General features: G+C 65.5%; 111 protein-coding genes and 1 riboswitch (1 of these 112 running past the window's edge). Of the genes, 59 read left to right on the plus strand and 52 right to left on the minus strand.

Translation table 11 applies throughout. The annotated features are described in order from the left end of the window. The 3 genes in view from D4754_RS02715 to nth are tightly spaced (at most 3 nt apart) and all read right to left on the minus strand, a layout consistent with a single transcriptional unit that may run on beyond the window. On the minus strand, positions 1–501 hold the 5' portion of the coding sequence (locus tag D4754_RS02715; protein WP_121061349.1) for a GNAT family N-acetyltransferase. The gene continues 96 nt to the left of window position 1, outside the view; 501 of the gene's 597 nt are visible here — the first part of the coding sequence; its start codon is at positions 499–501; the stop codon falls past the left edge of the window. A 3-nt stretch (positions 502–504) separates the two neighbouring features. Then, positions 505–1,497: an adenosine kinase gene (locus D4754_RS02720; protein WP_121061350.1), complete on the minus strand. Its 993-nt coding sequence runs from the start codon at positions 1,495–1,497 to the stop codon at positions 505–507. Further along, positions 1,494–2,138, minus strand: coding sequence for an endonuclease III (gene nth, locus D4754_RS02725; RefSeq protein ID WP_121061351.1), 645 nt, complete (start codon positions 2,136–2,138; stop codon positions 1,494–1,496). Before nth ends, D4754_RS02720 begins: the two co-directional genes overlap by 4 nt. Positions 2,139–2,421: 283 nt before the next feature. Here nth and D4754_RS02730 point away from each other — a divergent pair, with 283 nt between their 5' ends. The 3 genes from D4754_RS02730 to D4754_RS02740 all read left to right on the plus strand — a co-directional run bounded on the left by D4754_RS02730 (position 2,422) and on the right by D4754_RS02740 (position 4,760). After that, positions 2,422–3,291, plus strand: coding sequence for a methylated-DNA--[protein]-cysteine S-methyltransferase (locus D4754_RS02730; protein WP_121061589.1), 870 nt, complete (start codon positions 2,422–2,424; stop codon positions 3,289–3,291). A 121-nt stretch (positions 3,292–3,412) separates the two neighbouring features. Continuing rightward, positions 3,413–4,108, plus strand: a complete 696-nt coding sequence (locus D4754_RS02735) for a YiaD family glycine zipper/OmpA-like lipoprotein (RefSeq protein ID WP_121061352.1) — start codon at positions 3,413–3,415, stop codon at positions 4,106–4,108. Positions 4,109–4,217: 109 nt separating this feature from the next. Beyond that, the gene (locus D4754_RS02740) at positions 4,218–4,760 is read left to right on the plus strand and encodes an NADPH-dependent FMN reductase (protein WP_121061353.1); all 543 of its coding nucleotides are present in this window, start codon (positions 4,218–4,220) and stop codon (positions 4,758–4,760) included. Between the two features lie 3 nt (positions 4,761–4,763). Here the strand turns inward: D4754_RS02740 and D4754_RS02745 are convergent, their stop codons facing one another. Both D4754_RS02745 and D4754_RS02750 read right to left on the minus strand, forming a co-directional pair. Continuing rightward, positions 4,764–5,165: a VOC family protein gene (locus D4754_RS02745; RefSeq protein WP_121061354.1), complete on the minus strand. Its 402-nt coding sequence runs from the start codon at positions 5,163–5,165 to the stop codon at positions 4,764–4,766. 10 nt (positions 5,166–5,175) lie between these two features. After that, the gene (locus tag D4754_RS02750) at positions 5,176–6,207 is read right to left on the minus strand and encodes an NAD(P)/FAD-dependent oxidoreductase (protein WP_121061355.1); all 1,032 of its coding nucleotides are present in this window, start codon (positions 6,205–6,207) and stop codon (positions 5,176–5,178) included. A gap of 113 nt (positions 6,208–6,320) precedes the next feature. Here D4754_RS02750 and mnmC2 point away from each other — a divergent pair, with 113 nt between their 5' ends. Continuing rightward, positions 6,321–6,977, plus strand: coding sequence for a tRNA (5-methylaminomethyl-2-thiouridine)(34)-methyltransferase MnmC2 (gene mnmC2, locus D4754_RS02755; protein ID WP_121061590.1), 657 nt, complete (start codon positions 6,321–6,323; stop codon positions 6,975–6,977). Continuing rightward, the gene (locus D4754_RS02760) at positions 6,974–7,846 is read left to right on the plus strand and encodes a DMT family transporter (RefSeq protein WP_121061356.1); all 873 of its coding nucleotides are present in this window, start codon (positions 6,974–6,976) and stop codon (positions 7,844–7,846) included. Before mnmC2 ends, D4754_RS02760 begins: the two co-directional genes overlap by 4 nt. A gap of 188 nt (positions 7,847–8,034) precedes the next feature. Here the strand turns inward: D4754_RS02760 and D4754_RS02765 are convergent, their stop codons facing one another. Next, positions 8,035–9,999 (minus strand): lytic transglycosylase domain-containing protein, encoded by a 1,965-nt coding sequence (locus D4754_RS02765; protein ID WP_121061591.1) that lies wholly within the window; start codon positions 9,997–9,999, stop codon positions 8,035–8,037. 233 nt (positions 10,000–10,232) lie between these two features. On the opposite strand from D4754_RS02765, the gene dapA reads away from it, so the two are divergent. Next, entirely contained in the window at positions 10,233–11,102 is an 870-nt protein-coding gene (gene dapA, locus D4754_RS02770) for a 4-hydroxy-tetrahydrodipicolinate synthase (protein WP_121061357.1), read from the plus strand. Positions 11,103–11,188: 86 nt separating this feature from the next. Continuing rightward, positions 11,189–11,551: a DsrE family protein gene (locus D4754_RS02775; RefSeq protein WP_121061358.1), complete on the plus strand. Its 363-nt coding sequence runs from the start codon at positions 11,189–11,191 to the stop codon at positions 11,549–11,551. Between the two features lie 201 nt (positions 11,552–11,752). Here D4754_RS02775 and D4754_RS02780 read toward each other — a convergent pair whose 3' ends face one another. Further along, complete coding sequence (locus D4754_RS02780) at positions 11,753–12,160, minus strand: GFA family protein (RefSeq protein WP_121061359.1); 408 nt, start codon at positions 12,158–12,160, stop codon at positions 11,753–11,755. Positions 12,161–12,429: 269 nt separating this feature from the next. Here D4754_RS02780 and D4754_RS02785 point away from each other — a divergent pair, with 269 nt between their 5' ends. Both D4754_RS02785 and D4754_RS02790 read left to right on the plus strand, forming a co-directional pair. Then, positions 12,430–12,771, plus strand: a complete 342-nt coding sequence (locus tag D4754_RS02785; RefSeq protein WP_121061360.1) for an ArsR/SmtB family transcription factor — start codon at positions 12,430–12,432, stop codon at positions 12,769–12,771. Then, positions 12,764–13,807, plus strand: a complete 1,044-nt coding sequence (locus tag D4754_RS02790) for a permease (protein ID WP_121061361.1) — start codon at positions 12,764–12,766, stop codon at positions 13,805–13,807. The genes D4754_RS02785 and D4754_RS02790 overlap by 8 nt, the downstream gene beginning before the upstream one ends. A 69-nt stretch (positions 13,808–13,876) precedes the next feature. Here D4754_RS02790 and D4754_RS02795 read toward each other — a convergent pair whose 3' ends face one another. Beyond that, positions 13,877–15,268 carry an aminotransferase family protein gene (locus tag D4754_RS02795; RefSeq protein WP_121061362.1) on the minus strand — a complete coding sequence of 464 codons (1,392 nt, stop codon included), beginning with the start codon at positions 15,266–15,268 and terminating at the stop codon, positions 13,877–13,879. Positions 15,269–15,493: 225 nt separating this feature from the next. On the opposite strand from D4754_RS02795, the gene D4754_RS02800 reads away from it, so the two are divergent. Then, on the plus strand, positions 15,494–16,303 hold the full coding sequence (locus D4754_RS02800; RefSeq protein ID WP_121061363.1) for a division plane positioning ATPase MipZ: 810 nt from the start codon (positions 15,494–15,496) through the stop codon (positions 16,301–16,303). A gap of 56 nt (positions 16,304–16,359) precedes the next feature. Here D4754_RS02800 and D4754_RS02805 read toward each other — a convergent pair whose 3' ends face one another. The 10 genes from D4754_RS02805 to D4754_RS02850 all read right to left on the minus strand — a co-directional run bounded on the left by D4754_RS02805 (position 16,360) and on the right by D4754_RS02850 (position 25,233). Then, positions 16,360–16,950: an SCO family protein gene (locus D4754_RS02805; RefSeq protein WP_121061364.1), complete on the minus strand. Its 591-nt coding sequence runs from the start codon at positions 16,948–16,950 to the stop codon at positions 16,360–16,362. Between the two features lie 3 nt (positions 16,951–16,953). Then, positions 16,954–17,913 carry a DUF1775 domain-containing protein gene (locus D4754_RS02810; RefSeq protein WP_121061365.1) on the minus strand — a complete coding sequence of 320 codons (960 nt, stop codon included), beginning with the start codon at positions 17,911–17,913 and terminating at the stop codon, positions 16,954–16,956. A 92-nt stretch (positions 17,914–18,005) separates the two neighbouring features. Next, positions 18,006–18,362 (minus strand): hypothetical protein, encoded by a 357-nt coding sequence (locus D4754_RS02815; RefSeq protein ID WP_121061366.1) that lies wholly within the window; start codon positions 18,360–18,362, stop codon positions 18,006–18,008. A gap of 54 nt (positions 18,363–18,416) precedes the next feature. Further along, positions 18,417–21,872: a chromosome segregation SMC family protein gene (locus D4754_RS02820; protein WP_121061367.1), complete on the minus strand. Its 3,456-nt coding sequence runs from the start codon at positions 21,870–21,872 to the stop codon at positions 18,417–18,419. Between the two features lie 124 nt (positions 21,873–21,996). Continuing rightward, on the minus strand, positions 21,997–22,404 hold the full coding sequence (locus D4754_RS02825) for a hypothetical protein (RefSeq protein ID WP_121061368.1): 408 nt from the start codon (positions 22,402–22,404) through the stop codon (positions 21,997–21,999). A gap of 112 nt (positions 22,405–22,516) precedes the next feature. Further along, complete coding sequence (locus D4754_RS02830) at positions 22,517–23,089, minus strand: F0F1 ATP synthase subunit B (protein ID WP_121061592.1); 573 nt, start codon at positions 23,087–23,089, stop codon at positions 22,517–22,519. A 5-nt stretch (positions 23,090–23,094) separates the two neighbouring features. Beyond that, entirely contained in the window at positions 23,095–23,637 is a 543-nt protein-coding gene (locus D4754_RS02835; RefSeq protein ID WP_121061369.1) for a F0F1 ATP synthase subunit B', read from the minus strand. A 137-nt stretch (positions 23,638–23,774) separates the two neighbouring features. Further along, complete coding sequence (locus D4754_RS02840) at positions 23,775–24,011, minus strand: F0F1 ATP synthase subunit C (RefSeq protein ID WP_121061370.1); 237 nt, start codon at positions 24,009–24,011, stop codon at positions 23,775–23,777. Between the two features lie 81 nt (positions 24,012–24,092). After that, positions 24,093–24,848 (minus strand): F0F1 ATP synthase subunit A, encoded by a 756-nt coding sequence (locus tag D4754_RS02845; protein WP_121061371.1) that lies wholly within the window; start codon positions 24,846–24,848, stop codon positions 24,093–24,095. 28 nt (positions 24,849–24,876) lie between these two features. Beyond that, positions 24,877–25,233, minus strand: a complete 357-nt coding sequence (locus D4754_RS02850; RefSeq protein WP_121061372.1) for an AtpZ/AtpI family protein — start codon at positions 25,231–25,233, stop codon at positions 24,877–24,879. A gap of 227 nt (positions 25,234–25,460) precedes the next feature. Between D4754_RS02850 and D4754_RS02855 the strand changes: the two genes are divergently transcribed. Beyond that, on the plus strand, positions 25,461–25,820 hold the full coding sequence (locus D4754_RS02855; RefSeq protein ID WP_121061593.1) for an ArsR/SmtB family transcription factor: 360 nt from the start codon (positions 25,461–25,463) through the stop codon (positions 25,818–25,820). Positions 25,821–25,851: 31 nt separating this feature from the next. On the opposite strand, the gene D4754_RS02860 is transcribed toward D4754_RS02855, so the two are convergent. The 3 genes from D4754_RS02860 to D4754_RS02870 are packed head-to-tail and all read right to left on the minus strand — an operon-like array spanning position 25,852 to position 28,000. After that, the gene (locus tag D4754_RS02860; RefSeq protein ID WP_121061373.1) at positions 25,852–26,205 is read right to left on the minus strand and encodes a cupin domain-containing protein; all 354 of its coding nucleotides are present in this window, start codon (positions 26,203–26,205) and stop codon (positions 25,852–25,854) included. Between the two features lie 11 nt (positions 26,206–26,216). Next, on the minus strand, positions 26,217–27,134 hold the full coding sequence (locus D4754_RS02865) for a DMT family transporter (protein WP_121061374.1): 918 nt from the start codon (positions 27,132–27,134) through the stop codon (positions 26,217–26,219). Further along, the gene (locus D4754_RS02870) at positions 27,122–28,000 is read right to left on the minus strand and encodes a LysR family transcriptional regulator (RefSeq protein ID WP_121061375.1); all 879 of its coding nucleotides are present in this window, start codon (positions 27,998–28,000) and stop codon (positions 27,122–27,124) included. Before D4754_RS02870 ends, D4754_RS02865 begins: the two co-directional genes overlap by 13 nt. Positions 28,001–28,244: 244 nt before the next feature. On the opposite strand from D4754_RS02870, the gene D4754_RS02875 reads away from it, so the two are divergent. Continuing rightward, the gene (locus D4754_RS02875) at positions 28,245–29,060 is read left to right on the plus strand and encodes a peptidoglycan-binding protein (RefSeq protein WP_121061376.1); all 816 of its coding nucleotides are present in this window, start codon (positions 28,245–28,247) and stop codon (positions 29,058–29,060) included. 215 nt (positions 29,061–29,275) lie between these two features. On the opposite strand, the gene D4754_RS02880 is transcribed toward D4754_RS02875, so the two are convergent. After that, a complete protein-coding gene (locus tag D4754_RS02880; protein WP_121061377.1) occupies positions 29,276–29,461 on the minus strand; it encodes a DUF1674 domain-containing protein in 186 nt (61 codons plus the stop codon). A gap of 76 nt (positions 29,462–29,537) precedes the next feature. On the opposite strand from D4754_RS02880, the gene D4754_RS02885 reads away from it, so the two are divergent. The 7 genes from D4754_RS02885 to D4754_RS02915 all read left to right on the plus strand — a co-directional run bounded on the left by D4754_RS02885 (position 29,538) and on the right by D4754_RS02915 (position 38,422). After that, the gene (locus tag D4754_RS02885; RefSeq protein ID WP_121061378.1) at positions 29,538–30,803 is read left to right on the plus strand and encodes an RsmB/NOP family class I SAM-dependent RNA methyltransferase; all 1,266 of its coding nucleotides are present in this window, start codon (positions 29,538–29,540) and stop codon (positions 30,801–30,803) included. Between the two features lie 83 nt (positions 30,804–30,886). Beyond that, positions 30,887–32,665, plus strand: coding sequence for a heparinase II/III family protein (locus tag D4754_RS02890; RefSeq protein WP_121061379.1), 1,779 nt, complete (start codon positions 30,887–30,889; stop codon positions 32,663–32,665). Between the two features lie 41 nt (positions 32,666–32,706). Next, complete coding sequence (purH, locus tag D4754_RS02895; protein WP_121061380.1) at positions 32,707–34,296, plus strand: bifunctional phosphoribosylaminoimidazolecarboxamide formyltransferase/IMP cyclohydrolase; 1,590 nt, start codon at positions 32,707–32,709, stop codon at positions 34,294–34,296. Positions 34,297–34,454: 158 nt separating this feature from the next. Further along, positions 34,455–34,976, plus strand: a complete 522-nt coding sequence (lspA, locus tag D4754_RS02900; protein ID WP_121061381.1) for a signal peptidase II — start codon at positions 34,455–34,457, stop codon at positions 34,974–34,976. A gap of 69 nt (positions 34,977–35,045) precedes the next feature. Then, positions 35,046–35,561 (plus strand): DUF3035 domain-containing protein, encoded by a 516-nt coding sequence (locus tag D4754_RS02905; protein ID WP_121061382.1) that lies wholly within the window; start codon positions 35,046–35,048, stop codon positions 35,559–35,561. A 198-nt stretch (positions 35,562–35,759) separates the two neighbouring features. Next, positions 35,760–37,091: a M16 family metallopeptidase gene (locus D4754_RS02910; RefSeq protein WP_420837192.1), complete on the plus strand. Its 1,332-nt coding sequence runs from the start codon at positions 35,760–35,762 to the stop codon at positions 37,089–37,091. Further along, the gene (locus D4754_RS02915; RefSeq protein WP_121061383.1) at positions 37,088–38,422 is read left to right on the plus strand and encodes a M16 family metallopeptidase; all 1,335 of its coding nucleotides are present in this window, start codon (positions 37,088–37,090) and stop codon (positions 38,420–38,422) included. Before D4754_RS02910 ends, D4754_RS02915 begins: the two co-directional genes overlap by 4 nt. Positions 38,423–38,463: 41 nt before the next feature. Here D4754_RS02915 and D4754_RS02920 read toward each other — a convergent pair whose 3' ends face one another. The 3 genes from D4754_RS02920 to deoC are packed head-to-tail and all read right to left on the minus strand — an operon-like array spanning position 38,464 to position 42,674. Next, positions 38,464–39,291 (minus strand): SDR family oxidoreductase, encoded by an 828-nt coding sequence (locus D4754_RS02920; RefSeq protein ID WP_121061384.1) that lies wholly within the window; start codon positions 39,289–39,291, stop codon positions 38,464–38,466. Positions 39,292–39,301: 10 nt separating this feature from the next. Continuing rightward, positions 39,302–41,638: an aldehyde dehydrogenase family protein gene (locus D4754_RS02925; protein ID WP_121061385.1), complete on the minus strand. Its 2,337-nt coding sequence runs from the start codon at positions 41,636–41,638 to the stop codon at positions 39,302–39,304. Between the two features lie 49 nt (positions 41,639–41,687). After that, the gene (deoC, locus tag D4754_RS02930) at positions 41,688–42,674 is read right to left on the minus strand and encodes a deoxyribose-phosphate aldolase (RefSeq protein WP_420837184.1); all 987 of its coding nucleotides are present in this window, start codon (positions 42,672–42,674) and stop codon (positions 41,688–41,690) included. Positions 42,675–43,075: 401 nt separating this feature from the next. On the opposite strand from deoC, the gene D4754_RS02935 reads away from it, so the two are divergent. The 7 genes from D4754_RS02935 to D4754_RS02965 all read left to right on the plus strand — a co-directional run bounded on the left by D4754_RS02935 (position 43,076) and on the right by D4754_RS02965 (position 51,337). Further along, on the plus strand, positions 43,076–44,008 hold the full coding sequence (locus tag D4754_RS02935) for a metal ABC transporter solute-binding protein, Zn/Mn family (RefSeq protein WP_121061596.1): 933 nt from the start codon (positions 43,076–43,078) through the stop codon (positions 44,006–44,008). 1 nt (position 44,009) lies between these two features. Beyond that, positions 44,010–44,813: a metal ABC transporter ATP-binding protein gene (locus tag D4754_RS02940; RefSeq protein ID WP_121061386.1), complete on the plus strand. Its 804-nt coding sequence runs from the start codon at positions 44,010–44,012 to the stop codon at positions 44,811–44,813. Between the two features lie 15 nt (positions 44,814–44,828). Beyond that, positions 44,829–46,034: a metal ABC transporter permease gene (locus tag D4754_RS02945; protein WP_121061387.1), complete on the plus strand. Its 1,206-nt coding sequence runs from the start codon at positions 44,829–44,831 to the stop codon at positions 46,032–46,034. Continuing rightward, positions 46,031–46,960 carry a metal ABC transporter permease gene (locus D4754_RS02950; protein ID WP_121061388.1) on the plus strand — a complete coding sequence of 310 codons (930 nt, stop codon included), beginning with the start codon at positions 46,031–46,033 and terminating at the stop codon, positions 46,958–46,960. The genes D4754_RS02945 and D4754_RS02950 overlap by 4 nt, the downstream gene beginning before the upstream one ends. Before the next feature lie 130 nt (positions 46,961–47,090). Next, positions 47,091–48,146, plus strand: a complete 1,056-nt coding sequence (locus D4754_RS02955; protein WP_163025753.1) for a cytochrome ubiquinol oxidase subunit I — start codon at positions 47,091–47,093, stop codon at positions 48,144–48,146. A gap of 57 nt (positions 48,147–48,203) precedes the next feature. Continuing rightward, entirely contained in the window at positions 48,204–50,063 is a 1,860-nt protein-coding gene (gene mutL, locus D4754_RS02960; RefSeq protein ID WP_121061390.1) for a DNA mismatch repair endonuclease MutL, read from the plus strand. Further along, positions 50,060–51,337, plus strand: coding sequence for a DNA recombination protein RmuC (locus tag D4754_RS02965; RefSeq protein WP_121061391.1), 1,278 nt, complete (start codon positions 50,060–50,062; stop codon positions 51,335–51,337). The genes mutL and D4754_RS02965 overlap by 4 nt, the downstream gene beginning before the upstream one ends. 317 nt (positions 51,338–51,654) lie before the next feature. Here D4754_RS02965 and D4754_RS02970 read toward each other — a convergent pair whose 3' ends face one another. Further along, positions 51,655–52,518 (minus strand): glycosyltransferase family protein, encoded by an 864-nt coding sequence (locus D4754_RS02970; protein ID WP_121061392.1) that lies wholly within the window; start codon positions 52,516–52,518, stop codon positions 51,655–51,657. 159 nt (positions 52,519–52,677) lie between these two features. On the opposite strand from D4754_RS02970, the gene miaB reads away from it, so the two are divergent. The 8 genes from miaB (at position 52,678) to metK (ending at position 60,673) form a co-directional block, all read left to right on the plus strand. Then, on the plus strand, positions 52,678–53,997 hold the full coding sequence (miaB, locus tag D4754_RS02975; protein ID WP_121061393.1) for a tRNA (N6-isopentenyl adenosine(37)-C2)-methylthiotransferase MiaB: 1,320 nt from the start codon (positions 52,678–52,680) through the stop codon (positions 53,995–53,997). A 262-nt stretch (positions 53,998–54,259) separates the two neighbouring features. After that, on the plus strand, positions 54,260–54,823 hold the full coding sequence (locus tag D4754_RS02980; RefSeq protein WP_240453724.1) for an OmpA family protein: 564 nt from the start codon (positions 54,260–54,262) through the stop codon (positions 54,821–54,823). 11 nt (positions 54,824–54,834) lie between these two features. Next, on the plus strand, positions 54,835–55,131 hold the full coding sequence (locus D4754_RS02985; RefSeq protein WP_121061395.1) for a hypothetical protein: 297 nt from the start codon (positions 54,835–54,837) through the stop codon (positions 55,129–55,131). A 158-nt stretch (positions 55,132–55,289) separates the two neighbouring features. Continuing rightward, positions 55,290–56,303: a PhoH family protein gene (locus D4754_RS02990; protein WP_121061396.1), complete on the plus strand. Its 1,014-nt coding sequence runs from the start codon at positions 55,290–55,292 to the stop codon at positions 56,301–56,303. 11 nt (positions 56,304–56,314) lie between these two features. After that, positions 56,315–56,815: an rRNA maturation RNase YbeY gene (gene ybeY / locus D4754_RS02995; RefSeq protein ID WP_121061397.1), complete on the plus strand. Its 501-nt coding sequence runs from the start codon at positions 56,315–56,317 to the stop codon at positions 56,813–56,815. Positions 56,816–56,867: 52 nt separating this feature from the next. Beyond that, the gene (locus tag D4754_RS03000; RefSeq protein ID WP_121061398.1) at positions 56,868–57,848 is read left to right on the plus strand and encodes a hemolysin family protein; all 981 of its coding nucleotides are present in this window, start codon (positions 56,868–56,870) and stop codon (positions 57,846–57,848) included. Positions 57,849–57,861: 13 nt separating this feature from the next. After that, positions 57,862–59,397 carry an apolipoprotein N-acyltransferase gene (gene lnt, locus D4754_RS03005; RefSeq protein ID WP_240453725.1) on the plus strand — a complete coding sequence of 512 codons (1,536 nt, stop codon included), beginning with the start codon at positions 57,862–57,864 and terminating at the stop codon, positions 59,395–59,397. A 38-nt stretch (positions 59,398–59,435) separates the two neighbouring features. Continuing rightward, positions 59,436–59,485, plus strand: a riboswitch (SAM-SAH riboswitch). Positions 59,486–59,491: 6 nt separating this feature from the next. Continuing rightward, entirely contained in the window at positions 59,492–60,673 is a 1,182-nt protein-coding gene (gene metK / locus D4754_RS03010; protein WP_121061399.1) for a methionine adenosyltransferase, read from the plus strand. Positions 60,674–60,693: 20 nt separating this feature from the next. On the opposite strand, the gene D4754_RS03015 is transcribed toward metK, so the two are convergent. Continuing rightward, complete coding sequence (locus D4754_RS03015; RefSeq protein WP_121061400.1) at positions 60,694–61,377, minus strand: endonuclease/exonuclease/phosphatase family protein; 684 nt, start codon at positions 61,375–61,377, stop codon at positions 60,694–60,696. A 4-nt stretch (positions 61,378–61,381) separates the two neighbouring features. Further along, a complete protein-coding gene (cls, locus tag D4754_RS03020) occupies positions 61,382–62,797 on the minus strand; it encodes a cardiolipin synthase (RefSeq protein ID WP_121061401.1) in 1,416 nt (471 codons plus the stop codon). A gap of 113 nt (positions 62,798–62,910) precedes the next feature. Between cls and trmB the strand changes: the two genes are divergently transcribed. The 10 genes from trmB to D4754_RS03070 all read left to right on the plus strand — a co-directional run bounded on the left by trmB (position 62,911) and on the right by D4754_RS03070 (position 72,413). Next, positions 62,911–63,615: a tRNA (guanine(46)-N(7))-methyltransferase TrmB gene (trmB, locus tag D4754_RS03025; RefSeq protein ID WP_121061402.1), complete on the plus strand. Its 705-nt coding sequence runs from the start codon at positions 62,911–62,913 to the stop codon at positions 63,613–63,615. Positions 63,616–63,656: 41 nt separating this feature from the next. Beyond that, positions 63,657–64,757 carry an amidohydrolase family protein gene (locus D4754_RS03030; RefSeq protein ID WP_121061403.1) on the plus strand — a complete coding sequence of 367 codons (1,101 nt, stop codon included), beginning with the start codon at positions 63,657–63,659 and terminating at the stop codon, positions 64,755–64,757. 57 nt (positions 64,758–64,814) lie between these two features. Beyond that, the gene (aroA, locus tag D4754_RS03035) at positions 64,815–66,164 is read left to right on the plus strand and encodes a 3-phosphoshikimate 1-carboxyvinyltransferase (protein ID WP_121061404.1); all 1,350 of its coding nucleotides are present in this window, start codon (positions 64,815–64,817) and stop codon (positions 66,162–66,164) included. A 2-nt stretch (positions 66,165–66,166) separates the two neighbouring features. Then, positions 66,167–66,784 (plus strand): (d)CMP kinase, encoded by a 618-nt coding sequence (locus D4754_RS03040; RefSeq protein ID WP_121061405.1) that lies wholly within the window; start codon positions 66,167–66,169, stop codon positions 66,782–66,784. Positions 66,785–66,943: 159 nt separating this feature from the next. Next, positions 66,944–68,884: a 30S ribosomal protein S1 gene (gene rpsA, locus D4754_RS03045; protein WP_276208608.1), complete on the plus strand. Its 1,941-nt coding sequence runs from the start codon at positions 66,944–66,946 to the stop codon at positions 68,882–68,884. A 428-nt stretch (positions 68,885–69,312) separates the two neighbouring features. Continuing rightward, positions 69,313–69,594 carry an integration host factor subunit beta gene (ihfB, locus tag D4754_RS03050; protein WP_121061407.1) on the plus strand — a complete coding sequence of 94 codons (282 nt, stop codon included), beginning with the start codon at positions 69,313–69,315 and terminating at the stop codon, positions 69,592–69,594. 6 nt (positions 69,595–69,600) lie between these two features. Beyond that, positions 69,601–69,963: a LapA family protein gene (locus tag D4754_RS03055; protein WP_121061408.1), complete on the plus strand. Its 363-nt coding sequence runs from the start codon at positions 69,601–69,603 to the stop codon at positions 69,961–69,963. Then, positions 69,960–70,601, plus strand: coding sequence for a phosphoribosylanthranilate isomerase (locus tag D4754_RS03060; protein WP_121061409.1), 642 nt, complete (start codon positions 69,960–69,962; stop codon positions 70,599–70,601). Before D4754_RS03055 ends, D4754_RS03060 begins: the two co-directional genes overlap by 4 nt. Before the next feature lie 115 nt (positions 70,602–70,716). Further along, complete coding sequence (trpB, locus tag D4754_RS03065) at positions 70,717–71,964, plus strand: tryptophan synthase subunit beta (RefSeq protein ID WP_121061410.1); 1,248 nt, start codon at positions 70,717–70,719, stop codon at positions 71,962–71,964. After that, on the plus strand, positions 71,961–72,413 hold the full coding sequence (locus tag D4754_RS03070) for a GNAT family N-acetyltransferase (protein WP_121061411.1): 453 nt from the start codon (positions 71,961–71,963) through the stop codon (positions 72,411–72,413). Before trpB ends, D4754_RS03070 begins: the two co-directional genes overlap by 4 nt. A 9-nt stretch (positions 72,414–72,422) precedes the next feature. On the opposite strand, the gene hmuQ is transcribed toward D4754_RS03070, so the two are convergent. From hmuQ to D4754_RS03100, 6 genes are all read right to left on the minus strand, one after another. Beyond that, the gene (gene hmuQ / locus D4754_RS03075) at positions 72,423–72,749 is read right to left on the minus strand and encodes a heme-degrading protein HmuQ (RefSeq protein ID WP_121061412.1); all 327 of its coding nucleotides are present in this window, start codon (positions 72,747–72,749) and stop codon (positions 72,423–72,425) included. Positions 72,750–72,855: 106 nt separating this feature from the next. Continuing rightward, positions 72,856–73,233, minus strand: coding sequence for a DUF2237 family protein (locus tag D4754_RS03080; protein ID WP_121061413.1), 378 nt, complete (start codon positions 73,231–73,233; stop codon positions 72,856–72,858). A 75-nt stretch (positions 73,234–73,308) separates the two neighbouring features. Beyond that, positions 73,309–74,349, minus strand: a complete 1,041-nt coding sequence (locus D4754_RS03085; RefSeq protein WP_121061414.1) for a DUF2332 domain-containing protein — start codon at positions 74,347–74,349, stop codon at positions 73,309–73,311. After that, positions 74,346–75,038 (minus strand): aminoacyl-tRNA hydrolase, encoded by a 693-nt coding sequence (pth, locus tag D4754_RS03090; protein WP_121061415.1) that lies wholly within the window; start codon positions 75,036–75,038, stop codon positions 74,346–74,348. The genes D4754_RS03085 and pth overlap by 4 nt, the downstream gene beginning before the upstream one ends. A gap of 125 nt (positions 75,039–75,163) precedes the next feature. Next, on the minus strand, positions 75,164–75,796 hold the full coding sequence (locus D4754_RS03095; RefSeq protein WP_121061416.1) for a 50S ribosomal protein L25/general stress protein Ctc: 633 nt from the start codon (positions 75,794–75,796) through the stop codon (positions 75,164–75,166). A gap of 126 nt (positions 75,797–75,922) precedes the next feature. Further along, positions 75,923–77,089 (minus strand): alpha-hydroxy acid oxidase, encoded by a 1,167-nt coding sequence (locus D4754_RS03100; protein ID WP_121061417.1) that lies wholly within the window; start codon positions 77,087–77,089, stop codon positions 75,923–75,925. A gap of 342 nt (positions 77,090–77,431) precedes the next feature. Between D4754_RS03100 and D4754_RS03105 the strand changes: the two genes are divergently transcribed. Beyond that, positions 77,432–77,917: a MarR family winged helix-turn-helix transcriptional regulator gene (locus D4754_RS03105; protein ID WP_121061418.1), complete on the plus strand. Its 486-nt coding sequence runs from the start codon at positions 77,432–77,434 to the stop codon at positions 77,915–77,917. Positions 77,918–77,939: 22 nt separating this feature from the next. On the opposite strand, the gene D4754_RS03110 is transcribed toward D4754_RS03105, so the two are convergent. From D4754_RS03110 to D4754_RS03130, 5 genes are read right to left on the minus strand one after another with little or no spacing between them, the layout of a single operon-like run. After that, complete coding sequence (locus tag D4754_RS03110) at positions 77,940–78,719, minus strand: enoyl-CoA hydratase/isomerase family protein (protein ID WP_121061419.1); 780 nt, start codon at positions 78,717–78,719, stop codon at positions 77,940–77,942. Between the two features lie 12 nt (positions 78,720–78,731). Continuing rightward, positions 78,732–79,859 (minus strand): CaiB/BaiF CoA transferase family protein, encoded by a 1,128-nt coding sequence (locus D4754_RS03115; RefSeq protein WP_121061420.1) that lies wholly within the window; start codon positions 79,857–79,859, stop codon positions 78,732–78,734. Continuing rightward, positions 79,856–82,000: a 3-hydroxyacyl-CoA dehydrogenase NAD-binding domain-containing protein gene (locus D4754_RS03120; protein WP_121061421.1), complete on the minus strand. Its 2,145-nt coding sequence runs from the start codon at positions 81,998–82,000 to the stop codon at positions 79,856–79,858. The genes D4754_RS03115 and D4754_RS03120 overlap by 4 nt, the downstream gene beginning before the upstream one ends. Before the next feature lie 11 nt (positions 82,001–82,011). After that, entirely contained in the window at positions 82,012–83,220 is a 1,209-nt protein-coding gene (locus tag D4754_RS03125) for an acetyl-CoA C-acetyltransferase (protein WP_121061422.1), read from the minus strand. 33 nt (positions 83,221–83,253) lie between these two features. Beyond that, positions 83,254–83,874 (minus strand): TetR/AcrR family transcriptional regulator, encoded by a 621-nt coding sequence (locus tag D4754_RS03130; protein ID WP_121061423.1) that lies wholly within the window; start codon positions 83,872–83,874, stop codon positions 83,254–83,256. Positions 83,875–84,103: 229 nt separating this feature from the next. Between D4754_RS03130 and D4754_RS03135 the strand changes: the two genes are divergently transcribed. From D4754_RS03135 to D4754_RS03155, 5 genes are all read left to right on the plus strand, one after another. After that, a complete protein-coding gene (locus tag D4754_RS03135) occupies positions 84,104–85,321 on the plus strand; it encodes an MFS transporter (protein WP_121061424.1) in 1,218 nt (405 codons plus the stop codon). A 194-nt stretch (positions 85,322–85,515) separates the two neighbouring features. Next, entirely contained in the window at positions 85,516–86,685 is a 1,170-nt protein-coding gene (locus D4754_RS03140; protein WP_121061425.1) for a pyridoxal phosphate-dependent aminotransferase, read from the plus strand. A gap of 223 nt (positions 86,686–86,908) precedes the next feature. Beyond that, positions 86,909–88,690: an IlvD/Edd family dehydratase gene (locus D4754_RS03145; protein WP_121061426.1), complete on the plus strand. Its 1,782-nt coding sequence runs from the start codon at positions 86,909–86,911 to the stop codon at positions 88,688–88,690. A 111-nt stretch (positions 88,691–88,801) separates the two neighbouring features. Further along, the gene (locus D4754_RS03150; protein WP_121061427.1) at positions 88,802–89,536 is read left to right on the plus strand and encodes an SDR family oxidoreductase; all 735 of its coding nucleotides are present in this window, start codon (positions 88,802–88,804) and stop codon (positions 89,534–89,536) included. A 64-nt stretch (positions 89,537–89,600) separates the two neighbouring features. Further along, positions 89,601–90,443, plus strand: a complete 843-nt coding sequence (locus D4754_RS03155; protein WP_121061428.1) for a fumarylacetoacetate hydrolase family protein — start codon at positions 89,601–89,603, stop codon at positions 90,441–90,443. Positions 90,444–90,485: 42 nt separating this feature from the next. Here the strand turns inward: D4754_RS03155 and D4754_RS03160 are convergent, their stop codons facing one another. Continuing rightward, positions 90,486–92,111: a DUF427 domain-containing protein gene (locus D4754_RS03160; protein ID WP_121061429.1), complete on the minus strand. Its 1,626-nt coding sequence runs from the start codon at positions 92,109–92,111 to the stop codon at positions 90,486–90,488. A gap of 324 nt (positions 92,112–92,435) precedes the next feature. On the opposite strand from D4754_RS03160, the gene D4754_RS03165 reads away from it, so the two are divergent. From D4754_RS03165 to D4754_RS03180, 4 genes are all read left to right on the plus strand, one after another. Beyond that, positions 92,436–92,852, plus strand: coding sequence for a hypothetical protein (locus tag D4754_RS03165; protein ID WP_121061430.1), 417 nt, complete (start codon positions 92,436–92,438; stop codon positions 92,850–92,852). Between the two features lie 78 nt (positions 92,853–92,930). Beyond that, the gene (locus tag D4754_RS03170; protein ID WP_121061431.1) at positions 92,931–93,578 is read left to right on the plus strand and encodes a ribonuclease HII; all 648 of its coding nucleotides are present in this window, start codon (positions 92,931–92,933) and stop codon (positions 93,576–93,578) included. Positions 93,579–93,675: 97 nt separating this feature from the next. After that, positions 93,676–94,794: a site-specific DNA-methyltransferase gene (locus D4754_RS03175; RefSeq protein ID WP_121061432.1), complete on the plus strand. Its 1,119-nt coding sequence runs from the start codon at positions 93,676–93,678 to the stop codon at positions 94,792–94,794. Positions 94,795–94,937: 143 nt separating this feature from the next. Then, complete coding sequence (locus D4754_RS03180) at positions 94,938–96,326, plus strand: adenylate/guanylate cyclase domain-containing protein (RefSeq protein ID WP_121061433.1); 1,389 nt, start codon at positions 94,938–94,940, stop codon at positions 96,324–96,326. 87 nt (positions 96,327–96,413) lie between these two features. On the opposite strand, the gene D4754_RS03185 is transcribed toward D4754_RS03180, so the two are convergent. Both D4754_RS03185 and mutY read right to left on the minus strand, forming a co-directional pair. Continuing rightward, a complete protein-coding gene (locus D4754_RS03185) occupies positions 96,414–97,547 on the minus strand; it encodes an alkane 1-monooxygenase (RefSeq protein WP_121061434.1) in 1,134 nt (377 codons plus the stop codon). A 46-nt stretch (positions 97,548–97,593) separates the two neighbouring features. Then, positions 97,594–98,667: an A/G-specific adenine glycosylase gene (gene mutY / locus D4754_RS03190; RefSeq protein WP_420837185.1), complete on the minus strand. Its 1,074-nt coding sequence runs from the start codon at positions 98,665–98,667 to the stop codon at positions 97,594–97,596. 82 nt (positions 98,668–98,749) lie between these two features. Here mutY and D4754_RS03195 point away from each other — a divergent pair, with 82 nt between their 5' ends. Genes D4754_RS03195 through D4754_RS03205 form a run of 3 tightly spaced genes read left to right on the plus strand, consistent with a single transcriptional unit; the run spans position 98,750 to position 101,003 of the window. After that, positions 98,750–99,274, plus strand: coding sequence for a DUF721 domain-containing protein (locus D4754_RS03195; protein ID WP_121061435.1), 525 nt, complete (start codon positions 98,750–98,752; stop codon positions 99,272–99,274). Beyond that, complete coding sequence (locus tag D4754_RS03200) at positions 99,271–99,891, plus strand: DsbA family protein (protein ID WP_121061436.1); 621 nt, start codon at positions 99,271–99,273, stop codon at positions 99,889–99,891. Before D4754_RS03195 ends, D4754_RS03200 begins: the two co-directional genes overlap by 4 nt. Next, positions 99,891–101,003, plus strand: coding sequence for a CaiB/BaiF CoA transferase family protein (locus D4754_RS03205; RefSeq protein ID WP_121061437.1), 1,113 nt, complete (start codon positions 99,891–99,893; stop codon positions 101,001–101,003). The genes D4754_RS03200 and D4754_RS03205 overlap by 1 nt, the downstream gene beginning before the upstream one ends. Before the next feature lie 207 nt (positions 101,004–101,210). Here the strand turns inward: D4754_RS03205 and lpxK are convergent, their stop codons facing one another. The 6 genes from lpxK to D4754_RS03235 all read right to left on the minus strand — a co-directional run bounded on the left by lpxK (position 101,211) and on the right by D4754_RS03235 (position 107,559). Further along, on the minus strand, positions 101,211–102,230 hold the full coding sequence (lpxK, locus tag D4754_RS03210; RefSeq protein ID WP_121061438.1) for a tetraacyldisaccharide 4'-kinase: 1,020 nt from the start codon (positions 102,228–102,230) through the stop codon (positions 101,211–101,213). Beyond that, positions 102,217–103,386 (minus strand): 3-deoxy-D-manno-octulosonic acid transferase, encoded by a 1,170-nt coding sequence (locus D4754_RS03215; RefSeq protein WP_163025754.1) that lies wholly within the window; start codon positions 103,384–103,386, stop codon positions 102,217–102,219. The genes lpxK and D4754_RS03215 overlap by 14 nt, the downstream gene beginning before the upstream one ends. A gap of 14 nt (positions 103,387–103,400) precedes the next feature. Continuing rightward, on the minus strand, positions 103,401–103,643 hold the full coding sequence (locus D4754_RS03220; protein WP_121061440.1) for a DUF4170 domain-containing protein: 243 nt from the start codon (positions 103,641–103,643) through the stop codon (positions 103,401–103,403). Between the two features lie 116 nt (positions 103,644–103,759). Beyond that, complete coding sequence (locus tag D4754_RS03225) at positions 103,760–104,545, minus strand: inositol monophosphatase family protein (protein ID WP_121061441.1); 786 nt, start codon at positions 104,543–104,545, stop codon at positions 103,760–103,762. Then, entirely contained in the window at positions 104,532–105,896 is a 1,365-nt protein-coding gene (locus D4754_RS03230) for a TldD/PmbA family protein (protein WP_121061442.1), read from the minus strand. Before D4754_RS03230 ends, D4754_RS03225 begins: the two co-directional genes overlap by 14 nt. Positions 105,897–106,020: 124 nt before the next feature. Then, positions 106,021–107,559 carry a DUF2125 domain-containing protein gene (locus tag D4754_RS03235; protein ID WP_121061443.1) on the minus strand — a complete coding sequence of 513 codons (1,539 nt, stop codon included), beginning with the start codon at positions 107,557–107,559 and terminating at the stop codon, positions 106,021–106,023. 151 nt (positions 107,560–107,710) lie between these two features. On the opposite strand from D4754_RS03235, the gene D4754_RS03240 reads away from it, so the two are divergent. After that, entirely contained in the window at positions 107,711–108,463 is a 753-nt protein-coding gene (locus tag D4754_RS03240) for an SDR family oxidoreductase (RefSeq protein ID WP_121061599.1), read from the plus strand. After that, the gene (locus D4754_RS03245; protein ID WP_121061444.1) at positions 108,460–109,074 is read left to right on the plus strand and encodes an enoyl-CoA hydratase/isomerase family protein; all 615 of its coding nucleotides are present in this window, start codon (positions 108,460–108,462) and stop codon (positions 109,072–109,074) included. Before D4754_RS03240 ends, D4754_RS03245 begins: the two co-directional genes overlap by 4 nt. A gap of 28 nt (positions 109,075–109,102) precedes the next feature. Here D4754_RS03245 and D4754_RS03250 read toward each other — a convergent pair whose 3' ends face one another. From D4754_RS03250 to D4754_RS03265, 4 genes are all read right to left on the minus strand, one after another. Continuing rightward, a complete protein-coding gene (locus tag D4754_RS03250) occupies positions 109,103–109,906 on the minus strand; it encodes a DUF1217 domain-containing protein (protein ID WP_121061445.1) in 804 nt (267 codons plus the stop codon). Further along, on the minus strand, positions 109,903–110,307 hold the full coding sequence (gene flbT / locus D4754_RS03255) for a flagellar biosynthesis repressor FlbT (RefSeq protein ID WP_121061446.1): 405 nt from the start codon (positions 110,305–110,307) through the stop codon (positions 109,903–109,905). Before flbT ends, D4754_RS03250 begins: the two co-directional genes overlap by 4 nt. Further along, positions 110,304–110,843 carry a flagellar biosynthesis regulator FlaF gene (gene flaF / locus D4754_RS03260; RefSeq protein ID WP_121061447.1) on the minus strand — a complete coding sequence of 180 codons (540 nt, stop codon included), beginning with the start codon at positions 110,841–110,843 and terminating at the stop codon, positions 110,304–110,306. Before flaF ends, flbT begins: the two co-directional genes overlap by 4 nt. A gap of 80 nt (positions 110,844–110,923) precedes the next feature. Continuing rightward, a complete protein-coding gene (locus D4754_RS03265; protein WP_121061448.1) occupies positions 110,924–111,769 on the minus strand; it encodes a flagellin N-terminal helical domain-containing protein in 846 nt (281 codons plus the stop codon). Positions 111,770–111,780 lie beyond the last annotated feature (11 nt).

The raw sequence follows: 111,780 nt of genomic DNA on the forward strand, positions 1-111,780 counted from the left end.
CACGAAGCCCGACCGCTTGTAGAACGGCACCGCCTTCTGATCGTCAAACGTGCAGGTATGCACCCAGAACCGCGTGATGGGCTGGGACCATGCCAGTGCCACCGCCGCGTTCATCATGGACCGCGCGGCCGTCGTGCCGATCATCGGGCCGCTGACCCCGAAGTATTTCAACTCGCATTCGTCGGGCTGGCGGAAATCCAGCTCGATCAGCCCATGTGCCTCACCGTCCTTGATCAGAGAATGCACCCAGACATCCGGGTGGTGCAGGATCGCCGTCAGCTCGTCATCTGACAGTTCCAGGCGGGAGGCCCAGATATAGGCCTCCCCCAGGCGCCGATACAGCGCGCGGTACCAGTCGGGCGTCGGTGCCTCCACATGCTCCAGCGTGGCCCCGTCCGGCAGTTCGGCCGGGCGCGGCGCGGCGGGGGCCAGCATCTCCAGGTGCGTGATCACGCAGGCGACATGACCGGGCGGGACGGGATGAACGGTGAGGTCAGGCATGGCTTACAACAGTCCCGTGGCCTTCATCAGCTCGGCGACCGACTGTTCGGGGCGCGGCCCGATATGCGAGATCACCTCGCGCGCGGCAACGGACCCCATGCGCGCGGCGGTTTCCACGTCCTTGCCCGTGGCCAGGCCGAACAGGAACCCTGCGGCGAATTGGTCGCCAGCGCCGGTGGCATCGACGACCTTCACCTTCTCGACCGACACATCGGTGCGCGTGCCGTTCTGCATGACGGACACGCCGTCGCCCGACCGGGTGCAGACCACCAGCTCGCACAGCTTGGCCGTCTTCTCCAGCGCGTCGTCCAGATCGTCGGTTTCGAACAGGGACTTGATCTCGTCCTCGTTGCCGATGACGTAGTCCATCTCGTTCTCGATCAGGGTCAGGAAGTCGGCGCGGTGACGGTCGACGCAGAACGGATCGGAAATCGCGATGCCGGTCTTGCCGCCGGCGGCGCGGCAGGCGCGGGCGGCCTTGTAGAACGCCTCTTTCCCCTTGTCCTTGTCGAACAGGTAGCCTTCAAGGAACATGACGTCGGTATCGGCCGCGATCTTCTCGTCGACGTCATCGGGACCCAGCTCGGACGAGATGCCCAGATAGGTGTTCATCGACCGCTCGCCATCCGGCGACACGAAGATCATCGAGCGCGATGTGGGCAATTCGCCTTCCGGCACGGGCGCGTTGACGAAGGCCACGCCGGTTTCTTCCATGCCCTTGGCGTAGAACTGTCCAAGCGCGTCGTCATGGACCCGGCCGATGAAGGCGGTCTTCAGCCCCAGCGCGCCGGCGCCGGCGATGGAGTTGGCGACCGACCCGCCTGGCGCCTGATGGCGTTCCTGCATCGCGGCATAGAGCACTTCGGCCCGGTCCGTTTCGACCAGCTGCATGATGCCCTTCTCGATCCCCATATGGGCCAGGAAGTCGTCATCGTGCTGCGAGATCACGTCGACGATGGCATTGCCGATGCCGACGAGTTGATAGGTCTTGGTCATAGTGTCTTGTCCTCATAAGGGCAGAGATCGCGGATCAGGCAGGTCGGGCATTGCGGCTTGCGCGCCTTGCAATGATACCGACCGTGCAGGATCAGCCAGTGATGGGCGTGGAGCTGGTAGGGCGCGGGGACGTTGTCTTCTATGGCGCGTTCGACCGCGACGACGTCCTTGCCCGGCGCGATCCCGGTGCGGTTGCCGACGCGGAAGATATGCGTGTCGACGGCCTGCGCCGGATAGCGCCACCACATGTTCAGCACCACATTGGCGGTCTTGCGCCCGACCCCCGGCAACGCCTGCAGCGCCGCGCGGGAGGAAGGGACTTCCCCGCCATACTCGTCGACCAGAATGCGTGAGAGCTTCATCACATTCTTCGCCTTGTTGCGATACAGCCCGATGGTCTTGATGTAGCCGGTCAGCCGCTCTTCGCCGAGGTCGAGCATCTTCTGCGGCGTGTCGACGACGGTGAACAGGTCCTTCGTCGCCCGGTTCACGCCCACATCCGTCGCCTGCGCGGAAAGCGCCACGGCAACGAGAAGCGTGTAGGCGTTGGTGTGGTGCAATTCGCCTTCGGGTTCGGCCTCATCGGCCTCGAACCGGGCGAAGATCTCGCAAAGCGTATTGTAGTCGAGCTGTCGCGCCATGGGGCAAAGCTATGCCCGCTGTCCCGCCCGGGGGCAAGCAAAGGGGGCCATCGGGCGGCCCCTTTGCCGTAGGGTGCGTGCTTTGCACGCACCTTTCACCGGATCTGACGTGTCGGGCGGGCGTCGGGGGCGCTGCCCCCGTCCGGTCCTGCGGCCCGGACTCCCCCGAATGTATTTGAAGACCAAAGAAGCCTGTGCGCGCGGGCTTTCGCTTGCGCAGGTTCCGGGTCGTGTCGGGGTTGGGAAGGGCGTATCTTCGGGGAAAGCCTTTCGGAGCTGCCAGATGAACATCGAAACCCCCGGCCAGAGCCAGGACAGCTATCATTTCCACGTCATGCGCCGCGCGATCGACCTGATCGACGAGGCCGACCGGGCGGGCGCGCAGATGACGCTGGAGGACCTCGCGCGCCGGATGGACATGAGCCCCGCACATTTCCAGCGGCTGTTTTCGTCGTGGGTCGGCGTGTCGCCCAAGCGCTATCAGCAATACCTGGCGCTGGGTCATGCCAAGACGTTGCTGCGGGAGCGCTTCACCACGCTGGAGACGGCGCATTCGCTGGGCCTTTCGGGCACCGGGCGGCTGCATGACCTGTTCCTGCGGTGGGAGGCAATGAGCCCGGGCGAGTTCGCGCGGAAGGGGAAGGGGCTGGTGATCTACTGGGGATGGTTCGATAGCCCCTTCGGCCCGGCGCTTGTGATGGGGACCGACAAGGGGATCTGCGGGCTGGCCTTTTCGGCGGAAAGCACAGCCAAGGCGGCGATGGAGGATCTGACAGGCCGCTGGCCCATGGCCGAGTTTGTCGAGGACGCCACCATGCTGCGGCCCTGGGTGCTGGCCGCCTTCGGTGCCGAGCGGACCGAGCTGAGCCGCGCGCCGCTGTTCCTGATCGGGGCGCCGTTCCAGATCAAGGTCTGGGAGGCGCTGATGCAGATCCCGTCGGGCCATGTCACCACCTATTCCGAGATCGCGGAGGCCATCGGCGCGCCGAAAGCCCAGCGGGCCGTGGGCACCGCGGTTGGGCGCAATCCGGTCAGCTGGCTGATCCCCTGCCACCGTGCGTTGCGCAAGAGCGGTGAACTGGGCGGCTATCATTGGGGCCTGCCTGTGAAGCGCGCAATCCTGGCGTACGAGACGGCCCGCGCCGACGCCTAGGCAAATAAGGGGCGAATCGGGGCGTCAGGTATTCTTTTCCGACCGGTTTCGGCTTATATCGCCGTTTCAGAAGGGTGGCCCATCAAACGGACCGCCCCGGAGGCCGAGCAAAGGATTTCACATGACCCAGCCCGTCGCTGGCGCCCGTCGCCAGTTCCGTCCCGTCCGTATCGTTCTGCCGGCCCTGGCCGGTGTTGCCTTGCTGACGTCCGCCTGTACCGATCCCGCGTCGCTGACCACGGATTCGACCCCGAACCAGAACCGCAACCAGGGTGCCATCGCAGGCGGTGTGCTGGGCGCTGGCGTCGGCGCGATCCTTGGCGGCAATGCCAAGACCGCCGCGCTGGGCGCGGCCGTGGGCACGATTGCCGGCGCCGCCATCGGCGAAGGCATGGACCGTCAGGCGGCCGAGCTGCGCAACCAGCTTTCCAGCGACGGGATCTCGATCGTTCAGAACGGCGACCGCATGACCGTCACGCTGCCCCATGACATCACGTTTGCGACCGACAGCTTCGCCGTGCGCCCCGAATTGCGCCAGGACCTGACGAAGGTGGCGGCGAGCCTGAACAAATATCCTAATTCCAACGTCCAGATCATCGGCCACACCGACAATACGGGCGATGCGACCTACAATATCGGCCTGTCGCAGCAGCGCGCCGAAGCAGTGGCAAACCTCCTGATCGTCGATGGTGTCAGTACCACCCGCCTGCGCACGATCGCCGCCGGGGAATCGAACCCGATCGCGTCGAACCTGACCCCAGAAGGGCAGGCGCAGAACCGCCGGGTAGAAATCGTCGTCACGTCGACCGAAGGTTGATCGTTCGGTGTGACCGCACAGCGTTTGTGCGGTCACTTCCGCTCGTTCCGGTTGAACTTGCTGCCAAAATTCTACCTTGCTTCGACAAGCGAGACACAGGAGACGACAGATGACCGATACCCCCAGGCTTGTTGGCCTGAGCGGCGCCTTGCGCAGCGGTTCGACCAACCGGAAACTCGTGCACGAGGCGGCGCGGCTGTTCGGCCCGGCGGATTTCGAGGAGCTGGACCTGAACCTGCCGCTCTACGATGGCGACGACGAGGCGCGCGATGGCGTTCCAGCCGCGGTTGTGACGCTGGCGGAAAAGATCAAGTCCGCGGAGGCGGTGATCATTTCGACCCCGGAATACAACAAGGGAATCTCGGGCGTGCTGAAGAACGCGCTCGACTGGATCAGCCGGACGGATATCGCGCCTTGGGCCGACAAGCCGGTGGCGGTAATGTCGGCGGCGGCGGGCCGGGCGGGCGGCGAACGCGGGCAGGCGATGCTGCGCCAATGCCTTGTCGCGTTCCAGCCGCGGCTGATCACGGGCCCCGAGGTGCATCTGGCCGGATCGTCCAAGGAATTCGACGACGATGGCCGGCTGACGGGCGAGATCTACATCAAAACCCTGACCAGGCTGATGGAAAAGCTGCGCGCCGAGGTGGGCTGAAACCTATACGCGGGTCGAGATCTCGATCAGGTTGCCGTCGGGATCGCGCAGGTAGATCGAATTGATCTTCCCCGTGGCGCCGGTGCGGGGCACCGGGCCTTCGATGATGTCGACCTCGTGTTCCTTCAGGTGGGCAATCCATGTCTCCAGATCCGTCTTCGTCAGGAAGCACAGATCTGCGGTGCCGGGGCGGGCGTCGTGGGCCTTGGGTTCGAACGGGGCTTCGGCCGGATGCAGGTTGATCTTCTGGTGCCCGAAAACGAGTGCCCAGCGTTGCGTGCCGTCGGCAGCCCCGAAGCGTTCGGGCGCCATGCCCAATGCATCGCGGTAGAACCCAACCGTCGCATCAAGGTCGGCTACGGTCAGGACAAGGTGGTCCAGTCGGTCGATGATCGGGGCTGGCATGGGCTCTCCTTCAAAGGGATGCGTCGACGGCGAAGGCCGCCGGGTACGTGATACGGTCTTCCAGTAGCAGATCGGCCATACATTCCGCCACTTTGGGCGCCATGCCGAAGCCGATCTTGAAGCCTCCATTTGCAATGTAGTGCCCCGGCCGTCCGGGCCACGGCCCCAGCATCGGCGCGCGGCTTTTCGCCCGCGGCCGCAACCCCGCCCAGCGGTCGATGACCGGGGCGTCCGCCAGCGCAGGGACGAGCGCGCGGGCCTTGTCGATCAGCGCGTCCAGTTGCGTGTCTGTCGTGGCCGGGTCGTCATAGTCCCGTTCGGTGGTCGATCCGATGGCCACGGTGCCGTCGGCATGGGGCACGATATGCAGCGAATCGGCGAAGACCTGCGGCGCATCTTTCGCCGCGAACCCTAGCAACGCGGACTGGCCCTTGATGCCCATGCCCACGGGTTTGCCGGTCTCGCCCGTCAGCATGTCCAGACCGGCGGCGCCAGTGGCCCAAAGTACCGCGCCGCGATCCGGCGCTTCGGCCTGAACCACGATACCCTTCCGCGCCAGCGCGGCCACCAGCGCGGCGACCGCCCCACGGGGAGAGACCCGGGCTGTCAGCGTGTCGCGGACATACAGCCCGGTCGGGCTGGGTGGCACCATGGGGCCGTCGGGGGCGGGGATGACCTCCCATACGGCATGGGGGGCCCACAGCTCCCGGGCCGTTTCGATCCGCGCGCGGGCAAGATCAATGGCGCGGTCGTCGGTCAAAGGCTGCAACCGGCCCGAACGGACATAGCCGGGATCGGTTCCGCCTGCCTCCCGCACTCCCGCCCACAGGCCTTCGGCCATCAGCAGGCTGTCCAGCTGGAAAGCCTTCTTGTCGTTCCAGTTCTCGGGCACATGCGGGGCCAGCGCGCCCACATGCCCGCCGCTGGCCCCCGCGCCGGGGCCGTGGGGATCGACGATCTGCACGCGCGCGCCGCGCTGCAGCAGCGCCCAGGCGACGGTCAGGCCGAAGATCCCGGCGCCCCTCACGGTGACATCCACCATTGCAAAATCTGCTCCCAAAGGCCAATGTCGCGCCTCCATAAAGGAGACTGCCCCGCGTGTCAGGCGTACACTTCGACGAGGACCAGAAATCCTGGCTCGCCGGTCCCGCCGGTGTGACCTGGTCGCCTGCGGGCGTCCCGGTGTCGCGGCGGTTCGAAGATCCCTATTTCTCGTTGGCCGATGGGCTGGAAGAAACCCGCCATGTGTTCCTGACGGGCAATGACCTGCCCGAGCGCTTCACCCCCGGCTTCCGCATTGCCGAGCTTGGCTTCGGCACCGGCCTGAACCTGCTTGCCGCGGCCGCGGCATGGTGGACCTCCGGCCAGACCGGCCCGCTTTACTTCACCAGTTTCGAGGCGTTCCCCCTGTCCAGGGCAGAAGCCGCGGCGGCCCTGTCGGCCTTCCGCACGCTTGATGGCCCCACGTCGGAACTGTTGTCCGTCTGGGACGATCTGGGCAAGCGGCCCGTGTCGCTGTCGGGCGGGATCTTCCTCGAGGTCATCCTTGGCGATGCGCGGCACACGGTGCCCGCGTGGACCGGAATGGCCGATGCATGGTTCCTGGATGGCTTCGCCCCGGCCCGCAATCCCGAACTGTGGGAGCCGGGCTTGATCACCGCCGTGGCGAGGCATACGAGTGCAGGCGGCAGCGCCGCGACCTACACCGCCGCAGGCCACGTGCGCCGCACGCTGGCCGAGGCAGGGTTCGATGTCGAACGCGTGCCGGGCTATGGCCGCAAGCGCCACATGACGAAAGCACGACTTAGATGATTCCATCCGAAAGCCAGACCCGCGCCGGGATTTTCCTGATGATCGGCGCGACGCTGGTTTTCGCGATGCAGGACGGGCTCTCGCGGCACCTTGCCTCGACGTACAACACCTTCATGGTGGTGATGATCCGCTACTGGTTCTTCGCCGCGTTCGTGATGCTGATCGCCGTTCGGCAGGCGGGCGGCCTCCGCGCCGCCGCGCGCACGTCCCAACCGTGGCTGCAGGCCTTTCGCGGCGTGTTGCTGGCGGGCGAGATCTGTGTCGCCGTCTATGCGTTCACGCTTCTGGGCCTGATCAACAGCCAGGCGGTCTTCATCTGCTACCCGCTGCTCGTGGCCGCTTTGTCCGGCCCTGTACTTGGTGAAAAGGTCGGCTGGCGGCGCTGGGCCGCGATCGGCATCGGCTTCATCGGCGTCCTGTTGATCCTGCGGCCGTCGGGCGGCGTCTTCGATCCCGCCGCCGTTGTTCCCCTGATCGCGGCCTTGATGTTCGCGCTCTACGGGCTTCTGACCCGCTATGCTGCCCGCAAGGACACAACCGCCACCAGCTTCTTCTGGACCGGGACCGTGGGCGCCGTTGTCATGACCGTCATCGGCCTGCCCAACTGGGAACCTATGGCGCCGTCGGACTGGATCTGGATGTCGATGCTCTGCGTTACCGGCGCGCTTGGTCACTGGCTCCTGATCCGCTGCTATGAACTGGCCGAGGCCAGCGCCGTGCAGCCCTTCGCCTACCTCCACCTGGTCTTCGCGGCCGTGATCGGCGTCAGTGTCTTCGGCGAAGTCATCCGGGCCAACGTCGCCCTCGGCGCCTGTATCGTCGTGGCGGCCGGCCTCTTCACGCTCTGGCGTGAGCGGGTGCGGAGCTGACGAACGAAAATGCCGGGCGGTTGTGCGGTCTGCCGCAGCAGTCGCCGCGGTGTCGGTCTGCCTCCGGCGGAGGTATTTGGAGACCAAAGAAGCCTGGAACTGCCCCACGACTTCTTTGGTCCCCAACTACCTCGTGGGAGTCGCCCGAAGGGCGGCGGGGCAGAGCCCCCATTCCGTCACGCTGACAACTACCGGTCCACCCGCAAAAGATTGCCCTTCAACTCCTGCGTGAACGGCACCGGGAGCGGGTCCAGGCCCAGACGCGCCCGGTAGACCGGCAGGCTTTCGGTCACGCGCATGACGTAGTTCCGGGTTTCCGAAAACGGGATGAACTCGATCCAGTCTACGATATCCACATCGTCCCGCCGCGGATCGCCCATTTCCCGCATCCAGCGCACCGGGCGGGACGGGCCGGCATTGTAGCCCGCGGACATGAGGACCGGGTTGCCGTCGAATTGTTCGGCCAACCTGGCAAGGTACTCGGCGCCCAACCGTGCGTTGTGGCGCCAGTCGGTCAGCAGTCGGTCGGTGGAGTGTTCGTCGCTCAGCTCCAGCGTGCTGGCCACCGATTGCGCCGTGGCCGGCATCACCTGCATCAGCCCCCGCGCGCCGGCGCCCGAGATCACGGACGGGTCGAATTCGCTTTCCCGCCGCGCGATGGCCAGAACCATTTCGGGATGCATCGCAAGGTCCATCCGACCGACCTCGTGCAGCGGATAGTAGGCGCCTGCGAGTTCCAGCCCCGCCTGCGCCGCGCGTTTCGAGATCATCACCGCAAGGTGCGCCTCGTTCTGATCGACGGCCCAGGCGCCCAGCTGCGCCGCTGCGACCGGGTCGAGCCCTTCGACAAGATGCGTCAGGAAGCGTTCCGCCAGGATCTCCTCGCCGGCGTCCAGCAGGTTCTGCCCGGCCTCGAACACGCGCGAATCCACGAAAGACGCTTCGGACAGGGGCGGCAGGTCGGGCGGGTTGGCGAGCGCTTCGTCGAACGGCAGCTCCAGCTTCTCGGCGGCCAGCAGGCCGTAATACGAGGTCTGGTAGTCGGCGCCGCTGGCATAGGCGCGCTCGGCTTCGTCTGGCATGCTCGCCGCCTCATACGCGCGGCCCAGCCAGTACCCGCCGCGGCCCTTGGAGATCGGGGTCTCGACCGAGGCATCGAACCGTTCGAAATGGGTCGCGGCGCGAGTCGGGTCCTTCAGGAACCGCAGCGCGGTGTAGCCCGCCATCCATTCCAGATCGGAATAGGCATAGCCATCGGCCTGCGTCAGATGGTGGCTGGCGGCGATGCGGTAGGCCTGGGTGGCGTGACCGTCCTCCATCGCGTCGCGGGCATAGGCACGGCGGCGCGGCGCCCATGCGGCCGGTTCGCCCAGGGATGCCGCGTCGGTGCTGCGGGACAGCATCAGCTCGATCGCGTCGTCCTTGCGGCCGCGTTTGGCGCGCCATTCGAACCGCGCGTGCGCCAGCCCGGGATCGGCGTCATAGGGTGCCGGCACCGCGGCGATCAGGGTGTCGACATTGCCGGCCCCGGCATAAAGGCCCAGCCGCGCTTCGGCCAGTTTCCGGGCGCCGTCGCTGACATAGGGAAACATGCGACGGGCGCTGACATCGTGGCCCTGCCACAGCATCTGGCTGAGCCGCGCCTCGTGATGCGGGGCCAGCAGGTCGCGGTAATCCGAGAGGTATTCGGCCTGCGTCTCGTCCTCCATCGCCATGGTGCGCCAGGCGATGACTATGTTGGCCTTGGCCTCGCCCACATCGCCGCTGTCCGTCAGGGCGCGGGCCTGGATCAGGACGCCTTCGGGCGTCTGTGCCGTGTCGCCGGCGAAGAAGTCCCGCACCTGTTCGTTCGGCGCGGTGGCAAAGGCCTCCTCGCTCTGCTTGCGAAGCCAGTCCAGCCCCGGCCAGTCACCGCTGCGGCCGAGGAACGCCATGACTTCACCCGCCGTGCCGCCACCGTTCCTCAGGAAATGCCATTCGACGATATCGCGGTCGACACTGCCCACGGGGCCGGCCAGACGGCGCGCCGTTTCCCAGTCACGGGCGCGCATGGCGTCGAGCGCGCCGGAAAGGTCCGCCGCCGCGAGCGCGGGCCAAAGCGAAAGACAAGCGAGCGCCGCGGCAAACATCCGGCCGCGGACGGGTTTGATCATGGCCGGAGCCATCACGGGCACAGTTCCCTTCGACGTTACGTTTTCCGGCAGCACCGCCAGCCCCCTTGCCTTTCCGGGCAGAGTGAGGATAGAGGCTCCCCAATCGTTCCTGTCGGGCGCCCTGTTCACAACTCACAAATGTGGGAGGGGCATGGCAATGGCGGAATTCCGCTAGGCGGGCGCAGGGTTTGGGACGGTTCGGACGCAATTCAACCAGCGACAGGAGAGCGCAGATGTTCAAAGGCTCGATGCCGGCCCTCGTCACACCGTTCCGCAACGGCGAGCTGGATCTGGATGCGCTCAAACAGCTGGTGGACTGGCACGTCGCCGAAGGGTCTTCGGGGTTGGTGCCCGTGGGCACGACAGGCGAAAGCCCGACGCTGAGCCACCGCGAACATGAAACCGTGGTCGAGGAGGTCGTGAAGGCCGCCGCGGGGCGTGTTCCGGTGATCGCGGGTGCGGGCTCCAACAACACGACCGAGGCGATCCGCCTGATTCGCCATGCCGAGACTGTGGGCGCCGATGCCGCGTTGGTGGTGACACCCTATTACAACAAGCCCACCCAGCGGGGCCTGATCGCGCATTTCACCGCTGTGCACGATTGCTGCAACCTGCCCATCGTCATCTACAACATTCCCGGCCGGTCGATCATCGACATGACGCCCGCGACGATGGGCGAACTGGCGAAGCTGCCGCGGATCGTGGGCGTCAAGGATGCCACCGGCGATGTCACCCGCGTCAGCCAGCAGCGCGCGACCTGCGGGGCCGATTTCGTCCAGTTGTCGGGTGAAGATGCCAGCGCGCTGGGCTTCAACGCCCACGGCGGCGTGGGCTGCATCTCGGTGACGGCGAACGTCGCGCCGAAGCTTTGTGCCGAGTTCCAGGCGGCGACGCTGGCGGGCGATTACGCCAAGGCGCTGGAGCTGCAGGACAAGCTGATGCCGCTGCACGAAGCGATCTTCATCGAGCCGGGACTTGTCGGCGCGAAATACGCGCTGGAGAAGCTGGGCCTGTGCAGCGACGAAGTGCGCCTGCCGCTGACCGAACTGTCGGACACCACCCGCACCGCCATCGACAAGGCCATGGCGCACGCCGGGCTCTGACCTCCGGTTCGGGAATCCCTGCTGGATTTGTGACGGCCCTGAAGGCACCCTTCCGCCCGTAATCGTTGCGGAAGGGAGCTCAAGTCATGGCAAAGATACTGGTTCACATCCACACCGGGCCTTCGGACCCGACAAAGGCGACCCTTGGACTGCTGGTCGCGCTGACGGCAAAGAAGAAGGGGCACGATGTCACCGTCTTCCTGGCCGGCGACGCGGTTCACCTGTTCGCCCCGTCGTATCGTGGTACGGTCGAAGGCCTTGGCACCGGCACGCTGGTCGATCATCTGTCAGGCCACGCCAAGGCCGGGACGACCTTCGTGCTGTCCGGCATGTCCGCCAAGGCGCGCGGCTATGACGAGACGCTTCTGGACGGGTTCGACGCCAGCTTCGGCATGCCCGACATGCTCGTCGACCTTTCTACCGAAGCCGACACAGTGCTGTGCTACTAGATAGGCCGCCCGTCAGTAACGGCCAGCCGTAGGGTGGGTGCTCTGCCGCACCATCCCCGGCACGCCATCTTCATCAGGCTGCAATCGCGTAGCGAAAAGGCCCGAGCGGGGTCTTTTGCGAAGGCTGGGCACGCGGCCGACACCGACGGTCGCTTCGTCTTCGTCTGGCTGTTGTCCGGGGTGCGCAACCGGATCGGCCGTTCAGCCGGGAAGCCCGTTGATCTTCTCGACGGAGGCCAGATCGTTGTCCCAGTCCGCTCGGCTGGAAAAGCAGATATGTGCGCTGGGTCGTATGTCGATCCGGCTGTCAAGTGACCCTGCCGGCACGATAAGCAAACCAACGTCAGCCTGAGATACGGGCAGCGCGGACCCGCATTCCATGCAAAAGCTCTTCACATGTCGTGACCCGGAAAGCCGGAATGTCGTGATATTTTCCTCGCCTGACAGCCAGTCGATCTCTGCCCGGGACGAAAACAGATTGGCCGAATGGGCCGATCCGCTGTCCTTCCGACAACGATCGCAGTGGCAAAGGAAGAAGCTCTCGAACGCACCCGATATGCGGAATTTCACAGCGCCACACAGGCACTGTCCGGTCGCGAGATCACCCATTCACAGCCCTCCGACATGCAACCGGCATGCCGCCAGAAGAATACAATTTCCGTGAACAGGCGTATCCGCATGTAGTGGCTCGGTCAAACGGGACACGTTCCCGCCAGTACATGCTTTCGTCAGATCCCTTGCTCGATCCCACGAGAGGGGGGCCGGCGAAACAAGAACGGTCCGGGCCTTGGCAAGAGGGCAAGCAGAACCAGATGATCGTCTCCCTTGCCTTCCGTGCCGAATCCATATAACTAGGTATCTAGTGATACGGAGGCGACATGGACTGGAACATGGCGGCCGAGGGGTTCTCGGCCATGGGATCGGAAGCGCGGTTGAAGGTTCTGCGCGCTCTGGTCCGGGCGGGTGGGCCCGGGCTGACGGTGGGCGACATCCAGGCCCGCACCGGCATGGCGCCGTCGACATTGGCGCATCACCTGAAGGCGCTCGCCGCCGGGGGGGTCGTTCAGCAGGAAAAGCAGGGGCGGATGGTGATCAACCGCGCCTCGTACGACCGATTGGAAGCGCTCGCGCAGTTCATCCTGTGCGAATGCTGCGCCGACCGGGACATGGTGGACGCGGCCCTTGGCGGCGCCGGAAAAAGGGAACAGGCCGATGGCTGATCTGACGCAGAGTACCGGCGGGCAAGGTCCCCGGCGGTTGGGAGAGCGGCTGAAGCTGCTGAACTCGCCCATCACGGTGATCGTGGCGGTCTTCGCCGCCGTGCTGATCTTCGACACGGCGAACACCGGCGATATCGCTACCATCGCGTCCGGAGCGTTGGTGAACACCGCGCCCTACATCCTGTTCGCCGTGCTGCTCCTCGCCTTTCTCAAGGCCACGGGGGCCGAAGTTCTGATCTCGCGCGCGTTCGAAGGGCGCGAGACGCGGATGATCTTCCTTGCCGCGATCTTCGGCGGGCTGGCGCCGTTCTGCTCGTGCGAGGTGATCCCCTTCATTGCCGGGTTACTGGCGCTTGGCACGCCCCTGTCGGCAGTCATGGCGTTCTGGCTGTCCTCGCCCCTGATCGACCCGCCGACGCTGCTGATCACCGCCGGTGCGCTGGGCTGGCCCTTTGCCATTGGCAAGGCAGTTTCGGCAGTCGGGCTTGGCATCCTGGGCGGCTTCGCGATGCGCTGGCTGATGCGCACGGGAGCCTTCGCCGATCCGCTGCGGAGCTACCAGAAATCGGGCTGCGGCTGTGGCACGAAGAAGAACGGCAAGCCGCAGTGGCAGTTCTGGACCGAACCCGACCGGCGCGACGAGTTCCGCTCGCAATTCGTGACCAACGGGATCTTCCTGCTGAAATGGCTGGCGCTGGCCTACACGCTGGAAGCGGTGATGATCGAGTATGTCCCCGCCGACCTGATCGCCCGTGTCGTGGGCGGGGAAGGGATCCTGCCCGTGATCACGGCCGCACTCGTGGGGATGCCGGCCTACCTGAACGGCTATGTCGCCCCGCCACTGCTGGCCGGGTTGATGACGCAGGGCATGACAGCGGGCGCCGCGATGGCCTTCATGGTCGCTGGTGCCGTCAGCTCCATCCCCGCGATGGCTGCCGTGTGGTCACTGGTGAAACCGCAGGTCTTCGCCGCCTATCTGGGCCTTGGCCTTCTGGGCGCGGTCCTGGCCGGGGTGATCTTCCAGGCGATTGTCTGAGAGTGACGCTCAAGCCCTGAACGACAAACGCCCGCCTGACCGGCGGGCGTTCTCTTGTCGGGATCCTTCCTAGCCGAAGACCTTCGTCAGGGCCTGGTCGACGGCTTCGGTGATCGCGTCGATATCGTCCGCCGTGGCGATCAGCGCGGGCGAGAAGCACAGCGTGTTGTTCTTGCCCGGCACCGACCGGTTGGTGACCCCGATCAGCACGCCCTGTGCCGCACAATCCGCGACGACGGCCTGGGCGTCCTTCTCGGCCACCGGCTCCTTGGTGCCGCGGTCTTTTACCAGTTCGGCGCCGCAGAAGAGCCCTGCGCCGCGCACGTCGCCGATGACCTGATGTTTCTCCATCAGCGCCGTCAGGTTCGCCATCATCCGTGCGCCCATGGCCTTGGTATTGTCCAGCAGGCCCTCGTCCTCGATGATGCGCATGTTCTCGATGGCTGCCGCCGGGCCGGCCGTGCAGCCCCCGAAGGTCGAGATATCGCGGAAATAGTTCATCGGGTCGGCGGCGTTGTCCTTGAAGCTTTCAAAGACCTTTTCCGTGGTCACAAGGCAGGCGATCGCGGCATAGCCCGAGGCCAGCCCCTTGGCCATCGTCACCATGTCCGGCTCGATCCCATAGTTCTGGTAGCCGAACCATTCGCCGGTGCGGCCGATACCGCAGACGACCTCGTCGATATGCAGCAGGATGTCGTATTTCCGGCAGATCTCCTGCACCCGCGGCCAGTAGCCTTCAGGCGGCACGATCACGCCGCCACCGGCGGTCACGGGTTCAAGGCACAGCGCGCCGATCGTGTCGGGACCTTCTTCAAGGATCACCTTCTCGATCTGGTCGGCAGCCCAGATGCCGTAGTTCTCGGCCGGCGCGCCTTCCTGTTCGAAGGCACGGTATTCCAGGCAATGCGGCACGCGGACGAAACCCGGGGCGAAGGGCCCGTATTGTGCGTTGCGTTCGTCCTGCCCGCCTGCCGACAGGGCCCCGATGGTGGTGCCGTGATAATCGCGGTCGCGGTAGAGGATCTTCCACTTCTTGCCGCCATGCTTGGCATGGGCGATCTGGCGGACCATCTTGAACGCCTTCTCGTTCGCCTCGGACCCGGAGTTGGTGTAGTAGACGCGGCTGAGCCCCGGCATCTTGTCCACCAGCATCTCGGCAAAGATGGCACCCGGAACGGTGCCCGCAGCGCCGGCGAAATAGTTCAGCTTCAGGATCTGGTCGCGCACGGCATTGGCGATGCTTTCCCGTCCATAGCCCACGTTGACGGTCCAGACGGCGCCCGACACGGCATCGATGAATTCCTTGCCGTTCTGGTCCCAGACCCGCATGCCCTTGCCTTCGACGATGATCCTTGGATCGGACGTTTCGAACGGTTTGTGCTGGGTCAGGTGGTGCCAGACATGGGCCTTGTCGGCCTCCACCACGTGGCCGATATCGTTGCCGAGCGAATGTCCGTCCATGACCATGTCCCCTTCGAATGCTGCGCGCCGCGCGTGAGAAATTTGGTCAAATCAGACCACAGAGTCGCGTCTGACGCCAGCCCATTGCGCAAGCGGGCAGCGTGCTGCCGGGCATATCAGCCGCACTCTGGGTCGGTCTGCCGCGTAGGCGCTTTCGTGCCTACACAAGCCCAGGGGGCCGCGTTAGAAGCCGGAATTGCAAGGCATCAGGAACAGGCGGAACGGATGGCGCATATCATCGTCGTCGGCAACGAGAAGGGCGGGGCTGGGAAGTCCACCGTGTCGATGCATGTCGCGACGGGGCTGTCGCGGCTGGGCAAGAAGGTCGGCGTGCTGGATCTGGACCTGCGCCAGAAGTCGCTGCTGCGCTACGTCGAAAACCGGCGGGATTTCATGGAGCGGTCGGGGATCGACCTTCCCAGCCCGGTCTACCACGACCTGCCCGAGATCGACCCGGCGACGCTGGCCGAGGGCGAAAACCTCTTCGACAGGCGCATGGTCGCCGCGGTCGAGGCCATTGCCCCCGATTGCGATTTCATCCTGATCGATTGCCCGGGCTCGCACACCCGGCTCAGCCAGATGGCGCATTCGCTTGCCGATACGCTGGTCACGCCGCTGAACGACAGCTTTGTCGATTTTGACATGCTGGCGAAGATCGATGCCAAGGGGGAAAAGATCATCAGCCCGTCGATCTATTCGGAAATGGTCTGGAACGCGCGGCAATGGCGGGCGCAGACGGGGCAGAAGCCCATCGACTGGATCGTGGTGCGCAACCGCGTCGGCACCCAGAAGATGCTGAACAAGGACAAGATGGCCCGCGCGGTGTCGATGCTGTCGAAACGCATCGGCTTTCGCGTGGCGCCGGGGTTCAGCGAACGGGTGATCTTCCGCGAACTGTTCCCCCGCGGGCTGACGCTTCTGGATCTGCGCGATATCGGGGTCAAGCAGCTCAACATCTCGAACATCGCCGCCCGGCAGGAGATGCGGGACCTTCTGAAGGCCCTGCAACTTCCCGACGTATCCGTGGATTTCTGACACCGCCGACGCCGTGGCAAAGAAGTCTGGCAACAGGCGTCGGCCGGTGCTCCGGTTCAGTAAAGCGCGCGGATCTTGTTGAGCGCGTCTTCGGGGTCCGAGCCGTAGGAGACCGGCTGCGTGAACCTGCCCTTCTGGTCGAAGAGCAGCACATAGGCCGAATGATCCATGGTGTACCCCTCACCGTCGACTGGCACCTTGCGGGCATAGATGCGGAACGCCTTGATCGCCTTGTCGATCTCCTCCGACGAGCCAGAGACGCCCGTGACACCCGGCACCCAGGAGACGTAATCGCCCAGCACGTCCAGCGTGTCGCGCTCCGGATCCACGGTGACGAAGTAGACCTTCAGCTCGCGATCCTCCTCCGCCAGTTCCTCCTGCCAGCCGGCCACGTCGCCCAGCGTTGTCGGGCAGACCTCCGGGCAGTGGGTGAAGCCGAAGAACACCGCCGTGGGTTCCCCGCGCAGCGATGCGGCGGTGAACGTCTCACCGTCCGTCGTCGGCAATGCGTAATCGCCGCGGCCCAGCGTATCGGCCACGGTCTGGTTCAGCCGCGGCTCAAGCACGCGGACCCAGAGCAGCAGCAGGAGGGCCAGCACGACCAGCCCCCACACCGCCGCAATCAACAGTTTGCGGTTCATGCTCATGGATCAGTGCGACCCGTGCGCGTCGTGTCCGCCCTTGGCGTCCATTACCGGGAAGGTCAGCGTAACACTGCCCGCGGTTTCGAAGTCGAGCGTCATTTCGATGCTCTCACTGGCCACCAGAGGCTGCTGCAGGTCCATCAGCATCAGGTGATAGCCGCCGGGCTCCAGAGAAACCGAGCCGTGGGCCGGGATCGGCAGCCCGTCCGGCAGTTGCCGCATCTTCATCACGCCATCGACCATCTCCATCTCGTGCACCTGAACCTCGCCCGCGACGGGCGTTCTGGCGCCGGTCAGAACGTCGCCCGCCGTGCCGGTGTCGGTGATGGTCACGAACCCGCCCGCGACCGGCTGGTTCGGCAGCGTCGCCCGAACGAAGGGCGCCGCGAGCTCGAGGTCTCCAACGGTGACAGCTGCATCGGTGCCGTGGCCGCCATGGCCGTCGTGGCCATCATCCGAACCGGCGATAAGCTCAAGCTTCGGCGCGGGGTTCGGCACGTCGTGCGATCCGGTCGTGTCGGTCCAGTCTGCCGTGCCGTTGGCGCAGGTCTGCACCGACGGGAAGAACAGCGTCGTGCCGGCGTCCACGTCGGGACCAACCGTGCCGCAGACGGTGAACTCGTCGTACCAGCCGTCCTCCAGCTTGCCGCCCGACCAGACAACGGCGCGGACGCCTTCGGTCATCTCGGTGCCGTGATTGTCATAGGGTGTCTCGTAAGCGCCGGTTTCGGTCGCCAGCTCCCAGCCCGCCTTGGGCATCGGCTTGACGGCATAGAGCCCTTCGGGGATCTCGATCCGGACCTCGTTGGTCGCTTCGCCCTTGCAGCCATGGGGCACGCGCAGGGTAACCTTGGTGGTCTTGCCGATGGTGGCCTGGGTCTGTTCCAGCGTGGCATGGGCATGGGCCGCGCCTGCCGCGCAGGCAAGGGCGATGGCCGCGACGGCGGCGTGTTTGAAAAGGGGCATTGTGTTCTCCAGCAGTGTCCGCGCGCAGAGCGAATGCGTCGCGTGCTATGGGTGCCGGCCCAAAGGGACCGACCGTGTCTGAATGGATGGGTTCAGACCAGCCGCGGCGGCGCGCGCACGGGCGTGCTGGGAGAGAAATGTCGTGGCCCCGCGACCAGATCGCGGGACATGTCGGTTGCCAGCGTATAGACAACCGGATGGCCGCGGTCAGGCGCTTGCACCTGCGGCGACCTTGGCAGCTTGTGACAGAACGGACAGTCATGATCGTGCGCGGCGCCGTCGGGTCCGCAGATGTCATCCACCGTCGCGCCCATCGCCAGCAGGACGGCGACCGACGGGTCGGTATCGCTGCGGTCGGGCGCCATGTGATGAGCGGACAGGATGCCAAGTGCCGTCAGCAGAAGCGCGGCACAGATGGCGATCAGGGTATTGGCGCGGGGGCTGTCCATGGGTCCTGATACGGCAAGCAGGGGGCGGCAGGAAAGAAGCCGGGCTGTCGCACCTTATGCGACCAGCGTCTCGGCCTTCTTCAGATCGACCGAGACAAGCTGCGACACGCCCTGTTCCGCCATCGTCACGCCGAACAGCCGGTCCATCCGCGCCATCGTCACCGCGTGGTGGGTGATGATCAGGAACCGCGTGTCGGTCTGGCGGCACATCTCGTCCAGCAGATCGCAGAAGCGGGTCACGTTGGCATCGTCCAGCGGCGCGTCGACCTCGTCCAGCACGCAGATCGGCGCCGGATTTGCCAGGAACACGGCGAAGATCAGCGCCATCGCTGTCAGCGTCTGTTCGCCGCCCGACAGGAGCGACAGCGTCGACAGCTTCTTGCCCGGCGGCTGGCACATGATCTCCAGGCCCGCATCCAGCGGATCGTCGCTTTCCACCATCACCAGGTTCGCCTCGCCACCGCCGAAGAGATGCTTGAACAGCATCGAGAAGTTCGAGTTCACCTGCTCGAACGCCGTCAGCAGCCGTTCGCGGCCTTCCTTGTTCAGGCTGGCAATCCCGCCGCGCAGCGTGCGGATCGCTTCCTCAAGATCCAGCCGTTCGGCCTTCAGGGTGTCATGCTCTTCCTGCACCTCGCGGGCGTCTTCCTCGGCCCGCAGGTTCACGGCGCCCAGCGAATCGCGCTGCCGCTTGTGGCGCCCGATCTCGGCTTCCAGCGTCTCGGCATCCGGGATCTTGCCGGGATCGACGTCGAGCCCCTTCAGAAGCTCCTGCGGCGAAACCTCCTGCTCCTCGGCGATACGTTCGGCGGCGGCGGCGACCGTTTCACGGGCGGCATCGCGGCGGGCTTCGGCGCGGGCGCGGCCTTCGCGGGCGTCGGATGCCTTGCGCTCGGCATCGCGTTCTGCCTGCACGGCCTCTCGCAGCGCGGCCTCCGCCCCGGCCAGCGTGTCGCGTGCGGCGGCAGAGCGTGCTTCGGCATCGCGGATCGCGCCCGACAGTTCGTCCCGTTTGGCCGCGATCTCCGCGGGCGCGGTCGCGGCGTCCTTCAGTTCCAGTTCGGACGCATCGCGCCGTTCGCTCAGTTCCGCGATCCGCTTGCCGGCGGTTTCCGACCGGTGCTTCCAGCCGCTGATTTCCTTTGCCACGTCCTGACGCCGCTTGGTGCGCGCCTCGCCCTCGCGCCGCAATTCGTCGTGGGCCGACCGGCGTGTCATCATCGTAATCCGGCTCGCATCGACGGTGCGCTTGATTTCTTCAACGGCCGCGCGGGCGTTGTCGAGATTGTCGAGCCCCTTCAACGCGGCTTCCGCCTCCGCCAGTTGCGCCTTGGCCGACATCGCCTCCTCGCGGTAGCGGGTGACGGCAAGGCCCAGCGTTTCCTGCTTGCCCCGGGCCAGGTTCAGATCGGATTCAGCGCGAGACAGGGCGCGCGAGGCTTCGGCGACTTTCGTGTCGGCGGCCCGGCGCGCGGCGCGGGCGGCCTTGTCGGCCTCGGTTTTTTCCGCCAGTTCGCGGTTCAGCGCTTCGTGAGCGTCGCGAGCCGCGGCGGCGCGGGCTTCGGCCGCGTCCAGATCCTTGCGCATCGCGGCCAGTTTGTTGATCTGCTCCAGCCGCAGCGCAGCGGCGTTCGGCGCGTCCTCGGCCCAGGCGCGGAACCCGTCCCAGCGCCACAGGTCGCCTTCGCGCGACACAAGCCGCTGCCCGGGGCGAAGCGCCGCCTGCAGGCGCGCGCCATCCTCCCGCGAGACGATGCCCACCTGCGCGATCCGACGACCCAGAGCGTCGGGCGCGGTGACCTGCGGGGCCAGCGGAGTGGCACCATCGGGCAGCGGCTGCGCATCGTCATAGCCCGGCAGCGTCACCCAGCCCGACGGTCCGTCAGCGCCCACCACCGGCGCACGCAGATCGTCGGCCAGGGCCGCGCCCAACGCCTTTTCGAAGCCCGAGGCGACGGACACCTGGTCCAGCACCTGGCCTTCAGCCCCGTCGTCGCGCGCGACCAGCCGGGTCAGCGCGCCAACTTCGGCGCGCAGGGCGCCCGCTTCGCCATCGGCTTCGGACCGGGCGGCGCGGGCATCGGATTCGCGGGACTGGGCATCGGTGCGAGCGGCATCGGCTTCGGTCAGCGCGGATTCGGCGTCTTCCGCCGCGCGCACGGCCTCCGCTTCGGCGGTGCGGGCCGTGCTGAAGGCGGCATCCGCCGTCGTGGCTGCATCTTCCGCTGCTTTCACCGCGGCAGTCGCCTTTCCGGCTTCCTGTTCGGCGCGGGTCAGGGCGGTGCGGTTGTCCTGCACCAGACGCTGGGCGGACTGGTGCCGGGCCGACAGGCGGGCGACGTCCTCGGTCACCTGGCTCAGATGGCTTTCGCGGTCCTGCAGGATCGATGCCGCCTCGCGCGCCAATGCCTCGACGTCCGACAGCTTTTCGTCATGGCCTGCGCCGGCCTTTTCCAGCGCCTCGGCTTCCCATTCCAGCGCCTCGATGGTCTCGCCCGCGTCGCGGGACAGGCCGGTTTCGCGGTCGATGTCCTTGGCCAACTGGTCGATGCGGGCGGTCAGCGTTTCGATGATCTCCCGCGCGCGGGTTTCCTGATCTGCCAGCGTGTCGCGCTGCACTTGCAGGCGTTGCAGGACGGCCGCCGCGATCGCTTCCTCCTCCCGCAGGGGGGGCAGGGCATCTTCGGCCTTGGTCCGGGCCTTGGCTGACTCGCGCACGGCACTTTCGGCCTGCGCGGCCTCGACCGTGCGGTCCTTCAGTGCCGCGTCGGCGGTAAGCCTCGCGGTCTCGGCCTCGGTCCAGCGGCGGTACAGCAGCATGCCTTCGGCCCGGCGCAGGTCCGTCCCGATCCGGCGATAGCGTTCGGCCTGTTTCACCTGCCGCGCCAGCTGCGCGATCTGCGCGGCCAGTTGTTCCAGAACGTCATCGACGCGCAGCAGGTTCGATTCGGCGTTCTTCAGCTTCAGCTCGGCCTCATGCCGGCGCTGGTAGAGGCCCGAAATCCCGGCGGCTTCTTCCAGGATCCGGCGGCGGGCCTTGGGTTTCGCGTTGATCAGTTCGGCGATCTGTCCCTGCCGCACCAGCGCCGGCGATTGCGCGCCGGTCGAGGCATCGGCGAACAGCATCTGCACGTCGCGCGCGCGCACGTCCTTGGCGTTGGCCTTGTAGGCGGATCCCACGTCCCGCGTGATCCGGCGGATGACTTCCAGCGAATCGTTGTCGTTGAAGGCCGCGGGCGCGAGACGTTCTCCGTTGTCGATCTGAAGCACGACTTCCGCAAAATTGCGGGCGGGGCGCGATGCCGTGCCGGCGAAGATCACGTCTTCCATCCCGCCGCCGCGCATCGCCGTGGGGCGGTTTTCACCCATCACCCAGCGCAGCGCTTCCAGCAGGTTCGACTTGCCACACCCGTTCGGCCCGACAACGCCGGTCAGACCATCGGCGATGATCAGGTCGGTCGGGTCGACGAAGCTTTTGAAGCCTGAAAGGCGGAGACGGGAGAAACGCAACGTGCGGCGTCCTTCTGATTCCAGCAAGATAGAGACAGTGTGGACAACCGAACCGCGAAGTCAACGGTGCTTACGCATGATCTGGTCGGGCGGGCGATGTTGTCCACAAGATATTGACCGGGTCTTAACCCGAGACCGGGGTGCAATCGTACTGGAACGTCTCCGTCGTCGCGTCGTTCCAGACGGGCAACCCGGCACAGGCATAGCTGGCCGCCAGCGCCGCAGGGGGCCGCGACCTGGCCGTGCAGGACAGAGAGGCCACGGCCAACGACTGGTCGCCGTCCAGCCGCCGGACGCGGCAACCGCTGACCATTTCTATCGCGACGGCGGCCTTGGCCATGGTCTCGTACCGTTTCGGGAAGGCTTCGGTGTTCATGCGCATCGCCTGCGCCTTGTCGCCCGCAAAGCGGATATCGAAGGTGCTGCCGTTCACTGCCAGGCGCTGCACCGGCGCACCCCGGAAAGCGGGGCCGGGGGCGTTGCAGGCGACAATGGCGAGGGCCAGCAGCTGGGCGATGGCGATACGGATCATGCCGGCAGGTTAGCGCAAACGTGGTTAAGAAAGCCTTATCGCCACGCGGCCCGGAAACGAAAAACGCCCGGCCGATCGGGCCGGGCGTTCTGAATTTCGGTCGCGGGCGAGATCAGTGGAGCTTCTTGCCCACGGTGTCGATACCGTCGTCGATCAGCTTGTTCGCATCCTTGGCGTCCATCTGCTTGGCAAGAACCTTGCCGGCAGCTTCGACCGAGATCACGATCGCCTGGTCGCGGACTTCCTTGATCGCGGCGGCTTCGGCCGATGCGATCTGGTCCTGCGCGGATTGCAGGCGGCGTTCGATGGACCGCTTCAGTTCCTGTTCGGACATTTCGGCCGTGGCGGCTGCATCTTCCTTGGCGGTCTTGACGATCTGGTCTGCCAGACCCTTTACCTCGGCATGCTTGCGTTCGAACGACGCCAGCAGGGCCTGCGCTTCTTCACGCAGGGCACGCGCTTCGTCGAGCTCGTTCTTGATGCCTTCGGCGCGCTTGTCGAGCAGGTTGCCCACGATCTTGGGGACACCCACGTACAGCAGGATGCCGATGAAGATCAGGAAGGCGATCAGGACGATGAAGTTGGTGTTGCTGAGCGAAAAGAACGGGCCGGTTGCGGCGAGCGCGGGGCCGGCAAGCAGGCCAAGGCCCAGCGTTGCGGTCGCGGTGCTAAGTGCGCGTGCCATCAGCGTCATCCTTTCATCCGGTCTTCGACAGCGGCCTTGACGGCGGCTGCGTCGGCCTTGCCGCCCAGTGCGGCGACGAGCTCCTCGGCCGTGGCGGTGGCCACTTCGCGGACATTGTCGACGGCCGTGGCACGGATGTCGGCGATGGCCTTTTCCGATTCAGCCGCACGCTCGGAGATCTCGGCATCCGCTTGCGCGATGGCTTCGTCGAGCTTGGCCTGGATCTTGGCGCGTTCCTCGCCGGCGATGCGCTGCGCTTCGGCGCGCGCGTCCGCCAGGGCCTTGTTGTAGTCCTCGTCGGCCTTGGCGGCTTTCGCCTTCAGGTCCTCGGCGGTGGCGAGGTCGTTGGTGATCGTGCCCTGACGCTCGCCCAGGATGCCCGCGATACGGGGCAGGGCCACGCGCGACAGGATCAGGTAAAGCACCACGAGGGTGACGATCAGCCAGAAAATCTGGTTGGGAAAAGAGGCGAACTCGAGCTGCGGCATGCCCGCCGATTGCTCGGCTACGGATGCCATCTCTTCTCCGCCATGGGTGTCCGTTGCCATGTCGTACTCCGATCAGGGTTGCGGGCCTTCGTCCCCCGGGTACCCGGAAACGCACGGCCTTCGCAAGACGGGACGTGGCCCGTCCCACCGGGCAACGCATGGCAGCGCTGCCCGGCCGTAAGGATGGGACGTTCGTCTTAGACGGCGAACATCAGCAGCAGAGCGACCAGGAACGAGAAGATGCCCAGTGCTTCTGCAAATGCGATGCCGATGAAGAGCGTCGCGGTCTGACCGGCGGCTGCCGAGGGGTTGCGCAGTGCGCCTGCCAGGAAGTTCCCGGCCACGTGGCCCACACCGATTGCTGCGGCGCCCGAACCGATGCCTGCGAGGCCGGCACCGATGAATTGACCCATTGCTGCGATATCGCCTTCCATGTCTCTGTTCTCCTTACGATGGAATTGCGTGAAGTCTGTGTTCAGTGCGGCAGGGTGCGTGGTGTCCACGCACCGCTACCGTCAGTGAGCGGGGTGAAGCGCGTCCTTCAGGTAGACGCATGTCAGGATGGTGAAGACGTAGGCCTGGATGAAGGCCACCATGATCTCGAGCCCGTAGATCGCGACGACACCCGCGATGGCGATGGGCGAGATCACGGCAACCTGCGCGAAGCCGGCGAAAACCTTGATCACCGCGTGGCCGGCCATCATGTTCCCGCCCAGTCGGACGGAATGGCTAACGGGGCGCACGAAGTAGGATATCAGTTCGATGATGGCCAGGACGGGCCGCAGCGCCAGGGGCGCCGAGCTGACCCAGAAGAGGCCAAGGAATTTCGATCCGTTCAGCACGAAGCCCAGAACGGTCACCGTCAGGAACACGGCCAGCGCCAGCACGCCGGTCACGGCGATGTGGCTGGTGGTGGTGAAGGCCATCGGCAGCAGGCCAAGGAAGTTGGCCGTCAGGATGAACATGAACAGCGTCATGATGTACGGGAAGTACTTGATGCCGTCCTTGCCCGTGACATCCTCGACCATCTTGTAGACGAAGCCGTAGGTCAGTTCCGCGATCGACTGTCCGCGTGTCGGGACGAGGGCCCGGCGCGATGTCGGCAGGACCAGGAGTGCCACCACGGCCAGGATCCCAAGCGCCATCCAGAGCGTCGCGTTGGTCGGCGTGTACCAGGAAAAATCACCGTCGCCGAACAGCGGCTTGATGATGAACTGGTCCATCGGGTGGAAGGCAAGGCTGGACCCGTCGGAATGCGCGTCAGTGGCCATGTCGGTCCTTTCTCCGTCCTCTTGTGCCTCAGCCGTCCTTTCGGGACGTGTCGGCGTTGTTCTGTTCGTGCTCGGCCGCGTAGGCCTCGCTTGCCCTTTGAACCTCGGCCGCGCTGCGCATCATCGTCTTGATGCCGGCCGCGAAGCCAAGGAAGATGAACACGACGATGAAAAGCGGTTTCGTGCCAAGCAGGGTATCGAGCCCGTATCCCAGTCCGAAACCGATCCCAAGACCGGCCACCAGTTCGATCACCATCCGCCAGGCCAGTTGTGCCTGAGAATGGGCATCCTGCTTCGGAGGGGGTGGCACACGCGCCTTTTTCGCCGCGTCGAGTTTCGCCTCGAGCTGCGCAAGGCGCTGCCGTTGGTCGTCCTCGTCTGTCACCGCCTACTCCTTCGCAGGGTTGCCGTTGTGCTAAGGCCGGGGGGCGGGTGAGTCAATCGCGATACGACCGGCGTGGGTGAAATGGTAAGGCATTGAAAATAATATGAAATGCCATGTAATGACGCGTGACGCCAATCTGCCGCAGGCGCGTGTTACCGCTATCCGGGCAAAACGGCATATTCAACCAAATGGTTGACGATCTTCCCCACACGGCGCTACCGGGCTTTATGGATCACCCTCTCGACATCGTCTTTGCCGCCCTGGCCGACCCGACCCGCCGGGCGATCCTGGCCATGCTGCTGGAAGACGACATGGCCGTGACCGACGTGGCCGAACCGTTCGAGATGTCGCTGACGGCCATTTCCAAGCACCTGACCATCCTGACCCGCGCGGGCCTGATCGCACAGGAAAAGCGCGGGCGTGTGAAATGGTGCAAGCTCGATCCCTCGGGTCTGCGGTCGGCCAGTGTCTGGATGCAGGGTTTCGGCCAGTTCGAGCCGGTCCACCTGGACGCGTTCGAACGCTTCCTTGAACAGGAGCTGGCGCAGGACCTCGATCCGTCCGATGCGGATCCGGTCCGGGAATAGGCCGCGGCGAAAGTTTTTTCCCGGAAATCGTTCAGATCGCTTCGCGCGTGGCGGCGGTTTCTGCATTGCCGGTGTTCGGCGTGCCCGTCGGTTCGATCAGCAGGAGATGGGCCTCGTCGCGGGCCGCGGGGCAGTGTTCGACGTCCTTGGGCACCACGAACATCTCTCCCGCCCCCAGCGTCACGGTCCGGTCGCGCAGGCGGATGTCGATTTCGCCTTTCAGCACCAGGAAGAAATCATCGGTGTCGGCATGGCTGTGCCAGTTGAATGCGCCCTGAACCTTCACCACCATCACGTCGTGGCCATTGAACGTGGTCACGGTCTTGGGCGACCAGTGGTCATCGAAGGTGGCAAGCTTGTCGGCCAGGTTGATTGCGTCACTCATGACGTTCTCCTTCATGTCTCGGCAACGGCGACCTTCGGCGCCTCTTCGTCGCGCAGCAGGATCAACAGCGCGATGATGGTCAGCCCGATCCCGATCAGGATCATCGGCGGGGGCACGTCGCCGCCAAGGGCCACTTCCCACAGGATCACCCAGGACGGCGACAGGTAGGTATAGGCCATCACCTTGGCCGACGGAATCCGGAGCGTCGCGAATTGCAGCAGCACGAAGGTGGCGGCGCTGGCGAAGATCGCAAGGTATAAAAGCCCGACCCAGAACAGCGTCGGCAGCGTGGCCCAGTCGATGGCGCGCAGTTCCGGCCAGCCATAGCCGGTCAGGATCACGATGCCGGCCAGCAACATGCCGAAGGTGAAGACGACGGGCGGCTCCCCCCGGTTCAGCTTGCGCACAAGCGGGGTATAGATCGCGTGGCTGATACAGCCGATGAAATAGATGATCTCGCCCCTCTGGATGTCCAGGGCGATGAAATCGGCCCAGTCGGCCCGGAAGATGACCCACAGCGCGCCGATCCCGCCGATGGACAGCCCCAGTGCCATCCGGGGCGTCGTGATCTGTCGCAGGATCAGGTAACCGAAGCCGGCGGTCAGAATCGGTGTCAGCGTGAACACGGCCGAGGCGCTGACCGGATCGATTGTCTTGAGCGCTTCGAGCATCAGCACGAAGTACAAAGCGAACACACCGCCCAGCACCACGAAGCGCCACGGCGCGCGGAAATGTTCGCGCTTCAGCCCGGTGGTGGAGAGGGCGGCAATGCCGATCACCAGCCCGGCGATCATGAAGCGCATCGCATTGATCGCGACCGGCCCGGCATCGTTCGCGATCCGCGTGCCCAGCGAAAACGACCCGGCGATGAGGAACGAAAAGACCAGCATCGCCAGGTGACCCTGGGCGGCGCGACTCACGTGGCCCATTCCTTCGACCGCGCCTTCAGGAACGACAGGAACGCCTGAACCTTGGTGGTACGGTGGAGATCTACATGGGTGACCAGCCACAGGGGCGATTCCCATTCCGGCCGCGGCGGCAGCACCTGCACCAGGTCATCGCGGCCGGTCACTTCCCAGCAGGGCAGGAAGCCCATGCCCGCGCCGGCAAAGACGGCATCGCGCAGCACGTTGTCGGCATTGGCGCGGAAAGTCACCTGATCCTCGCGCACCCGCTCGCGCAGCCAGATATTGAAGGGTGCCCGGCTTTCGGGGTTGTCGAAGGAGACGAAACGGTGGCCATCAAAGTCGGCCTCGCTTTCGGGTTTGCCCTCGCGGTCGACATAGTCCTTGCTGGCGTAAAGCCCGACGCGCTGGCGGATGAAAGGCTGCACCACGTTGTCCGGCTGATCGGGGACGGAGCCCGCGCGGATCGCGACATGCGCCTCGCCATACTCCAGCCGGAACAGCCGCGGCCCGGTCATCAGCTTCACCTGCACCCGCGGGTTTTCGCGCTGGAAATCCGAAAGCGTCGGTACCAGCAACGGCCCAAGTCCTGCCAGAGATGTCACCACCAGTTCGCCCGCGACGTCGGCGCCTTGGCCCTTCAGGCGGGCGGTCAACTGGCTGAACTGGTCCTCGGTCGTCTGGGCGACGCGCAACAGGTCGTCACCCGCTTCGGTCGGCGTATAGCCGCGGGCATGGCGGTGGAAGAGCTTCACGCCAAGGCTGGTTTCCAGCGCGTCGATATGGCGGATGACGGTTGCGTGGTGTACGCCCAGCACCTCGGCCGCACCGCTGACCGTCCCGATCCGGGCCACCTGGAAGGCGGTGCGCACCTCGTCCCAATTGTTCATAGGCGTGTCGTCCTCTGGCACGGTCGGGGCGTCGGTTGGATGATCGTACCTTCCGACACGACGCCCGGACCCGAAGGTCTGCTGCCCAGAAGTGCCAAGCCGTGCACAGGCCTGCAAGGCCAAACTGACCCGTCGCCGTCGCACAAACGCGTGGGAGGTCCGGAATTCTGGTATACTCCTGGTCGCTATTGCAGCGCATACTTCCGTTTATTTATTTGAGAAATTTGCATGGGATGGACCGTTAATGGACGATCGTGACGTACAGATGACGATGGCCGCCGCCGGATACTACAACGGCGGCATCGACGGGATCATCGGGCCGAAATCCTGGGCGGCCGTCGCCGGAATCGAGACCGAGTTCAAGAACAGGTACAGGTTCGACCCGGCGGGATCCTACGAGAACCGGCGTCTCGTGGCGGCGCTGCAGGCCTGCCTGAACAAGCTGGGGTTCGAGCCCGGAACGATCGACGGATGGGTCGGCCCCAACACGGAAGAAGCCTTGAACGCGTTCCTCTTCAAGAAGACGACCGGCCGGGACGAAGTGATCCCGCGCGAACGGGTCTCCGGCGCGCCGGGCGGGGCCGCCATCCCGAAGCAGAGCGAGGTCGCCGCGGTATACGGTCGTCCCGGGGCCGAGGTCGAGCGGAGGCTGAAAACGATCGAGCTGCCGTTCTCGCTGCGCATCGACTGGAACCTGCGCCAGACGGCGCGGCGCATCCGGGTGCATGAAGAGGCGGCGGACCAGTTGAAGGCAGCGCTGGTCGCGGTCCGGGACCACTACGGCCCGGCCCGGATGAACGAGCTTGGGATCGACCGGTACGCAGGCTGTTACAACCACCGCAAGATCCGCGGCGGCACGTCGTGGTCGATGCATGCCTATGGCTGCGCCATCGACTTCTATGCCGCCCCAAACGGCCTGCGCACCCGCTGCCCCGATGCGTTGTTCTGCAAGCCGGACTACACGGATTTTCTGGATATCATGGAAGCCCATGAATGGCTGCCGGCGATCCGGCTGTGGGGCGCCGACGCGATGCACTTCCAACGCGCCCGGCTGGATTGAGCCTTCAGGGAGAGAGGCCGGCGAAACGATGCGCCCGGGGCTGGGGGCTCTGCCCCCGCCGCACCTGCGATGCGACTCCCCCGGAGTATTTGGAAAGAGAAGAAGGGACAGGAGCACCGGGGCTTCTTCTCTTCTGAAATACTCCCGCAGGGGGGCGGCGCAACGCCCGGACATCGTATCGGTGAACGTGCCGTGTGCCCGCGGGCGGAAGGGGCCTAGAAGTCGATTGCCAGGCCTTTCTTCTCCCAGTCGCCGTAGCGGACGGGTTCCGGGCCGTCGCGGCCACCCAGTTCCTTCGGGAGGTCGGGATCGTATTCTGCGGCCTTGCGGCGCGCCTCGGCCTCGGCCAGCGCGCGTTTTGCGGCGGGGGAGAGTTCCCTTTCGGGCGTGGTCTCGGTCATGGCGGCTTCCTTTCCCGTTACCTCGTGATATACGCCTGCGGTTGCCGCTGACAAGCGGCGGGGCAAGAGGCGCACGATGACGAAATCCGGGCTGGCCGCGCGCGAAGGCGCGGCGTTTCTGCTGAACCAGGTGCTGGACGAGCGCCAGTTGCTGACCGCCGCGCTGAATGCGCCGGTGATCGCACGGCTGGATCCGGCAGACCGCGCCCGGGCGCAAAGGCTTGCCACGGACACGCTGCGCGGGCTGGAACGGGCCGACCGCCTGCTGGAGCCGCATCTGCGCAAGGCCCCGCCCGTCCCGATCCTGAACCTCCTGCGGCTGGGCACGATGGAACTGGCCCACGGAGAGGCCGCGCATGGTGTCGTCGATGCGATGGTCGAACTGGCGAGCAGGTCGCAACGCCATGTCCGGTTGAAGGGGCTGGTGAACGCCGTGCTGCGCAAGATGGCCGAAGATGCACCGGAGGCCTGGCCGAAGATGCGGGTGCCGCGCTTGCCGGAATGGCTTAGGGGGCCGCTGATCGAAGCCTGGGGCGCGGAGGCCGTCAAGGCGATGGAGCAGGCCCATTTCGCCGGCGCGCCGCTGGATCTGACGGTGAAGCCGGGCGCGACACAGGTGCCGGAGAGCGCGGAAACGCTGCCTACCGGCTCGCTGCGCCTGACCGATCCGGGGCAGGTGAGCGCCCTGGCAGGCTATGACAGCGGCGACTGGTGGGTGCAGGATGCTGCCGCGGCCCTGCCCGCGAAGATCCTGGCGCCGGTTGCGGGAGAAAACATCCTCGACCTGTGCGCCGCGCCGGGCGGCAAGACGCTGCAACTGGTGGCCGAAGGCGCCACCGTCACGGCGGTGGACCTGTCGGAACACCGGATGGCGACGGTTCGCGCGAACATGGACCGAACGAAACTGAATGCCGGAACCGTCGTGGGCGACGCATTTAACCAGACGGGCCAGTACGATGCTGTCCTGCTGGATGCGCCCTGTTCGGCCACCGGCACGATCCGGCGGCACCCGGATCTGCCCCATGCCCGCGACGGCAGTGGCATTGCCGAGCTGATCGATTTGCAGACCCGCATGCTGGCCCATGCCTGGACGCTCGTGAAACCGGGCGGGCGGCTGGTCTATTGCACCTGCTCGCTGATCCCGGACGAGGGCGAGGTCCAGGTCGAGGAAGCCCTGGCCCTTTACCCCGACATGAGTGCCGACACGGATGCGCTGACCCTGCCCGGCATCGATCCGGAATGGGTGACGGAGGAGGGCGGATTGCGTCTCAGGCCCGATTACTGGGCGGACCGTGGCGGGATGGACGGGTTCTATATCGCCTGCCTCAGAAAAGCCGTTTGATACGCCGTGTTGCCCCATGACTTGCGCCCCTGCCGGCGTTAAGGTCCGCCTGAACGCGCCCGAGAGCGCATGGGGCAGAATGCATGGCGACGACCGGCAGCACACTTGGCCGCAAGGACCGGCTTCTGAACCGCCATTACGCATGGCGGAGCCGCTACAAGGCGGCCGGGCACGGCTTTGTTCGCGAACCCGTGCCGCGCACCATCGGCAACGCGCTGCGCGGGCAGCGGCTGGTCGAAGGCAAGCTTCTGTTCGCGGGCTACCTCGTGACGTCGGACGATACCGACCTTTGGGACGTGCGCGCGCCCGATGGGGCGTTCGAAAATGAACGGCAGGGATTCGACTGGCTGGATGATCTGGCCGCCGTGGGCGGGTTCCAAGCGCGCCGGAAGGCGCAGCGCTGGCTGAGGGTGTGGATCGACCTGTACGGCATGGGTGCCGGGCCGGGCTGGACGCCGGAACTGACGGGCCGGCGGGTGATCCGCTGGATCAACAACGCGATGTTCGTGCTTCACGGTCTGAAAACCGCCGAGCGGGAGCAGTTCCATGCCGCCCTGTCGCGGCAGGCGTGGTTCCTGTCGAAACGCTGGCGCGCGGCGCGGCCGGGTGTCCCGCGGATCGAGGCGCTGTGCGGTCTGATCTATGCCGCCCTGTCGCTGGAAGGCCACGCGGTGCTGGCCGACCCGGCGGTCACCGCGCTGGCGCATGAATGCAACGCCGCGATCGACGGCGCGGGCGGGCTGCCATCGCGCAACCCGGAAGAGCTGCTGCACGTGCTGGTCCTGCTCAACTGGGCCGCCGCGGCGCTTCTGGAGGCAGGGCGCGGCACGCCGCCCGCTTTGCACGAGGCGATCGACCGGGTGGCGCCGACCTTGCGGGCGCTGGCCCATGGCGACGGGGCGCTGGCCCGGTTCCACGGTGGCGGACGCGGGCTGGAAGGTCTGCTGGAACATGCGCTGGCCGATGCCGGCGGCAAACGCAAGCCGCGGCAGGGAACGGCCATGGGCTTTATCCGTCTGGCGGCCGCGCGCACCAGCGTGATCATCGATGCCGCGCCCCCGCCGAAGGGCTGGGCGGCGACGGATGCCCATGCCTCGACCCTCGCGTTCGAGATGACCTCGGCCCGGCGGCCCCTGATCGTGAACGCGGGATCGGGCGTCAGCTTCGGGCCGGACTGGCGCCGCGTGGGGCGCGCCACCGCCGCACATTCGACGTTGTGTCTGGCCGGGCAATCGAGCGCGGGCCTCGCCCCCGTCGATCCTGACAGCGGTCTGGAAGCCCTGACCGGCGGGCCGACCGACGTGCCGATGGAACGCACCCGCGTCCATGGCTCGCAACGGTTCGAGGCCGGACACGATGGCTATGTCGCGGCCTGCGGGCTGACCCATGCCCGCGCGTTCGAATTGTTCGACGACGGGCGGACGCTGGAAGCGGAAGACATGCTCTTTGCCATGCAGGACGCCGACGAGGCCCGGTTCGACGCCGCGCTGGCACAGAGCGACGGTCACGGGCTGGGCGCCGACATTCATTTCCACCTGCACCCGGACGTGGAGGTGGAACAGGACCGGGTGCGGAACATGGTACGCCTGATGCTTGCCAATGGCGAGACATGGGAATTCACCCATGACGCGCGCTTTACCCTGAGCGTGGAGCCGGGCTACTACCTCGAACGCGGACGGCTGGAGCCGCGCGCGACAAAACAGATCGTTCTCTCCGGCCGGGCCATGGACTATGCGACGCGCGTTCGCTGGGCCCTGGCGAAATCCGCAGAGACCGGCATCGCCCTGCGCGATGTGCCCATGGATGATGTTGACGAGACCGACGAGACCGACGAGACGGGCGGGACTCAGGAGAACAGCTGACGGTCGGGTGTCCCGGGCCGCGACTGAAGGAGAAAACCGAGATGACCGACCTGCAGCCGATCCGGCGTGCGCTGATTTCCGTGTCCGACAAGAGCGGGCTGGAAGAGCTGGGAAAAGCGCTGGCCGCGCGCGGCGTGGAGCTTCTGTCGACAGGCGGCACCGCGGCCGCCCTGCGCAAGGCCGGGTTGACGGTTCTGGACGTGGCCGAGGTGACCGAGTTCCCCGAGATGATGGACGGACGGGTCAAGACGCTGCATCCGCGCATCCACGGCGGCCTTCTGGCGCTCCGCGACGACGCCGCGCATGTCGCGTCGATGAATGACCACGGCATCCCGCCCATCGACCTGCTGGTGGTGAACCTCTACCCGTTCGAGGAAACCGTGGCCAAGGGCGGCGATTACGAGACCTGTGTCGAGAACATCGACATCGGCGGCCCGGCCATGATCCGTGCGGCCGCCAAGAACCACGCCTTCGTGTCCGTGGTGGTGGACGCCGAGGATTACGCGGCGCTTCAGACCGAGATGGAAGCGCATGACGGCGCGACATCGTACGCGTTCCGGCAGCGGCTGGCGCAGACGGCCTATGCCCGCACGGCGGCCTATGATGCGGCCGTGTCCGGCTGGATGGCCGCCGCGCTGGGCCAAGACAAGCCGCGGCGGCGTGTATTCGCGGGCGAGCTGGCGATGAAACTGCGCTATGGCGAGAACCCGCACCAGGACGCGGCCTTCTATGTCGACGGCTCGCTGCGTCGCGGCGTGGCGACGGCGCAGCAGCATCAGGGCAAGGAGCTGTCCTACAACAACATCAACGACACCGACGCGGCCTTTTCTCTGGTCAGCGAATTCGCGCCCGGAAGCGGGCCGGCCTGCGCGATCATCAAGCACGCGAACCCGTGCGGTGTGGCGCAGGGCGAGACGCTGGAGGAAGCCTATCGCCGCGCCTTCGATTGCGACCGCACAAGTGCCTTCGGGGGGATCATCGCGCTGAACCAGCCGCTGGACGTGCCGACGGCGGAGGCGATTTCCGAGATCTTCACCGAGGTGGTGATCGCTCCCGATGCAGAAACCGCCGCCATCGAGTTCCTGTCGAAGAAGGCCAACATGCGGGTGCTGACCACCGGCGGGCTGGCCGATCCGCTGGCGCCGGGGCTGACGGTCCGGCAGGTGTCGGGCGGGTTCCTTGTGCAGGATGCCGATTCAGGCCATATCGGGCGCGAACACCTGAGCGTCGTGACCAAGCGCGCGCCGAGCGAGGAAGAGATCGCGGATCTGCTTTTTGCGTGGACGGTGGCCAAGCACGTGAAATCGAATGCTATCGTCTACGCCAGGGACGGCGCGACCGTGGGAATCGGCGCCGGTCAGATGAGCCGGGTTGACAGCACGCGGATCGCGGCACGCAAAGCGGAAGACATGGCGAAGACACTTGGTTTGGGCAAGACGCCCACCATTGGCTCGGTCGTGGCGTCGGACGCGTTCTTTCCCTTTGCCGATGGCCTGATCTCGGCCGCGGAGGCCGGGGCCACGGCGCTGATCCAGCCCGGCGGGTCGATGCGCGACGACGAGGTGATCGCGGCGGCGGACGAGCTGGGGCTGGCCATGGTGTTCACCGGCATGCGCCATTTCCGGCACTGACATGAAGATGCATCGAAAATCAGGCGTTTCGGGCGCGGCGGCAGGCGGGATCGCGCCCTCGGCGGCCCACCCGCCCGCCCCCGTCGGAAACCTCCGGTTTCCTCCGGACCGCTTCGGGCGCGATGCGGCGCTGAAGCGCCGCGAGTGGGGGTAGACGTATGCGCTTGCTGTTCTGGGGTGCGTTCTGGGCCTTTCTGCTGGATCAGGCTTCGAAATACTGGGTGGTCCACGTGCTCGAACTGTCGCGTGTCCGGGCCATCGACGTTCTGCCGCCTGTCCTGAACTTCCGCTACGGCGAGAACACGGGAATCAATTTCGGCCTGTTCGGCGATGACAGCAGCTGGCTGCGCTGGGCGTTGATCGCGTTTTCCGGCCTTGTCGCCGCCGCCGTCTGGTACTGGACCCAGCGCGAGGACCGGCCGTGGCCCGTGACCCTGTCGGCCGGACTGCTGATCGGCGGGGCGCTGGGTAACATGGTCGATCGGGTGATCTACGGCTACGTGCTGGACTTCCTGAACATGTCGTGCTGCGGGATCGATAACCCCTTTGTCTTCAACCTGGCCGATGTCTTCATCTTCGGCGGGGCGGCGGGCATCCTGCTCTTCGAGCCGGCCAGGAAGGCCCCGAAAGCACGCTCCGGCAAGGCGGGATCGCGCCGGGGCGGTCAAAACGGGCCGTGACGCCCGCCGTGAAATGCGATAAAGCACCGCGAAACGCGAAAACCACACGGGTGTGGCGGGAGACCGACAATGCGAGGCAAGACGGCATTGATGGCGATGGCAGCGCTTGCTGTTGCAGCCGGATGTTCGGGCAAGAACGGCCTGCGCAACCTGGACTCCCCGGGTCCCGGGCCGGATGAGTTCATGATCATCCCGGCCAAGCCCCTGGCCGAGCCGAACTCCTATTCCGACCTGCCGCCGCCCACGCCGGGCGGGGTCAACCGGACCGACCGCGATCCGGCGGCCGAGGCGATCGTGGCCCTTGGCGGCACCCCGCCCGAGCTGCGCAGCGTGCCCGCGTCTGACACCCAGCTTCTGGCACAGGCGGGCCGTTACGGAATCGACACCGACAGCCGTCGGGCCCTGGCCGAGGAAGACGAGAAGTTCCGCCGCCGCCAGTCGCGGATGTCCGGGCTGAGGATCTTCGTGCCCGACCGCTATGCCGAAGCCTACAAGAGCGAGGCCATCGATCCGTTCGAACAGAACGACCGGTTCCGCCGCGCCGGTGTGCCCACGGTCAGCGCGCCGCCGGCCACACTGGACTGATTGTTTCAGGATCCGCCCGTCCGTTCACGAAATTTCAACCATGTCCGTGATCTGGCATGTCTTGAACTTGGGGGGCCAAGGGGTGATGTCTGTTGCCCTTCCTCACGGTGTCATGGCACCGCGCCAGGCCATCCGTTCCTTCACGCAAGCAGGAGACCGCCAGTGCAGATATTCCGACTGATTGGACCCGTTGCCGCTCTGTGTGCTTCGCTGGCCGCCGCGCCGCTGGCCGCCGAAACCGATCCGGTCAGCCATTTCACGCTGGACAACGGCATGGATGTCGTCGTGATCGAGGATCACAGCGCCCCGGTCCTGCAGCACATGGTCTGGTACCGGGCCGGCGCCGCGGACGAGCCCGTGGGCTCGACCGGCGTGGCGCATTTTCTGGAACATCTGCTGTTCAAAGGCACCGACACGCTGGCACCGGGTGAATTTTCTGCCACCGTCGCTGCCAATGGCGGACAGGACAACGCCTTCACCAGCTACGACTACACCGCCTATTACCAGCGCGTCGCCGCCGACCGGCTGGAACTGATGATGCGCATGGAAGCCGATCGGATGCGGAACCTGCGCTTGAGCGAGGAGGACATCGCCACCGAACGCGACGTGATCCTCGAAGAACGCAACCAGCGGGTCGAGAACGATCCCCGCGCGCTCTTCAACGAACAGATGGCCGCATCCCAGTACCTGAACCACCGCTATGGCGCCCCCGTCATCGGCTGGAAGCACGAGATGGAGGCGCTGGACCGGACCGATGCCCTGTCGTTCTACGAGACCTACTATTCCCCCAACAACGCGATCCTGGTGGTTGCGGGAGACGTCACACCGGACGAGGTGCGCACGCTGGCGGAGAAGTACTATGGCGTGATCCCGTCGAACCCCGACCTTCCGGAACGGGTCCGTAGCCAGGAACCGCCCCAGACGGCAGCCCGGCGTCTGACCTTCAAGGATCCCCGCGTCGCGCAGCCCTACATCAACCGGTCCTACCTTGCGCCCGAACGCGACAGCGGCGACCAGGAAAAGGCCGCCGCGCTGTTGCTGCTGGCGAACCTCCTGGGCGGGGGTCCGACGGGCTTTCTTGCCGACAGGTTGCAGTTCGAGGACCAGATCGCCGTCCATTCCGGCGCTTACTACGGCGGCACTTCGCTGGATGATGCGACCTTCGATCTGATCGTCGTCCCGGAAGACGGCGTTTCGCTGGAAGAGGCCGAAGCCGCAATGGACGCGGCGCTGGCCGAGTTCATGGAGAAAGGTGTCGATGCCGAGCATCTGGAGCGGATCAAGACACAGGCCCGCGCGTCCGAGATCTACGCCGGCGACAGTCTCGACAACCTGGCAAACCGCTATGGCCGCGCGCTGACGACCGGGCTGACTGTCGAGGACGTTCAGGCCTGGCCCGAGGTGCTGCAGGCGGTGACGCCCGAAGATATCATGGCCGTCGCGCACGAGGTCCTGCGTCCCGAGGCGTCGGTGACGGGCTGGTTGATGCGCGCCGACCCGTCCAAGCAGGAACAGGAGGTGACGCAATGAACCGGGCTTTCACCTGGATACTGGCGGCCGCCACGGCCGTGATGATGGCGATGCCCGCGCTGGCCGCGGTCGAGATCGAGGAGATCGAGACCCCGGGCGGCCTGACCGCGTGGCTGGTCGAGGATCACAATCACCCCTTCACCGTTCTGGAACTGCGGTTCCGCGGCGGCTCGTCTCTGGACGCGCCGGACAAGCGTGGGGCGGTCTACCTGATGATGGGCCTGCTTGAAGAAGGGGCAGGCGAACTGGACAGCCGCGAACATGCCCGCGCGCTGGAACGGATCGCGGCGTCGGTCGATTACGATTCCTCGGACGACGAGGTGACGATCACCGCGCGGTTCCTGACCGAAAGCCGGAGCGAGGCGATGGCCCTGCTGCACGACGCGATCCACGATCCGCATTTCGATGCCGACTCCATCGAACGTGTACGGCGCCAGGTTCTGTCGTCGCTGTCGAACGACCTGAAGGACCCGAACGCGATTGCCGGGCGGGCCTTTTCCGAGATGGCCTATGGCGATCATCCTTATGGCAGCCCCGGCGAAGGCACGATCGAAAGCGTGTCGGCCCTGACGCGCGAGGATATCGTGGCGGCGCACGAGGCCGTCTTCGCCCGTGACAGGGTCTATATCGGCGCCGTGGGCGACATCACCGCGCCCGAACTGGCGACGGTCGTCGATGACCTGCTGGGCGATCTGCCCGACACCGGCGCGCCGCTACCCGGCCCGGCCGACGTCGCGCTGGAAGGCGGGGTTACCGTGGTGCCCTTCGCCACGCCGCAATCGGTCGCCTATTTCGGCCACAAGGGGATCGAACGCGACGATCCGGATTTCTTCGCCGCCTACGTGCTGAACCACATCCTTGGCGGCGGCGGGTTCGAAAGCCGCCTGATGAACGAGGTGCGCGAAAAGCGCGGGCTGACGTACGGCGTCTATTCCTATCTCGTGCCCAAGGATCTGGCCGCCATGTACATGGGCAGCGTCGCGTCGGGCAATGACCGCATCGCCGAGGCGATCGAGGTCATCCGGGACGAATGGGCCCGCATGGCGGAAGACGGCGTAACCCAGAAGGAACTGGACGAGGCCAAGACCTACCTGACCGGCGCCTACCCGCTGCGCTTCGACGGCAACGGGCGGATCGCGTCGATCATGCTGGGGATGCAGATGCAGGACCTGCCGACCGATTACATCGCCACCCGCAACGACAAGGTCGACGCCGTGACGCTGGAGGACGTGAACCGCGTCGCGCGTGAACTGCTGGATCCCGATGCCCTGCACTTCGTCGTCGTGGGCCAGCCCGAGGGGCTAAGCTCGACCACCGGCAGCGAAGGCTGAGGCGCCGAGCGAAGCCGCTTCCATCAAGCGGCTTCGCGGCCTTACCGTTTGCTGCCGGCCGTCATGCGGAGCATCTTGCCCATCTGCATGCTCAGGTGCCCGGATCCGCCCTGGTACAGCGCGCCATCCACGTTGATCACGGTTCCCGTGACATAAGAGGCCAGCGGCGAGGCCAGGAACAGGCACATGTTGGCCACGTCCGCTTTTTCACCCATCCGTTCAAGCGGGATCGCGGCCAGCGCCTGCCGGCGCGCCTCCTCGGTCGGAACCAGGCGCCGGGCGCCCTCGGTATCGTCGATCAGACCCGGCACGACCGAGTTGATGCGGATGCCCTCGTGGCCCCATTCCATCGCCAGCGTGCGGGTGATCTGATCCACCCCCGCCTTCGCCGCGCAGACATGGGACTGGCCTTCGTAGGGCAGAAACGCCTGCGGGGCCGAGATGCTGACAACCGACGCGCCGGGTTTCTTCAGGAACGGGTAGGCCGCCTTCATCACGTGCACGGTCCCCATCAGGTCGATCTCGACCACCGTGCGGAAGGCGTTGTTCGACATTTCGGACATCAGCGCCGGGAAGTTGCCGGCCGCGCCCGAGACCAGAACGTCGAAGTCGCCCATCTTCGCATGAAACGCCGCCAGCCCTTCGGCCACGCCATCGGGGTCGCGCACATCGAAGGCCTGGCCCATCGCCATGCCGGCGCCCATACCTTCCAGTGACTTGACCGTATCGGCCACCTTCTCCGGGTTGCGGCTGGCCACGGCCACCTTGGCCCCGTGGGAGGCGAAGGCCTCGGCAATGCCGCGGTTGATGCCGCTCGTGCCGCCGACGACGACCACCGACATGTCGGCGAAATCCAGTGTCACGCTCATGCTTTCGTCCTCACTCGCCGTAGGGAATCCAGACCGTCCGGATCTCCGTCGCTTCTTCAAGGAAGGGTCGCATGTCGCGCGACCCCCAGTCCGTGGCCTGCCCGTTGTTGACCCATGTCCGCTTCAGGTTCCCGGCCGAGGCGTGTTCGATACCCGCCGATACATCCGCGGCCGAAAACGACCACACCGCGTCCACGTCCATGTGCGAGGCCAGCACCGGCGCCAGATCGGCATGGCTCCCGGTCAGAATATTGACGGCGCCGCCCGGCACGTCCGACGTGTCCAGGACCTGGTACAGTTCCGTCGCCACCAATGGCGCGCGTTCAGGCGCGATCAGGATCGTCCGGTTGCCCATCGCCAGCGCCGCGGCCATCGCGGTGGCAAGCCCCAGCAGGGGCGCTTCCTCCGGACACAGGATGCCGATCACGCCCACCGGCGTTCGCGTCGACAGGGCCACGCCGCGCAGGGGCACGCCCGCGACGCGACCGTCGAACTTGTCGGCCCACGCCGCGGCGGTGAATAGCCGGTCGAGCGTCGCGTCGACCTCGGCCCCGCCCTGCGTCAGTCCCGACATCCGGTCGAGCAGATCGGCAAAGTCATCCGCCCGGGCGGAGATGTTTTCGGCAATGTAATACAGCACCTGCGCCCGCTGATGGCCCGACATGCCGGACCAGCCCTTGGCCGCCTGCGCCGCCTCGACCGCGTTCCGCACATCCTTGCGGTTCGCCTCGCCCACATGGCCCAAAAGCGTGCCATCGGGGGCCGCAACCGCGCGCACGTAGCCGCCGTCGGGCCGCGCCTGCTTGCCACCGATATAGAGCTTTGGCGTCCGGTCGATCCCGCTGCCGCCGATGCTGGCCGCGGTTCCGGCCTCGGGCAATTCCAGCGGGCCGGGATCATGTGCGGGCTTGGTGTAGGCCTGCAACCCTTCCCATCCGCCTTCGCGCCCGAAGCCGCTTTCACGCATCCCGCCAAAGCCGGCCGCCGCGTCGAACAGGTTGGTCGCGTTCACCCAGACCACGCCCGCCATCAGCTTCGGCGCCACGTCGAGCGCGAGGTTCACGTTTTCCGACCACACCGTCGCCGCTAGCCCGTAGCGGGTATTGTTGGCCAGTGACACGGCCTCGGCCGGGGTCCGGAAGGTGGTGGAGACGAGGACGGGCCCGAAGATCTCCTCCTGCATCAGGGGGTGGGCCGGATCCAGACCTTCGATCAGCGTGGGCGGGTAGAAGCAGCCGCCATCGGGCAGGGCCGCGGCGCTGCGGTGGATCTGGCCGTCGGTGCAACCGTCGACCATTTCGGAGATCCGGGCATGCTGGACCGGGTCCACCACGGCGCCGACATCGACGCATTTGTCCAGCGGGTCGCCGATCCGAAGCTTGTCCATTCGCGCCTTAAGCCGGGTGTGGAAATCCTCCGACACGCTTTCCTGCACGATCAGGCGCGATCCGGCGCAGCAGACCTGCCCCTGGTTGAACCAGATCGCGTCCACCAGCCCTTCGACGGCGCTGTCCAGATCTGCGTCTTCGAACACGATGTAGGGCGACTTGCCGCCGAGCTCCAGCGTCAGGCGCTTGCCCGTCCCGGCCGTCGCTTCGCGGATCCGACGGCCCACATCGGTGGAGCCGGTGAAGGCGATCTTGTCGACCGGGGCGCCGACGATCATCTCTCCCACCGCGCTGTCGCCGGTGACGATGTTGACGACGCCCTTTGGCAGGCCCGCCTGCACGCAGATCTCGGCAAACAGCAGGGCTGTGAGCGAGGTGTATTCGGCGGGCTTCAGAACCACCGTGTTGCCCATGGCCAGCGCGGGCGCGATCTTCCATGCCAGCATCAGCAACGGGAAGTTCCACGGCACGATCTGCCCGCAGACGCCCACGGCTTTGCGGCCGGGCAGTTCCGTTTCCATCAGTTGGGCCATGCCGGCGTGGTGATAGAAATGCCGTTGCACCAGCGGGATGTCGATATCCCGCGATTCCCGGATCGGCTTGCCGTTGTCGAGCGTTTCCAGCACCGCGAACAGCCGCGCGTGTTTCTGCAATAGCCGCGCGAGGGCATAAAGGTGTAGCGCCCGGCCCGGTCCGCCCAGACCCTCCCAGTCCGCTTGCGCGGCCCGGGCGGCAGAGACGGCGGCATCCAAGTCGTCCTGCGTTGCCTGACTGATGTGCGCCAGAGCGTCGCCCGTCGCCGGGTTGCGTGTGTCGAAGCCATCGCCGGGCTCGGTGAAGGCGCCGTCGATGAACTGGCCGAAGCGGCCATCATGCGAGGCGATCCAGTTCAGCGCTTCTTTCGCGCTTTCGGGGGCGGGGCCGTAGCTCATGCTTTCAAAGATCTCGGCGACACTCACGCAGCTTCTCCGCCGCATTCGCAGTTAGCTCGAAGTTTAAGCATGTCGCTTACCCCATCGGATGACGCCACTCGGCGGAATAGGCGCCGGTGACATGGTGTTCCAGTTGCCGTTCGATATCGCCCAGCAGCGACGACGCGCCAAAGCGGAAAAGATGCGGGGACAGCCAGGCATCGCCCAGCTCGTCCTTGATCATCGACAGGTAGACCAGCGCGTCCTTGGCCTTCGATATCCCGCCCGCGGGCTTGTAGCCGACGCGGATGCCGGTGGCAGCGTGATAGGCGCGGATCGCCCGCAGCATCACCAGCGTGACGGGCAGCGTGGCGTTCACGCTTTCCTTGCCGGTCGAGGTCTTGATGAAATCGGCCCCGGCCATCATCCCCACCAGCGATGCCTTGGCGACATTCCTCAGGCTCCCCAGCTCTCCGGTGGCCAGGATCGTCTTCAGATGCGCCTCGCCACAGGCGGCGCGGAAGGCGCGGACCTCGTCATATAGCGCCTGCCAGTCGCCCGACAGCACGTGACGGCGCGAGATGACAATGTCGATCTCCTCCGCGCCGGCCGCCACGCTTTCGCCGATCTCGGCCACGCGCAGGTGGAAGGGCGACAAGCCCGCAGGGAAGCCCGTGGACACGGCGGCCACGGGAATACCCGAGCCTTGCAGGGCGCCGACGGCGGGCGCGATCATGTCGTGGTAGACGCAGACGGCGCCGACGGTGATCGGCGGCATGCCCATCGCGTTCAGCAGATCGGCACGGACGGGGCGTTTCGCCTTGGCGCACAGGCGGCGGACGCGGCCGGCCGTGTCGTCGCCCGAAAGCGTCGTCAGGTCGATGCAGGTCACGGCCTTCAGAAGCCACGCGGCCTGATGGTCCTTCTTGACCGACCGGCGGCCAGGCAGGGTGGCGGCGCGGCGTTCGATGGCGGGTGTGTTGGCCTGTGCCGCGCGGACAAGTCCCATGTCCAGCGGCATGCCGGGATTGCGGGGCTCCAGATGCGCGGCGGGCGCGGTCTGATACGCCGTCTCCATGTTCATGCCGGCCTCCCTTCCGTTGCCGGAACGGTGGCACGAGCCTTGCGGCATGGCAAGGACAGGAACGCGGGCCCGGTGCGGGGCCGTCGCGGAAACGGGCCTGTCGGCATTGGCGCAGGAACAATCCCGTCGCGCCGCCGGTTGACCGCACCTGTGCCATGCCGACAGCCATCCCGACGCCAGCGGCGCTTTGCAACCGTGACGTGCAGAAGCGTGCAAGTCCGTGATGACGGCGGCGGATAAGCGCCCAAGAGTCGGGCGTTAATTTTGCGAATAATTCGCAAGAGCATTGACAGACTTGCGAGTGACTCTCATATTCAATTTGAAATGAAACGATGGAAACCCGACTCATGACTGCTTTCACTGGCCGACGCGCATTCCTTGGGGGCTTCACCGCCGCCGTGATGCTGCTGTCGCTGCCGTTCCTGTCGAAACCCGCCGCGGCCGCCGATGCGCCGCTTCAGATCGTGGCCACCACGGGCATGATCGCGGATGCCGCGCGGCAGGTCGGCGGGGACGAGGTCGAGGTGAAGGCGCTGATGGGGCCGGGGGTCGATCCGCATTCCTATCGCCAGACGCGGTCGGACATCGTGGCGCTGACACGGGCGGATCTGGTGCTGTGGCACGGGCTCTACCTTGAAGCGCAGATGGAAGAATTCATGCACAAGCTGGCCCGCAAGAACGTGGTCGTCGCGGTGGCCGAAGCGCTGCCGAAGGATGCGCTGCTGGGCCACGAGGATTACGAGGACAAGTACGACCCCCACGTCTGGATGGACCCGGGCATGTGGTCCGGTGTCGTGCGCGAAGTGCAGCGCGCCCTGACCGAAGCGCGCCCCGAGGCGGCCGGGATCTTTGCCGCCAATGCCGACGCCCATATCGCCGATCTGGGACGTCTGGATGCCTACGCGGCCGAGACGCTGGCCAAGGTTCCGGAATCGGGCCGCGTGCTTGTAACCGCGCACGATGCCTTCGGTTACTTCGGCGAGGCCTATGGCTTCGAAGTGCTGGGCATTCAGGGCATTTCCACGGAATCCGAGGCAGGGTTATCCCGTATCCGCACGCTGGTCGACCGGCTGGTCGACAGCAACATTCGGGCCGTCTTCGTCGAAAGCTCGGTCCCCGACCGCAACATGCGCGCGCTGGCCGAAGGCGCGTCGGCCCGTGGGCACGAGGTGACGATCGGCGGCGAACTTTTCAGTGACGCGATGGGCCGGGACGGGACCTATGAAGGCACCTACCTGGGCATGATCGATCATAACGTGACCACCATTGCCGGTGCGCTTGGGGCGAATGTGCCCGCGCGCGGCATGGATGGCAAACTGGCAACCGGGAGCTGACATGCTGGAACTCGCAAGCACCGACGGACATGTCGCCAGCGATACCGCACGGGCGCAAAGCCCGCTGGCCGTCCGGGGGATGACCGTTTCCTACGGGGAAAAACCGGCGGTGTTTTCCGTGGACATGACCGTGAAGGCGGGGTCGATGACCGCGATCATCGGGCCGAACGGCGCCGGGAAGTCGACGCTGCTGAAGGCCTGCCTTGGGATCGTGAAACCCCTGTCCGGGCAGGTGGAGGTCATGGGCCGTCCGCTGGCCGAGATGCGGGCAAAGATCGCCTATGTGCCGCAACGCGCGAGCGTGGACTGGGATTTCCCCACCCGCGTGATCGACGTCGTTCTGATGGGGCTTTATCGCGAGGTCGGTTTGCTGGGCCGTCTGCGCGGCGCCCATATCGACCGCGCCCGCGCCTGCCTGGATCGCGTGGGCATGGTGGCCTTCGCCGATCGCCAGATCGGCCAGCTGTCGGGCGGTCAGCAGCAGCGGGTCTTCCTGGCCCGCGCGCTGGCGCAGGAGGCGGATCTGTATCTCCTGGATGAACCCTTCGCCGGGGTCGATGCTGCCACGGAAAAGGCGATCATCGCCGTGCTGAAATCGCTGAAGGCCGAGGGCAAGACCGTCGTCGCCGTGCATCATGACCTGGCGACCGTGGGCGATTACTTCGACCATGTCTTCATGATCAACGTACGCCGTATCGCCGAAGGCCCCGTCGCCACTGCCTTTACCGCCGAAACGTTGCAGGAGGCCTATGGCGGCCGTCTTGCCGCGGCGCAGGTCGATCAGATCTCGGCCGCGCTGGCGTAACCGGGAACCGGACACATGGTCATCGATGCGCTGCTTTTGCAGCTGGGCTACAACGCCACGCTGGTCGCCGTGGGCGCCATGCTGCTCGGCGTGGCCGCGGGCATGACCGGATCGTTCCTCTACCTGCGCAAACGCGCGCTGGTCAGCGATGCGATCAGCCATGCGACACTGCCCGGCGTGGGGCTGGCCTTCATCGTGATGGTGGCTCTTGGCGCGGACGGCCGCAACTTGCCCGGTTTGCTTCTGGGATCGGCGCTGTCGGCCTGGGCCGGGCTTTTGTGCCTTGGCTGGCTGGTGCGCCGTACCCGGCTGGCCGAAGACGCGGCCATCGGTGCCGTCCTGTCCGTCTTCTTCGGTTTCGGCATCGTGCTTCTGACCGTGATCCAGACCATGAGTTCCGGCCGTCAGGCGGGGCTTGAGAACTTTCTGCTGGGCTCGACCGCCGGGATGCTGCGCATGGATGCGCTGGTGATCGCGGGCGGGGGCGCGTTGATCCTGCTGGCGATCTTCATCCTGCGCCGCCCGATGCTGGAGGTCGCCTTCGATCCCGAATACGCCGCCGCGCGCGGGCTGAACGTGGATCGGGTGGATCTTGCGATGATGGGGCTGGTGATGGCCGTGACTGTCGTCGGCCTGAAGATCGTGGGTCTGATCCTGATCGTGGCGCTGTTGATCATCCCGTCGGTCGCCGCCCGGTTCTGGACCGACCGGGCCGACCACGTGGTGCTGATCGGAGGCATCCTTGGCGGGCTGGCCGGATACACCGGGGCCGCCATTTCCGCCGCCGTGCCGAACGTGCCGACAGGGCCGATCATCGTGCTGATCGCCTTCGGCCTGTTCGCGCTGTCGCTGCTGTTCGCGCCCGGTCGTGGCGTGATGGCGGCGCTCGTCCGGCACCTGCGGTTCCAGCACCGCGTCCACCTGCGGCAGGGCCTTCTGGCGCTGGCACAGGCGCAACAGATCTATGAACCACGTACCCTGCGGCTGCTGCGCCGCGCAGGTCTCGCCCGCCCGGATGGCGTGGCGACGGAGGCCGGCCGCGCCCGCGCCGCCCGCGCCCTGCGCGATGAAAAACGGTGGGAGATCGTCCGCACCGATCCCGCCCACGAAGCGGCCGCCGCCTTCTATGACGGGCTGACCGACATTGACGCCGTGCTAACCCGCGACCAGATTGCCGAGATCGACCGCCGCATCGGTAGCCCGCAGGGAGTTTCCGCCTGATGGGTGCCGAATTCGTCCCCCTGTCGCTGCCGCCGATCCTGATCGGCACCTTCGCTGCCATCGCCTGCGCGCTGCCGGGGAACTTCCTGCTCCTGCGCCGTCAGGCCCTTATCGGGGATGCCATCAGCCACGTCGTCCTGCCCGGCATCGTCGCGGCTTTCCTTGTGACCGGCACGATCTCGACCGGGCCGATGCTGATCGGTGCCATGGTTGCGGCCGTTCTGACGGTGATCCTGATCGAACTCGTGCGCCGCCTGGGCAATATCGAACCGGGTGCCGCGATGGGTGTCGTCTTCACGGCAATGTTCGCGGGCGGGGTGCTGCTTCTGGAGCTTTCCGATACCTCCAGCGTCCATCTTGACGTCCAACATGCGCTTTACGGCAACCTTGAAAGCCTGATCTGGCTGGATGCGACGGGCTGGGGATCGCTGCTCGACGCGCAAGCGCTGCGCTATCTGCCGGTGGAGCTTCCGCGCATCGCCATCACGCTGGTGGCCGTCGCGCTGTTCATGGCGGTCCTGTGGCGGCCGCTGAAGATCTCCACCTTCGACGAAGGCTTTGCCCGCACGCTGGGTCTGCCGACCGGGTTGATCGGCCTGTCGCTGGTAACGGTCGCCGCGCTGGCTGCGGTGGCCGCGTTCGACGCCGTGGGGTCGATCATCGTGATCGCGATGTTCATTTGCCCCCCCGCTGCGGCGCGTATGATGACCAACCGGCTGGAACGGCAGGTCGCGTGGAGCGTCCTGTTCGCTACCCTGTCCGCGGTCCTTGGTTACGTGCTGGCCGGCTACGGCCCGTTGTGGCTGGGCGGGCAGGACGCGGTGAGCGCTGCGGGCATGATCGCCACCGTTTCGGGCGTGATCCTTGGCATCGCGGCGCTGTACGGCCCGTGCCGGTCCCGCACGGGCGCGCCCGAAGGCGCCTGACCTGCCCCGCTTTCTTTCCGCTTTTCCCTGCGTCGCCGCGTCGCTGGCAAAGGCTTTGACGTAAGGGTCACCCTTACCCATATTAAGATTTCCTTCTGAAACCTTAACCGCGGTTGATATGGACGTCCTGATGCTTTCCCGGACGCAGTTCGGGATTCTCGCTTCGTTTCACATGCTCTTCCCCGCCATCACGCTGGCGCTGGGATGGGTTCTGTGCGCGCTTTATGCGCAGGCGCTGTGGCAGACGGATGTCCGCGGCACCGGCGTGCGCGGCGCTGGCCTGCGCGACATGCGCCGGGTGCGGGCCTTCTGGACGCGGGTGCAGGCGCTGGCCTTCGGGCTGAGCGCGGTGTCCGGGCTGGCGCTGGCGTCACAATCGCAGGTTCTGCGCGGGGCCGAGCCGCTGATCTCTCCCCTTGCCGGCAGCGCCTTCATGGCCGCCTTCGCGTTCCAGAGCATCGGGCTCTCGCTGCTGCTGATGCGTCGCACTCTGCCGCGCCGGCGGGTGCAGGCAGCGGCCGGGCTGATGATCGCCACAGGCGCCACGCTTTGGTCGCTGGTCCTGATCGGGCTTGGCATCGGTCTGGGCGGCGCGCTTTCAGGAGTCACGATCCCGGAACTGACCCTGGCGGCAGTGCTGTCTTCGGTCCTGACGGTTGGTTGCCTGATCGCCGGGCTGACCGCGCTGCGCATCCTGACGGGGGAACGGACCCGCGCCCAGCGGGGCATGCTGCGCACCGGGCTGTGGATGGTGGCCATCGCCGCGCCGCTTCTGGTGCTGCTCTCTGCCGATACCGCGCGGCTGTCGGAAACCGCGGCGATCTGGTTCTCGCTGGTGTTGGTGGCCATGGCGGGCCTGTCCTGGGCCACGCTGGGCTTTGGCGCCACAAGCCGCTCCATGCCCGGCATGCCGCCCTATGCATTGCTGATCGGGGTCTTCTCGATCAGCTTTGCCGGCTGGCCCATCACGCTGCTGCTCTGGCACGGCGCCGTCCCGCTCGAGGCGCTGGCCCCCCTGCCGCTGCCCGCCGGCGTGGTCAGCGATCTGCCCCAGACCATGGTCGCCTATGCGGCCGTGTCGGCCCTGCTGGTGGCGTTTTTCTGCGCGGCGACGCTGGGCATGGCCCGCAACGCGGCCTCTGAACGGTCCACCCGCCAGGGTCTGGGACTGCTGCCCGCCGAATAGCCCGAACCCCCGCAAGCAAGCTGGCAGAATCGCCTCAGCCCTGCTAGGTCTAGGGGTATGGTCCACGCACACCCCAATATCGGCGATACCGCACCCCGCGCGATCATCCGCCAGTTGAACGATTCCGCGATCAACCGCATAGCCGCGGGCGAGGTGGTCGAGCGCCCGGCCTCGGCCGTCAAGGAACTGGTTGAAAACGCAATCGACGCTGGCGCGACCCGGATCACTGTCGAAATCGCCGAAGCCGGCAAGACCCTGATCCGTGTCTCCGACGATGGCTGCGGTATCCCCGCCGATGAACTGCCGCTGGCCCTGTCCCGCCACGCGACGTCGAAGATCGACGGCAGCGACCTTCTGAATATCCACACCTTCGGGTTCCGGGGCGAGGCGCTGCCGTCGCTCGCCGCGGTGGGCCGCCTGTCCATCACCAGCCGCGTGCCGGGCGAGGCCGCGTTCACCCTGTCCGTCGCTGGCGGCCAGATGGCCGATGTCCGCCCCGCGGCGCACAATCCCGGCACCACGGTCGAACTGCGCGAGATCTTCTACGCCACCCCCGCCCGCCTGAAATTCCTGCGTTCGGACCGTGCCGAGGCTCAGGCGGTCACCGACGTGATCAAGCGGCTGGCCATGGCCGAGCCCTCGGTGGGCTTCACCCTGCGCGATGTCTCGGGCGGGGCCGCGCGAGAGATCTTCCGCGCCGACGCCGAACAGGGCGATCTGTTCGAGGCGCTGTCGGCCCGTCTTGGCACCGTGATGGGCCGGGCCTTCGTCGAAAACGCCCTGCCCATCGACACTACCCGCGACGGGCTCCGCCTGACGGGGCTGGCGGCGCTGCCGACCTATTCCCGCGGTGCGGCGGTGGCGCAGTACCTGTTCGTCAACGGCCGCCCGGTGCGGGACAAGATGCTGACAGGCGCCCTGCGCGCCGCCTATTTCGACTACCTGTCCCGAGACCGTCATCCGGTGGCTGCGCTTTTCATCGACTGCGATCCCGAGCTCGTCGACGTGAACGTACACCCGGCCAAGACCGAGGTTCGCTTTCGCGATCCCGGCATGGCCCGCGGCCTGATCGTCTCCGGCCTGCGCCACGCGCTGGCCGAGGCCGGGCACCGCGCCTCGACCACCGTCGCGGGCGCCACGCTGGGCGCGATGAGGCCCGAGGAGAGCGGCCAGGCCACAGCCCGCATTTACCAGATGGACCGGCCCGGCGAGGCCGCGCGCCGCATGGCATACACCATGCAGGCCCCCGATCCCGGCTTTGCCGAGATGCAGGGCACCCTCAGCGGGCAGGTGGTGACACCCGATCCGGAGCCAGAGACCGAAGCAAGGGTCCGGCACCTGCCGCTGGGTGCCGCCAGGGGCCAGGTGCACGAAACCTACCTGATCGCGCAGACCGATGACGGCATGGTCATCGTCGACCAGCACGCGGCGCATGAACGGCTGGTCTATGAACGGCTGAAAGCGCAGATGGCCGAAAAGGGCGTCGCCGCGCAGGCTCTGCTGATTCCCGATATCATCGACCTGCCCGCCGCCGATTGCGCGCGGCTTCTGGAGATGGCCGGGGATCTGCACCGCATGGGGCTGGGCATCGAACCCTTCGGCGGAACCTCGATCGCCGTGCGCGAAACCCCGGCGATACTGGGCACCGTGAACGCCGAAGCCCTGCTGCGCGATATCCTGGACGAACTGACGGATCAGGACGGCTCGCTGACGCTGCAAGCGCGGATCGAGGCGGTGCTGAGCCGGATGGCCTGCCATGGATCCGTCCGCGCAGGGCGTCGGATGGGCGCGGAGGAGATGAACGCTCTGCTGCGCGAGATGGAGGCCACGCCGCATTCCGGGCAATGCAATCACGGCCGACCGACCTACGTGGAACTCAAGCTGGCCGATATCGAACGGCTGTTCGGACGCACATGATACAGGTGGGCGCATATCAGATCGATCCGTCGCAACCCGAAGGCCAGCTGGTGCTGGCGGGGGCAGGCCTTGCCGCGATTGTCCTGTTGCTGCTCGTTCTGGCGATCCGCGCCGCGGCCCGGTCTGCCCGGATGTCGGAACCGCTGGCCCAGCAGATGGTGCTGATGAGCCAGACGCTCCGCGATCTGGGGCAGGGGCAGGAGCAGCTTCGCGGCGGGTTGCAGCAGGTGTCGGACACGCAGGCCAACGCGCAGGTGCAGCTGGTCCAGACGGTCGAATCGCGGCTGGGCCATGTCCAGCAGCAGATGTCGGACAAGCTGTCGGGCGTGCAGCAGCAGATGGCCGACCGGCTGGCCGACAACGCGATGCGGTCGAACCGGGCGCTGACGGAACTGCACGAGAAGATGAACGCCTCGCTGACCGGCGCGTCGAAGCAGACGGTGACATCGCTCACGCAGTTGCAGGAGCGGCTGGCGGTGATCGACAAGGCGCAGGACAACATCACCAAGCTGTCGGGCGATGTGCTGAGCCTGCAGGACATCCTGTCGAACAAGCAGACCCGCGGCGCCTTCGGGGAAATCCAGCTGAACGAGATCGTGTCGAAGGCGCTGCCCGCGGGCAGCTACACGATGCAGGCGACGCTTTCCAACAACAAGCGCGCCGACTGCCTGATCCACCTGCCGAACCCGCCGGGCCCCATCGTGATCGATTCCAAGTTCCCGCTGGAAGCCTACGAGGCGCTGCGGAATGCCGAATCGCCGGCCGAGGCCAAGGCGGCGGGGCAGGGGTTCCGCACGGCCGTGCGCGCGCATGTGAAGGCGATCTCCGAGAAATACATCCTCGACGGCGAAACCGCCGACGGCGCGCTGATGTTCCTGCCGTCCGAGGCGGTCTATGCCGAGCTTCACGCCAATTTCCCGGACGTGGTGCGCGAAGGTTTCACCGCCCGGGTCTGGATCGTGTCGCCCACGACCTGCATGGCCACGCTGAACACGATGCGCGCGATCCTGAAGGATGCGCGGATGCGTGAACAGGCCGGAGCGATCCGGAAGGAACTGGGGCTCCTCCACAAGGATGTGGAACGGCTGGGCGACAGGGTCGAGAACCTCGACCGGCATTTTCACCAAGCGGCCAAGGACGTGTCCGAGATCAAGATATCGGCCGACAAGGCGGGACGGCGGGCGCAGCGGCTCGACAATTTCGACTTCGCCGAGATCGCGCCGGACGAGGATGGCCTGAAACTTTCGCCCACGGGCTCTGCCGCGGCGGAGTGACCGCGCGCCCTCGCCGGGCCCGCCCACCCACCCCGGCGCAGGCCTGACGGCCTGCTCCGCCCGGCTCGGGCGCGCGGCCTCTCCCAAGCTATTCGAATCCGTGGACGGGCGCCTGTCTTCTCTGGTCGTCAAATACCTCAGGGTCTGGGAATAGCGTCCCCGGGGCGGAAACGGCATGACCGTACGCCGAGCGGGATGATCGTGGTGCGGTGCGTAGCGACCACGGACCCCGTGGCAAGGTTCCCGCGACGGCGATCACCTTCCGACTTGTGGTAGGGTGCGTGGTTCCCACGCACCATCCGTCGCGCACCAAACGCTTAGAACCACTGCCCGGGCTCCATGAGCCCCATGTCCAGCAATTGCCGCGAATGCCATTCGAACGGGGTTGAGTTCAGCCAGCGGAACGTATCGATGTCGAAGGTGCTGCCGGGATTGCGCTTCAGCGCCTTGGCCGTCCGGAACGAACAGATCGTGGCCGTCAGGTTGTGATGCCATGGGCAGGAATAGGTGTTGTACTCCTCCATGTTGAACGTGTGATCGGGCCGGATCTGCAGCCCCGGCTTCGCCCGGAACAGCGCGATCCGGTCGATCTTGCGGCTGCGGGGGGGGATGTGCTCCTCGAACCGCCAGCGCAGGCCGCCGAAGAAATCGAGCTGCCGTTCCATCACCGCGCCGCCTTCGTCCTTGCGCGCCTGCGCGTAATAGCCCGACTTGTCCATCAGCGCGTGCTCCAGCGACACCGCGTTCGGGAACCGGCGCAGATCCCCGGCGTAGAGATCCACGACATAGGTCAGCATCGCCTCGCGCCGCTCTTCCGCGTGGAAGGTCAGCATTTCGCCCACCGTGCGGCTCTCTCCGAACGGATAGAACAGGTACTCGGCGTTGTAGCAGTAATAGAGCCAGATCCCCGGCGCCGCGGCGATCATCCGGTTGATGGCCTGGAACGCCACTTCGGCCCGGGGCACGTCATAGGGCACGCGGTGGATGGCCTGTTCCAGATCGTCCGGCAGATCGAAACCTTGCGGCATGAACACGACCAGCGCCTTGAACCCGCAGGTCAGGTGGTGGCGCAGGGTGGTGGCGACCTCGACATCGTCTTCGACGAAGATCAGCGCCACCGGTCCCTTCAACAGCGCCGCCGCACCGTCGCGCAGGAAACTGTCGAGCGTTGCATGTCTCATGCCGTGGTCATGGTCGGTGCTGTCCCCTGGGCCCGCCCGGATCCGCGGTGTCTCTGGCCTTTCAGGGCAAATTCGGCTAATTGCCGGTCCAATGCAAGCCGGGCCCCCGATCACTGCGACCCCGGCGACATGTCTCCCACACTCGATCCGGACCTCCCCATGACGGCGCACAAGAAACTCTTCATCAAGACCTATGGCTGCCAGATGAACGTCTATGACAGCGAGCGCATGGAAGAGGCGATGCTGAAGGCGGGCTATGAACCGACATCGACGCCCGACGACGCCGACATGATCCTGCTGAACACCTGCCATATCCGCGAGAAGGCGGCGGAAAAGGTCTATTCCGAACTTGGCCGTTTCAAGGGGCTGAAGGAAGAAAAGCCGGATCTGAAGATCGGCGTGGCGGGCTGCGTGGCACAGGCGGAAGGCGCCGAGATCGTGCGCCGGCAGCCCCTGGTCGACCTGGTCGTCGGCCCGCAAAGTTACCACCGGCTGGCCGAACTGGTGGCCAAGGCCGATACCGGGGCCAAGGCGCTCGACACCGATTTCCCGGCCGAGGACAAGTTTGAGCACCTTTCCCGCCGCCCCAAGGCGCGGCGCGGGCCGACCGCGTTCCTGACGGTGCAGGAGGGCTGCGACAAGTTCTGTGCCTTCTGCGTGGTGCCCTATACCCGCGGGGCCGAAGTCAGCCGCCCCGCCGCGCGGGTGCTGGAAGAAGCGCGCGATCTGGTGGATCGCGGGGTGCGCGAGGTCACGCTGCTGGGCCAGAACGTGAATGCCTACCATGGCGCCGGCACCGATGGCGACTGGACGCTGGCGCGGCTGGTGCGGGAACTGGCCAGGGTCGATGGGCTGGAGCGGATCCGCTACACGACCTCGCACCCCAACGACATGGGCGACGATCTGATCGCGGCCCATGCCGAGGTGGAAGAACTGATGCCCTATCTGCACCTGCCCGTGCAGTCGGGATCGGACCGGATCCTGAAGCGGATGAACCGACAGCACACGGCCGAAAGCTATCTGCGGTTGATCGAGAAGATCCGCGCCGCGCGGCCCGATATCCTGATGTCGGGCGATTTCATCGTGGGCTTCCCGGAGGAGACCGAGGAAGATTTCCAGGCGACGCTCGATCTGGTGGAGGCGGTCGGCTACGGCTACGCCTATTCCTTCAAGTATTCCACGCGTCCCGGCACGCCCGCGGCCGAACGCCCGCAAGTGGGTGCCGACGAGGCCGACGACCGGCTGCAACGCCTGCAGGCCCTGATCACCCGCCAGCAGCGTGAAATCCAGGACGCGATGGTTGGCCGGCAGGTGAAGGTGCTGTTCGAAAAGGCGGGGCGGAAGCCGGGGCAGATGGTCGGCAAGTCCGAATACCTGCATGCCGTTCATGTCGATGCGCCCGACCTTCAGCCCGGCGAATTGCGCGATGTGGAGATCGTCGAGGCCGGGGCGAATTCGCTTGCCGGGCGGCTTGTCTGACCGGACCGGTTCCCAAAATCTGAAAACGGTGGGTGATTCCCTTCCGGGCGGCGACGTCAGGAAGCGGTAGTGCGATACAGTGAAAAATGCCTGCAAAACCCCGGCCGGCCCGCAACTTGGCAACAGTTTCTTGCCAATTAACCCTCTTTTCAGCACTCATGGTTTCCTGTGAGTATAGTTAATGGTTCCTGTGAACAGCGGGACCAAGGCTCCGGGCGCGGTGGCGCTTGAAACGATTTCGGAATTCGGGGGGGTGAAACCTGTGACCAGATTGTCAAACGCAATTGCCACCCTGGCCGCGGCCGTCATCGCAATGGCCGCGGGATATTCGGCCCCGGCATTCGCGCAGGGCCCCGTGACCGGCGTGGGCGAGATCTATGAACCCACGATCTGGGTCGATCCCGACGGTTGCGAACACTGGGTGATGGATGACGGGGCCGAAGGCTACATGACCCCTCATGTCCGCCGCGACGGAACGCCGGTGTGCCGCGACCGTCGCGCCTGCGGCACGATGCAGGCCGACCAGTTCTTCGCCACGGGCAGCGCCAACGTCAGCCCTGCCGGACGGCAGAGCCTGCTTCAGTTCTTCCGGTCGCAGAACGCCACGGGCTACATCGTGGTCGGACACACCGACAATGTCGGCGCGGCCTCCTTCAACCAGCGCCTGTCTGAACAGCGCGCCAGTGCGGTGGCTGCGATCGGGCAGAGTGCGGGGGCGCAGGTAGTCGATATCCGTGGGGCGGGCGAACGTCAGCCGCTGGCGTCGAATGCCACGGCCCAGGGGCGGGCCGAGAACCGCCGCGTCGACATCGTCTGCGTGAACTGAGGAGAAGCGAGATGTTCCGAACCAAAGCCCTTCTCCTTCTCGCCGCGACGGCCGGCCTTGCGGCCTGCGAATCGAGCGTCAACAAGACGATCGACGGCGGGGTCGATGCCAAGGACCTCAGCCAGCTGGAAGCGGGGATCTGGGTCGATCCGAACGGGTGCGATCACTGGATCATCGACGACGGCGTCGAAGGCTACCTGTCGCAGCGGCTGGATCGGAAGGGCAAGCCGGTGTGTTCGGGCATCGCCCCACCGGGAATCGCCACGGGCCCGTTCAAGCAGGACAGCTTTGTCGTCGACCTGCTTTGACGCAGCGGCGCCGAAGCCCGTTAGCCCATATCGGGGTTAAGGAACGGGCAATACACCGCCTGTAGTGTTTCATCTTTGTGAAAAGCCACTTTTGGCGCTTGCGCCATGGCCACAGAATTTGGCACGCTGTTCCCTACACCCCGAGCGAGGAGAGCGGATTGGCCATTCGTGCCCTGACCCCACCGCCAAAGGATCTGGCGCCTGCGGACGTGCAGATCGAATTTCCCGACAACCGGCTTCTGATCGACCTGTGCGGCGAGCACAATCGAAACCTTGTGGCCATCGAAAGCGCGCTTGGCGTGCAGCTGGCGCATCGTGGCAATGTCATCGCCGTTCTGGGGCAGGAGCCCGCCGCGCAAAAGCGTGCCGCCGAGGTGCTGCAATCGCTGTACGCCCGGCTGGAAGCGGGGCGCCCGGTGGAACCCGGCGACCTGGACCGCGAATTCCGCATGGGCCCGTCGGTGGGGTTCGATCCCGACGACGAGGCCGACGATCAGCTTGAGATGTTCAATGCCGACCGGGTTGAAATCCGCACCCGGCGCAAGATCGTCGAACCCCGGACCGAAGCCCAGAAGGCTTATGTGTGTTCGTTGTTCGACAATGAACTTGCCTTCGGCATCGGCCCGGCCGGCACCGGCAAGACGTATCTTGCCGTGGCCGCCGGTGTGTCGATGTTCATGACCGGCGATGTCGACAAGATCGTCCTGTGCCGCCCCGCCGTCGAGGCGGGCGAACGGCTGGGCTTCCTGCCCGGCACCCAGGAGGACAAGGTCGATCCCTACATGCAGCCGCTCTATGACGCCCTGAACGATTTCTTGGGCGGCAAGGAAGTGGGCAAGCTGCGCGAGGCCAAGAAGATCGAGATCGCGCCGCTGGCCTTCATGCGGGGACGGACGCTTTCGAACGCCTTCGTCGTGCTGGACGAGGCGCAGAATGCGACGACCATGCAGATGAAGATGTTCCTGACCCGTCTGGGCGAAGGCTCGCGCATGGTGATCACCGGGGACCGAAGCCAGGTCGACCTGCCACGGGGCGTGACCTCGGGGCTCGCAGATGCCGAAAGGCTGCTGAAGCCGATCCCCAAGATCGCGTTCAACTATTTCACGTCCAAGGACGTCGTCCGCCACCCGCTGGTGGCCGCGATCATCGACGCCTACGAGGCCGACGTGTGAGACGCGAATAGATGGTCACCGATGTCCGGCTCGAGGATCCGCGCTGGGAAAGCTGCGATCTGGACGGGCTTTGCGAACGGGCGGCAATCGCCGTATGCGCGTGGGCGGGGCTGGATCCGGATCTGGTCGAAATCACGGTTCTGGGCTGCGATGATGCCCGAATCGCCGTGCTGAACGCCGAATTTCGCGAGAAGCCGCAGCCAACAAACGTGCTCAGCTGGCCCGAGGAAGACTTGTCATCCGATACCCCCGGAGCGGTGCCCGAGGCGCCAGAGACAAATTTTGAAGGCGTTTATGCGCTGGGGGATATAGCAATCGCCTGGGAAACGTGCGAGGCGGAAGCTAGGGCCGCGAACAAGCCCGTGCAGGACCATGCGACACATCTGATTGTTCATGCAGTATTGCATCTTCTGGGTTACGATCACATCTGCAATGAAGATGCCAACTTGATGGAAACCGCAGAGGTTGAAATACTTGGGCATCTGGGTCTTGAAAACCCGTACTCGGACTGAATTTCTAGGATGACGGACGCAGAAACAAGTTCCCCTGCGCCGGACAGGATAAATGGGCGATAACGACGGCAGTTCTGCCGCGGCGCAGAGCGCGCAGGCAAGGTCCCTGACGGGACCGATCACACGCAAAACACCGGCCGAGGCGGTTCGTTCGCAAGCGATTGCGACGTACCCGATGTCATCGACGACACAGCTTTCGCTTTCTTCGGCGCCTTCGCCATCGCGCGTGGGTCTCTGGCAGCGGTTGCTGGACAAGATGCGCAAGGACGAACCGGCCCGGCTTCATACCAATGGGACCCATGTGACCGAAGCCCCTCGCCATGGCATGATCAACCTTCGCCGGATGCGGGTCGAGGACGTGGCCGTACCGACCGCGGAAATCGTGGCCCTGCCCGTCACCGCCAGCCGGGACGAACTGCTGGAGGCGTTCCGCGAGAGCGGCTATTCGCGGATCCCGGTCTACGACAATACGCTCGATTCCCCGCAGGGCTTTGCCCACCTGAAGGACTTCGCACTGACCCACGGCTTCAACGGCAATTCGTCGAACTTCGACCTGCCGTCGATGCTGCGGCCCTTGCTGTTCGTGCCGCCGTCGATGCCGATCGGCGTGCTGCTGCAGAAGATGCAGACGGAACGGCGGCACATGGCGCTGGTGATCGACGAATATGGCGGTGTCGAAGGGCTGGTCACGATCGAGGACCTGATCGAACAGGTCATCGGGGAGATCGAAGACGAGCACGACACCGACGAATCCCAGACATGGCGGAAGGAAAAGGCCGGCGTCTACGTGGCGCTCGCCAAGACCCCGCTGGAGGAATTCGAAGCCGAGATCGGACGCTCCCTGACCGATCACGAGGACGTCGCAGAGGAGGAGATCGACACGCTGGGCGGTCTGGTCTTCATGCTGTCGGGCCGGGTACCGACACGGGGGGAGGTCATCCCCCATCCCGATGGCCCCGAGTTCGAGGTGATCGACGCCGATCCCCGCCGGATCAAGCGTCTGCGCGTCCGCCTGAAGGACGCCACGGCCTGAACCGGGACCGCCTATGACACTGTCACCCGCCGCATGGCGCGCTTCACTCCTGCTCGCCGCCTTTGTTGCCGGCGCGTTGGGGGCCTTGGGGCTTGCGCCGATCTACGCGTGGTACGCGACGGTGGCCATGTTCCTGGCCGTGCCCTTTGCCTTGCGGCGTTGCACCACGGCGTGGCAGGCGGCGTGGGTCGGGCTGGCCATGGGGACCGGCTGGTTCGGCCTGGGCCTGTCATGGATCGTGGAGCCCTTCTTCGTCGATGCCGCGCGCCACGGCTGGATGGCGCCCTTTGCACTGCTCTTCATCTCGGTCGGCATGGCGCTGTTCTGGGGCGCGGCGTTCTGGGCCGCCTACAGGCTGGGCCGCGGGTTTCACCAGCGCGTCTGGCTTCTGTGCCTGACATGGACGCTGGCGGAACTGGCCCGCGGCTACATTCTGACGGGCTTTCCCTGGGCCTCGCCCCCGCAGGTATGGGTCGGCGAACCGCCGATGCTGTTCCTGGCCTGGGTCGGGCCATATGGTCTGTTCCTATGGATGCTGGCGGTTCTTCTACCCTTTGGCGCGTGGATGCAGGCCATCTTGTCCCGGGAGAGGCCGCGTGCGCTTTATGCCATGCCGCTTGCGCTCTATGGAATTGCGCAAACACTGGTTGGATATGCGCAGCCCGAGGTGGTTTCCAGCGGCTATGTCGTGCGGGTGGTCCAGCCCAACGCGGAACAGCATCTGAAATGGGACCGGAATTTCATGCCGGTCTTCTTCAATCGGCAGATCGAATATACCGAAGCGGCGGGTGACGGTCCGCGGCCCGATCTGATCGTCTGGCCCGAAACCGCGATCACCCCGCTGCTGGATCAGGCGGAATACGAACTTGGGCGCATTGCGCAGGCAGCGAATGGTGTGCCGCTTGTGCTGGGCACCCAGCGCGCGGACTACGGGACGGACCGGGCGCGGTATTACAACACGCTCGTGGTACTCGATGAAACCGGTGCGGTGGCCGATACCTATGACAAGCACCACCTTGTCCCCTTCGGCGAGTACCTTCCCTTCGGCAATGTCCTGTCCCGCTTCGGAATTCGCGGGTTGGCCGAAATGGCGGCCTTTGGCTATTCGCCGGGCCCCGGGCCGGCGCTGGTCGATCTTGGGCCCGTGGGCCAGGCCGTGCCGCTGATCTGCTACGAGGCGGTTTTCCCGCAAGACGTGAACGGTGCGCCGGGGCGGGCAGATGTGCTTTTGCAGGTCACCAACGACGCGTGGTTCGGCAAACGGTCGGGCCCCTACCAGCATCTGGCCCAGGCGCAGATGCGCGCGGCCGAACAGGGTCTGCCGATGATCCGCGCGGCCAATACCGGCGTTTCCGCCGTGATCGACCCGCTGGGCCGGATCGTCACGCACATACCACTGGGCGAGCAGGGATTTGCAGATGCAACCCTGCCATCCCCGTTTACCCCCACAATTTACGCGAGATTCGGCGATTTTCCGGTGTTTCTTGCGGTATTGGCGCTGATCCTCATGTCGATGATGAGGATTATGGGACGCAATCGAAATACATAGGAGTTGACCCTAGGGGCAGCGCGGACTACCCGGATAGGCAACCGTCACAACGGCTTCCTGGCGTGGCGGACATAACCCTAATGGAGCGCTTCCCATGGCCCGTAAGAACTATACTTTTACCTCGGAATCCGTTTCCGAGGGCCACCCGGATAAGGTCTGTGACCGGATTTCGGACGCGGTACTCGATGCCTTTCTGACCGAAGAACCGGAAGCACGCGTTGCGTGCGAGACCTTTGCAACCACCGGCATGGTGGTCATCGGCGGTGAAGTCGGGCTGTCCGATCAGGACAAACTGAAGAACTACATGGGCCGGATCGGCCAGATCGCCCGTGATTGCATCAAGGACATCGGATACGAGCAGGAGAAGTTCCACTGGAACACCTGCCACGTGCTGAACTTCCTGCACGAACAGTCGGCCCATATCGCCAAGGGCGTGAATTCGGCCGACAACAAGGACGAAGGCGCCGGCGACCAGGGCATCATGTTCGGCTATGCCGTGACTGAAACGCCCGAGCTCATGCCGGCCCCGATCCAGCTGAGCCACAAGATCCTGAAGCGGCTCGCCGAAGTGCGGAAATCGGGCCAGGAACCCGATCTGCGCCCCGACGCGAAAAGCCAGGTCTCGCTGCGCTACGAAGACGGCAAACCGGTCGAGGTTACCTCGATCGTACTGTCGACGCAGCACGCGCACGAAGAACAGAACTCGGACGACATCCGCGCCATCGTGGAGCCTTACATCCGGGAAGTCATTCCCGGCGAATGGCTGTCGGACAAGACGGAATGGTGGATCAACCCGACCGGCACCTTCGTGATCGGCGGTCCTGATGGCGACGCCGGCCTGACCGGCCGCAAGATCATCGTCGACACCTATGGCGGGGCTGCCCCCCATGGCGGCGGCGCGTTTTCCGGCAAGGATCCGACCAAGGTCGACCGTTCGGCGGCCTATGCCTCGCGCTATCTGGCGAAGAACGTCGTGGCCGCGGGCATTGCCGAACGCTGCACGGTTCAGCTGTCCTACGCCATCGGCGTGTCGAAACCGCTGTCGATCTATGTCGACACGCACGGCACCGGCGAAGTGTCCGAAGAAGCGATCGAGAAGGCGCTGGCACAGGTCATGGACCTGTCGCCCCGCGGCATTCGCGAGCATCTGCAGCTGAACAAGCCTATCTACGAACGCACCGCGGCCTACGGCCATTTCGGGCGCGAGCCCGATGCCGATGGCGGCTTCTCGTGGGAGAAGACCGACCTGGTCGATGCGCTGAAGAAAGCCGTTTAAGGCGCAAGCGCCGCGGCAGGTCAGCCCTGCCGCGGTGCGAACTCTGCCCAGATCGGCAAATGATCAGAAGCGGCCCGGCTTTCCGGGCCGTCTTCGATTCCGAACCCCGTCAGATCCAGATCCGGGCCGTGCGCGATCCGGTCGAGTGCTGCGACGGGATAGTTTGCGGGAAAGCTGTTGCCCGGCGGGACAAGCTGGAAATGCGGCGCCAGCGGTCGGTGGGCATGAACGGTCGACCATTCGTTGAAATCGCCCGCGATCACCGTACGGGCCGCGTGTTCGTCTTCCAGAAGCGACCGGATCGTTTCAAGTTGCCGCTTCCGGTTGGGGCGCAAGAGGCCCAGATGCACGCCCACAACACGGGTATTGTCGGGCAGCAGGACGGAAACCGCCCCGCGCGGTTCCAGCCCCGGCAGGTCGATATGGCCGACATCCACGATCTCGACCCCTTTTTTCACCAGCACCGCGTTGCCGTGCCAGCCCAGGCTGACATCGTTCTGCGCCAAGGGGGCCACGTGATAATCCGTCTCGCCCTCGATCATCTCGCGCGGCAGTGCTGTGGGGCGATCCCCAAGCCGCAGGTCGGCCTCCTGCAGGACGACGACATCGGCGCCCATCTTCGAGATGATTTCAAGAATACGTTCGGGCGACCGTTTCCGGTCCAGCCCGCGCGCCTTGCGGATGTTGTAGCTTGCCAGTCTCATGAGGTTACAGCAGCGGGCCGAACAGCCGCGCAAAGGGCGCGCCCAGCCGGATCTTCAGGTTCTGTTGACGCAATGTCTTTTCCAGTTTCTCGGCGCGGGCGAAATCGGGGATCAACATCTCCTCGACCGCGTTCGCGGCGCGGGGGTCGAAGAACACGGCCATGGTTTCGAAGTTCAGCCGGTAGGACCGGTTGTCGGCGTTCATCGTGCCCACCGCTGCCATCGTGTCATCAACCAGCACGACCTTTTCATGCAGGAACCCTTCCTTGTACCGCCAGAACTGCACGCCCGCCTCGCGGCATTCGTCGAACGTGGCGAAGGCGGCGAGCCACGGTAATATATGGTCGATCGCGTCGGGGATAAGAACCCGCACATCGACACCGCGCAAAGCGGCCTGTTTCAGCGCACTCAGCACATCGGTGTCGGGAACGAAATAGGGCGACGCGATCCACAGACGCTTTTTCGCCGCGACGATGGCCGATATGCAGAAGAGCGTGCCCGTCTCCATCTCGTCCGCCGGGCCCGCGGGCAGGATCAGGCCGGTCATGTCGGTGTCAGTCAGCACCGGTTCCCAGTGAAGGTCCTGGATCAGGGTGTCGTTCGTGGCCCAGTGCCAGTCCTCGGCATAGACAAGCTGCAGCTCCTGCACCATCGGGCCGGTGAAACCTACGAACGTGTCGCGCCACGGCCCGAACTTGGGATCGCGGCCAAGGTATTCGTCGCCCACGTTCAGCCCGCCGGTAAACCCGTCGCGCCCGTCGACGATGAGCGTCTTGCGGTGATTGCGGTAGTTGATCTGAAGCCGCCCGGCCCGTTTGCGCAGGTGCTTTTTCTGGGGCACGATGGCGCCCGCATCGCGCAGCGCGTCGAGGTAGGCATCGGGCAGGCTGTGGCTGCCGACCGGATCATACAGCAGCCGCACCATCACGCCGCGCTTGGCGGCCGCCATCAGGTGCTCGGCGAATTCCTTTCCGATCTCGTCGTCATGGATGATGAAGAACTGCGCCAGGATGTAATGTTCGGCCGCGTCGATGGCGGCAAAGAGCGCGTCAAACGTCGCGTGGCCATCCACCAGCAACCGCATGTCGTTGCCGCGCGTCACCCCGAGGGCTGCGAGCGTTTCGAACGGTTTCGTGTCGATCCCTTCGGGCGGTTCGGCAGGGGCATAGAGATGCGCAAAGGCGCCCGCGGCTTCGATCACACGCTGGGTTTCCCGGCGCGACACAAGGTAGTGCCGATAGCGGTGATGGCCCAGGAACAGGTAGGTGATCAGCCCGATATGCGGTGCGGCCAGCAGGAACACGACCCAGCCCACCGCGCCCTGCGGTGTCCGCGATCGTTGCACCGCCCGCCACGCCACGAAGATCGAGGCGATGAAGAGCAGGGTAAAGACGCTCGACAGGATCAGGGCGAAATTCATTCGGGCGTTCCTTCGGTTGTACCGGTGGGCACTAAACCCCATTCAGGCGGGATTGTCTTGGCCCGGCATGCAGGTGATTGCGAAACCTTGTCCGGCCCGCTACATCGCCGCCCATGTCCGATAGCCCCTCACGCCCCTTTCGCAACTTCTATGGCCGCCACAAGGGCAAGACGCTGAAGAAAAATCAGCAGGTCTACCTGGATGAGGATCTGGCCAAGCTGTCCCCCGGCCCCGTGCGGTGGGATGAAAACCCCGAGCGCACGGCGCTCGATCTGCCTGGCCTCTTCGGGGACCGCCCCGTCTGGCTGGAGATCGGCTTTGGCGGGGGTGAGCACATGGTGCATCAGGCGGCATCGAACCCCGATATCGGGCTGATCGGGGCCGAACCCTATATCAACGGCGTGGCGATGCTGCTGGGCAAGATCCGGCAGGCAGAGGTGACGAATTTGGCCGTCCATCCCGGCGACGTGCGCGATCTGTTCGATGTGCTGCCCGAAGCCTCGGTCTCGAAGGCGTTCCTGCTGTACCCGGATCCGTGGCCCAAGACGCGTCACCACCGTCGCCGCTTCGTCACGCCCGAACATCTTCAGCCGCTGGCCCGGGTGCTGAAGTCCGGTGCGATCTTCCGCGTGGCGACTGACATTCCCGATTACGTCCGGCAGAGCTTGCAGGAAATCCCCAAGGCGGGTTTCGAATGGTTGGCGGAACGCCCTGAAGACTGGCGCGTCGCGTGGGACGACTGGATTTCAACCCGTTACGAACGAAAGGCGCTGCGGGAGGGCAGAACTCCGACATACCTTACTTTTCGGAAGCGGTAACCGCGCGTTAGGGTGCCCTGAATCATTTCAGAGTACCTTTCATGTCCGACATTCAGATCACGAACTGCCATACCCACCTGTTTACCGCGGCCCATGTGCCGAAGACCTATCCGCACTGGGCGCTGATCCCGATCAAGCGCGTGCCTTGGCTGACGGCCCTGATCGCGTGGGTGCTGGCCTTCCTTGGCTTTCAGGAAGCCGCCGAACAGGTCCGCCGCCTGCGCCGGTTTCAGGAGGAAACCTCCTCTGCCGATCAGCGGAACATCCTTCAAAACATGTGCCGCCATTACCCGAAGGGCACCCGTTTCGTCGTGTTGCCGATGGACCTGTCGCAGATAGGCTATGGCCCGCCCGAGGTACAGATCGCCGAACAGCATGACGATCTGGCCCGGCTTGCGGCGACGGACGAATTCGGCAAGGAACTGATCCCCTTCGCCATGATCGACCCGCGCAGCGACCCGCTTGCGAACGAACTCTGGCGGGCCGTCGACACGCTGGGTTTCCGCGGTATCAAGTTGTACCCGCGGATGGGCTATGCGCCGACGGACAAGACGCTGATGTCGCTCGTCTACCCAAAGGCCGAAGAAAAGGGCCTGCCGGTGATGACCCATTGTTCGCGCGGCGGCGTGAAGGGGCACGGCCTGCCCGACCGGATCGCCGATGCGTACACCGACCCCGCCGCATACCTTCCCGTGCTGAAGGAATTCCCGCGGCTGAAGATCTGCCTCGCCCATTTCGGCGGGCAGCGCGACTGGGACGCTTACGTGAACCCCGAACCGCCATCGCCCTATCATGACGAACGCACGCGGAACTGGCAGGTGATGATCCGGCAGATGATCACTAGCGGCGACCACCCCAACCTCTGGACCGATATCTCGTACACGCTCTTTGACTTCGAGGAATACATTCCCTTCCTGCGGACCTTCCTTGAAGGCCCCACGAAGGAACACGAACGCCTGCGCCGCCGGGTGCTGTTCGGGTCGGATTACTACATGACCCGGCAGGAGGAACTTTCCGAACGCGCCGTCTGTATCCGGCTGCGGAATGCGCTTGGCGAAGACCTGTTCCGCCAGATCGCCGAGATCAACCCGCAGGTGTGGCTGGGGGAGCGACAGGAACCGGCAGACGGTCTTTGGCGCTAGACCCTTCGGCGGGAAACGGGTACGCGCGTTGCCGGAAACCGGTGTGAGGAAACTGCCATGTCCGGCCACGGCCAAACCATCCCGATGCGTACGCGCCCCAAGGGGCCGCTGAAGGGCACCGCGGATGTGCCCGGGGACAAGTCGATTTCTCACCGGTCGCTGATCCTTGGCGCGCTTTCGGTCGGTGAAACCAAGATCATCGGCCTTCTGGAAGGCGACGACGTTCTGGACACCGGCCGCGCGATGGAGGCGTTCGGCGCCGAAGTCACTCGTCATGACGACGGATCGTGGAGCGTCTTCGGCGTGGGCACCGGGGGCTTTGCCGAACCAGACCGGGTGATCGATTGCGGCAACTCGGGCACCGGGGTGCGGCTGATCATGGGCGCGATGGCGACCTGCCCGATTTCGGCCACGTTCACGGGCGACGCAAGCCTTGTGAAACGCCCCATGGCGCGGGTGACCGACCCGCTGGCGCTGTTCGGCGCGCAGGCCGTCGGGCGCTCGGGCGGCCGTCTGCCCATGACCATCGTCGGCGCCGCCGACCCCGTGCCGGTGCGCTACACAGTGCCGGTGCCCTCCGCGCAGGTGAAATCGGCCGTGCTGCTGGCCGGGCTGAACGCGCCGGGCCATACCGTGGTGATCGAACGCGAAGCGACCCGCGATCATACCGAACGGATGCTGGCGGGCTTTGGCGCTGAAATCTCGACGGAAGACACCGAAGAAGGCCGGGTGATTACTTTGACCGGCCAGCCGGAGCTGAAACCGCAGGATATCGTCGTGCCGCGCGATCCGTCCTCGGCCGCGTTCCCCGTCTGCGCGGCGTTGATCGTGCCGGGATCGGACGTGCTGGTGCCGGGGATCGGTCTGAATCCGACGCGGGCCGGGCTTTATTATACACTGCAGGACATGGGCGCGGATCTGACATTCGAGAACATGCGCGAAGAGGGCGGCGAACCCGTCGCCGACCTGCGCGCGCGCCATTCGCCCGACATGAAGGGGATCGACGTGCCGCCCGAGCGCGCGGCGACCATGATCGACGAATATCCGGTTCTGTCGGTCGTGGCGGCCTTTGCCACGGGCACGACGCGGATGACGGGCGTCAAGGAACTGCGCGTGAAGGAAAGCGACCGGATCCAGGCCATGGCCGATGGGCTGATCGCCTGCGGCGTGGCCGTGGATACCGGCGAAGACTGGATGAGCGTCACGGGTGAAGGCCCAGGCAGCGTCAAGGGCGGGGCGACTTGCGCCAGCCACCTGGACCACCGGATCGCGATGTCGTTCCTTGTTCTGGGCATGGCCGCCCGCGAAGGCGTGGCGGTGGACGATGGCAACCCGATTGCCACGTCCTTCCCGATCTTCGAACCTTTGATGACCGGCCTTGGCGCCGAACTGGCACGCGAGGGATAACGATGAGTGGACCTTTCACAGTTGCCATCGACGGGCCGGCGGCCTCCGGCAAGGGTACCATTGCGCGCGCGGTGGCCGCGCATTTCGGCTACGAACATCTGGATACCGGCTTGCTCTATCGTGCCGTTGGCGCGCGGATGCTGGAAGGCGAAGACCCGGTGGAAGCGGCCGAGGCACTGGTGCAGGCCGATCTTGAACGGCCAAACCTGCGTGGCGCCGCCGTGGCCGAGGCGGCGTCGAAAGTGGCGGTGCTGGAGCCGGTCCGGAAGGCCCTGCTGGACTACCAGCGCGCCTTCGCGCGGCGGGCCGGTGGCGCGGTGCTGGACGGGCGGGACATCGGCACGGTGATCTGCCCCGAGGCCGAAGCGAAGCTGTTCGTTACCGCCAGTGCCGAGGCCCGCGCCGGGCGGCGCTACCGCGAGATGGCGGCAAGTGGAATCGACACGACGGAAGAGGCCGTACTGGCCGACGTCCTGTCCCGCGATGCCCGCGACCGTGACCGGGCGCATGCGCCGATGTGTGCGGCCGATGATGCGCTGATGCTCGACACGACGGAAATGAACATCGACGAGGCAGTGACGCAGGCCATCGCGCATATCGTTTCGCGGCAGCGTAACTGAGGGCCGAGTCGCCCGATTCCCTCGAATCCTGCGTGCCCGGCAGGGCTGTGGCCGGAAAAGCCCTAAATCCGGGCGAAATGGCAGCATCACGAAAATGTGAGCGACGGAACACCCCCAATCCGGCAACGCAGTGTCTTCAAATCGAATTCGAATGTGGGTATGGTGGTGTCAGAGTTTCATTCACACACCTCCATTGAGCTCAAATTTGGCGGGCGGCACGTGCGGGTTGCACGGTCGCCCGTCAGACGTTATAGAGCGCGCGTCGAAAAGGCGCATAACGCCGTGAACCAAAGAGTTCGAGCAGCAGGGTCGGGATCAACCGGCCCTTCTTGTTTTGCGGCAGACCCGTGGACCAACAAGACCGGCGGAGACAACCGCACGGCCAGAAAACAGCGTAAAAGGAAACCGAGACCGCATATGGCTCAAGACACATCGATGGAGGAATTCGAAGCCCTCCTGAACGAAAGCTTCGAAATTGACACGCCCCAGGAAGGGACCGTTGTCAAAGGCAAGGTCATCGCAGTCGAGAATGGCCAGGCCGTTATCGACGTCGGCTACAAGATGGAAGGCCGCGTCGAACTCAAAGAATTCGCGAATCCCGGCGAAGCTCCCGAAATCGAAGTTGGCGACGAGGTGGAGGTCTATCTCCGCCAGGTCGAAAACGCGCGTGGCGAAGCGGTCATCAGCCGTGAGATGGCCCGTCGCGAAGCCGCCTGGGACCGCCTGGAAAAAGCATATGCCGACGATCAGCGCGTCGAAGGCGCGATCTTCGGCCGCGTCAAAGGCGGCTTCACCGTCGATCTGGGCGGCGCCGTTGCGTTCCTGCCCGGTTCGCAGGTCGATGTGCGCCCCGTGCGCGATGCCGGCCCGCTGATGGGTCTGAAGCAGCCCTTCCAGATCCTGAAAATGGACCGCCGCCGCGGCAACATCGTTGTCTCGCGCCGTGCCATCCTGGAAGAAAGCCGTGCCGAACAGCGCGCCGAAGTCATCGGCAAGCTGCAGGAAGGCGATGCGGTCGATGGTGTCGTCAAGAACATCACCGAATACGGGGCCTTCGTGGACCTGGGCGGTGTCGACGGCCTGCTGCACGTGACCGACATGGCGTGGCGCCGTGTGAACCACCCGTCCGAGATCCTGGCGATCGGCGAGACCGTCAAGGTCCAGGTCATCAAGATCAACAAGGAAACCCACCGTATCAGCCTGGGCATGAAGCAGCTGCAGGACGATCCGTGGGATCTGGTGGCCGCCAAGTACCCGCTGTCGACCGTGCATACGGGTCGCGTGACCAACATCACCGACTACGGCGCATTCGTCGAGCTGGAGCCGGGTGTCGAAGGCTTGGTGCACGTGTCCGAAATGTCCTGGACGAAGAAGAACGTCCACCCGGGCAAGATCGTGTCGACCAGCCAGGAAGTGCAGGTCATGGTTCTGGAGATCGACGGTGCCAAGCGCCGTGTGTCGCTGGGCCTGAAGCAGACCATGCGCAACCCGTGGGAAGTCTTTGCGGAAACGCATCCCGAGGGCACCCAGGTCGAAGGCGAAGTCAAGAACATCACCGAATTCGGTCTGTTCATCGGTCTCGAAGGCGAGATCGACGGCATGGTTCACCTGTCCGACCTGTCGTGGGACGAACGTGGCGAAGACGCGATCCAGAACTATCGCAAGGGCGATGTGGTTCAGGCCGTCGTCTCGGAAGTCGACATCGAGAAAGAGCGTATCTCGCTTTCGATCAAGGCTCTGGGCGGCGACAAGTTCGCCGAAGCCGCCGGTGGCGTGCGTCGCGGCTCGATCGTCACCGTGCAGGTGACCGCGATCGAGGATGGCGGGATCGAGGTGGAGTACGAAGGCATGAAGTCCTTCATCCGCCGTTCGGACCTGTCGCGCGATCGTGCCGAACAGCGGCCCGAGCGTTTCTCGGTCGGTGACAAGGTCGACGTCCGCGTCACCAACGTGGATCTCAAGACCCGCCGTCTGGGCCTGTCGATCAAGGCACGCGAGATCGCCGAAGAGAAAGAGGCCGTGCAGCAGTATGGCAGCTCCGACTCGGGCGCATCGCTGGGCGACATCCTTGGCGCCGCGCTGAAAGGCGACGACGACTGAGCCTGACGCTTCAGACCTGACAAGATCAGACCCCGCGGCCAACATGGCCGCGGGGTTTTTCTTTGGCAGAAAGGCAGGGCCTCTCCCGCCCCCGGGCCCGCCCGCCCGCCCACCCCCGTCGGATCGCCTGCGCGATCCTCCTTGCCGGCCCGGGGGCGGGAGAGACCGGTCAACCTATGGGAAACCTGATCGGGCCGGCGGGCGAATCGGTCGGTTTCGGGCCTGCCGAGGAATGCGGCAATGGGCCGGTGCCGGCCCGGTCCTGCCTCAAGCGGTGGCGCCGACCCGCCGTCTTCACCCCGAGCCGGGCCAAAAGGACATGGAATCCCTTGATATTTCCGGCAGTTCGGCTTTGAGATGTGTCGTATCATCCGTATAGTCGGCGCGCGGGCGGTACTGGAACTGCGCCGCCAGGGAGGTGAGTCCAGATGATCCGGTCGGAACTGATTGCCAAGATCGCCGAAGAGAACCCGCATCTTTACCAGCGGGACGTCGAGCGCATCGTGAACACCGTGTTCGAGGAAGTGACCGACGCGATGGCCCGGGGAGACCGGGTGGAGCTGCGTGGATTCGGCGCCTTTTCGGTCAAGAAGCGCGACGCGCGGATCGGTCGCAATCCCAGGACCGGCGAAACCGTGCATGTGGAAGAGAAATTCGTCCCCTTCTTCAAGACCGGAAAATTGCTGCGGGACCGCCTGAACGGGAAGTAAGCTGACATGCGCTACATCCGCTATGCCATCCTGGCATTGATCGCCGTCATCATCGTTTCGGTTGCCATGGCCAACCGCGACCCGGTGACGCTTGAACTGCTGCCGGCCGCGTTTGCCCATGCCGTGGGCTGGAACTGGTCGGTGACGCTGCCGCTGTTCCTGGTGATCCTGGGCGGGGCGGCGGCCGGACTGATCTTCGGTTTCGTCTGGGAATGGATCCGCGAGCACAAACACCGTCGCGAAGTCGGCCGCAAACGCCGCGAGGTGAAGCGGCTGGAGCGTGAAGTAGGCCGGCTTGCCGACGAAAAGCACCGCGGCAAGGACGACGTTCTGGCGATCCTCGACGAAGCGGACCGCCGCCGGGCATGATGTCCGACATTCGCGTCAAGATCTGCGGGCTGACCGATGCGGACAGCCTCGACGCGGCCGTTTCGGCGGGCGCGGCTTATGTGGGTTTTGTCTTCTTCCCCAAGTCGCCACGTTACCTGACGCCCCACGCCGCTGCCGAACTGGCCGCGCGCGTGCCTCCGGGCGTGTGCAAGGTTGCGCTGACGGTGAACATGGCGCTGGAAGAGCTGACGGGCATCGTGGAAAGCGTGCCGCTGGACATGCTGCAACTTCACGGGGCCGAAACGCCAAAGCATGTGCAGGCGGTGAAGGCCGCGACCGGTCTGCCGGTGATGAAGGCAGTCGGCGTGGCCGGGGAAGAGGATCTGGCGGCGCTGGAACGCTATGGCGCGGTTGCCGATCAGCTTCTGGTGGATGCGAAGCCGCCGAAAGGATCGGTTCTGCCGGGCGGCAACGGGCTGGCCTTCGACTGGCGCCTGCTGGTTGGCCGTCGCTGGCCGGTTCCGTGGATGCTGGCGGGCGGCCTGACGCCTGAGAACGTCGCCGAAGCCGTCCGGCTGACGGGCGCGCGGCAGGTGGATGTGTCGTCGGGCGTGGAGAGCCGTCCCGGCGTGAAGGACACCGCCAGGATCGAAGCCTTTCTGGCCGCCACGCGGTAAAAGCCCAGGATCAGGGGTCGAACCATGTACGCAAGGCAATTTAAATCGCCTTGCGCTTGCCCTAAGTCTATCACCTGACTAGAGCAGGCGAAACGCGAGCGAGGGGCCGGCCCACATGGCAAACGATCTCAAGAACTCTTTCAAATCCGGCCCGGACGAAAAGGGCCGTTTTGGTCTTTTCGGCGGGCGCTTCGTCAGCGAGACGCTGATGCCGCTGATCCTTGATCTGGAAGCGGAATACGAAAACGCCAAGACCGACGACTCCTTCTGGGCCGAGATGGATTATCTGTGGGAACACTACGTCGGCCGGCCCAGCCCGCTCTATTTCGCCGAACGGATGACCGAACATCTTGGCGGCGCCAAGATCTACATGAAGCGGGACGAGCTGAACCATACCGGGGCGCACAAGATCAACAACGTGCTGGGCCAGATCATCCTTGCCCGCCGTATGGGCAAGACCCGGATCATCGCCGAAACCGGCGCTGGCCAGCATGGCGTGGCCACCGCCACCGTCTGTGCCAAGTTCGGGCTGAAATGCGTCGTCTACATGGGCGCGCATGATGTCGAACGGCAATCGCCCAATGTCTTCCGGATGAAGCTGCTGGGCGCCGAGGTGATCCCGGTCACCTCTGGCCGCGGCACGCTGAAGGACGCGATGAACGATGCGCTGCGCGACTGGGTGACGAATGTAGACGACACGTTCTACTGCATCGGCACCGTCGCAGGCCCGCATCCCTATCCGGCCATGGTCCGCGACTTCCAGTCGATCATCGGCAAGGAAGCGAAGGAGCAGATGCAGAAGGCCGAAGGCCGGCTGCCCGATACGCTTGTCGCGGCCATCGGTGGTGGCTCGAATGCGATGGGCCTGTTTTTCCCGTTTCTCGATGACCCGACTGTCAATATCATCGGCGTCGAAGCCGGCGGGCGCGGCGTGAACGAGAAGATGGAGCACTGTGCCTCGCTCACCGGCGGGCGGCCCGGTGTGCTGCACGGGAACCGCACCTATCTGCTGCAGGACGATGTGGGCCAGATCCTTGAAGGCTATTCGATCTCGGCAGGTCTCGACTATCCGGGCATCGGGCCTGAGCATTCGTGGCTGCATGACACGGGCCGCGCGCAGTATGTGTCGATCACCGATGCCGAGGCGCTGGAAGCGTTCAAGCTGTGTACCGCGCTGGAAGGCATCATCCCCGCGCTGGAGCCCAGCCACGCGCTGGCCCATGTCGTCAAGATCGCGCCGGAACTGCCTGCCGATCACCTGATCTGCATGAACCTGTGCGGCCGGGGCGACAAGGACATCTTCACCGTGGCCAAGCACCTTGGCTTCGACATGGACAGTGGTGAGGGCCGGGAGACAAAGTGACACCCGTCCTCCGCCCCGCTGTGGCCGGCGATGCGAACACGGTCCGGGCACTGGCCCGGGCCGCTTATGCCCAATATGTTCCGGATATCGGCCGGGAACCGGGGCCGATGGCCGAAGACTATGCCGCGCGGGTTGCGGAAGGCGCGGTGCAGGTGTTGGTCGAGGGCGACAAGATCCTTGGCTTCATCGTCCTGTTCGAGGACAGCGATGCGCTGCTGCTCGACAACGTGGCCGTGGCGCCCGACGCGCAGGGGCGGGGATTTGGCCGCCTGCTTGTCGAAGCGGCGGAGGCCGAGGCCCGCGCGCTTGGCCATGATCGGATACGTCTCTACACCCATGTCAGGATGACCGCGAATATCGCGCTGTACACCCGTCTGGGCTTCAGGGAGACGCGGCGGGTGACCGAAAAGGGCTTCCACCGCGTCTACATGGAAAAGCGACTTGGCTGAGCGCGCAGCTCAGACTTCGTGCACAACCGTTTCAAACACTTCCACCTGCGGCGGGCCCATCAGGGCGTCGCGGGTTTCGGCGTTGCCGGCATTCTTGTGCGCTTCGCGGAAATGCTCCGACTTGGTCCAGGCGACGAAATCCTCGCGGCTGCCCCAGATCGTGTGGCTGGAATAGAGCGTATAGCCCTCGTCCTCGTTCACCGGGCCCTTCAGCAGGCGGAATTCCTGAAAGCCCTCGACGTCCTTCAAGCGGCTCTGGCGGGTCTTCCAGACCTCTTCGAAGCCGGCTTCCTTGCCGGATTTTACCTTGAACCGGTTCATGGCGATAAAGTTCATGGGTGGCGTCTCCTCTTGGATCGGTTTGAGGCTGGCGGGCGCTCGGGAAACGCAGCTGGCTGATATCTGTCTACCTGACACCCGGCGGGGCAGGGAACAAGCGGGATCAGGCGTCGCTGGAATCGTAAAGCTGCAAGACGTCGAGCGGCGCGATGTGAAGGGCGCGTTTGTGGGTCGCGGCGAGGTGCACCATCGGCGCGCAGCCTTCGTCGTGTGCCTGCATGAAGCGCGAAGCGCACAGGCACCAGCTGTCACCGGGTTTCAGGCCTGAAAATCCGTATTCCAGCCGCGGGGTCGACAGATCGTTGCCGACATACTTCGAAAACGCCAGGAATTCGGCCGTCATCACCGCGCAGACGGTGTGGCTGCCTTCGTCCGCGGTGCAGGTATTGCAGTGTCCGTCGCGAAAGAAACCCGTGACCGGATTGGTCGAACAGGTTTCCAAAGTCTCTCCAAGAACGTTCACGCTGTCTTCGGGTTCCATGGTCCTCACTCCGGTTTTGTCCTGACCCAGCATAACCAAGATGGCCCGGCCCGGCCATGCCCGGCGGGCGGGCTGTCAGGCGCCTTCGTGCCACCGGATCCAGCGCCCATGGTAATCGGCGCGGCCCAGTTCCAGATCGATATCCCCGGGCCAGAGCCTGAGCCCGATCCGTGCACTGCCGGGCGTGCCGTCGGCCTCCATCGACAGCCAGGCGACGGGGGCGTCGTGCGTGGCGCTGGCGCCCGCAGCTTCGATCAGGGCCGTAACGCGGGCCTTCACGGGTTCGGGGAAGTACTGCCAGGCGATGGTGTGGCAGATCATGTGGATATGGCCGGGGAAGGGCCGCGCAAGGCGATCTTCCAGCCAGTCGGCAGCGTCGCCTGCCGCGATGGGCGTGTCGATGGCGGCTATGGCGGCTTCGGTCAGCTCCATCCGATGCGGCTGATCGGGCCACAGGTAGGCTTTCATCCGCAGCGCTTGCGCGGGGTCGGTCACGTCGACAGGCCGCAGATCGACGGCGGCCTTGTCGGTCACTCGGATTTCGGCCGGGGCAGGTGCCGCCCCCGCCCATTCTGGCGTCAGCGTCAGAACCGGATCGGCGGGGCCCAGCCGGACGTCGCCGGCCTGCAATGCGTAACGGTCCCAGTTGGTGTTCAAGCCCCCGCTCGCCCCCAGTTCCGAGGTCACGAAGGGCAGGGGATGGCGCGCGGCGATCCAGTGCGCGCCGGCGATCAGCACGGCACTGCGGCGCACCTCGTTCGTTTGCGGCGGGCTTTGCATCCAGTCGGCGAAGAATTCCGCATGAGTTTCGAACGCGGCCAGCGCGGCGGAGATCAGCGTTTCCGGATCGGTCGGATTGGGTGGATAGGCCGCGGTCAGCGCGTCGTCGCGCCCCGACAGGACCAGCGCATGCAGACCACCCGCGGCGCGCAGGGCAATGGCATGGCCATAGGCGCTTATGTCACCTTCGAAACCACGGCAGATCCGGTCCAGCGTGCCGCAATCGGGCCAGAGATCGGCCAGCCCGTTCAATAGGACGCCCATGAAAGGAGAGCCAAGGTTCGTGCAGGCCTTGGCCTGAACGCGAAAGCTGTCCTGAATGTCGTCGCGGCTCATTTGAAGCGGTTCAGAAGGCGTTCGAGCGGCGACCGCGTGTCCACCGGTTCCGGCGCGTCCGGTTTCTTGCGGGGCTCGGGCGCGGGCGCCTTCTCTTCGGTGCGGGTCTTCGAGGATCGCGCCGGAGCCGTGCGTTGCGACACGGCGTTCATAAACCGCCCCGGATCGCCCTTGGCCAGATGTTCGGCCCCGTCCGAGATCCCGCGCATCAGGTCGTCCAGCCATTCGGCATCGGTCTTCGGGAAATCGTGCAGCACGTAGGGCGACACCAACTCCTTCCGGCCCGGGTGTCCGATGCCCAGGCGCACGCGGTGATACGCCTCGCCGATATGCCCGTGGATCGACCGCAGACCGTTGTGGCCCGCATGCCCGCCGCTGGTTTTCACCTTCAGGCGGCCGGGGTTCAGATCCAGCTCGTCGTGAAACACGGTCACGTCGCCCGGCTCCAGCTTGAAGAAGCGCATGGCTTCGCCCACCGACTGGCCGGACAGGTTCATGAAGGTTTCCGGCTTCAGCAGGGCCACCTTTTCCGTCCCAAGACGGCCTTCGCTGACCAGCCCCTGGAACTTCGACCGCCACGGCGCGAAGCCGTGATCGGCGGCGATCCGGTCCATGGCCATGAAGCCGATATTGTGCCGGTTCTGCGCGTATTTCGGCCCCGGATTGCCGAGCCCAACGAACAGCTGCATGGCGCACCTCCTTCGCATTCGCCGCCTGTCATGCCCGGTTCGCGCGGGAAAATCCAGTTCTGCGGCGCAGAAACGCAAAACGGGGCCGCAGGGGCCCCGTTCGCTCTCCCATCCGGTGACGGAAGTTATTCTTCGGTTGCGACGTCTTCTTCTGCCGCGTCTTCTTCTTCATCATCCGCCGCAAGCAGACCCGAGGGCGCCTGGATGTTGGCGATCACGAAGTCGCGGTCGATGGTCGGCTTGGTGCCGGCGGGCAGGTCGATGGCGGAAATCGTCACCGTGTCGCCGATGTTCAGCGCGCCCAGGTCCGCCGTCAGTTTCTCCGGGATATCGCCCGCAGTCACCATCAGTTCCACCTCGGGGCGGACAACGGTCAGAACGCCGCCCTTCTTGATGCCGGGGCAGGTTTCTTCGTTCTCGAACTCGACCGGGATGAAGAGGTTGATCTTCGTCGCGCGACGCAGGCGCATCAGGTCGAGATGGGTCGGAAGGTCCTTCACCACGTCGCGCTGCACGTCGCGGCAGATCACGCGGACGTCGTCGTGGCCTTCAACCTTCAGGTTGAAAAGGGTCGACTTGAAGCGGCCCGCTTTCAGTTTCACCAGCAGCGTGTTGAACGGGATCTGGATCGGCAGCGGATCGACGTCGCCGCCGTAAACCACCCCGGGAACCATGCCGTCACGGCGTGCCTGACGAGCGGCGCCCTTGCCTGTCCCCGTACGTACCTGGACTTCGAGATCCGGAATCTCACCAGCCATTTGCAATTCTCCTAAACATGGCGGGCATCCTCCAAGGCTGTATGCCCGCGTGAAGGCCGCCCATTAGGCGATTCCGCCCGAAAAGGAAAGAGGATTTGCCGTTGTGAAGGCAATTAATCCTGGGGCTTACTGCTGCCAGACCCCTTCGAAATCGGATGGCACCAGAAGATTGTGCCGGCCCAGCCGTTCGACCGAGGTTTCGCCGCAGAGCGCCATCGTCGTGTCCAGTTCCTTCTGGATGATGTTTAGCGCGGCGGTCACGCCCTCCTGGCCCATGGCGCCCAGCCCGTAGACGAAGGACCGGCCGATGAAGGTGCTTTTCGCGCCCATGGCGACGGCTTTCAGCACGTCCTGGCCTGACCGGATGCCGCTGTCCAGATGCACTTCCACTTGGTTGCCCACCGCCTCGATGATCGACGGCAGCGCCCGGATCGAGCTGATCGCCCCGTCGAGCTGCCGCCCGCCATGGTTCGACACCACGATCGCGTCGGCGCCCAGCTTGGCGGCCATCACGGCGTCTTCGGCATCGAGGATCCCCTTCAGGATCACCTTGCCGCCCCACAGGTCCATCAGCCGTTTCACCTTGTCCCAGTCGAGCGTAAGGTCGAATTGTTCGGCCGTCCAGGCGCCCAGCGAGGAGGTGTCGGAAATGCCGTCCACGTGGCCCACGATATTGCCGAAATCCCGGCGCGTGGCGCCCAGCATGCCGATGCCCCAGCGCCATTTCGTCATCAGGTTCGCCACGGTTTTCGGCGTCAGCTTCGGCGGGGCGGACAGGCCGTTCTTAAGGTCCTTGTGGCGCTGGCCGAGGATCTGAAGGTCCAGCGTGATCACCAGCGCGGAACAGCCCGCGGCCCGGGCCCGTTCGATCAGACGCGCGGTGTAGTCGGTGTCCTTCATCGTATAGAGCTGGAACCAGAACGGCGCGGTCGTGGCTTCGGCCACTTCCTCGATCGAGTTGATCGACATCGTCGACAGGGTGAAGGGCACGCCCATATTTTCGGCCGCGCGGGCGGCCTTGATCTCGCCATCGGCGCACTGCATGCCGGTCAGTCCGACGGGCGCAAGTGCCACCGGCATGGCGACATCCTGTCCGATCATCTTCGTGGCGGTCGTACGGCCCGACATGTCGACGGCCACGCGCTGGCGCAGGCGGATCTTGTCGAAGTCGCTGCTGTTCTCGCGGAAGGTCTGTTCGGTCCAGCTACCGCTTTCGGCATAATCGTAGAACATCCGCGGCACGCGCCGTTCATACAGCCGCTTGAGATCCTCGATACAGGTGACAACCGGCATGACGTTTTCCTCGGCCTATGGTCATCAGGATGCATAGCAACGCCGTCCGCCGGTCACAACTGTTGCCGGACCGGACCGGCATTTGGGCCTGTATCGCACCAGGTGATACCGGTTCGAATTTTTAACGAATTTGACGAAGTGGTCCTTTATCGGAATTCGTATTGCTTAAGAGATACAATACCCTAGGAACGCGCCCGCGAGCCGCTATACAACCCTAGATAAACAATTTACTCGGGTTATCGTGTAGATTAGTTTTCAACCTCTGATCGTAGCGCGGTACGGTCGGAGTGTTCCTTCAGACGAGTAACCCCGCACCGTAAGTGGATATCAACGAAGCCGACCATGAACAGTGATGACCTCTCTTCTCTCCTCGACCTGCTGAACGAGATTTCCGTGATCGAACAACTGGGAGGCGCATTGGTGGAAGCGCGGTTGCCGGCCGACATGATCGGGCCTCAGTTCCGGGTTCTGGATTACCTGATCCGCGTGGCCGACGGTCGGACGCCTGTCGAACTGGCGCGTGCCTTCCAGGTGCCCAAGACGACGCTGACCCACACGCTGTCCCGTCTCGACAACCAGGAACTGGTGCGCACGTTGCCCAACCCGAACGACCGGCGGTCGAAATGCGTCTGGACAACGGAAAAGGGCCGTGCTGCGCGCGACAAGGTGGCCGATGACCTGACGCAGGAGATGGAGGACATCCTCCAGCGATTTGGCAAAAGCCGTTCAGCCGAACTGATGGTGCTTCTGGAGGCCTTGCGCGACGCCATGGCTGAGGCGAAATCGCCCGAGATTCCCCGCCAACCCCCGGCTTATCCGGACGCCTGAAGCGCGCCCGGACGACCCGTGATCAATTGCCGGTGAACTGCGGCTTGCGCTTTTCCATGAACGCCGCGACGCCTTCGGCGAAATCGCCCGATTTCGTCAGATGTGTCTGTTCCATCCCTTCGGCCATGATTGCGTCGCCAAAGCTCATCCCGTCCAACTTTCGCAGAAGCCGCTTGGCCGCCGCGGCGGCAAGGGGCGCGCCGCCGGCCAGACGTTCGGCCAGTTCGCGGGTCTTTTCCCCAAGGCTGTCGGCAGGAAAAACTTCGTTCGCCAGGCCCAGGGCCTTCGCTTCATCGGCGCCGATGCGGCCGCCTTCAAGGATGGTCTGCATCGCGCGGCGATAGCCCATGCCTTTCAGCAGCAGCCAGCAATTGCCACCGTCCGGCACAAGCCCGATCGCGGCGAAGGCCATGTAGATCGCGGCATCGTCCGACATGGTGACCAGATCGCAGTTCATTGCCAGCGCCGCGCCGATACCGGCGGCATTGCCCTGCACCTCGGCCACCCAGATCTTCGACGAGGCGGCGATGCCGGTCAGGATCGGGCGGTACTCTTCCTCGATCATCTGGTGGGTGGGCTGTTCCATCCCGCTCGTTTCCTTCAGGTCGGCGCCGGCGCAAAAGCCCTTGCCTGCCCCTTTCAGGATCACGACATTGATCCGCGGCTTCACTTCCAGTTCGCTGATCGCCGTGCGCAGCTGACGGCGAAGCGAGCCGTTCAGCGCATTGTAGGATTCCGGTCGGTTCATCGTCACCGTGGCGACGGATCCGCTGCGTTCGATCAGTACGGATGTCTCGGGCATGGGGCCTCTCCCTTAAGTCAATGCGCCGGCGTCGCGGTACCGGGCAATGGTTGCATCGTCCAAACCAGCGGCCTTCAGGACCGCCTCGGTATCGCTGCCGGGCGCATGGGGTGGCTCGGGCATCTGTGCAGGTGTCCGGTCGAATCGGGGCGCGGGAGCGGCCTGTAGGACATCGCCCACTTTCGTAAAGATTCCCCTTGCGGCCATGTGCGGATGTTCCGGCGCTTCGGACCATGTCAGAACCGGGGCCACGCAGGCATCCGACCCGTCGAAGATCGCCGTCCATTCATCGCGGGTCTTCTGCGCGAAGACGCGCGCGTACTCCTCGCGCCGCGCGGCCCATGTTCCGGGATCGTTCTGATCGGCCTTGTGTTCGGCGGGCAGGCCCGCCTTGTCGACCATTTCGGCAAAGAATTGCGGCTCCAGCGGCCCGACAGAGATGAATTTGCCGTCGGCACATTCATAGGTTCGGTAGTACGGCGCGCCGCCGTCCAGCCAGTTGGATTCGCGTTCCTCGGACCAGCGGCCCTGCGCGATCATCGAATGGATCAGCGCCATCAGCGCCGACGCGCCATCGACCATCGCCGCATCCACGACCTGCCCCTTGCCCGATGTCTGCCGTTCCCAAAGTGCCGAGAATATCCCGAAAATCAGGAACATCGTTCCCCCGGCATAGTCGGCGCCGATGTTCAGCGGCGGGGTCGGCACGTCGCCGGCCTTGCCGATGGCATGGACGAAACCCGTCAGGCCAAGGTAGTTCAGATCGTGCCCGGCCATCTGCGCCATGGGCCCGTCCTGCCCCCAGCCCGTCATCCGCCCGTAAACCACGCGCGGCGCGCGGGCGTGCACGTCGGCGGGCCCCAGCCCCATGCGTTCCATCACGCCGGGGCGAAAGCCTTCGATCAGGACATCGGCCGCTTGGATCAGGGCGAAGGCAGCCTCGATCCCCTCGGCCGATTTCAGATTCAGCGCGGCCGATTTCTTGCCGCGGTTGTTGATCATGGTCGGGTCGGCGGGCCCGGATTTCCGGGTGATCAGCGTCACCTCGGCCCCAAGATCCGCCAGGAATTGCCCGGCCAGAGGGGCGGGGCCGATCCCCGCCATCTCGACCACTTTCAGGCCGGCAAGAGGTCCGCTCATGCCGCTTGCGCCTTGTCATCGCGCAGCTTGTCCAGCGCCGTGGCCGACACCGCGAAGCGTTCGCCGTAGCGGTCGGCCAGCTCCGTGGCGCGCGCCGCGAAGGCGTCGATGCCGATACCCTTGATGAACTGGATCGCGCCGCCCGTATGGGCCGGGAAGCCGATGGCGAAGATGCCGCCAAGATTGGCCTCGACCTCTGTCCGCAGCACGCCTTCATCCAGGCAGCGCAGCGTTTCGATGGCCTGACGGTACAGGATCCGGTCCACGGCATGCTGCTGGCTGACCTGGGGATTGCCCCTGGCGAATTGCGCCAGTTCCGGCCACAGCGTCTTCGACCCGTCGGCGGAATATTCGTAGAACCCCCCGCCGTAATGGCGGCCGCCGCGGCCCAGTTCGATCATCTTGTCGGTGACCTCGCGCGTGGCAGTGTTGTGCGCGCCGAAGCCGGATTTTTCGCCCAGACGTTCGTCGAGCACTTCGTGCGTCTTGCGGGCCTTCTGGGCAAGGATCAGCGACACCTCGTCGAACACGGCCAGCGGTCCCACGGGCATACCGGCGGCCCATGCGGCCCGTTCGATCGCGACGGGATTCATGCCGTCGGTCAGAAGCTGCAGGCCCTCGTCCATGAAGGTCCCGAACACGCGGCTGGTGAAGAACCCGCGGCTGTCGTTCACGACGATGGGCATGTAGCCGATCTGCTGGACGTAATCGTAGGCCTTGCGCAGCGTCTCTTCGCTGGTCTTTTCGCCCATGATGATCTCGACCACCTTCATCTTGTCGACAGGCGAGAAGAAATGCAGGCCGATGAAGCGCGTCGGATCCGGGCAGAAATCGGCCAGCACCGAAATCGGCAGGGTCGAAGTGTTGGAGCCGTAGATGCCATCGTCGGACAGCATCCCGAACGTGGCGCCGATGACCTTCTCCTTCAGCTCGATATCCTCGAACACGGCTTCGACGATCAGGTCGGTCCCGGCAAAGCTGCTGTCATCGGTCGTGGGCGTGATGAGACCCAGCAGCGCGTCCTTTTTCGCGTCGTCCATCCGGCCGCGCTTGATCAGCTTGTCGGCCAGACCGGCGGAGTAGGCTTTGCCCTTTTCGGCCTTCTCCATCTCCATGTCTTTCAGGTGGCTTGGCAGGCCAGAGGACGCATGCGCCCAGGCGATGCCCGATCCCATCATGCCCGCGCCTAGGATCGCGGATGATCCGGCCTTCCACGCCGGACCTTCCGGGCGGACCTTGCCGGATTTCACGGCCTGCATGCCGAAGAAGAACGTTGAAATCGCGGCCTTGCATTCCGGCGTGGGGATCAGCGCAGCCAGCCCGCGGCTTTCCACCCGCAGCGCACTTTCAAAACCCATCCGCATAGAGTTCACGGCGATGTCGAGGATCTTTTCCGGCGCCGGCAGCAGCCCGCGCGTCTTCTGGTAGAGCATCGCCGAAGACGCCTGGATGATCTGGCGGTTCTTCGGTGCGGTCGTGTCGCCGCCGGGATAGCGGAAACTCTTTTCATCCCACGGCTGGGTGTGGCTGTCCGGGTTGGCCTTGATCCATGCCTTGGCGGCGGGGATCAGGTCGGCCTCGGTCTCGACGATCTCGTCGACCATCCCGGCTTTCAGGGCCGCGTCGGGACGCGCCTGCTTGCCTTCCAGCAGGTAGGGTAGGGCCTTTTCCAGCCCCAGAAGCTTGGTCAGCCGCACGACGCCACCGGCGCCGGGCAGAAGGCCCAGCGTGACCTCGGGCAGGCCCACGACGGCCTTGGGCGAATTCACGACGACACGGTAGTTGGAGGCAAGGCAGAGTTCATACCCGCCGCCCAAAGCCGCGCCGTTTATGGCCGAGACAACGGGGACGGGCAGCTTTTCCAGTTCGCGGTAGGGGGCCTTGTTGGCCTCCAGATATTCGAACAGCGGATCTTCGGCCGTCAGCCCAAGGATCAGGTGCAGGTCGCCGCCGGCAAAGAAGGTCTTCTTGGCCGACGCGAAGACGACGCCTTTCAGCCCGTCTTCGGCCTTCAGCTTTGCGATCACGTCATTCATGCCGGGCACGAAACGGTCGTTCATGGTGTTGGCCGACTGGCCTTGCATGTCCATCGTGATGGTCACGATGCCGTCGGCGTCTTTTTCGTAGATGAAATCGGTCATGTCGGTCCCCCTCACACGCGTTCGATTATGGACGCGATGCCCATGCCGCCGCCCACGCACATGCAGATCAGCGCGCGCTTCAGGTTCCGGCGTTCCAGTTCATCCAGCATCGTCGACACGAGGCAACCGCCCGTGGCGCCCAGCGGATGCCCCATGGCGATGGCGCCGCCGACGACGTTCAGCTTTTCGTCCGGCACGTTCAGGTCTTTCTGCAGACGCAGGGCGACCGACGCGAAAGCTTCGTTGATCTCGACCAGGTCGATATCGTCGATGGTCAGCCCGGCCTTGCGCAGCGCCTTTTCGGATGCCGGCCCCGGACCTGTCAGCATGATCGTGGGATCGGTTGCCGTCAGCGCGACCGACACGACGCGGCCGCGGGGTGTCAGGCCAAGGTCCTTGCCCGCTTGTTCATTGCCCAGAAGGATCAGCGACGCTCCGTCCACGATCCCGGACGAATTGCCCGGCGTGTGCACGTGATTGATCCGCTCGACCTCCGGGTATTTCGCCAAGGCGACCGCGTCGAAGCCGATGGACCCGGGCATCGCGAAGGAGGCCTTCAGCGCGCCAAGCTTCTGCATGTCGGTGTCGGGCTTGATGAAATCGTCCCGCTCAAGGATCACTTCACCCATGTCGTCCTTGATGGCCACGACGGACTTGTCGAACCAGCCGTTGTCGCGGGCATGGGCCGCGCGTTTCTGGCTTTCAAGCGCGAAGGCGTCGACGTCATCTCGGCTCCAGCCTTCGATGGTGGCGATCAGGTCGGCGCCGATGCCCTGCGGCACGAAGCCGGTGTTGATCGCGGTCTCCGGATCCTCGGCGAAGGGACCGCCATCGGCGCCCATCGGCACGCGCGACATGGATTCGTAGCCACCGGCGCACACGACATCTTCCCAGCCCGATGCGATCTTGGCGGCGGCGGTGTTGAACGTGTCGAGACCGCTCGCACAGAACCGGTTCACCTGCGCGCCCGCCACCTTTTCATCCCATCCGGCCGCCTGCAGCGCGATCTTCGGCAGCACGGCGCCCTGTTCCATCACCGGCGCCACGCAGCCCAGCATCAGGTCGTCGACGCGCGACGTGTCCAGATCGTGGCGCCCCTGCATTTCCTTCAGCAGCGTGGTGACCAGCGTGATGGGCTTCACTTCGTTTAGCGTGCCATCAGCCTTGCCCTTGGACCGGGGCGTGCGGATCGCGTCGTAGATGTAGGCTGTCTCAGCCATGGAACTCTCCTCCCAAAAACAAAATTCTGCCGGTCAGGCCGCGTCGGAAAACAGCATCCGGGGCAGGGGGTCAAAATCGGCGGCCGCCAGCAGCCGCGCTTCTCGTTTCTCGATACCTATGCCGCGCAGCATCACTTCGGCCGCGTCGGACCCGGCCTGCCGCCACGACCGGTGCCCGTGCAGCACCAGCGTCATCGCGCCAAAGGTCGCGCCGCCCAGCGTGCCCGCGACCGAGGCGACCTGATCGGACCCCAGGTCGAACCGGCCGCTTTCGATCCCGCGGTGCAGTTCGCGCGCGGGAAAACGGCCCCAGAAATTGCTGAGCTTGGGTTCCTTCACCGCGTAGCGCGCGACAAACCGGCCCCAGTGGGGTTCTTCATGCACGCGGCGGACGCACAGGCGGATCACGTTGGATAGCCGCGCGGCGGGATCTTCAAGGTCGGAGACACTCTCCTGCAGTCTGTCGGCCATCTCGCCCGCGACCATGTCGCAGACCGCGTCGAACAGGGTCGCCGGTTCCTCGAGATTGTTGTAGATCGTCCCGCGCGACAGCCCGGCCTCGCGCGCCAGATCGCTGATCGCAACGGTCGAGCCGCCCTTTTCGGCCAGCACCCGCATCGCGGCGGTGTGAATTCGGTCGATTGCCGTGCTCATGGGCACCCCGCGCTCCCGTCGTTGCGCGGATTGAGCATATGTGTCCAATTCTTGTCAATATTGTTCAATGACCTCCTGCCCCGCAGGGGCTGCCACGTCCCGGCCACCCAAAGCCCCGGGACGCGGTCCGCCGACGGCCGTTGTCCCGGCCTGCATGTGTTGCTAGGTGCCACTGACCGACAGTTTCCCCGAGGCATGCCATGACGTTTCCCTTCCCTCCCGTGCGGGCATGAGCGCCGTGGCGGGCAACCGCTGGGTCGCGCTGGCGCTGATCTGCCTTGGCGTCGTCGGCGGTATGACCACGTGGTTTTCGGCCACCGCCATCGTGCCCGACCTGATCCTTGACTGGTCCCTGAGCGAAGTGGCCGCCGCCTGGCTCACCAACGCCGTGCAGCTTGGCTTTGTCGCGGGCGCGCTGACCGCGTCGGCCATCAACCTGCCGGACCTCGTCCGCGCCGAACGGCTGGTCGCGGTATCCAGTTTTGCCGCGGCGCTGGCCAACCTCGTCCTGTTGCTGAACCCCGGCGCCGACGGGGCCATCGCGGCGCGGTTCCTGACCGGACTCTGCCTTGCGGGCGTCTATCCCACGGCGATGAAGCTTATGGCGTCGTGGTTCGTCACGGGCCGGGGGCTGGCGCTGGGGTTCCTTGTGGCGGCGCTGACGCTGGGATCTTCGGTCCCGCATCTCTTCCGCGCGCTGACGGCGGGCTATGACTGGCAGGCGGTTGTTATCGGAAGCTCGGCCGCGGCGGGGCTGAGCGGCGTGCTCTTCGCCGTCGCCGTGCGCGAAGGCCCGCATGGCTTCGGCACCGCCCGGTTCGATCCGCGTCAGGCGCTCGCGGTGCTGCGCTCGCGGCCCGTGTTTCTCGCCAATCTCGGCTATTTCGGCCACATGTGGGAACTTTACGGCATGTGGGCGTGGATCCTTGCCTTCGCCACGGCGGCCCAGGCGGGCGTGGTGCCGTTCCCGTTCGGTTCAGCCTCGATGCTCAGTTTCGCCGTGGTGGCCAGCGGCGTGATCGGATGCCTTGCGGGTGGCTGGCTGTCGGACCGGATCGGGCGTTGCTGGACGACGGCGGGGTTCATGGCCGTGTCAGGCAGTTGCGCCGTGGCGATAGGGTTCGCGTTCGACGGCCCGGCCTGGCTGTTGGGCACGGTGGCGCTGGTCTGGGGCATTTCGGTCATCGGTGACAGCGCGCAGTTTTCGACAGCCGTGACGGAACTGGCGGACCGGGGTTTCGTCGGCACGGCCCTGGCGCTGCAGACGGGGATCGGGTTTGCCCTGACGGCGGTGGCCATCTGGGCCCTGCCCCGGTTCGCGGCGCTGCTGGGGGGCTGGCAATGGGCGTTCCTGCTGCTGGTGCCCGGTCCGGTGGTAGGGGTGGCCGCGATGCTGGCCCTGCGCCGACGGCCCGAAGCGGCGGCCCTTGCAGGCGGACGGCGCTGAGACAGCCCCGGGACCGCGCAAGCGGGCCCATCGCGCCCGAGCTGGCCCGGCGGGAGCGCATCGCGCGACCGCCCGGGGGGTGGGTGGGGCCGGGGAGGGCGTGATCCCTTCCCGCCGGACACGCCACACCGCCATGGTATCCGGGGCCGGATTTGCCTAGACCAATGCGAAAGACCAAGAGCCGAGGAATCCCCATGTCCCAGTTGATCTTCGCCGACAGCCTGTCCCGACTGGGCACGGAATCGGCCTTTGTCGTCCTGGCCCGCGCGCAGGCTCTTGCAGCCGAAGGCCACGACATTATCAACCTCGGCATCGGCCAGCCGGATTTCCCGACCCCGCCCCATATCGTCGAGGCCGGCATCCGCGCGCTGCGCGACGGCCACCATGGCTATACGCCCGCCAATGGACTGCCGGCCCTGCGGGAGGCGGTGGCGGCGGACCTGCACAGGCGGCACGGGGTCGAGGTGAACCCCGATCACGTGGTCGTCGTCCCCGGCGGCAAACCCACGATGTTCTTCGCGATGCTGATGTTCGGACAGAAGGGGGCCGAGATCCTGTACCCGAACCCGGGCTTCCCGATCTACGAATCCGCCATCCGCTATTCCGGCGCCTCGGCCGTGCCCTATGGGCTGGAAGAGGCCAATGGCTTCGCCTTCTCGGCCGAGGCGGTACTGGACAAGATCACCCCGGCCACACGGCTCCTGATCCTGAACAGCCCCGCGAACCCGACCGGCGGCGTGACCCCGAAGGCGGAGATCGACAGGCTGGTCGCGGGGCTGGAGGCGCATCCCCATGTCGCGATCCTGTCGGACGAGATCTATTCCTGCATGCTCTATGGCGGACGGTCCCATGTCAGCCTGCTGCAATATCCCGAGATCCGGGGCCGGCTGATCATGCTGGACGGCTGGTCGAAGACCTATGCCATGACCGGCTGGCGGCTGGGCTATGCCGTCTGGCCCGAGGCGGCGGTGGACCATGTCACAAGGCTGTGCATCAACGATCATTCCTGCGTGAACGCGGCGACGCAATTCGCCGGGATCGCGGCCCTTGAAGGCTCGCAGGCGCCGGTGCGGGAGATGGTCGCCCAGTTCGATGCCCGGCGGCAAGTGATCGTCGAGGCGCTGAACGCCCTGCCCGGTGTGCGCTGCGCCGATCCGGCGGGGGCGTTTTATGCGTTTCCGAATATCGAGGGCACGGGGATGACGGCGAAGGAAGCGCAGGACCGGTTTCTGGACGAGGCCGGCGTCGCGACGGTTGCCGGGACATCGTTCGGCGCGTGGGGGGAAGGGTTCGTGCGCTTCTCCTATGCGAATTCGACGGAGAATATCCTGAAGGCGATTGATCGGATTTCCAACGTGCTTTGACCGGGGCGGTGCGTGCGGAGCACGCACTCTACGAGCGGTTTTGCATGGTGTGAACGTGGTCGGGACTGCGCCCGCGCGCGGCCCGCCCGCCCACCCCCGTCGGATAGCTTGCGCGATCCTCCTTGCCGCGCGCGGGCGCTGTCCCTGTGTTGGGCAGGGGTGTGTCCGCTTGGCGGCGCATGGGAAATCGCGCATGGTGCGCCGGCATCGAAAGGAGGGGACGATGGTGGATACCCGCGCGCACAAGCGGTTCCGGTCGCAGGAATGGCTGGACAACCCGAACAATCCGGGCATGACCGCGATCTATGTCGAACGCTATCTGAACCAGGCCTTCACGCGCGAGGAACTGCAGGGCGACCGGCCCATGATCGGAATTGCCAACACGGGATCCGACCTGGCCCCCTGCAACAAGATCCACGTCTTCCTGATGGACCGCATCAAGGCCGGTATCCGCGATGGCGGGGGCATTCCCATCGAGTTCCCGGTCCATCCGATCCAGGAGACCGCCAAACGCCCCACCGCCGCGCTGGACCGGAACCTGGCCTACCTGGGGCTGGTCGAGGTGCTGCATGGCTATCCGATCGACGGGGTGGTGCTGACCACCGGGTGCGACAAGACCACGCCGGCCATGCTGATGGGCGCGGCCACCGCCGACCTGCCGGCCATCGCGCTGAACGGCGGCCCGATGCTGGACGGCTGGTGGAAGGGCAAGCGCGCGGGATCCGGCACCATCGTGTGGGAAAGCCGCCGTCTGCTAGCCGAGGGCGAGATCGATTACGACGAGTTCATGGAGCGGGTCTGTGCCTCGGCCCCGAGCCTTGGTCATTGCAATACGATGGGCACGGCGTCGACGATGAACGCCATGGCCGAGGCGCTGGGCATGACGCTGCCCGGCAGTGCTGCCATCCCCGCGCCGTTCCGGGAGCGGATGGCGATGGCCTACGAGACCGGCAAGCGCATCGTGGCCATGGTGCTGGAGGATCTGAAACCCTCCGACATCATGACCCGTGCGGCGTTCGAGAACGCGATCGTCGTGAACTCTGCCATCGGCGGGTCGACGAACGCGCCGCCGCATCTGGCCGCCATCGCGCGGCATGTGGGCGTCGAACTGGATGTGACGGATTGGGAGACCGTGGGCTTCGACGTGCCGCTGATGGTCAACATGCAGCCTGCCGGAACCTACCTTGGCGAGAGCTTTTTCCGGTCGGGCGGCGTGCCAACCGTGATGGCGGAGCTTCTGGCAGCCGGGCGGGTGCATGGCGATGTCATGACCGCCTCGGGCCGGCGCATGGCCGAGACGCTGGAGCGCGCGGCACCAGCCGACGGTGACGTGATCACAACCTACGCCAAGCCGCTGCGCGACAAGGCCGGGTTCAAGGCGCTGTCTGGCAACCTGTTCGATTCGGCCTTGATGAAGACGGCCGTGATCTCGGCCGAGTTCCGGGCGCGGTTCCTGTCGGAGCCGGGCCGGGAAGGGATCTTCGAGGCCAGGGCCGTCGTGTTCGAGGGCCCGGAGGACTATCACGACCGGATCAACGATCCTGCACTGGAGATCGACGAGCATGTGATGCTGTTCATCCGCGGCGTGGGCTGCGTGGGATATCCCGGCTCGGCCGAGGTGGTGAACATGCAGCCGCCCGACGTTTTGCTGAAGGCGGGGGTCAGCCACTTGCCCACGGTGGGCGACGGGCGGCAGTCGGGGACGTCGGAAAGCCCGTCGATCCTGAATGCCTCGCCTGAATCTGCCGTGGGCGGCGGGCTGGCCTATCTGCGGACGGGCGACCGGGTGCGGCTGGATCTGAATTCCTCGACCCTCGATGCGCTGGTACTGGAGGCGGAATGGGCGCAGCGGCAGGCGTCGTGGGCGGCGCCGGTGCTGCATCACCAGACGCCGTGGCAGGAGATCTATCGGACCCATGTCGGGCAGCTGGCCCAGGGCGGGTGCCTGGAACTGGCAACGGCTTATCGGCAGGTCGCGAAGGATCTGCCGCGGGACAATCACTAAGGGGTGGAGGGGGCTCTGCCCCCGCCGCGCCATTCTGGCGCGACTCCCCCGGAGTATTGGGGGAAAGAAGAGAAAAAGGGATCAGGCCGGGACCGGCCGGCGGGAGGACGCGTGAAGACGATCATCATTACCGGCGCGGGGCGCGGAATCGGGCGGGCGTGTGCGGAAGCTTTTCTGGAAGATGGCTGGGCCGTCGGGCTCATCGGTCGGACGCCCGAACCGTTGGAAGAACTGGCGGAGGCTTGGCCGGATGCAGTGGCCATGCCCTGCGACGTGACCGACGAGGACGCCGTGGACGCGGCGTTCCAGCGGCTGACCGAGGGCTGGGGGCGGCTGGATGTGCTGTTCAACAATGCCGGTGTGTCCGTCATGGGCTCCACGGTGGACGAGATCTCTGTCGCGGACTGGCGGCGGGCCATCGACATCAACCTGACCGGCAGCTTCCTGTGCGCGCGGGCCGCGTTCCGGATCATGCGGGCGCAGGAGCCGCAGGGCGGGCGGATCATCAACAACGGCTCGGTGTCCGCCCATGCGCCGCGCTGGGGGTCGGCGCCTTATACCGCGTCGAAACATGCGATCACGGGGCTCACGAAATCGCTGGCGCTGGACGGGCGGCCCTTTGGCATCGCTTGCGGGCAGATCGACATCGGCAACGCGCTGACCGAGATGGCGGCCAAGATGGTCACCGGCATGCCGCAGGCGGATGGAGAGATCCGGCCCGAGCCGGTGATGGACGTGGGCGAGGTGACGCGCGCGGTCAGCTACATGGCGTCGCTGCCGCCGGCGGCCAACGTGCAGTTCATGACCGTGATGGCGACCAACATGCCGTTCATCGGCCGGGGTTGATCGGGTTGCGGCCGAATTCCGTTCATGCCAGTGAAATTGGGCAAATTGCGCCTTGGAGAAGAGAATGAAACTATTGCGATACGGTCCTCTCGGGGGCGAACGCACCGGGGTACTGGCCCCTGACGGGACGGTCCGTGACATCTCGGTCCATGTGCCGGAACTGGCGGGGCCCGCGGTGGCCAAGCATCGGCTGAAGGCGCTGGCCTCGGTCGATATCGACAGCCTGCCTGCCGTTGCCTCGCCGGGCCGGATCGGCGCCTGCCTGGCCTGGGTGCCGAATTTCCACTGCGTCGGGTTGAACTACACCAAGCACGCGCACGAGACCGGAATGCCGATCCCGGAAGAGCCGATCCTGTTTTCCAAGGCGACATCCGCCCTTGCCGGGCCGAACGATACGGTAGCCCTGCCGGCCGACGCGCAGAAGGGCGACTGGGAGGTCGAACTGGGCGTGGTGATCGGGGCCGAGGCCGAGAATGTCTCGGAAGAGGTCGCGCTGGATTATGTCGCGGGCTACTGCGTGATCAACGACCTGTCGGAACGCGCCTACCAGATGGAGCGCGGCGGGCAGTGGATCAAGGGCAAGTCGCTGCCGGGCTTCGGGCCGATAGGACCCTGGTTCGTGACCGCAGACGAGGTGCCGGATCCGCAAGTCCTGGGCCTGTCGCTGGATCTGAACGGCGAGCGGGTTCAGGATTCGGATACCTCCGACATGATCTTTTCGGTGCGACACATCATTAGCCACATGAGCCGGTTCATGCGGCTGGTGCCGGGCGACATAATCGCCACGGGCACGCCTTCGGGCGTGGGCCTTGGGATGTCGCCGCAGCGCTTCCTGCGGGACGGTGACGTGATGAGCCTTCGGATCGACGGCCTGGGCGAACAGCGCCAGGAGGTCGTTCAGGGCTGACGCGCGCGCCCCCCCGCGCCAGTGCGGCGCGGGGGAGGATCATTAGGCGCAGAACGCCTTTCTGGACATCGCCATCGAACGGACGGCGGGAAGGCTGCTCATCATCTCGGCATGGGCGCCGACGGCTGCGGCTGCCACGGGGTGGGCGACGTTATGCAGCTCGATATCGCCAAGCGGCATGACATCGAGGCTGTCGCCCGGCGGCACGACATCGGCGGTCACAACGATGCGGTGATCGCCGGTCTTGGCATAGTCGGCCAGCCGCGCCGCGATGTTGGCGGGTTCGCCGACGACCGTGAAATCTAGCCGCTCGCGCGAGCCGACATTCCCCCAGGTGACCGAGCCATAGGCCACGCCGATCGCCGCCTCGCACGGCGCTGAAAGCCCGGCCCCGAGATTGCGCAGGCTTTCCGTGATCTGGCGCGCCGTCGACAGCGCCTGCCCCCGGGCGGCATAGCCGCCTTCGGCCGGGAAAACCGCCAGGACGGCGTCGCCGATGAACTTCAGCACTTCGCCGCCATTGCCGTGGACGAGGTCCGACACCGTTTCGAAGAACTCGTTCAGGAAGCGGATATAGGCGCTGCGGCCCAGTTCGGCCTCGAGCCCGGTCGAATTGCGCAGGTCGACGAACATGATGGCGGCGTCGATCTCCTCGCCGTGGCCGCGGCGGATCTCTCCGCCAAGGACGCGCGCGCCCGAACGTTTGCCGACATAGGTTTCCAGCAGGGATTGCGCGTTCTCGCGCTGCATGAAGACCTCGAAATAGCGGCTGATCACGGTCGAACATTCGAACATCAGGCCAAGGTTCGCCGTGGTGAAGCCCTGCGGATGGTTCGATGTCAGCGTCAGAACGTTGATCCGCCCGTCCGAGAATTTCAGCGGCATGGCGACGTAATCGGTTCCGCCCATGGCGCGCAGATCGGCCATGATCGGGAAGGTGTCGGGCGTGTCGGGATCGTTCAGACGTTGCCGCACGCCGCCCAGCCCGTTCGAGACATGGCGCAGCGGGCTGGCGGCATAGCCGGGATGATCGTGGATCTCGTAGGACGGCGCGAAGGTCGACACCTTGCTGTTGCCGTCCTTGTCCCGCGACCAGACATAGTTCTTGCCCGCGATGGTGGGATCGAGCGACCAGACCATGATCGACATCCGCGCGATCGGAACGCCGCTTTCGACCAGTTTCAACCCCAGCGCCTCGGCAAAGGCATCGGGCGTCTGGATCTTGCCGGCCTCGCGCAGAAGCCAGTCGACGAGCGGGCCCGACATGTTGCCGTCGCGCGGCGGGCGCAGCACGTTGTCGCCAAGGTCCAACCTGTCGGCCACGCCGGGCATGAAGGCCACGTAGCCGTCGATGCAATGGCTTTCGGGCAGGGGGCTGGAATAGTGCCAGATCGCCTGTTCGATCTTCTCGCCGTTCACGGTCAGGCCGCGATAGGCGGCCGTGCCCTTGAAGGGACAGAAGGTCTGCAGGTCGGACGGGGTCCCGGGGGGGACGACCAGGTCTTCCTCCGGGAAGTAGACCACCGGGTCGAGCCGGGTTTCGTACATCACCTTGGCACGTGTCGTCGACGCCAGAAGCGCACCGTTGCGCCATGCGCTGACACGGCCGGTCAGCGGTTCGACATCGATGCCGTAGCCGGGCTCGGAAAAGGGGACGTGAACGTTCATGACGTCGTCTTTCGGATCGTGATTCTAAGGCTGCGCTTGCGCGAAGCCTTCATCAAATGGGGTAAGAGGGTCGAATTGCCAATGGCGCGGGCGGCATTCCCGCCATGCACTGGCGCATGCGGACTATGCGCTCAGGCACAGTGACGCAAGGTAAGGATATTCGGACCATCCCGGTCACAGGTCCGATCACGGGCATGTCAGCAGCAGCAAGTTCTCCCGTATTTGACGGGATCGGAACTGGACGTGCCCGCCGCAAAGGGCGAAACTGCCCCTAACGGTTGCTCCGTTCGTCAGGGCGACCCGGGGAGAACGCAGGAAAGACATATGCAAAGACATCTTATCGCCGCCGCGCTGGGCCTTGCCCTTGCTCTTTCATCATTCGCCGCGCAGCCCGTCCGGGCCGAGGACGGCCAGATCACCCGTGCCGTCGCCGGGCTGGCCGCGATCGCGCTGATCGGCGCAGCCGTCTCGCAGGCGGGCAAAGACAAGCACGACGCCTACGTGAAGCCGGAACACCATGGCCGCAAGACGGACGAGAATACCCTGCCAATCGCCTGCCTGAAGGATTACCCCGTAGCCGGGGCGGACAAGCGGCTGGTCGGGCGCGGCTGCCTCATCAAGCATTACCGCAACGTGGCCGGCCTGCCCGGGTCCTGCGAGTTCCGCTTTCGCATGAAAGGGCACGATCATATCGGCTATGATCCGGGCTGCCTGCGCAATCATGGTTTTGCCATCGGGTAACCGGGGGCGCGCGGCCCGGCGGGCCCGCGCCGCTGGTGTCACCTTGCCGAACGGAGGCTGCAACGCTTGACCAAGCCCATGCTGCGCGAGCTTGTCCCCTGTCCCGACCAACGGTTCGAAGACGAACTGCTGGCCGACGGCTATACCGTTGTGGCCGGCGTCGACGAGGTCGGCCGCGGCCCGCTGGCCGGGCCGGTGACGGCCGCAGCGGTGATCCTCGACCTGAGCGTGCTGCCCGAGGGCCTGAACGATTCCAAGAAACTGGGACCGCGCGAACGCGAACGGCTGACGCTTGTTCTGCAGCAATGCGCGCAGATCTCGGTCGCGCATGCCACGGTCGAGGAAATCGACCGCCTGAACATCCTGCGCGCGAGCCACCTTGCAATGTGCCGGGCGGTCGAGGGGCTGTCTATCGCCCCGAACGCGCTGCTTGTGGACGGCTCGCTGGTGCCGCGCGGCCTGAAAATGCCCGCCCGCGCGCTGGTGAAGGGCGACGCGCGGTCGCTGTCCATCGCCGCGGCCTCCATCGTGGCCAAGACGGCGCGCGACCGGATCATGGCCGAACTGGCCGAGGAATGTCCGGGCTATGGATGGGAAACGAATGCCGGATATCCGACGCCAGCGCACAAGGCGGCCCTGCTAGATCTGGGGGTAAGTCGGCACCATAGACGCTCCTTTCGGCCCGTCCACAACATCTTGTATCAGGGGAAATTCTTAACCCCTTGATTCAAAAAGAAATTGACGGCGAATCAGGAATGACTCATTCTCTGTAAGACCCCAACGAGTGCAAAAACGCACCGCCCACAGGGGACGAGGCAGAGATATGACCAAGACAACGCCCCGGGCAGCCCCCGGTTGCGGCGACAGAAATGTGCCGCGCAACGAGATTCTTCAAGGCGATTGCATCGCTGAAATGAACCGGCTGCCCGCCGGTTCAGTGGATCTGATTTTCGCCGATCCCCCTTACAACCTGCAGCTCAAGGCGGATCTGCACCGGCCCGACAATTCGCGCGTCGATGCGGTGGATGACGAATGGGACAGGTTCGCATCTTTCGAGACCTACGACAAGTTCACCCGCGCATGGCTGGCCGCCGCGCGGCGCGTGCTGAAGCCCAACGGGGCGATCTGGGTGATCGGATCCTACCACAACATCTTCCGCGTGGGCGCGTCGCTGCAGGATGCGGGCTACTGGATCCTGAACGACGTCGTGTGGCGGAAGTCGAACCCGATGCCGAACTTCCGCGGCAAGCGGCTGACCAACGCGCACGAGACGATGATCTGGGCCTCGCGCGATGAGGGCGCCAGGTACACGTTCAACTACGAGGCGCTGAAATCCCTGAACGAAGGAATCCAGATGCGGTCGGATTGGGTGCTGCCGCTGTGCACGGGCCATGAACGTCTGAAGGACGGCAACGGCGACAAGGCGCATCCGACACAGAAGCCGGAATCGCTGCTCCACCGCGTTCTGATCGGAACGACCAATCCGGGTGACGTAGTGCTGGACCCGTTCTTCGGCACCGGGACCACCGGCGCCGTCGCCAAGATGCTGGGCCGCGACTACATCGGGATCGAGCGCGAGGACAAGTACATCGCACTGGCCAAGAAACGGATCGACCGGGTGCGGCGGCTGGACAAGTCGGCGCTCGAGGTCTCGACCTCGAAACGCACGGCGCCGCGGGTGCCGTTTGGCCAGCTTGTCGAACGGGGCATGCTGCGGCCGGGCGAACAGCTTTACAGCATGAACGGACGCCATTCCGCCAAGGTGCGGGCCGACGGGACGCTGGTGGGGGGCGACGTGACCGGTTCGATCCACCAGGTCGGCGCGCATCTGGAAGGTGCGCCCAGCTGCAATGGCTGGACGTACTGGTGCATCCGCAAGGAAAAGATGCTGGTGCCCATCGACCATTTCCGCCAGCAGATCCGTGACGAAATGGGGGCCTGACGGCCTGGGACTACCTGCGCGATTGCGTCGCGGATGTGAATCCCCTTAACACTCCCTATCTCTCCAATTACGCATCGGCGGCTTTACCGGCTGCCGATGCGGTATAGGATAGCCCGATCCGGCGTCTGCAATCGGAGAGTGTCATGGCTGAGACGACAAGCGGCGGCCTGCCGTTGTTGCGGTTCCTGCGGGACCCCGATGCCGACCCGGGGGAAGCGCATGCCAATGCGCGGACCGAACAGGCCCTTGAGCGCCACAAGAAGGAAGGCATGGAGCTTGCCGTCCGCGCCCGGTTCGTTGCGCTGGGCGTGATCGCGATCATGCTGCCATTCCTGAATTTCAGCATGGAGATGCTGTACTACGAGGTGCTGCTGGGCCTTCTGGCGCTGAACGGCTGGGCGCAGCGGCGGATCGGACGGGTGGGCAAGAACCGCGCGGAACTGGCGCTGATCTTCCTTGACCTTGTTCTGATGACCATAGCGTTCGTGGTGCCAAGCCCCTTTGCCGAGGAAGTCTGGCCGACACCGATGCTGTTCCGGTTCGACAACTTCACCTATTTCTTCGTGATCCTTGCGGGGGCGACGCTGGCCTATTCCTGGCGGACCATTTTCGCCATCGGCGTGTGGACGGCGGGCCTGTGGGCCCTGGCGATGTTCGGCGTCTGGAAATGGGGCTATTTCATCCCCGAACTCAGCGCCGCGTCGGCCGAAGCCTTCGCTGATTACCCGGCGATGGCGCGGATCCTGGATCCCAACGGCCTGAACCTGGATCTGCGGCTGCAGCAGACAGTGATCTTCATTCTGGTCGCCTTCACGCTGGGACTGGCGATGCGGCGCTACAACAAGCTGGTGCTGGGCAACGCGGTGCTGGAACGCGAACGCGCGAACCTGTCGCGCTATTTCTCGCCCAACGTGGTGGATGAACTGAGCCAGAACGACGAACCGCTGAAGCAGATCCGCACGCACAACGTGGCGGTGCTGTTCATCGATATCGTGGGCTTTTCAAGCTTTGCCGCCGACCGTCATCCCGAGCAGGTGATCGGTACCTTGCGCGATTTCCACAGCCGGATGGAGGCGCAGGTATTCGCCCATGGTGGCACGCTCGACAAGTACCTGGGCGACGGTCTGATGGCGACATTCGGAACGCCCATGGCCGGCCCGCAGGACGCAAGCGCGGCCCTTGGCTGCGCGCGGGCGATGATCGCGGCCGTCGAGGCGTGGAACGCGGAGCGGCGCGCGGAGGGCGAGCCCGAGCTGCGTGTCAGTGTCGGGGTGGATTACGGGCCGGTGGTTCTGGGCGATATCGGCGCCAACCGGCTGGAGTTCTCGGTCATCGGCAACACGGTCAACGTGGCGAACCGACTGGAAAAGCTGACCCGTCCGCTGGATGTGCGGATCGCCGTCAGTGACGCGGTCCGGGGGCAGGCGCTGAAGGAAGACGGCGGGGCCGAGGCGGCGGATGGCCTGACGGATCGCGGGGCGCAGGAGATCCGGGGGCTGGAAAGACCGGTGAAGGTCTGGTCGCTGGGCTGACGGGATCGCGCCCGTCGGAGGCGTCCCGCCCGCCCACCCCCGCCGCCTCCGGGCGCGATGGCGCGCGGTCGCGCGCCGGGCCCGGGGTTAGCGGGGCAGGGGCAGGGTGTGTTTCGTGTAGGGCGTCCAGTCGGTGATTTCGGGGTAGTACATCTTGCGCCACGCCCGCACGCGCGGGTTCATCATCCGTCGCCAGACGGGCGGGATCATCGCGATGCAGCCCATCAGCGGGTAGCCATAGGGCAGCTGCGGCGCGGCGCTGGCATCGTGGTGTTGCAGCAGCGGGAACCGACGGTCCGGCTTGTAATGGTGATCGGAATGGCGCTGGAGGTTGATCAGAAGCCAGTTCGAGGCCCGATGCGAGGCGTTCCAGCTGTGGCGGGGACGGACATGTTCGTAGCGTCCTTCTCCCAGATGCTTGCGCGTCAGCCCGTAGTGTTCGACGTAATTCACCAGCTCCAGCTGCCAGATCGCCGTCAGGGCCTGGAACAGGAACAACGCCAGCCCGTACCAGCCGCCGGCGATCAGGGCGAGCGCCAGCATCAGCGCCTGAAGCGCTGCATAGCGGTAGAACGGGTTCGAGAGGTCGGTCGCCTTGCGCCCGGCGCGGGCCTGCTTCGCGGCCTCGGCCGACAGGGCCGACCGGAAGCATTGGTGCAGGACGCGCCGGAAGAAACGGTGGAAGCCTTCGTTGTAGCGCGCCGTCACTGCGTCGCGCGGGGTGCCGACATGGCGGTGATGGACCAGCAGGTGTTCCGACCGGAAATGGGAATAGAGCGCCATGGCCATGAGCACATCGGCCAGAAACCGTTCCTTCCGGGATTTCTGGTGCATCAGTTCGTGGGCGTAATTGATCCCGATGGTGCCCGTCAGGATTCCCATGCCGAAGAAGGCCGCGAACGCACCGAAGGCGGACAGGTGATCCGCCCGCGTCACGTACCAGATCAGCGCATAGAGCGAGATGAATTGCGCCGGCACCCACAGCATCGTCAACCGCCGGTAAAGGGTAAGCGCCGCGTCGGGCGTCTGCGGATCGGCGTTTTCCGCGGTGATGCCCAAAAGCCCGTCGGCCGCAGTGAAGACCCACCAGGTGACCAGCGGCACGATCAGCAGCCAGAGGCCGCCCGCGGCGGCGCCGATCCAGACCAGCGGGATCAGCAGGAAGCTGACGTAGAACGGCAGGGCGTGGCGCCAGGATTGCAGAAGATCGCGCGGGATCATGGGGATCGGTCCTAGGGTTCGGGGGGCACTATATCACGGCGCGGTATCACCCCAAGACCGGATGATGCCGCGCAAGATCGAAGGCCTTGCGCATGACCGTTGGCAGGTCCGAGGGACGGAAGGTGTCAGGGGGCAGATACTCCCCGCGCGTGACGGGTTCGGAGCCGTCGAGGCGGGCGACCTCGATCCGAAGTATCAGGTGGAAATGGGTGAAGGTGTGCCGGACCTCCCCCGCGATGGGCTGCCAGTCGGCATTTGCCGGAGGGGCCGGCTCCGGCGCGGCCTCGGCCCAATCGGTGCCGGGCCAGCCCAGCATGCCGCCCAGAAGCCCCCGGTCGGGCCGGCGTTCCAGAAGCCATGCGCCATCGGCGCGGCGGGCAAGATAGGCCGTGCCATGGCGGGTGGGTTTCGGGGCCTTGGGTGTCTTCCTTGGCAGCTCGGCCGCCGTGCCGTTGGCGTGTGCAAGGCAGCCACTGTTCAGCGGGCAGAGCGCGCAGACCGGCCCCCGTGGCGTGCAGATCGTGGCGCCCAGATCCATCAGCGACTGGGCGTAATCACCCGGCCGGGCCGCGGGCGTGTGCGCCTCGGCCAGTGCGGTGAGTTCCGGCTTGGCGGCGGGCAACGGCGTTTGCACATCGTGCAGACGGGCCATGACGCGTTCGATATTGCCGTCGACCACCGTTTCCGGCCGGTCGAAGGCGATCGCGCCGATCGCCGCGGCCGTGTAGGGGCCGATGCCGGGCAGCTTCAGAAGCCGGGCGCGGTCGGACGGGAATAGGCCGTCGTGTTCGGTCGTGACCACGCGGGCGCATTTCAGCAGGTTGCGGGCGCGGGCATAGTAGCCAAGGCCCGCCCATTCGCCCATCACGTCGCCGTCCTCTGCCGCGGCCAGCGCCTGAACCGTGGGCCAGCGGGAGGTGAAACGGTGGAAATAGTCCTTCACCGCCGCGACGGTGGTTTGCTGCAACATGATCTCGGACAGCCAGACGCGATACGGGTCGGGCATCACACCGGCCGCCCGGTCCTCCGGGCTGACGCGCCACGGCAATTCGCGGGCGTGGATATCGTACCAGCCAAGCATCGCCGCAGCCACGGAAGGAGTCGTGTCGTCGTCACGCAATCTTTATGCTCCGGTCAGGCGGATTCGCTGGTGTGTCCCCGGGCCTAGCCTAGAATGCACCAGAGCGACAGGGAGTGGCACAATGGCGCCCAGGCCATCATCGACGCGCGGGTTCAAGCGCACCGCAAGCATTCTGGACACGAAGATCCGGAAGGCCGGCGAAAGCCGGGGCTTTGCCGTGTCGCGCGTGCTGACCCACTGGGAGGAGATCGCGGGCCCCGAGATCGCGAAGATGGCCAAGCCCGTGAAGGTGAATTACGGACGGGCGAGCTTTGGCGCCACGCTGACGGTGCTGACCACGGGCTCGATGGCGCCGATGCTGGAAATGCAGAAGGATCGCCTGCGCGAACGGGTGAACGCGGCCTACGGATACAACGCGATCAGCAAGGTTCTGATCACCCAGACGGCGCCCACCGGATTCGCCGACGGCCAGCATCCGTTTGCCGCGCGCCCTCCCGACGAGACGGAACCGGACACGAAACACGTAGAAGCCTCTGCCGCACGTGCGGCAGAAGGCGTTGCAGACGAAGGACTTCGTGCCGCGCTTGAACGTTTGGGGCGTGGCGTACTATCGAAGACCGGACAAAAGGAAAGGGGCCAGACATGACCCGCATGATGACACTGATCGGGGCAGCTGCCCTCATGACCATGGGCCTGTTGGCAGTGCCCGCACTGGCGCAAAGCGACGCCGAAACCCCCGAGATTGTGGAGATGGTTCTGGGCGATCCCGACGCACCGGTCGAGATCAAGGAATACGCCTCGTTCACCTGCCCGCATTGCGCCAGCTTCCACACCGGCGCGTTCAAGCAGCTGAAAAAAGATTACATCGATACCGGCAAGGTGAAGCTTGTCTACCGCGATGTCTATTTCGACCGTTTCGGCCTGTGGGCGTCGATGATGGCCCGCTGCGGCGGGGAAGAGAAGTTCTTCGGCATTGCCGACATGATCTACAATACCCAAGCCGACTGGACCCGCGCGGGCGATCCGACCGCGATCGTTGGTGAGCTTCGCAAGATCGGGAAGATTTCCGGCATCGACGATGCTGAACTGGACGCCTGTTTTGCCGACGCCGAAAAAGCGCAGGCGTTGGTCGAATGGTACCAGGCCAACGCGACCGAAGACGGGATCCAGGCTACGCCGACCTTCATCATCAGTGGCGATCTGGTCGAAAACCAGCCCTATGACGATCTGAAGGCAGTCATCGAAGAGAAGCTTGGCAACTGATGAGCGCACCGCTTGCTGGCCTGAAGGTCATTGAACTGGCGCGCATCCTGGCCGGCCCCTGGGCCGGTCAGACGCTTTCCGACCTGGGCGCCGAAGTGATCAAGCTGGAAAGCCCCGAAGGCGACGACACCCGCCGCTGGGGCCCGCCCTTCGTGGAGCGCGATGGCGATGTCTCTGCGTCCTATTACCATTCCACCAACCGCGGCAAGGCGTCGGTGATCGTCGATTTCTCGACCCCCGAAGGGCAGGCCAAGGTGCGCGAGCTCGTGGCCGGGGCCGATGTGTTCCTTGAGAACTTCAAGGTCGGCGGGCTGAAGAAATACGGGCTGGATTACGACAGCCTGCGGGAGGTGAACCCGGGTCTGATCTATTGCTCGGTCACCGGCTTCGGGCAAACGGGGCCCTATGCGCACCGGGCGGGGTACGATTTCATCATCCAGGGCATGTCCGGGCTGATGTCGATCACGGGCGAACCGGGCGGCCAGCCGCAGAAATGCGGCGTGGCGATCACCGACCTCTTCACCGGCATCTATTCGGTCAACGCGATCCTTGCGGCTTTGTATCAGCGGCAGGCGACGGGCAAGGGCCAGCATATCGACATGGCGCTGCTGGATTGTGCCGTGGCGGTGACCGCAAACCAGGCGCTGAACTACCTGACGACCGGCGTGGCCCCGGGGATGATGGGCAATGCCCACATGAACCTGACGCCCTACCAGGTGTTCGATTGCGCCGACGGTTTCATCATCATCGCGACGGGCAACGATGCCCAGTATCGCCGCCTGTGCGGGGTCCTTGGGCTGGACGAGATGGCGGAGCATCCGGATTTCATCGGCAACTCCCAACGCATCGCGAACCGGGACGAACTGACCCGCCGCCTGACCGCGGCCACGCTGACATGGAGCAAGACGGATCTTCTGGCCGCCTGCGAGAGCGTCGGTGTCCCGGCAGGACCCATCAACGATCTGGAGGAGGTCATGGCCGATCCGCAGGTTCAGGCCCGCGGCATGCAGATCGAATTGGACGGCGTGCCGGGTGTGCGATCCCCGTTCCGGTTTTCGGACGCGGAACTGGCGTTGCACCGGCCCGCCCCTAAGCTTGGGCAAGACGGGTAGAGCGGTCGCCCGCAACCTCCACAAGAAGAAACAAGCGCAGCGCCCGGCCCTGGGTGGGCGCTGACAACCGCAATCGGATGAGGGGCGCGGGTATCCGCCTTCGCATCGTTCGGAGCGAGACATCACCAAGCGCCCTCCCGTGGGGATGGTCTGGCGTTGCCCGGGGTGCCCCCGGGCGGGACGGTGAGTGAATGCCGGGTCTGGCCCTTACTTGCGCACTTGCACTTTCGGCGCCAGCGGAGCGGCTTCCGCGATCATCTGCGTCAACGCCTCGGCACCATGCACATTCAGCCGAACCGGCAAAGTGATGACCCGCGACCGCCAGCTATGGGGCAGGCGGGCGGCGTCCTTTTCGGTGCAGACAAGCTGAGCGCCCATGGCGAAGGCCTGCGCTTCCATCCGTGTCAAAAGGGCTGCCGCCAATGGCTGGTGATCGTCCAGCGGATGGGTCGCGACCAGATCGGCGCCCAGCCCGCGCAGCGTGTCGAAGAACTTTCGCGGCTGGCCGATTCCGGCGAAGGCCACGACCTTCAGACCGTCCCAGTCCATGCCGGTTTGAAGCGGCTGCAATTCCGCCGTCACGTGCGGGCAGGGGATCGTGTCCCCCCATATCTCGGCAAACTGCTCCTGCGCCTCGGCGTCTCCGATGGACAGGACAGCACTGGCGCGCGACAGGCCTTCGGCCACCGGTTCGCGCAGGGGGCCGGCGGGAATGCAGCGGCCGTTGCCGAAGCCCTGCGCCGCGTCCACCACGACAAGCGACAGATCCTTCGCAAGTCCCGGATCCTGAAAACCATCGTCCAGAACCAGCACCGTCGCCCCGGCAGCAACCGCGGCCCGTGCCCCGGCGGCGCGGTCCCGGGAAACCCAGACCTCGGCAAAGCTGGCCAGCAGCAGGGGTTCGTCGCCCACGCGGTCCGGTCCGTGCTTGCGGGGATCGACCTGCAGGGGGCCCGTCTCGCTGCCGCCGTATCCGCGCGAAATCACGTGGGGTGTGTGGTGCATCTTGCGCAGCGCCTCGACCAGCCAGATGACGGTCGGTGTCTTGCCGGTGCCCCCCGCGTTCAGGTTCCCGGCGCAGATGACGGGCACGCCCGGATCAACGGGCGCACCATCCGCCACCCGTTTCCGGGTCGCCCGGGCATAAAGCGCGCCCAGCGGCTGCAAGGCCCGCGCCTGCCATGCAGGGCGGTCGGGCGGGGTGGTCCAGAACTCAGGGGCGCGCATCGAGTTTCGCCTGTACCAGTTCGACCAGTCGGTCCGCGAGCCCCGCGCCCTCTGTCGCGACCGTCCAGCCGGCAAGCGCCATGGCGGCGGCCGCATCGGGCGCCGACAGGCGGGTGACGGCGACCGAAAGCTCGTTGGCGTTGGTCACGGTTCGCGCGGCGCCGACCTGTTCCAGCCTGACATAGCTGGCTCCGTGGTTGCGCACATGCGGCCCGTGCAGGATGGCCGACCCCAGCGCAGCGGCCGGCAGCGGGCATTGCCCCCCGGTCTGGGGTGTCAGCGATCCCCCCAGGAAGGTGACCGGCGCGGCCCGGTACCACAGCCCCAGCGCCTCGGGATCCTCGCAGACGACGGCCTGGATATTGTCCTCGATCTCTGTATCGGGATCCCAGCGTTCGGCGCGCAGGCCGGGGCGGTGCATGGTATCGACCAGCGGCTGCGCCTCGTCCGGGTGGGCCACGTGCGCCACCAGCAAAAGCCGGTGCGACAGGCGCACCGACATGCGGTGGGCCGCGACAACCGTATCGAACTCCGCCCGCTCGAGCCCCGCCGCCAGCCAGACGGGACGACCCGCCAATTGGCCGGTCAGGTCTTCGAAGGCGGTTTCGTCAAAGACGGGAGGCGTGACGCTCACCGACAGGCGCGCGCTTTCCTCGACCTGGTCGGGCGTGCGGACAAGCCTGCGGATGGCATCCGTGGCCGAAGGGCCGGTGGTCAGGATCGGGTCGAACAGACCCAGCGTGCTGCGCTGCCCCCCGCGCCATAGACCGCGGAGCGACACCGCATCGTCGCGGCTGATATCGGCGAGGATCATCGGCATCTTCCGCGCGCCGGCCTTGTGGATCAGCCCGGGGATCAGCGGCAGCCCGGCCCAGAGACCGACATCCGGCGCCCAGTGTGCCAGGAACTGTCGGGCGATGTTGCCGCCATCGTTGGCCAGCCGCTCCATGTGGTCGATCCCGATTCGGCGCAATTGCGCGGGCGGCGCCACGTCTGGGGCCACCGTCAGAAGCGCGTAAAGATCCGGCCGCTGCGCCTTGCAGCGGGTCGCGATGTCGGCCAGTGCCGCGGCGCGTTCGGCCGACGTCGCGTGCATCCACAGGACCTCGGCCCCGTCAGGGCGGGTCAGGGATATGTCATCGCTGCCGCGGGCCAAGGGTGCCGGATGGATCAGTGCAGTTCCTCGGTCGACGAGGCTTCGCGTTCCTCGTCCCTCAGCCGATGGATGTGGGCAATGAAGTAACGCATGTGGGCGTTGTCCACGGTGCGCTGCGCCTCGGCTTTCCATGCCTCGTAGGCGGCCTGGTAGGACGGGAACATGCCCACGATGTGGATGTCGTCGACATCCTTGAAGGTGGTCTTGCTGGGGTCGACAAGTTCGCCCCCGAAGACAAGGTGAAGGCGTTGCGTCATGGGCGGCATCCTTTCGGTTGCAGGGCGAAACCGGCCGGCAGGGGGCCGGCGGGCGCTTGGGGTCAACCTACGCGGACGGGACTGCCGGTCAAGGCTTTGGCAGGCCCGGGCGCAGATCAGGACGGTATTGATACGGCCGCGGCCAACTGGCCGTGCACCGCGGCCCCGCCGGCCAGAATGCCGTTCACCATCGGGTGGGCGTTGTTGAACTTCAGCGTCAGGCCCGCGCGGTCGGTCACCCGGGCGCCCGCTTCGCGCAGGATCAGGTCGCCGGCCGCCACGTCCCATTCCCAACTGGGGCGGAGGGTGATCATGCCGTCGAACCGTCCCTGCGCCACCATCGCCATCCGGTAGGCCAGCGACGGGCGGTAGACGCGGTGGAATTTGGGCGCCGCTCCGTCCCGCCAGTGATGCGCATCCAGCGCCGGGCGGGCGGCAAGGATATCGGCGTTCTCCAGCCCCGGCCGGGTGGAGGGGGCGATGGGCTCCCCGTTCAGGAAGGCACCCTTGCCCGCGACGGCCGAATAGAGCTTGCCCAGCTTCGGCAGGTAGATCACCGCGGAGGTCACGATCCCGTCTTCGGCCACGGCCAGGGCGTGGGCCCAGGTGCTGGAGCCTTCGGCGAAACTGCGGGTGCCGTCGATGGGATCGACGATGAAGACCTTGCCGCGCGACAGCCGGTCGGCGTCATCGTCCGACTCCTCGGACAGCCAGCCGTACCCGGGCCGCGCGGGGCGCAGGATTTCGGCCAACCGTTCGTTCACGGCCAGGTCGCTTTCGGTGACAAGCCCGGTGCCGTCGGCCTTTTCCCACGATTTCGCACGCGGCCCGGGCACGCGCAGCGCGATCTTGCCGGCCGCATCCGCGGCGTCGATCAGCAGGTCGATGTCACTGCCCGGCAATGGTCATCCCGTCGATCAGAAGCGAAGGCACGACATTCGACAGGTAGGTGCGGGCATCGTTGGCCGGCACGATCCGCATCAGCATCTCGCGCAGGTTGCCGGCCAGCGTGCATTCGTTGACGGGGTAGACGATCTCGCCGTTTTCCACCCAGAAGCCCGAGGCCCCGCGGGAATAATCGCCGGTGTTCGGATTGATGGTCGACCCGATCATCGAGGTGACCAGAAGCCCGGTGCCCATCTGGGCGATCAGGTCGGCGCGGCTTTGGTCGCCTTGCGTCAGCGCGATGTTCCAGTTCGTGGGCCCCGGCGTGCCGGAGATCGCGCGCGCGGCGTTGCCGGTGGACTGCATCCCCAGCTTCCGCGCGCTGGCCAGATCCAGTGTCCAGCCCGTCAGCACGCCATCTTCGACGATCGCGCGGCGGGCAGTGGGCAGGCCTTCGCTGTCGAACGGGCGCGAGCCGCCGATGCGCGCGCGGTGCGGGTCCTCGATCACCGACAGATGCGCGGGCAGGACCTGTTCGCCAAGGTTGTTCTTCAGCCACGATGCCCCGCGCGCCACGGCCGCGCCATTGGCGGCCGACAGCAGGTGACCGATCAGAGAGCTTGAGATCCGTTCATCGAACAGCACCGGATACGTGCCCGTCTTGGGGCGCCGCGCGCCCTGCAGGGCCACGGCGCGTTCCCCCGCGATCCGGCCGATATCGGCGGGGCCGCGCAGATCGCCGCGATGGGCGCGGGCATCGCCGTCGCCGTCGCGTTCCATCCCGGTGCCGGTCCCGGCAATGGCGGTGCAATAGAGCGAATGGCTGGTGCGCTGGAACGTACCCGAAAATCCGTTGGTGGCGGCCAGCGCCATTTCGTATCGGCCGGCGCCGGCATGGGCGCTGTCGGACTGGGTGACGCCCGGAACAGCCATAGCCGCGGCTTCGGCGGCGAAGGCGGCATCGCGCAGATCGTCGGGCGCGGGCATGTCGCCCCCGTCGTCAAGGTCGAGCCCTTTGCCGTCGCGAATGTCGGACAGTTGGGCAGGATCGGCGATGCCGGCATATTTGTCCTCGGGTGCCGCGCGGGCCATCGCAACGGCGCTTTCGGCCAGTTGCGCGACCCGGTCGGGCGCCGTCGCCCCTTCGCCCGAGGCGGAAACAACCGCCTGCCGCTGGCCCACGAAGACCCGCAGCCCCAGGTCGGTCGAATCCGACCGTTCCGCCATTTCCAGCGCCTGCCCCCGCACTTCGATCGAAATCGAACTGCCGCGCAGCACCACCGTGTCGGCGGTATCGGCGCCGGCCTTGCGGGCGGCGTCCAGAAGGGCTGCGGTGATGGTTTCGAGAGGCACGGGAGAGGTCGTCATGTCGGGTTCCAGTCTGACCGGTCGGGTCCGGCTGGACCTATCGCCGGGGGCCGTTGCAGGCAAGGGGCGGGCATCAAAAAGGGCCGCGCGAACGGCGGCCCCTTTCCGGAAAAATGGATCGAAATCACTGGATCCGCTGTCCGTTCGCGATGATATGGCCGTCTTCGTTGATCTCGAGCTCCGAGGTCAGCGTGTCGTCGCCCTGCGGCACGGCGAACATCGCCATCATCATCCGCATGCCATTGGCCATCTCGTCCTGGATCAGGCCCATCTGGATCAGCCGGTCCAGCAGCGCGTTGCCACCCGTCAGTTCCACGTTCACCTTGCCCGTGGGCTTGGGCATCCCGAACGTTTCCGTGTCGGAATTGTCGAAGGTCGCGGCACCCTGCGCGAACAGCTGCGCGCCCGCCGCCTTGAGCAGCAGCGAATTCAGCGACAGCTCGTTCAGTTCGACCGGGGGCGTTTCGCCGACAAGCTCGGAAGGATCCATCAGGTCCTTCAGCATCGTCAGAAGACCGTTCACGTTCAGCGCGGCCGACATCGGTTCGCGCGGCAGAACGCTTTGCGGATCGACCAGCTTCCAGATGTCATCCGACATCGTGAAATCTTCCATCGCCAGCGTTGCGCTGAAGCCCTGCGGCGTTTCCGATTTCATGACCGGAATTTCCAGCCCGAAGGCGCCGGTTTCCATCTCGATCGACATCGGGAAGGGAAGCTGTCCCGAGGTCAGCTCCAGTTTCTGGCCCTGGGCACCGATGTCCAGCAGGAAGGAGTTCCTGTCCATGCCCACCGAATAGGTGCCGCTTTCGGACGAGGACGCGAACGAGAACGGCGTGCCGTCGCCGGTGCCTTCCATCCGGGTCGTGGCCTGGCCGAACGTCGCGGTCGTGCCCATGGCAAAGCCCGCGTTCAGGTAGGCGGCCGGGTCCGTGGACATGTCGGCATCCGTGCTGAGCGGATAGTCGACCGTCCCGTCGGCCGCCACCGACGCGATGTCGCCCGCCAGCTTCACGTCGCCTTCCCCGCCTTCGTCGTCGGGCATCTTCGCGTCGATCTCGTAGGTGACCGAGGCGGCGCTGAACGTCTGGCTGACGCTGCGCAATGCGCCGATTGTGACGACGGATTTCGAGGCCACGTCGCGCATCTCGAACCCGCCCGCGAGCTCTGCCCCTTCGGGAAGCGGATCGGGGCTGGACGTGATCTCGCCCAGTTCCAGCGCCAGGGTTTCGGATGCGTAATCATAGGTCATCGCATCCGGGTCTCCGGTGACCGTGAAGCCGGGCGATGACTGCGTCAGCGTCATGTCGACGGAAAATGTGTTCTGCTCTCCGTCCTCGTCGACAACCGCCGTCACGGAAATCGGGGCCGACTCGGCCATGCTGACCGTGACGGATCCGTCGTCCTCGCCTGTCAGGGTCATTTCCGGCAAGGTTGCGGTGATGTTGGCGTCCGCGGACGGCTCCGCCTGTTCAAGCGTCATCTCGCTCAGCGTCAGCGCGTTGCCCGACCGGGTTTCGGTCGCCGTGACCGAATACCCCTGTCCTTCGATCTGTGCCTTGATGTCGGCCCAGACGTCGGCGGGCGTCACATCCGCGGCCGCGACCTGGGCAAGCAGCGTGATCGCGGTGGCCGCGCCACTGAGGCGCGCGAGGGAATACGTCATGGAGAAACCTTTCTGGACTTTGTTGCCCGCATCGTCCGTTCTTGGGCACCCAGCGTCAAGGGTGCCGTCAGGCGGGGCTGGACCGGCGTTGGGCGGCACTTTACCACGGGTCCCGAAGGATCGGCAAAAAAGGATTTGTGACATGAGCGCGATGGATCACCTGACGGGCAAGACCGTGCTGATCACCGGCGCCAGCCGCGGCATCGGTGCCTCGGCGGCCGAACTGTTTTCCCAGGCGGGCGCCAACGTGGTGCTGACCGCCCGGTCCGGCGACGCGCTGGAGGAAGTCCGCGCCGGGCTCAGGGGAGAGGCCGTGGCGCAGGTCTGCGATGTCAGCCGGTACGACGATGTCGCGGCGGCCGTGCAAACCTGTGTCGATCGGTTCGGCGGCATCGACGTGCTGATCAACAACGCGGGCGCCATCGTCCCCATCGCCCGGATGGAGGAGGCGGATCCCGAAGGCTGGGGTCATGCCATCGACATCAACCTGAAGGGTGTCTTCTGGGGCATGCGCGCAGCCCTTCCGCACATGCTGGAACGGGGCGGCGGGACGGTTCTGACCATCAGCTCGGGCGCGGCGCATCATCCGATCGAGGCGTGGAGCCATTATTGCGCGTCGAAGGCCGGCGCCGCGATGCTGACGGAAATGCTGCACGCCGAAAACGGGGCCAATGGCATCCGCGCCATGGGCCTGTCGCCGGGCACGGTCGCCACCCAGATGCAGCGCGAGATCAAGACATCGGGCATCAATCCTGTCAGCCAGCTCGACTGGTCGGATCATATCCCGCCCGACTGGCCGGCGCGGACGCTGATGTGGATGTGCTCGTCCGCGGCGGATGCGCATTGCGGGCAGGAACTGTCGCTGCGCGATCCCGACCTGCGGTCCAAGGTGGGCCTTGAATGATCGAACTGGAACAGGAAGGCGGCCTGTGGACCGTGACGCTGGCGCGTCCCGACAAGGCCAATTCGCTGACGGGCGAGATGCTGGAGCGCCTGGTCGAGATCGCGGAAAGTGCGGGTGAGGCGCGGGCGTTGATCCTGACCGGACGCGGCAAGGTCTTCAGCGCCGGCGCCGATCTGGACGAGGCGAAGGCCGGGCTTGCGGTTTCGCCCCTGTGGGAGCGGCTGTCCGGCGCGTTGGCGCGATTGCCGGCGCTCAAGATCGCGGCGCTGAACGGCACCCTTGCGGGCGGGGCCAACGGGATGGCCCTGGCCTGCGATCTTCGGATCGCAGTGCCTGGGGCAAAGATCTTCTACCCGGTGATGAAGCTGGGCTACTTGCCGCAACCGTCCGACCCGGCGCGCATGACGGCGCTGATCGGACCTGCGCGGACAAAGTTGATCCTGATGGGCGGGCAGCGGATCCCGGCGGAAGAAGCCTACACCTTCGGCCTGATCGACCGCATCGTCCCGCCCGAGGACCTGATGGAGACGGCCCGCAGGCTTTGCGCCGATACGCTGGCCGCGCCTGCAGAGGTCGCAAACGGAATCGCGGGGATGTGTTCGCGCGATTGATCTGCTTTGTTAGTCGTCCCTTGCCTGATCAGAACTGGTTCGCGGACTGGATCAGGAACAGGGCGTTCGCGGCGGGGTTGAAGTTCGCGTTGAACTCCTCGATCTGGGCCCGTGCAAGGTAGCGCATCGTCAGATCTTCCATGACCTTCGGATCGGTGAACTGGGACACATCGCTGCTGCCGGTGACGGCAAGGGTCTTGTCCTTGAAGATCTCCAGCTGGCGATCGAGATCCAGTTTGCCAACCGCCGACGGCAAGCCCAGAGCGGTTTCGAAGAACTTCTTCAGCGGCGGCTGGCCCAGCAAAGTGAACCACTTGGCATTCTCGCTCATGTCGTCGATGGCGATGTCGGCGACCTCGCGTTCGGCGTACATGGCGATGCGCATCGAATCGTTCTGATTGCCCACCGCGGTTTCGAATTCCTGCACCTGGTACTTGTCCACGATATCGGCCATCGCGGCGCTGTCGCCGGTCGTTACCGTCCCGGAGGGGCCGAAGCCGAACGCCTCGCTCAGCTTCTTGTACCGTTCGTCGGCCAGCCGGTTGGCCAGCGCGTCGTCGGCCTCGGTGCCATCTTCCAGGATCTTCTGGATGAAGGCCTTGTTGTTGATGTCATCCTGGAGGCCAAAGGCCCCCAGCGCCACGTTCAGAAGGCGCCGATCCGCGATCAGATCCTCGGCCGACGTCACCTTGCCGATGGTCTCGGCGAAGTAATCGCTGTCGCGCTCGAGCTGGGCGCCTTTCGTGAACGTGTCGAATTGCGACTCCCGCGTGCGTTCCAGGAAACGCCAGCCGGCAATGCCGCCGATGGGGATGACGGGCTGAAAGCTCATTGTTGTCCCGCCGCGAACAGACGATCCTCCCGCGGGATCAACGTGCGCAGCGCCTTCAGGCACTTGTAGTAGTGGCCGGCGACCAGCGCTTCCGTCGCTTCCGCTAGCGCATTCCGGCTGTCGGGATCGGTGAAGACCTGGCTCAGTTCTTCGACTCGGCGGAGGAGCGGCATGTGCGCCTCGTCCTGGGCAACGTCCCCCGACAGGACAAGCTGGGCTGCGTAACAGGCCCGCCGCACCGGTGTGGTTGCTTCCTCGGGGTGGATGGCATCGCGCAGGCGCAGGATATTGGCATCCGGCGTGACGATGGACACCCGACCGCGGCGGTCGCCGTTTTCGATCACGGCGCCGTTGATCAGCACCCTTTCTCGCGGGGCGAGCTTGAGAACCAGGCCGCTCATGTCCGTGCTCCGGTTGGGGGGCGCGCGCCCGGGCGGGGCTGGCCCTGTGCCATGCGCCGGCGGGATTGACCCGACGGCGCTTGGGGCCTGCGCCGTGCGCTTTTCGGGCCTGCTGTCTGTTGCGGCCGCGCTTGCTCAGGCGCGACAGTCAGTGCAGGATCAGGCGGGGTCAGATCGCCCCGCAAACCGCGCATGATGGCCGTGTTGATATCGAGAAGCGGTATGATTGAAGCTTCCCGCGCCAGCACTTTGCTGCTGTGCGCTTGGGTAAACTCGGCCAGGTAGAAGATCCGCGCCCTCAGATCGGGGGGCAACGGGTTGCTGGATTCGGCCACGTCAACGGCGAATATGTCCCAGAGCCGGCGATTGTCATGCAATGCTGCGGCAAGTTCCGAGAACCCTTCGGGCCCTCGTGCCTCGGCCTGTCGCAGGCGATGCGTGATGCGGGCCAGCGCCTCGTATTCGATGCCGCGTGGCGTTCGGGTCTGCGTCGCTGCTTTCGAGTAGCCGTTTTGTGCCAAGTTCTGGGCGTTCACGTCAGATCCTCGCGTGAAGGTGCATTTCAGGGGTCGGGGCGCGCATCAACGCGCCCCGACCGGAGATCATTCCGTCGGGATTAACGGAAGAGCGACAGGATCGACTGCGGTGCCTGGTTGGCGATCGACAGGGCCTGAATACCCAGCTGCTGCTGGGTCTGCAGGGCCTGAAGACGGGCCGAAGCGGCTTCCATGTCAGCGTCGACCAGCGTGCCGATGCCCGACTTCATGGCGTCGGTCAGTTTCGAAACGAATTCCTTCTGGCCCGAAATCCGGCTGGCGGACGCCCCAAGTGCTGCGGCGCCATCGATTGCGGTCTGAAGGAAGGTTTCGATTTCACCCAGGGCAGTGCCGGCCGTTGCGGTATCGGTGATCGCCGTCAGGTCGGTCGCCAGGTCCATGTCGGTTTCAAAGTCCGTGGTGGCCACGGTGAAGGTCGACGAGGTCGGCGCGGCGGAGCCCACGCGGTCGAGCGAGGCGATCACGGTCAGGCCGGTTGCGCCGTTTCCGTCGACATCGGCGGCCAGAAGGTTCGCACCGTTGAACTGTGCTGCACCGATGATCGAGGCGACCTGCGACGACTTGGCGGTGATGTCTGCCTGGATCTTGGTGAAGTCGACGTTTTCCGACTGGGCCGAAATGACCAGATCCTTGATGTCGGTCAGAACACCGACGATCTGTTCTGCGGCGGCCGAGGCCACTGCGGTGGTCGATTCCGCCAGCGACAGCGACGCCGAGATCGCCTTGAAGCCCGACGCGTCCGACTCCATGACCTTCGAGATGGCCCAGATTGCCGAGTTGTCTTTTGCCGTCGAAATGTCCCGGCCCGAGGAGATCGCGTTTTGCGTCTTCTCGAGGTTCATGTTGGTGTTGCGGAGCGCCTGCAGGGCGACCATTGCGCCATTGTTCGTCAGAATGCTGGACATTGCATGTTCCT

The organism is Chachezhania antarctica (assembly GCF_003646465.1).
Taxonomy (GTDB): domain Bacteria; phylum Pseudomonadota; class Alphaproteobacteria; order Rhodobacterales; family Rhodobacteraceae; genus Chachezhania; species Chachezhania antarctica.

Bases quoted from the DNA above. Each gene is read 5' to 3' on its own strand.
- D4754_RS03220 (WP_121061440.1), bottom strand. From the start codon at position 103,643: ATGACGCAACGCCTTCACCTTGTCTTCGGGGGCGAACTTGTCGACCCC.
- D4754_RS02760 (WP_121061356.1), top strand. From the start codon at position 6,974: ATGATTCCATCCGAAAGCCAGACCCGCGCCGGGATTTTCCTGATGATC.
- D4754_RS02785 (WP_121061360.1), top strand. From the start codon at position 12,430: ATGGACTGGAACATGGCGGCCGAGGGGTTCTCGGCCATGGGATCGGAA.
- miaB (WP_121061393.1), top strand. From the start codon at position 52,678: ATGACGGCGCACAAGAAACTCTTCATCAAGACCTATGGCTGCCAGATG.
- purH (WP_121061380.1), top strand. From the start codon at position 32,707: ATGACCGACCTGCAGCCGATCCGGCGTGCGCTGATTTCCGTGTCCGAC.
- cls (WP_121061401.1), bottom strand. From the start codon at position 62,797: ATGAATTTCGCCCTGATCCTGTCGAGCGTCTTTACCCTGCTCTTCATC.
- D4754_RS03085 (WP_121061414.1), bottom strand. From the start codon at position 74,349: ATGAGCCGCGACGACATTCAGGACAGCTTTCGCGTTCAGGCCAAGGCC.
- D4754_RS02965 (WP_121061391.1), top strand. From the start codon at position 50,060: ATGATACAGGTGGGCGCATATCAGATCGATCCGTCGCAACCCGAAGGC.
- ybeY (WP_121061397.1), top strand. From the start codon at position 56,315: ATGGTCACCGATGTCCGGCTCGAGGATCCGCGCTGGGAAAGCTGCGAT.
- D4754_RS02815 (WP_121061366.1), bottom strand. From the start codon at position 18,362: ATGGACAGCCCCCGCGCCAATACCCTGATCGCCATCTGTGCCGCGCTT.
- trmB (WP_121061402.1), top strand. From the start codon at position 62,911: ATGTCCGATAGCCCCTCACGCCCCTTTCGCAACTTCTATGGCCGCCAC.
- D4754_RS03055 (WP_121061408.1), top strand. From the start codon at position 69,601: ATGCGCTACATCCGCTATGCCATCCTGGCATTGATCGCCGTCATCATC.
- D4754_RS03245 (WP_121061444.1), top strand. From the start codon at position 108,460: ATGATCGAACTGGAACAGGAAGGCGGCCTGTGGACCGTGACGCTGGCG.
- D4754_RS02865 (WP_121061374.1), bottom strand. From the start codon at position 27,134: ATGGGCCACGTGAGTCGCGCCGCCCAGGGTCACCTGGCGATGCTGGTC.
- nth (WP_121061351.1), bottom strand. From the start codon at position 2,138: ATGGCGCGACAGCTCGACTACAATACGCTTTGCGAGATCTTCGCCCGG.
- D4754_RS03040 (WP_121061405.1), top strand. From the start codon at position 66,167: ATGAGTGGACCTTTCACAGTTGCCATCGACGGGCCGGCGGCCTCCGGC.
- D4754_RS02940 (WP_121061386.1), top strand. From the start codon at position 44,010: ATGCTGGAACTCGCAAGCACCGACGGACATGTCGCCAGCGATACCGCA.
- D4754_RS02885 (WP_121061378.1), top strand. From the start codon at position 29,538: ATGACGAAATCCGGGCTGGCCGCGCGCGAAGGCGCGGCGTTTCTGCTG.
- D4754_RS02825 (WP_121061368.1), bottom strand. From the start codon at position 22,404: ATGATCCGTATCGCCATCGCCCAGCTGCTGGCCCTCGCCATTGTCGCC.
- D4754_RS03030 (WP_121061403.1), top strand. From the start codon at position 63,657: ATGTCCGACATTCAGATCACGAACTGCCATACCCACCTGTTTACCGCG.
- D4754_RS03095 (WP_121061416.1), bottom strand. From the start codon at position 75,796: ATGGCTGGTGAGATTCCGGATCTCGAAGTCCAGGTACGTACGGGGACA.
- D4754_RS03060 (WP_121061409.1), top strand. From the start codon at position 69,960: ATGATGTCCGACATTCGCGTCAAGATCTGCGGGCTGACCGATGCGGAC.
- D4754_RS02810 (WP_121061365.1), bottom strand. From the start codon at position 17,913: ATGCCCCTTTTCAAACACGCCGCCGTCGCGGCCATCGCCCTTGCCTGC.
- D4754_RS03135 (WP_121061424.1), top strand. From the start codon at position 84,104: ATGAGCGCCGTGGCGGGCAACCGCTGGGTCGCGCTGGCGCTGATCTGC.
- rpsA (WP_276208608.1), top strand. From the start codon at position 66,944: ATGGTGGTGTCAGAGTTTCATTCACACACCTCCATTGAGCTCAAATTT.
- D4754_RS02735 (WP_121061352.1), top strand. From the start codon at position 3,413: ATGACCCAGCCCGTCGCTGGCGCCCGTCGCCAGTTCCGTCCCGTCCGT.
- D4754_RS02745 (WP_121061354.1), bottom strand. From the start codon at position 5,165: ATGCCAGCCCCGATCATCGACCGACTGGACCACCTTGTCCTGACCGTA.
- D4754_RS03250 (WP_121061445.1), bottom strand. From the start codon at position 109,906: ATGAGCTTTCAGCCCGTCATCCCCATCGGCGGCATTGCCGGCTGGCGT.
- D4754_RS03115 (WP_121061420.1), bottom strand. From the start codon at position 79,859: ATGAGCGGACCTCTTGCCGGCCTGAAAGTGGTCGAGATGGCGGGGATC.
- D4754_RS02765 (WP_121061591.1), bottom strand. From the start codon at position 9,999: ATGATCAAACCCGTCCGCGGCCGGATGTTTGCCGCGGCGCTCGCTTGT.
- D4754_RS02795 (WP_121061362.1), bottom strand. From the start codon at position 15,268: ATGGACGGACATTCGCTCGGCAACGATATCGGCCACGTGGTGGAGGCC.
- D4754_RS03145 (WP_121061426.1), top strand. From the start codon at position 86,909: ATGGTGGATACCCGCGCGCACAAGCGGTTCCGGTCGCAGGAATGGCTG.
- D4754_RS02985 (WP_121061395.1), top strand. From the start codon at position 54,835: ATGTTCCGAACCAAAGCCCTTCTCCTTCTCGCCGCGACGGCCGGCCTT.
- D4754_RS02805 (WP_121061364.1), bottom strand. From the start codon at position 16,950: ATGAGCATGAACCGCAAACTGTTGATTGCGGCGGTGTGGGGGCTGGTC.
- D4754_RS02860 (WP_121061373.1), bottom strand. From the start codon at position 26,205: ATGAGTGACGCAATCAACCTGGCCGACAAGCTTGCCACCTTCGATGAC.
- D4754_RS03105 (WP_121061418.1), top strand. From the start codon at position 77,432: ATGAACAGTGATGACCTCTCTTCTCTCCTCGACCTGCTGAACGAGATT.
- D4754_RS02750 (WP_121061355.1), bottom strand. From the start codon at position 6,207: ATGGTGGATGTCACCGTGAGGGGCGCCGGGATCTTCGGCCTGACCGTC.
- flbT (WP_121061446.1), bottom strand. From the start codon at position 110,307: ATGAGCGGCCTGGTTCTCAAGCTCGCCCCGCGAGAAAGGGTGCTGATC.
- ihfB (WP_121061407.1), top strand. From the start codon at position 69,313: ATGATCCGGTCGGAACTGATTGCCAAGATCGCCGAAGAGAACCCGCAT.
- hmuQ (WP_121061412.1), bottom strand. From the start codon at position 72,749: ATGAACTTTATCGCCATGAACCGGTTCAAGGTAAAATCCGGCAAGGAA.
- D4754_RS02970 (WP_121061392.1), bottom strand. From the start codon at position 52,518: ATGAGACATGCAACGCTCGACAGTTTCCTGCGCGACGGTGCGGCGGCG.
- trpB (WP_121061410.1), top strand. From the start codon at position 70,717: ATGGCAAACGATCTCAAGAACTCTTTCAAATCCGGCCCGGACGAAAAG.
- D4754_RS02840 (WP_121061370.1), bottom strand. From the start codon at position 24,011: ATGGAAGGCGATATCGCAGCAATGGGTCAATTCATCGGTGCCGGCCTC.
- D4754_RS02740 (WP_121061353.1), top strand. From the start codon at position 4,218: ATGACCGATACCCCCAGGCTTGTTGGCCTGAGCGGCGCCTTGCGCAGC.
- D4754_RS02855 (WP_121061593.1), top strand. From the start codon at position 25,461: ATGGATCACCCTCTCGACATCGTCTTTGCCGCCCTGGCCGACCCGACC.
- D4754_RS02780 (WP_121061359.1), bottom strand. From the start codon at position 12,160: ATGGGTGATCTCGCGACCGGACAGTGCCTGTGTGGCGCTGTGAAATTC.
- D4754_RS02920 (WP_121061384.1), bottom strand. From the start codon at position 39,291: ATGAGCGTGACACTGGATTTCGCCGACATGTCGGTGGTCGTCGTCGGC.
- D4754_RS03120 (WP_121061421.1), bottom strand. From the start codon at position 82,000: ATGACCGATTTCATCTACGAAAAAGACGCCGACGGCATCGTGACCATC.
- D4754_RS02890 (WP_121061379.1), top strand. From the start codon at position 30,887: ATGGCGACGACCGGCAGCACACTTGGCCGCAAGGACCGGCTTCTGAAC.
- D4754_RS02945 (WP_121061387.1), top strand. From the start codon at position 44,829: ATGGTCATCGATGCGCTGCTTTTGCAGCTGGGCTACAACGCCACGCTG.
- D4754_RS02955 (WP_163025753.1), top strand. From the start codon at position 47,091: ATGCTTTCCCGGACGCAGTTCGGGATTCTCGCTTCGTTTCACATGCTC.
- D4754_RS03130 (WP_121061423.1), bottom strand. From the start codon at position 83,874: ATGAGCACGGCAATCGACCGAATTCACACCGCCGCGATGCGGGTGCTG.
- D4754_RS02720 (WP_121061350.1), bottom strand. From the start codon at position 1,497: ATGACCAAGACCTATCAACTCGTCGGCATCGGCAATGCCATCGTCGAC.
- D4754_RS02835 (WP_121061369.1), bottom strand. From the start codon at position 23,637: ATGGCAACGGACACCCATGGCGGAGAAGAGATGGCATCCGTAGCCGAG.
- D4754_RS03195 (WP_121061435.1), top strand. From the start codon at position 98,750: ATGGCGCCCAGGCCATCATCGACGCGCGGGTTCAAGCGCACCGCAAGC.
- D4754_RS02830 (WP_121061592.1), bottom strand. From the start codon at position 23,089: ATGGCACGCGCACTTAGCACCGCGACCGCAACGCTGGGCCTTGGCCTG.
- D4754_RS02775 (WP_121061358.1), top strand. From the start codon at position 11,189: ATGGCAAAGATACTGGTTCACATCCACACCGGGCCTTCGGACCCGACA.
- D4754_RS02870 (WP_121061375.1), bottom strand. From the start codon at position 28,000: ATGAACAATTGGGACGAGGTGCGCACCGCCTTCCAGGTGGCCCGGATC.
- D4754_RS03155 (WP_121061428.1), top strand. From the start codon at position 89,601: ATGAAACTATTGCGATACGGTCCTCTCGGGGGCGAACGCACCGGGGTA.
- D4754_RS02880 (WP_121061377.1), bottom strand. From the start codon at position 29,461: ATGACCGAGACCACGCCCGAAAGGGAACTCTCCCCCGCCGCAAAACGC.
- D4754_RS02800 (WP_121061363.1), top strand. From the start codon at position 15,494: ATGGCGCATATCATCGTCGTCGGCAACGAGAAGGGCGGGGCTGGGAAG.
- D4754_RS03200 (WP_121061436.1), top strand. From the start codon at position 99,271: ATGACCCGCATGATGACACTGATCGGGGCAGCTGCCCTCATGACCATG.
- lpxK (WP_121061438.1), bottom strand. From the start codon at position 102,230: ATGCGCGCCCCTGAGTTCTGGACCACCCCGCCCGACCGCCCTGCATGG.
- D4754_RS03110 (WP_121061419.1), bottom strand. From the start codon at position 78,719: ATGCCCGAGACATCCGTACTGATCGAACGCAGCGGATCCGTCGCCACG.
- D4754_RS03265 (WP_121061448.1), bottom strand. From the start codon at position 111,769: ATGTCCAGCATTCTGACGAACAATGGCGCAATGGTCGCCCTGCAGGCG.
- D4754_RS03100 (WP_121061417.1), bottom strand. From the start codon at position 77,089: ATGCCGGTTGTCACCTGTATCGAGGATCTCAAGCGGCTGTATGAACGG.
- dapA (WP_121061357.1), top strand. From the start codon at position 10,233: ATGTTCAAAGGCTCGATGCCGGCCCTCGTCACACCGTTCCGCAACGGC.
- lspA (WP_121061381.1), top strand. From the start codon at position 34,455: ATGCGCTTGCTGTTCTGGGGTGCGTTCTGGGCCTTTCTGCTGGATCAG.
- aroA (WP_121061404.1), top strand. From the start codon at position 64,815: ATGTCCGGCCACGGCCAAACCATCCCGATGCGTACGCGCCCCAAGGGG.
- D4754_RS02915 (WP_121061383.1), top strand. From the start codon at position 37,088: ATGAACCGGGCTTTCACCTGGATACTGGCGGCCGCCACGGCCGTGATG.
- D4754_RS03015 (WP_121061400.1), bottom strand. From the start codon at position 61,377: ATGAGACTGGCAAGCTACAACATCCGCAAGGCGCGCGGGCTGGACCGG.
- D4754_RS03125 (WP_121061422.1), bottom strand. From the start codon at position 83,220: ATGGCTGAGACAGCCTACATCTACGACGCGATCCGCACGCCCCGGTCC.
- D4754_RS03205 (WP_121061437.1), top strand. From the start codon at position 99,891: ATGAGCGCACCGCTTGCTGGCCTGAAGGTCATTGAACTGGCGCGCATC.
- D4754_RS03080 (WP_121061413.1), bottom strand. From the start codon at position 73,233: ATGGAACCCGAAGACAGCGTGAACGTTCTTGGAGAGACTTTGGAAACC.
- D4754_RS02730 (WP_121061589.1), top strand. From the start codon at position 2,422: ATGAACATCGAAACCCCCGGCCAGAGCCAGGACAGCTATCATTTCCAC.
- lnt (WP_240453725.1), top strand. From the start codon at position 57,862: ATGACACTGTCACCCGCCGCATGGCGCGCTTCACTCCTGCTCGCCGCC.
- D4754_RS03185 (WP_121061434.1), bottom strand. From the start codon at position 97,547: ATGATCCCGCGCGATCTTCTGCAATCCTGGCGCCACGCCCTGCCGTTC.
- D4754_RS02790 (WP_121061361.1), top strand. From the start codon at position 12,764: ATGGCTGATCTGACGCAGAGTACCGGCGGGCAAGGTCCCCGGCGGTTG.
- metK (WP_121061399.1), top strand. From the start codon at position 59,492: ATGGCCCGTAAGAACTATACTTTTACCTCGGAATCCGTTTCCGAGGGC.
- D4754_RS02905 (WP_121061382.1), top strand. From the start codon at position 35,046: ATGCGAGGCAAGACGGCATTGATGGCGATGGCAGCGCTTGCTGTTGCA.
- pth (WP_121061415.1), bottom strand. From the start codon at position 75,038: ATGCAGCTGTTCGTTGGGCTCGGCAATCCGGGGCCGAAATACGCGCAG.
- deoC (WP_420837184.1), bottom strand. From the start codon at position 42,674: ATGAACATGGAGACGGCGTATCAGACCGCGCCCGCCGCGCATCTGGAG.
- mutL (WP_121061390.1), top strand. From the start codon at position 48,204: ATGGTCCACGCACACCCCAATATCGGCGATACCGCACCCCGCGCGATC.
- D4754_RS03180 (WP_121061433.1), top strand. From the start codon at position 94,938: ATGGCTGAGACGACAAGCGGCGGCCTGCCGTTGTTGCGGTTCCTGCGG.
- D4754_RS02875 (WP_121061376.1), top strand. From the start codon at position 28,245: ATGGACGATCGTGACGTACAGATGACGATGGCCGCCGCCGGATACTAC.
- D4754_RS02935 (WP_121061596.1), top strand. From the start codon at position 43,076: ATGCTGCTGTCGCTGCCGTTCCTGTCGAAACCCGCCGCGGCCGCCGAT.
- D4754_RS03175 (WP_121061432.1), top strand. From the start codon at position 93,676: ATGACCAAGACAACGCCCCGGGCAGCCCCCGGTTGCGGCGACAGAAAT.
- D4754_RS02845 (WP_121061371.1), bottom strand. From the start codon at position 24,848: ATGGCCACTGACGCGCATTCCGACGGGTCCAGCCTTGCCTTCCACCCG.
- D4754_RS03140 (WP_121061425.1), top strand. From the start codon at position 85,516: ATGTCCCAGTTGATCTTCGCCGACAGCCTGTCCCGACTGGGCACGGAA.
- D4754_RS03235 (WP_121061443.1), bottom strand. From the start codon at position 107,559: ATGACGTATTCCCTCGCGCGCCTCAGTGGCGCGGCCACCGCGATCACG.
- D4754_RS03240 (WP_121061599.1), top strand. From the start codon at position 107,711: ATGGATCACCTGACGGGCAAGACCGTGCTGATCACCGGCGCCAGCCGC.
- D4754_RS03160 (WP_121061429.1), bottom strand. From the start codon at position 92,111: ATGAACGTTCACGTCCCCTTTTCCGAGCCCGGCTACGGCATCGATGTC.
- D4754_RS03000 (WP_121061398.1), top strand. From the start codon at position 56,868: ATGGGCGATAACGACGGCAGTTCTGCCGCGGCGCAGAGCGCGCAGGCA.
- D4754_RS03170 (WP_121061431.1), top strand. From the start codon at position 92,931: ATGCTGCGCGAGCTTGTCCCCTGTCCCGACCAACGGTTCGAAGACGAA.
- D4754_RS03230 (WP_121061442.1), bottom strand. From the start codon at position 105,896: ATGACGACCTCTCCCGTGCCTCTCGAAACCATCACCGCAGCCCTTCTG.
- D4754_RS03165 (WP_121061430.1), top strand. From the start codon at position 92,436: ATGCAAAGACATCTTATCGCCGCCGCGCTGGGCCTTGCCCTTGCTCTT.